At 44.0% G+C, this 115,343-nt stretch carries 104 protein-coding genes (2 of these 104 cut by a window edge); 44 read left to right on the top strand and 60 right to left on the bottom strand.

Features of this window, described 5'->3' with window-relative positions:
- Nucleotides 1–649, top strand: the 3' portion of a protein-coding gene (gene tdh / locus QMY49_RS17225; RefSeq protein WP_005448756.1) for an L-threonine 3-dehydrogenase. The gene continues 383 nt to the left of window position 1, outside the view; only the last 649 of its 1,032 coding nucleotides appear in the window; its start codon lies off the left edge, out of view; it ends in the stop codon at nt 647–649.
- 518 nt (nt 650–1,167) lie between these two features.
- Nucleotides 1,168–2,880 (top strand): SgrR family transcriptional regulator, encoded by a 1,713-nt coding sequence (locus QMY49_RS17220; RefSeq protein WP_283315680.1) that lies wholly within the window; start codon nt 1,168–1,170, stop codon nt 2,878–2,880.
- Between the two features lie 349 nt (nt 2,881–3,229).
- Here QMY49_RS17220 and QMY49_RS17215 read toward each other — a convergent pair whose 3' ends face one another.
- Nucleotides 3,230–4,150, bottom strand: coding sequence for a DMT family transporter (locus tag QMY49_RS17215; protein WP_049536325.1), 921 nt, complete (start codon nt 4,148–4,150; stop codon nt 3,230–3,232).
- Nucleotides 4,151–4,254: 104 nt separating this feature from the next.
- Here QMY49_RS17215 and QMY49_RS17210 point away from each other — a divergent pair, with 104 nt between their 5' ends.
- From QMY49_RS17210 to soxR, 8 genes are all read left to right on the top strand, one after another.
- Nucleotides 4,255–5,154, top strand: coding sequence for a LysR family transcriptional regulator (locus QMY49_RS17210; RefSeq protein ID WP_239911186.1), 900 nt, complete (start codon nt 4,255–4,257; stop codon nt 5,152–5,154).
- 182 nt (nt 5,155–5,336) lie between these two features.
- Nucleotides 5,337–5,789, top strand: a complete 453-nt coding sequence (locus tag QMY49_RS17205) for a hypothetical protein (RefSeq protein ID WP_230689870.1) — start codon at nt 5,337–5,339, stop codon at nt 5,787–5,789.
- Nucleotides 5,790–5,943: 154 nt separating this feature from the next.
- On the top strand, nt 5,944–6,183 hold the full coding sequence (locus QMY49_RS17200; protein WP_049536329.1) for a hypothetical protein: 240 nt from the start codon (nt 5,944–5,946) through the stop codon (nt 6,181–6,183).
- Nucleotides 6,184–6,563: 380 nt separating this feature from the next.
- Entirely contained in the window at nt 6,564–7,145 is a 582-nt protein-coding gene (locus QMY49_RS17195; RefSeq protein ID WP_053052208.1) for an imm11 family protein, read from the top strand.
- A 1,237-nt stretch (nt 7,146–8,382) separates the two neighbouring features.
- A complete protein-coding gene (locus tag QMY49_RS17190) occupies nt 8,383–8,832 on the top strand; it encodes an NUDIX domain-containing protein (RefSeq protein WP_005448762.1) in 450 nt (149 codons plus the stop codon).
- Nucleotides 8,833–8,962: 130 nt separating this feature from the next.
- Nucleotides 8,963–9,250: a hypothetical protein gene (locus QMY49_RS17185; protein ID WP_049536334.1), complete on the top strand. Its 288-nt coding sequence runs from the start codon at nt 8,963–8,965 to the stop codon at nt 9,248–9,250.
- Between the two features lie 318 nt (nt 9,251–9,568).
- A complete protein-coding gene (locus tag QMY49_RS17180) occupies nt 9,569–10,288 on the top strand; it encodes a carbonic anhydrase (RefSeq protein ID WP_017188619.1) in 720 nt (239 codons plus the stop codon).
- A 294-nt stretch (nt 10,289–10,582) separates the two neighbouring features.
- Nucleotides 10,583–11,014 carry a redox-sensitive transcriptional activator SoxR gene (soxR, locus tag QMY49_RS17175; RefSeq protein WP_005448768.1) on the top strand — a complete coding sequence of 144 codons (432 nt, stop codon included), beginning with the start codon at nt 10,583–10,585 and terminating at the stop codon, nt 11,012–11,014.
- Between the two features lie 33 nt (nt 11,015–11,047).
- Here soxR and QMY49_RS17170 read toward each other — a convergent pair whose 3' ends face one another.
- The 5 genes from QMY49_RS17170 to QMY49_RS17150 form a co-directional block, all read right to left on the bottom strand.
- Nucleotides 11,048–11,443: a DUF2391 family protein gene (locus QMY49_RS17170; protein WP_005448769.1), complete on the bottom strand. Its 396-nt coding sequence runs from the start codon at nt 11,441–11,443 to the stop codon at nt 11,048–11,050.
- Nucleotides 11,436–12,296, bottom strand: coding sequence for a tetratricopeptide repeat protein (locus tag QMY49_RS17165; protein ID WP_005448770.1), 861 nt, complete (start codon nt 12,294–12,296; stop codon nt 11,436–11,438). Before QMY49_RS17165 ends, QMY49_RS17170 begins: the two co-directional genes overlap by 8 nt.
- A gap of 192 nt (nt 12,297–12,488) precedes the next feature.
- The gene (locus tag QMY49_RS17160; protein ID WP_152164089.1) at nt 12,489–13,052 is read right to left on the bottom strand and encodes a GNAT family N-acetyltransferase; all 564 of its coding nucleotides are present in this window, start codon (nt 13,050–13,052) and stop codon (nt 12,489–12,491) included.
- A gap of 14 nt (nt 13,053–13,066) precedes the next feature.
- Nucleotides 13,067–13,654: a class I SAM-dependent methyltransferase gene (locus tag QMY49_RS17155; protein WP_152164090.1), complete on the bottom strand. Its 588-nt coding sequence runs from the start codon at nt 13,652–13,654 to the stop codon at nt 13,067–13,069.
- Between the two features lie 124 nt (nt 13,655–13,778).
- A complete protein-coding gene (locus QMY49_RS17150; protein ID WP_283315669.1) occupies nt 13,779–15,296 on the bottom strand; it encodes a phospholipase D family protein in 1,518 nt (505 codons plus the stop codon).
- Between the two features lie 582 nt (nt 15,297–15,878).
- Here QMY49_RS17150 and QMY49_RS17145 point away from each other — a divergent pair.
- From QMY49_RS17145 to QMY49_RS17135, 3 genes are all read left to right on the top strand, one after another.
- Entirely contained in the window at nt 15,879–17,036 is a 1,158-nt protein-coding gene (locus QMY49_RS17145) for an efflux RND transporter periplasmic adaptor subunit (protein WP_009697217.1), read from the top strand.
- A 13-nt stretch (nt 17,037–17,049) separates the two neighbouring features.
- On the top strand, nt 17,050–20,208 hold the full coding sequence (locus tag QMY49_RS17140) for an efflux RND transporter permease subunit (protein ID WP_029790151.1): 3,159 nt from the start codon (nt 17,050–17,052) through the stop codon (nt 20,206–20,208).
- A gap of 281 nt (nt 20,209–20,489) precedes the next feature.
- On the top strand, nt 20,490–20,756 hold the full coding sequence (locus QMY49_RS17135) for a hypothetical protein (protein ID WP_009701831.1): 267 nt from the start codon (nt 20,490–20,492) through the stop codon (nt 20,754–20,756).
- A 705-nt stretch (nt 20,757–21,461) separates the two neighbouring features.
- Here the strand turns inward: QMY49_RS17135 and QMY49_RS17130 are convergent.
- From QMY49_RS17130 to QMY49_RS17120, 3 genes are read right to left on the bottom strand one after another with little or no spacing between them, the layout of a single operon-like run.
- On the bottom strand, nt 21,462–24,563 hold the full coding sequence (locus tag QMY49_RS17130) for an efflux RND transporter permease subunit (RefSeq protein WP_114321703.1): 3,102 nt from the start codon (nt 24,561–24,563) through the stop codon (nt 21,462–21,464).
- The gene (locus QMY49_RS17125; RefSeq protein ID WP_049536346.1) at nt 24,560–25,888 is read right to left on the bottom strand and encodes an efflux RND transporter periplasmic adaptor subunit; all 1,329 of its coding nucleotides are present in this window, start codon (nt 25,886–25,888) and stop codon (nt 24,560–24,562) included. Before QMY49_RS17125 ends, QMY49_RS17130 begins: the two co-directional genes overlap by 4 nt.
- A complete protein-coding gene (locus QMY49_RS17120; protein WP_005449834.1) occupies nt 25,875–26,531 on the bottom strand; it encodes a TetR/AcrR family transcriptional regulator in 657 nt (218 codons plus the stop codon). Before QMY49_RS17120 ends, QMY49_RS17125 begins: the two co-directional genes overlap by 14 nt.
- A gap of 571 nt (nt 26,532–27,102) precedes the next feature.
- Here QMY49_RS17120 and QMY49_RS17115 point away from each other — a divergent pair.
- From QMY49_RS17115 to QMY49_RS17100, 4 genes are all read left to right on the top strand, one after another.
- A complete protein-coding gene (locus tag QMY49_RS17115) occupies nt 27,103–27,936 on the top strand; it encodes a DNAase (protein ID WP_283315661.1) in 834 nt (277 codons plus the stop codon).
- Between the two features lie 68 nt (nt 27,937–28,004).
- On the top strand, nt 28,005–28,829 hold the full coding sequence (locus QMY49_RS17110; protein ID WP_274792928.1) for a DNAase: 825 nt from the start codon (nt 28,005–28,007) through the stop codon (nt 28,827–28,829).
- Between the two features lie 73 nt (nt 28,830–28,902).
- Complete coding sequence (locus tag QMY49_RS17105) at nt 28,903–29,748, top strand: Mg-dependent DNase (RefSeq protein ID WP_272760338.1); 846 nt, start codon at nt 28,903–28,905, stop codon at nt 29,746–29,748.
- Between the two features lie 44 nt (nt 29,749–29,792).
- Complete coding sequence (locus tag QMY49_RS17100) at nt 29,793–30,587, top strand: hypothetical protein (RefSeq protein ID WP_272760339.1); 795 nt, start codon at nt 29,793–29,795, stop codon at nt 30,585–30,587.
- Nucleotides 30,588–30,645: 58 nt separating this feature from the next.
- Here QMY49_RS17100 and QMY49_RS17095 read toward each other — a convergent pair whose 3' ends face one another.
- Complete coding sequence (locus QMY49_RS17095; protein ID WP_050902193.1) at nt 30,646–31,305, bottom strand: HAD family hydrolase; 660 nt, start codon at nt 31,303–31,305, stop codon at nt 30,646–30,648.
- A gap of 304 nt (nt 31,306–31,609) precedes the next feature.
- Here QMY49_RS17095 and QMY49_RS17090 point away from each other — a divergent pair, with 304 nt between their 5' ends.
- Nucleotides 31,610–33,211: a long-chain fatty acid--CoA ligase gene (locus tag QMY49_RS17090; protein ID WP_009697210.1), complete on the top strand. Its 1,602-nt coding sequence runs from the start codon at nt 31,610–31,612 to the stop codon at nt 33,209–33,211.
- 102 nt (nt 33,212–33,313) lie between these two features.
- On the opposite strand, the gene QMY49_RS17085 is transcribed toward QMY49_RS17090, so the two are convergent.
- Nucleotides 33,314–34,897 (bottom strand): BCCT family transporter, encoded by a 1,584-nt coding sequence (locus QMY49_RS17085; protein WP_283315650.1) that lies wholly within the window; start codon nt 34,895–34,897, stop codon nt 33,314–33,316.
- Nucleotides 34,898–35,189: 292 nt separating this feature from the next.
- Between QMY49_RS17085 and QMY49_RS17080 the strand changes: the two genes are divergently transcribed.
- The gene (locus QMY49_RS17080; RefSeq protein ID WP_258456177.1) at nt 35,190–37,607 is read left to right on the top strand and encodes a beta-mannosidase; all 2,418 of its coding nucleotides are present in this window, start codon (nt 35,190–35,192) and stop codon (nt 37,605–37,607) included.
- A gap of 67 nt (nt 37,608–37,674) precedes the next feature.
- On the opposite strand, the gene QMY49_RS17075 is transcribed toward QMY49_RS17080, so the two are convergent.
- The 11 genes from QMY49_RS17075 to QMY49_RS17025 form a co-directional block, all read right to left on the bottom strand.
- Nucleotides 37,675–38,328 (bottom strand): LuxR C-terminal-related transcriptional regulator, encoded by a 654-nt coding sequence (locus QMY49_RS17075; protein WP_258456178.1) that lies wholly within the window; start codon nt 38,326–38,328, stop codon nt 37,675–37,677.
- Nucleotides 38,328–39,143 carry a helix-turn-helix domain-containing protein gene (locus tag QMY49_RS17070; protein WP_005451271.1) on the bottom strand — a complete coding sequence of 272 codons (816 nt, stop codon included), beginning with the start codon at nt 39,141–39,143 and terminating at the stop codon, nt 38,328–38,330. The genes QMY49_RS17075 and QMY49_RS17070 overlap by 1 nt, the downstream gene beginning before the upstream one ends.
- A gap of 64 nt (nt 39,144–39,207) precedes the next feature.
- Nucleotides 39,208–40,224, bottom strand: coding sequence for a GGDEF domain-containing protein (locus QMY49_RS17065; RefSeq protein ID WP_009697206.1), 1,017 nt, complete (start codon nt 40,222–40,224; stop codon nt 39,208–39,210).
- A gap of 372 nt (nt 40,225–40,596) precedes the next feature.
- On the bottom strand, nt 40,597–40,851 hold the full coding sequence (locus QMY49_RS17060) for a hypothetical protein (RefSeq protein WP_026000163.1): 255 nt from the start codon (nt 40,849–40,851) through the stop codon (nt 40,597–40,599).
- A 147-nt stretch (nt 40,852–40,998) separates the two neighbouring features.
- Nucleotides 40,999–42,225 carry a sodium/glutamate symporter gene (gene gltS / locus QMY49_RS17055; RefSeq protein WP_005451274.1) on the bottom strand — a complete coding sequence of 409 codons (1,227 nt, stop codon included), beginning with the start codon at nt 42,223–42,225 and terminating at the stop codon, nt 40,999–41,001.
- A 219-nt stretch (nt 42,226–42,444) separates the two neighbouring features.
- On the bottom strand, nt 42,445–42,984 hold the full coding sequence (locus QMY49_RS17050) for a disulfide bond formation protein B (RefSeq protein WP_009697204.1): 540 nt from the start codon (nt 42,982–42,984) through the stop codon (nt 42,445–42,447).
- Nucleotides 42,985–42,995: 11 nt separating this feature from the next.
- The gene (locus tag QMY49_RS17045) at nt 42,996–43,151 is read right to left on the bottom strand and encodes a DUF5993 family protein (protein ID WP_005451278.1); all 156 of its coding nucleotides are present in this window, start codon (nt 43,149–43,151) and stop codon (nt 42,996–42,998) included.
- A gap of 152 nt (nt 43,152–43,303) precedes the next feature.
- Nucleotides 43,304–44,797, bottom strand: a complete 1,494-nt coding sequence (locus QMY49_RS17040) for an efflux transporter outer membrane subunit (RefSeq protein WP_038898787.1) — start codon at nt 44,795–44,797, stop codon at nt 43,304–43,306.
- Between the two features lie 2 nt (nt 44,798–44,799).
- On the bottom strand, nt 44,800–47,856 hold the full coding sequence (locus QMY49_RS17035) for an efflux RND transporter permease subunit (RefSeq protein ID WP_283315643.1): 3,057 nt from the start codon (nt 47,854–47,856) through the stop codon (nt 44,800–44,802).
- A 9-nt stretch (nt 47,857–47,865) separates the two neighbouring features.
- Entirely contained in the window at nt 47,866–48,948 is a 1,083-nt protein-coding gene (locus QMY49_RS17030; protein WP_009697201.1) for an efflux RND transporter periplasmic adaptor subunit, read from the bottom strand.
- Between the two features lie 102 nt (nt 48,949–49,050).
- Nucleotides 49,051–49,932 carry a LysR family transcriptional regulator gene (locus QMY49_RS17025; RefSeq protein ID WP_005451283.1) on the bottom strand — a complete coding sequence of 294 codons (882 nt, stop codon included), beginning with the start codon at nt 49,930–49,932 and terminating at the stop codon, nt 49,051–49,053.
- A gap of 129 nt (nt 49,933–50,061) precedes the next feature.
- On the opposite strand from QMY49_RS17025, the gene QMY49_RS17020 reads away from it, so the two are divergent.
- Nucleotides 50,062–50,421, top strand: coding sequence for a DUF6559 family protein (locus QMY49_RS17020; protein ID WP_283315639.1), 360 nt, complete (start codon nt 50,062–50,064; stop codon nt 50,419–50,421).
- On the opposite strand, the gene QMY49_RS17015 is transcribed toward QMY49_RS17020, so the two are convergent.
- The 5 genes from QMY49_RS17015 to ppsA all read right to left on the bottom strand — a co-directional run bounded on the left by QMY49_RS17015 (nt 50,418) and on the right by ppsA (nt 56,483).
- The gene (locus QMY49_RS17015; protein WP_009697198.1) at nt 50,418–50,714 is read right to left on the bottom strand and encodes a Dabb family protein; all 297 of its coding nucleotides are present in this window, start codon (nt 50,712–50,714) and stop codon (nt 50,418–50,420) included. The genes QMY49_RS17020 and QMY49_RS17015 overlap by 4 nt on opposite strands.
- A 157-nt stretch (nt 50,715–50,871) precedes the next feature.
- Nucleotides 50,872–52,128 carry a tyrosine--tRNA ligase gene (gene tyrS, locus QMY49_RS17010; protein WP_283315637.1) on the bottom strand — a complete coding sequence of 419 codons (1,257 nt, stop codon included), beginning with the start codon at nt 52,126–52,128 and terminating at the stop codon, nt 50,872–50,874.
- 81 nt (nt 52,129–52,209) lie between these two features.
- Nucleotides 52,210–53,031 (bottom strand): LuxR family transcriptional regulator, encoded by an 822-nt coding sequence (locus tag QMY49_RS17005; RefSeq protein WP_047515131.1) that lies wholly within the window; start codon nt 53,029–53,031, stop codon nt 52,210–52,212.
- Between the two features lie 117 nt (nt 53,032–53,148).
- Nucleotides 53,149–53,928: a lipid-binding SYLF domain-containing protein gene (locus QMY49_RS17000; RefSeq protein ID WP_017188640.1), complete on the bottom strand. Its 780-nt coding sequence runs from the start codon at nt 53,926–53,928 to the stop codon at nt 53,149–53,151.
- A gap of 185 nt (nt 53,929–54,113) precedes the next feature.
- A complete protein-coding gene (gene ppsA / locus QMY49_RS16995; RefSeq protein WP_038898784.1) occupies nt 54,114–56,483 on the bottom strand; it encodes a phosphoenolpyruvate synthase in 2,370 nt (789 codons plus the stop codon).
- Nucleotides 56,484–56,831: 348 nt separating this feature from the next.
- Between ppsA and ppsR the strand changes: the two genes are divergently transcribed.
- Nucleotides 56,832–57,668: a posphoenolpyruvate synthetase regulatory kinase/phosphorylase PpsR gene (ppsR, locus tag QMY49_RS16990; RefSeq protein WP_005451298.1), complete on the top strand. Its 837-nt coding sequence runs from the start codon at nt 56,832–56,834 to the stop codon at nt 57,666–57,668.
- Between the two features lie 76 nt (nt 57,669–57,744).
- On the opposite strand, the gene ansB is transcribed toward ppsR, so the two are convergent.
- From ansB to QMY49_RS16975, 3 genes are all read right to left on the bottom strand, one after another.
- Nucleotides 57,745–58,809: an L-asparaginase 2 gene (gene ansB / locus QMY49_RS16985; protein WP_029790131.1), complete on the bottom strand. Its 1,065-nt coding sequence runs from the start codon at nt 58,807–58,809 to the stop codon at nt 57,745–57,747.
- A 338-nt stretch (nt 58,810–59,147) separates the two neighbouring features.
- Complete coding sequence (locus tag QMY49_RS16980; RefSeq protein WP_283315631.1) at nt 59,148–60,635, bottom strand: EAL domain-containing protein; 1,488 nt, start codon at nt 60,633–60,635, stop codon at nt 59,148–59,150.
- A gap of 670 nt (nt 60,636–61,305) precedes the next feature.
- Nucleotides 61,306–62,562, bottom strand: coding sequence for an adenylosuccinate synthase (locus QMY49_RS16975; protein WP_005451302.1), 1,257 nt, complete (start codon nt 62,560–62,562; stop codon nt 61,306–61,308).
- Nucleotides 62,563–62,669: 107 nt separating this feature from the next.
- On the opposite strand from QMY49_RS16975, the gene QMY49_RS16970 reads away from it, so the two are divergent.
- Nucleotides 62,670–63,536, top strand: a complete 867-nt coding sequence (locus QMY49_RS16970) for a LysR family transcriptional regulator (RefSeq protein WP_005451305.1) — start codon at nt 62,670–62,672, stop codon at nt 63,534–63,536.
- 3 nt (nt 63,537–63,539) lie between these two features.
- On the opposite strand, the gene QMY49_RS16965 is transcribed toward QMY49_RS16970, so the two are convergent.
- Nucleotides 63,540–63,974, bottom strand: coding sequence for a DUF6795 domain-containing protein (locus QMY49_RS16965; protein ID WP_005451306.1), 435 nt, complete (start codon nt 63,972–63,974; stop codon nt 63,540–63,542).
- 449 nt (nt 63,975–64,423) lie between these two features.
- Here QMY49_RS16965 and QMY49_RS16960 point away from each other — a divergent pair, with 449 nt between their 5' ends.
- Together QMY49_RS16960 and QMY49_RS16955 are read left to right on the top strand one after the other, a co-directional pair.
- A complete protein-coding gene (locus tag QMY49_RS16960) occupies nt 64,424–64,816 on the top strand; it encodes a ribosome recycling factor family protein (RefSeq protein WP_283315628.1) in 393 nt (130 codons plus the stop codon).
- 82 nt (nt 64,817–64,898) lie between these two features.
- Entirely contained in the window at nt 64,899–65,348 is a 450-nt protein-coding gene (locus tag QMY49_RS16955) for a YHS domain-containing (seleno)protein (protein WP_005451310.1), read from the top strand.
- A gap of 103 nt (nt 65,349–65,451) precedes the next feature.
- Here QMY49_RS16955 and QMY49_RS16950 read toward each other — a convergent pair whose 3' ends face one another.
- The gene (locus tag QMY49_RS16950) at nt 65,452–65,973 is read right to left on the bottom strand and encodes a DUF2058 domain-containing protein (protein WP_005439241.1); all 522 of its coding nucleotides are present in this window, start codon (nt 65,971–65,973) and stop codon (nt 65,452–65,454) included.
- A gap of 305 nt (nt 65,974–66,278) precedes the next feature.
- Here QMY49_RS16950 and QMY49_RS16945 point away from each other — a divergent pair, with 305 nt between their 5' ends.
- Nucleotides 66,279–67,721 carry a glutathione synthase gene (locus QMY49_RS16945; protein WP_283315617.1) on the top strand — a complete coding sequence of 481 codons (1,443 nt, stop codon included), beginning with the start codon at nt 66,279–66,281 and terminating at the stop codon, nt 67,719–67,721.
- 58 nt (nt 67,722–67,779) lie between these two features.
- Here QMY49_RS16945 and QMY49_RS16940 read toward each other — a convergent pair whose 3' ends face one another.
- The 5 genes from QMY49_RS16940 to QMY49_RS16920 form a co-directional block, all read right to left on the bottom strand.
- A complete protein-coding gene (locus QMY49_RS16940) occupies nt 67,780–67,965 on the bottom strand; it encodes a hypothetical protein (RefSeq protein ID WP_005451314.1) in 186 nt (61 codons plus the stop codon).
- A 163-nt stretch (nt 67,966–68,128) separates the two neighbouring features.
- Nucleotides 68,129–69,220, bottom strand: a complete 1,092-nt coding sequence (locus tag QMY49_RS16935) for an alkene reductase (protein ID WP_005451315.1) — start codon at nt 69,218–69,220, stop codon at nt 68,129–68,131.
- 10 nt (nt 69,221–69,230) lie between these two features.
- Entirely contained in the window at nt 69,231–69,860 is a 630-nt protein-coding gene (locus QMY49_RS16930) for a GrxB family glutaredoxin (protein WP_009699218.1), read from the bottom strand.
- A gap of 79 nt (nt 69,861–69,939) precedes the next feature.
- Entirely contained in the window at nt 69,940–71,127 is a 1,188-nt protein-coding gene (locus QMY49_RS16925) for an MFS transporter (protein ID WP_009697187.1), read from the bottom strand.
- 100 nt (nt 71,128–71,227) lie between these two features.
- Complete coding sequence (locus QMY49_RS16920; RefSeq protein WP_283315610.1) at nt 71,228–71,896, bottom strand: SDR family oxidoreductase; 669 nt, start codon at nt 71,894–71,896, stop codon at nt 71,228–71,230.
- A gap of 121 nt (nt 71,897–72,017) precedes the next feature.
- On the opposite strand from QMY49_RS16920, the gene QMY49_RS16915 reads away from it, so the two are divergent.
- On the top strand, nt 72,018–72,935 hold the full coding sequence (locus QMY49_RS16915) for a LysR family transcriptional regulator (protein ID WP_005451321.1): 918 nt from the start codon (nt 72,018–72,020) through the stop codon (nt 72,933–72,935).
- A gap of 109 nt (nt 72,936–73,044) precedes the next feature.
- Here the strand turns inward: QMY49_RS16915 and QMY49_RS16910 are convergent, their stop codons facing one another.
- From QMY49_RS16910 to QMY49_RS16895, 4 genes are all read right to left on the bottom strand, one after another.
- Nucleotides 73,045–73,350, bottom strand: coding sequence for an NIPSNAP family protein (locus QMY49_RS16910; RefSeq protein WP_017188647.1), 306 nt, complete (start codon nt 73,348–73,350; stop codon nt 73,045–73,047).
- Between the two features lie 313 nt (nt 73,351–73,663).
- On the bottom strand, nt 73,664–74,203 hold the full coding sequence (locus tag QMY49_RS16905) for a nucleotidyltransferase family protein (RefSeq protein ID WP_172581365.1): 540 nt from the start codon (nt 74,201–74,203) through the stop codon (nt 73,664–73,666).
- Between the two features lie 8 nt (nt 74,204–74,211).
- Nucleotides 74,212–74,589: an MmcQ/YjbR family DNA-binding protein gene (locus QMY49_RS16900; protein WP_009697183.1), complete on the bottom strand. Its 378-nt coding sequence runs from the start codon at nt 74,587–74,589 to the stop codon at nt 74,212–74,214.
- 85 nt (nt 74,590–74,674) lie between these two features.
- Complete coding sequence (locus tag QMY49_RS16895; protein WP_009697182.1) at nt 74,675–75,568, bottom strand: LysR family transcriptional regulator; 894 nt, start codon at nt 75,566–75,568, stop codon at nt 74,675–74,677.
- Nucleotides 75,569–75,728: 160 nt separating this feature from the next.
- Between QMY49_RS16895 and QMY49_RS16890 the strand changes: the two genes are divergently transcribed.
- Complete coding sequence (locus QMY49_RS16890) at nt 75,729–76,598, top strand: Vmh family MBL fold metallo-hydrolase (RefSeq protein ID WP_283316805.1); 870 nt, start codon at nt 75,729–75,731, stop codon at nt 76,596–76,598.
- 65 nt (nt 76,599–76,663) lie between these two features.
- Here the strand turns inward: QMY49_RS16890 and QMY49_RS16885 are convergent, their stop codons facing one another.
- Complete coding sequence (locus QMY49_RS16885) at nt 76,664–78,244, bottom strand: DEAD/DEAH box helicase (RefSeq protein WP_009697180.1); 1,581 nt, start codon at nt 78,242–78,244, stop codon at nt 76,664–76,666.
- 902 nt (nt 78,245–79,146) lie between these two features.
- On the opposite strand from QMY49_RS16885, the gene QMY49_RS16880 reads away from it, so the two are divergent.
- From QMY49_RS16880 to QMY49_RS16870, 3 genes are read left to right on the top strand one after another with little or no spacing between them, the layout of a single operon-like run.
- Nucleotides 79,147–80,502, top strand: coding sequence for a TackOD1 domain-containing metal-binding protein (locus tag QMY49_RS16880; protein WP_029790118.1), 1,356 nt, complete (start codon nt 79,147–79,149; stop codon nt 80,500–80,502).
- Nucleotides 80,489–81,805 carry a glycosyltransferase family 2 protein gene (locus QMY49_RS16875; protein WP_283315599.1) on the top strand — a complete coding sequence of 439 codons (1,317 nt, stop codon included), beginning with the start codon at nt 80,489–80,491 and terminating at the stop codon, nt 81,803–81,805. Before QMY49_RS16880 ends, QMY49_RS16875 begins: the two co-directional genes overlap by 14 nt.
- Before the next feature lies 1 nt (nt 81,806).
- Nucleotides 81,807–82,844, top strand: a complete 1,038-nt coding sequence (locus QMY49_RS16870) for an HlyD family secretion protein (protein ID WP_009697177.1) — start codon at nt 81,807–81,809, stop codon at nt 82,842–82,844.
- Nucleotides 82,845–82,912: 68 nt separating this feature from the next.
- On the opposite strand, the gene QMY49_RS16865 is transcribed toward QMY49_RS16870, so the two are convergent.
- Nucleotides 82,913–83,620: a lipoate--protein ligase family protein gene (locus QMY49_RS16865; RefSeq protein WP_283315597.1), complete on the bottom strand. Its 708-nt coding sequence runs from the start codon at nt 83,618–83,620 to the stop codon at nt 82,913–82,915.
- A 239-nt stretch (nt 83,621–83,859) separates the two neighbouring features.
- Between QMY49_RS16865 and QMY49_RS16860 the strand changes: the two genes are divergently transcribed.
- Together QMY49_RS16860 and QMY49_RS16855 are read left to right on the top strand one after the other, a co-directional pair.
- Complete coding sequence (locus QMY49_RS16860; protein ID WP_009697175.1) at nt 83,860–84,324, top strand: hypothetical protein; 465 nt, start codon at nt 83,860–83,862, stop codon at nt 84,322–84,324.
- Between the two features lie 79 nt (nt 84,325–84,403).
- Nucleotides 84,404–84,730 carry a DUF4156 domain-containing protein gene (locus QMY49_RS16855; RefSeq protein ID WP_005451338.1) on the top strand — a complete coding sequence of 109 codons (327 nt, stop codon included), beginning with the start codon at nt 84,404–84,406 and terminating at the stop codon, nt 84,728–84,730.
- Between the two features lie 54 nt (nt 84,731–84,784).
- On the opposite strand, the gene QMY49_RS16850 is transcribed toward QMY49_RS16855, so the two are convergent.
- Together QMY49_RS16850 and QMY49_RS16845 are read right to left on the bottom strand one after the other, a co-directional pair.
- On the bottom strand, nt 84,785–85,834 hold the full coding sequence (locus QMY49_RS16850) for a hypothetical protein (RefSeq protein WP_199479979.1): 1,050 nt from the start codon (nt 85,832–85,834) through the stop codon (nt 84,785–84,787).
- A 437-nt stretch (nt 85,835–86,271) separates the two neighbouring features.
- Nucleotides 86,272–87,420: an aminotransferase-like domain-containing protein gene (locus QMY49_RS16845; RefSeq protein WP_009699691.1), complete on the bottom strand. Its 1,149-nt coding sequence runs from the start codon at nt 87,418–87,420 to the stop codon at nt 86,272–86,274.
- A gap of 123 nt (nt 87,421–87,543) precedes the next feature.
- On the opposite strand from QMY49_RS16845, the gene QMY49_RS16840 reads away from it, so the two are divergent.
- Nucleotides 87,544–88,413 (top strand): AraC family transcriptional regulator, encoded by an 870-nt coding sequence (locus QMY49_RS16840; RefSeq protein WP_009697173.1) that lies wholly within the window; start codon nt 87,544–87,546, stop codon nt 88,411–88,413.
- A 92-nt stretch (nt 88,414–88,505) separates the two neighbouring features.
- A complete protein-coding gene (locus QMY49_RS16835) occupies nt 88,506–89,420 on the top strand; it encodes a LysR family transcriptional regulator (RefSeq protein ID WP_005451346.1) in 915 nt (304 codons plus the stop codon).
- Between the two features lie 72 nt (nt 89,421–89,492).
- Here QMY49_RS16835 and QMY49_RS16830 read toward each other — a convergent pair whose 3' ends face one another.
- From QMY49_RS16830 to norR, 3 genes are all read right to left on the bottom strand, one after another.
- On the bottom strand, nt 89,493–90,026 hold the full coding sequence (locus QMY49_RS16830) for a cytochrome b (RefSeq protein ID WP_187993520.1): 534 nt from the start codon (nt 90,024–90,026) through the stop codon (nt 89,493–89,495).
- A 156-nt stretch (nt 90,027–90,182) separates the two neighbouring features.
- Nucleotides 90,183–90,830 carry an HAD family hydrolase gene (locus tag QMY49_RS16825; protein ID WP_017188655.1) on the bottom strand — a complete coding sequence of 216 codons (648 nt, stop codon included), beginning with the start codon at nt 90,828–90,830 and terminating at the stop codon, nt 90,183–90,185.
- A gap of 97 nt (nt 90,831–90,927) precedes the next feature.
- Complete coding sequence (gene norR / locus QMY49_RS16820; protein ID WP_009697170.1) at nt 90,928–92,460, bottom strand: nitric oxide reductase transcriptional regulator NorR; 1,533 nt, start codon at nt 92,458–92,460, stop codon at nt 90,928–90,930.
- A 190-nt stretch (nt 92,461–92,650) separates the two neighbouring features.
- On the opposite strand from norR, the gene norV reads away from it, so the two are divergent.
- The 6 genes from norV (at nt 92,651) to QMY49_RS16790 (ending at nt 98,626) form a co-directional block, all read left to right on the top strand.
- A complete protein-coding gene (norV, locus tag QMY49_RS16815; RefSeq protein WP_005451353.1) occupies nt 92,651–94,153 on the top strand; it encodes an anaerobic nitric oxide reductase flavorubredoxin in 1,503 nt (500 codons plus the stop codon).
- Between the two features lie 10 nt (nt 94,154–94,163).
- Nucleotides 94,164–95,312 (top strand): NADH:flavorubredoxin reductase NorW, encoded by a 1,149-nt coding sequence (gene norW, locus QMY49_RS16810; protein WP_283315580.1) that lies wholly within the window; start codon nt 94,164–94,166, stop codon nt 95,310–95,312.
- A 42-nt stretch (nt 95,313–95,354) separates the two neighbouring features.
- The gene (locus QMY49_RS16805) at nt 95,355–95,693 is read left to right on the top strand and encodes a TehB family protein (RefSeq protein WP_283315577.1); all 339 of its coding nucleotides are present in this window, start codon (nt 95,355–95,357) and stop codon (nt 95,691–95,693) included.
- Nucleotides 95,694–96,023: 330 nt separating this feature from the next.
- A complete protein-coding gene (locus tag QMY49_RS16800; protein WP_009697166.1) occupies nt 96,024–96,881 on the top strand; it encodes a DUF2608 domain-containing protein in 858 nt (285 codons plus the stop codon).
- Between the two features lie 426 nt (nt 96,882–97,307).
- The gene (locus QMY49_RS16795) at nt 97,308–97,631 is read left to right on the top strand and encodes a DUF3302 domain-containing protein (protein ID WP_009697165.1); all 324 of its coding nucleotides are present in this window, start codon (nt 97,308–97,310) and stop codon (nt 97,629–97,631) included.
- Nucleotides 97,631–98,626 (top strand): HlyD family secretion protein, encoded by a 996-nt coding sequence (locus QMY49_RS16790; protein WP_009697164.1) that lies wholly within the window; start codon nt 97,631–97,633, stop codon nt 98,624–98,626. Before QMY49_RS16795 ends, QMY49_RS16790 begins: the two co-directional genes overlap by 1 nt.
- A 65-nt stretch (nt 98,627–98,691) precedes the next feature.
- Here the strand turns inward: QMY49_RS16790 and QMY49_RS16785 are convergent, their stop codons facing one another.
- From QMY49_RS16785 to QMY49_RS16770, 4 genes are all read right to left on the bottom strand, one after another.
- Nucleotides 98,692–99,597, bottom strand: a complete 906-nt coding sequence (locus QMY49_RS16785; RefSeq protein ID WP_283315572.1) for a LysR family transcriptional regulator — start codon at nt 99,595–99,597, stop codon at nt 98,692–98,694.
- Between the two features lie 144 nt (nt 99,598–99,741).
- On the bottom strand, nt 99,742–100,677 hold the full coding sequence (locus QMY49_RS16780) for an ADP-ribosylglycohydrolase family protein (protein WP_283315569.1): 936 nt from the start codon (nt 100,675–100,677) through the stop codon (nt 99,742–99,744).
- A gap of 200 nt (nt 100,678–100,877) precedes the next feature.
- Entirely contained in the window at nt 100,878–102,095 is a 1,218-nt protein-coding gene (gene manA / locus QMY49_RS16775; RefSeq protein ID WP_430381707.1) for a mannose-6-phosphate isomerase, class I, read from the bottom strand.
- Nucleotides 102,096–102,187: 92 nt separating this feature from the next.
- Entirely contained in the window at nt 102,188–104,095 is a 1,908-nt protein-coding gene (locus QMY49_RS16770; protein WP_283315564.1) for a PTS fructose transporter subunit IIABC, read from the bottom strand.
- 382 nt (nt 104,096–104,477) lie between these two features.
- On the opposite strand from QMY49_RS16770, the gene QMY49_RS16765 reads away from it, so the two are divergent.
- Nucleotides 104,478–105,320: a helix-turn-helix transcriptional regulator gene (locus tag QMY49_RS16765; protein ID WP_005451367.1), complete on the top strand. Its 843-nt coding sequence runs from the start codon at nt 104,478–104,480 to the stop codon at nt 105,318–105,320.
- Nucleotides 105,321–105,343: 23 nt separating this feature from the next.
- On the opposite strand, the gene QMY49_RS16760 is transcribed toward QMY49_RS16765, so the two are convergent.
- Together QMY49_RS16760 and QMY49_RS16755 are read right to left on the bottom strand one after the other, a co-directional pair.
- Nucleotides 105,344–106,120, bottom strand: coding sequence for a PTS sugar transporter subunit IIA (locus QMY49_RS16760; protein WP_017188665.1), 777 nt, complete (start codon nt 106,118–106,120; stop codon nt 105,344–105,346).
- Nucleotides 106,121–106,132: 12 nt separating this feature from the next.
- Complete coding sequence (locus QMY49_RS16755) at nt 106,133–106,432, bottom strand: PTS fructose transporter subunit IIB (RefSeq protein ID WP_005441202.1); 300 nt, start codon at nt 106,430–106,432, stop codon at nt 106,133–106,135.
- 233 nt (nt 106,433–106,665) lie between these two features.
- Between QMY49_RS16755 and QMY49_RS16750 the strand changes: the two genes are divergently transcribed.
- Nucleotides 106,666–108,537, top strand: a complete 1,872-nt coding sequence (locus QMY49_RS16750; RefSeq protein WP_274791074.1) for a fructose-specific PTS transporter subunit EIIC — start codon at nt 106,666–106,668, stop codon at nt 108,535–108,537.
- Nucleotides 108,538–108,599: 62 nt separating this feature from the next.
- On the opposite strand, the gene QMY49_RS16745 is transcribed toward QMY49_RS16750, so the two are convergent.
- Nucleotides 108,600–109,487 (bottom strand): LysR family transcriptional regulator, encoded by an 888-nt coding sequence (locus tag QMY49_RS16745; protein ID WP_283315555.1) that lies wholly within the window; start codon nt 109,485–109,487, stop codon nt 108,600–108,602.
- A 101-nt stretch (nt 109,488–109,588) separates the two neighbouring features.
- Between QMY49_RS16745 and QMY49_RS16740 the strand changes: the two genes are divergently transcribed.
- Together QMY49_RS16740 and QMY49_RS16735 are read left to right on the top strand one after the other, a co-directional pair.
- Nucleotides 109,589–109,957 (top strand): DoxX family protein, encoded by a 369-nt coding sequence (locus QMY49_RS16740; RefSeq protein WP_045404742.1) that lies wholly within the window; start codon nt 109,589–109,591, stop codon nt 109,955–109,957.
- 116 nt (nt 109,958–110,073) lie between these two features.
- A complete protein-coding gene (locus QMY49_RS16735) occupies nt 110,074–110,952 on the top strand; it encodes an NAD(P)-dependent oxidoreductase (protein WP_005451374.1) in 879 nt (292 codons plus the stop codon).
- Nucleotides 110,953–111,153: 201 nt separating this feature from the next.
- On the opposite strand, the gene katE2 is transcribed toward QMY49_RS16735, so the two are convergent.
- The 5 genes from katE2 to yqfB form a co-directional block, all read right to left on the bottom strand.
- Nucleotides 111,154–112,590, bottom strand: a complete 1,437-nt coding sequence (gene katE2 / locus QMY49_RS16730) for a catalase KatE2 (RefSeq protein ID WP_005451376.1) — start codon at nt 112,588–112,590, stop codon at nt 111,154–111,156.
- A gap of 300 nt (nt 112,591–112,890) precedes the next feature.
- Nucleotides 112,891–113,508 carry a glutathione S-transferase family protein gene (locus QMY49_RS16725; RefSeq protein ID WP_050932435.1) on the bottom strand — a complete coding sequence of 206 codons (618 nt, stop codon included), beginning with the start codon at nt 113,506–113,508 and terminating at the stop codon, nt 112,891–112,893.
- Between the two features lie 15 nt (nt 113,509–113,523).
- On the bottom strand, nt 113,524–114,555 hold the full coding sequence (locus tag QMY49_RS16720; RefSeq protein WP_283315548.1) for an NADP-dependent oxidoreductase: 1,032 nt from the start codon (nt 114,553–114,555) through the stop codon (nt 113,524–113,526).
- Nucleotides 114,556–114,657: 102 nt separating this feature from the next.
- A complete protein-coding gene (locus tag QMY49_RS16715; protein ID WP_009697152.1) occupies nt 114,658–115,245 on the bottom strand; it encodes a TetR/AcrR family transcriptional regulator in 588 nt (195 codons plus the stop codon).
- A gap of 50 nt (nt 115,246–115,295) precedes the next feature.
- Nucleotides 115,296–115,343, bottom strand: the 3' portion of a protein-coding gene (yqfB, locus tag QMY49_RS16710; RefSeq protein ID WP_283315543.1) for a N(4)-acetylcytidine aminohydrolase. It continues 273 nt past the right edge of the window; only the last 48 of its 321 coding nucleotides appear in the window; the start codon falls outside the window, past its right edge; its stop codon occupies nt 115,296–115,298.

The following is a 115,343-nucleotide window of genomic DNA, read 5'->3' as shown; positions in this document are numbered from 1 at the left end:
GATCCCAGCGTTTAACGCGTTCAAAATCCCAGAAGGCATCTCTGACGATCTAGCATCAATCTTTGACCCGTTTGGTAATGCTGTACATACCGCGCTTTCTTTTGACCTCGTCGGTGAAGACGTGCTGATCACAGGTGCTGGTCCAATCGGCATCATGGCAGCTGCGGTAGCGAAACACGTTGGTGCTCGCCATGTTGTTATCACAGACGTAAACGAATACCGCCTAGAGCTTGCTCGTAAGATGGGCGTAACTCGCGCAGTAAACGTGGCTGAAGAGAAGCTAGAAGACGTAATGTCCGAGCTAGGCATGACAGAAGGCTTCGACGTAGGTCTAGAAATGTCTGGTAACCCATCAGCATTTAACTCCATGCTAACGACGATGAACCACGGTGGTCGCATTGCACTTCTAGGTATTCCACCATCAGACATGGGTATCGATTGGAACCAAGTTATCTTCAAAGGTTTGGTGATCAAAGGTATTTACGGTCGTGAAATGTTCGAAACATGGTACAAGATGGCTTCATTAATCCAATCTGGTTTGGATCTATCACCAATCATCACGCACCACTACAAGATTGATGATTTCCAAGAAGGCTTCGACGTAATGCGTAGCGGTATGTCAGGCAAGGTTATTCTTGATTGGGAATAGAGCAAAGCTGGTAAAATAGTCCCTAGATTCTCTTAGGAGAATTTTACTTCCGCCACTCTGGTACCCGTTAAAAACTCCGAAAAACTACAGTGTTTTTCGGAGTTTTTTGTAAGAGAGTAATATTTATCACTTCATGAACTCTTTTTAACACCTTCCATACTTTTTCTGACTTACCTCTTTGAGCCTTTCCTGAGCTCCTCGCAATTATCATTTTATCTAAATGTCCTGCCTACCCAACTGAGAAACTGAATTGGTGTTTGTATGCGTGTTTCTCTAACTTAAGGTAGGTATCTCTGAGTGGATAAAGATTCCACTAAGTTTCAATACATCACCTGCTAGCATGGTGGTCAAAAGACATGCTCTCCAACTGTAACCAATAAACACAAATAATCTATTCTTGTTGACAGTCGTACTAAACTCGCGCTTCACTAAAAACATCAACACGTAATCTAAATAAAGCGATTGAGTTGGGTGATGTGGGCATCACTATCATTCAAATTTCAAGAAGTAACTATGACATGTTAGAGAAATCGAGTTCACCTTTTATCAATCAAATTCATTTACAGCGCCTTAAACAACTTTGTACTCAGTATCCAGTCAAGGAGTTCTGCGCAACTGATATACGTACTTTAGCTGAGCAGTTATCATGCTCTGACCGCAACGTGACAAAGCTGATAAAGACGCTTACATCGATAGGTTGGCTTTCCTGGAAACCAGGGAAAGGTAGAGGGCATAAGTCTATACTGGTTATCAATGTAAGCTTTGAAAGTGCATTATTAGGAGTTTTAGAATCATATTGCTCCAAAGGTCAATTAAGTGAAGCTGCGAGATATGCAGAGCAGTTCGGCTATTATGATACTTTTCGAAACAATCTTCCTGAATGGCTAGACAAAGCTCAGGAGGTCCTCAAAATTCATAATCATCTTGCAATGTTGGTACCTTATTGCTTGCCTGAATTGCACCCTCTAAAAGCAATTCGTCCAATATCTAGACCGTACATAAATGGGTTATTTGATACGTTACTTAGTTACGACAAAGACTCTGATTTGGTTAAACCAAGTTTAGCGCATCACTTTGAGTTTCGGGGAACCGAACTGTGGTTAAGGTTGCGTGATGATGTGTACTTTCATAGTGGTGAGGCGTTGCTGCCTACTCACGTTACTCAATGCCTTGAATATTTAATGTCTTATCCACATTCGAAGCAAATCTTATATCGTCATGTAAAGTCAGTCAGAGCTAATGGTCGTTGGGTTGTTCTAGAAATGGCATTTGCAGACCCTATGATCCTGAGGGTGTTAGCGGATACTCACGCAGCGATATACTTAGAAAAGGATGGCAGCGATATCCCTACTGGAACCGGCGTTTTCCAACTCGAAGTACATTCGTCAGTCTCTAGCTCTATCGATAAGCCTACTTATACTCATTGGTGCTTGACGAAAAACCCCCGTTACTTTTCTGTTAACGCATTAATAGACAAAATTGAGTGTTGGACAATCGATTCGACGTCAACAGATATACAAGCTCATATCACTCACCACGGATATTCAACTACTGTTCCTTCAGCGTCGATCAATAAAACGCTTTCTATGGGGTGTGAAGTGATGGAGTTTATCTATAAAGAAGACTTACTTTCCATGGATGAAAAAGCTTGGCTTATTAATCATGCTAGAGACTTCTGTGAGAATATTTCTACTAACAAAGTGCCCGTTGCGAATTGTATTTCTGGGCTCCATCACGACAGAGTTGTTCACTTGTACCACCATACTATGAAAAAGCCACAGCGTAATATTAATGTATGGTGTGCTGACATCAATAGGGGACATTATGTAGATTTGATAGAGTACTGGCGGAAAAAAGGAGCAGATATAACAGTACTTTCCTATCAAGACAGTGACTATGCAGACATTGCTTTGGGGATTTATGCTGCTCAGGACGATTATGTATTGAATTACTATAAATGGTTTCTTTGCAGTGATGCTTTTGACTATTGCCTATCACCTGAACAGCAAAAAGCCATAATATCGTTCGTAGATAATCTACTGGAACACTCGACAGACCTTCATCACCTGATAGAAGAGCTCCATCGTTGTGAGGACTGGATGGTTCAGCAAGGGATATCGATTCCACTATGGCGAACTTCAACTGCTTACAATTTCTCAGAGACAATAAAAGGTACAGATATCGACAGTATGGGACTTATTTCATTTAAAAAGCTTTGGATTAAGGACTAATTGAGCGAGTCCTAAATTGGTACAGAAACTGGATAAAAGTGGAACTTCATAATCATAACTCTTCGTTTTTACTTTTTTAAACTTCGACACAATATTGTCGTTCACTAAAGAAAGGAATTGAAGATGTTTCCACATGACCATTTTATGTACCGATATAAAGCAAGGACAGATCTTATCAACCCTGAGCAAGCGCTTATTGTAGAGTCAAGCGGAGCTACCCATTCTCGAATGATTCCATTTTTAATGGGCTTCTTTGCAGGAGTCCTTTCGACGATTCTTTTTGACTAACAACTTTTATAAGGGGGCATCCAACTATTGGTTGACCCCTGGTAACTGTCAGGTTTAACTCTTATTGGTACTTTGCGTTCTCAGTTTTCGTTTTTGGAATGTGTTTGCTCAATGTACATATAACAAAACCGAAAGTAATCGTAGTTAAAGCAAGTTTTTCACTGTTAGTAATTTGTTGTCCAAACCATAAGCTAGCTATTGATATTGATACCAAAGGTATAAGCGCAGGAAGTGTAGAGGAAACAGTCGCACCTAGATACCTGACGGTACGCGCAAAAGTGAATACTACTATGATTGAAGCAAGCACGCTCTGTACAAAGGTCTGTGTCAACCATAATGTCATAGGTTGACTAGATAAGTCAGAGTGCGCATTGTAAAGATAGAAGGGGAAATATATACAACCAGAGACAATGTTCATCATAAAAATGGTTGAAACCAGCTCAACCTTCCATCTTCTTAATAATATTGTAAATAGAGACCATGCTAATCCAGCTAGAAAAAACGATACTACTCCCAAATGACTATGCGGTGTTACATTCAACGAATGATTAGTGAGTAGATATAAACCGCAGACAATGACGAATATCCCTATAACCTGAGCTTTATTGATCTTTTCGCCTTGCGTCGATAGTAACAACACGGTAGTTATCATTGTGAATGTGGGAACCATAACACTCGCGTAGGATAAAGGGGTAAGTTGCATGCCCTTATTGACTAACCAGCCGTACAACGGTCCTGCAAGTAACGCAAATACAGCTGCTCTTAGCCAATGAGATCTATGAATTGTGTGACGAAAACTTATTGCCATAAGAGGAAGGCATATTATAGCGGCTACACAATACCTAAGCATTGTTAGGTCATTGGGTAAGAAGCCGCGACTAAGAGCATCATGTGTAGTGACATTCAGCACACCCCAACTGACAACTGTCAAAAAACCATATCCAATACCATTAACTAGCTTTCTATTTTTAAGTGTGTTCATTTTTTCTCTTCGATTAACTTTTTTGAAAGAGTAACCGAGCTGCTTGATAACAAAAATTGATATATTCTTATAGTTTGATGCCTAAAAGTTAACAAAGGGACGGTATGGATCTCCGACAAATCAAATATTTTCTTGCTGTAGCGAATTCGGGGGGAGTTACAAAAGCCGCTAGTGTTCTAAACGTCACGCAGCCTGCAATTTCACGGCAAATAAGTGATTTAGAAGAGGAGTTAGGCGTTCAACTTTTTGACCGTGTCTCTCGAAAACTTACGCTTACGATAGCAGGCGAACATTTTAGGAATCAGATGACTGAAATCGTCTCTGATATAGAAAATGCCACTCAAACGGTAAAAAGAGTTGCGTCTGGAGCGGTCGGAGATCTTAAGTTAGGTTCTGTCGAAGCTGTATTATGGGAAGGTTTGGTTCCTGAACAACTTAATCGGTTTAGATCTCTAAATCCTGATATCACGATGGAAATGATTACAGATAATACAACTGCTCTTTTGACTCATATTGAAAATGGCAGCTTGGATTGCGCATTTGTATATTTATTTGATGACATAGGCGATTCATATGGTGCGATTAAACTTAGAACGGATCCTATGACACTTGCTTATCCAGCGTCTTGGAAGGAGATGTTTAGTGAGGGTGTTACCATTGCGCAACTAAATTCACTGCCTTTCATTCGCTTCCCTCAAGTCTCATATCCTGCTTTTTTTAATTGGCAAGAGCAGAGATTCCGAGACATTGGCTTGAGTCCAAATGTTCTTCACTGGGCTCATCATGAAAGCTCGATGCTTGCATTAGTCGCGGCAAAGCAAGGTGTTGCTATCGTAAACAGTAAACATATTGAGCGAGTACCTCCATTAGTTAAGTTTATTTCCTTAAAAGAGTTCAAGCTAGAACTATCTCTCTACTTTATATGGAGAAAAGACAAAGCAACGCCGGTAGTTGAGAGGTTGTCTAGGCAGTTAGGTAGCGAGAAGAGCACACCGCTGGCGTAGATAAACTTTCTTGCATTAAACTATCATGTAAATGATAATCATTCTCCGGCGTAATCTTGTGTTGCTTTTACTTGTGATGTTCAATGGCGATTAGACTTTGGCTCAATCATTCTTAATAGATATGTCGTTGTTGTGCGTAGTAAGTTGAACGCACATGAACAAGAATTCGAGGGTTTATAAAAATGACTTACCAACAGTTAGATGCCATCGCTGATTCGTATATTCCTCTGTTAGGCATTATGACGCTATTTTGGTTTGTAATAAAAGGAAAGCGTTCAGGGTTGAGAAGCGCTTTGGGCGATGCTTCAACAACGATATTAGGTGCTGTTTATATTTATACATTAATGTTTGTTGATAAATACTTTGATGCATATGCGGCGATTGGACTCGATTACAGTACCCACACTGCTTTGGCGTTAGTTTTTGTGGTAACTCTCTCTTTTATTGGACAAAAAGTAAGGTCTATAACAATCATCTCAATGGTTTCTTATTGTTTGTTGATGCTTTATCAAGGTTATCACTCGGTGGCAGATATTTTACTAACGGGCTTGATGACATTACCTGTATTGATATGGCTAAAATATCTCTCATACGGTAAAAGAAAAGCTAACAATGAGTTTGGTTGTGATTTGTGACTCTTTGCATTTTTACTAAGCGTCGTGTTGTCGTATAAGGCGGAGTGGCGTTACTTCGAAATTGCGTTGCTAAAATTTCAACGCAGCACAATATATAATGGTTTTTATGTTTACTTCCAGATACTTAGCTATAAAGCCTAACGGAGAAGAGGTCTTGTTATCTGTTGATGTTTCCTCTCCAAAATTAGGAGAACAAGATTACACATGTACAATCTTAATTCCAACTTTAGATGTGAATGAAAATATTTTTGGTGTTGACGAACTTCAAGCTTATTGTATGACTTATAAGCGTTTAGAAATGTTATTCCGAGAATTAGTCTCTCAAGGCTACAAGTTTTATTCTCCAGATCAATTAGACTCTGAGGTTGATGTTCTTTCTTGTTATTTTTTTTGAAGTCGCCTCTCTTTTCTAAGAAACGACTACTAGTGGAGTTGGCAGTAAAACTCTGCAGAAAATAGTTTTATATTCATACAAACGCCTCAAGTTAACCTTGGGGCGTTTTTGTTATAAACCCGTTACTCATTGAAGCGTAAGCGAGAACACTATGATTAGGCAATTCTTCGTTTACCTCATGTATAGGTTATAACGTGATGATAGAGATGGCGTTATATTTATCTTTTTATGTCGGTCAACATATTTAAATTAAGCGTTTCTTTAAGAAGGTACAGTTGCCTTTTGGGTATCTAAGTATAATCGTTACATATATGGAAGTACGTGAAAGCCTTGATTTAAGGGAACTTTCAATAACTCATTCAATCTGTTTAGGGACGTCTATGGCAGTATTTAGCAAAGTGTTTGTTGTAACTCCAAATGTCAACGAGTTCGCACTGTTACAAGAGTCTTCATTGGCACTTTCTATTCAGGAGACTGAAAGAAAACCGATTCAATTGTACGGCGAGCCTGTCAAAGCTAGTTGGAAGTGTGTCGATGTCGAATGGTTAGAAGTTGAAAACGAAAAGGCATTACCAAAGCCGGATATTGTTGCTTGGAGAGCGATATCATTAGCCATGCCTATCTCGATCGCGGATCAACTGGGGGTACTATGTGAAGATGTTGAGTTTCTCCCATTGTGCTTGAATAAGCAGTCTTGGCGAGCTGTTAACATCTTGACTCAATTAGATGCTATCGACCATTCTGCAACTAAGTTCAATCTTCGCGATGGAAAGCAGAGCCGGGTTAGACCCTTTAAGAAACTTGTTTTGAAGAAGAAAGCTGTTAATGGCGCTGGTTTGTTTCGAGTTCAAGGGGCAGGGTTGCGAATGTTCTGTACAGATAAGAAAGGTGGTTTGTACGAGCGAGTTCACGAGTTGGGTTTGACGGGGCTGAGCTTTAAAGAGATACAGTTATCTCCCTAAAACACCGTTTGCAATACGTCTGGAGCTCGTCATTCATGTATCTATCGATGCCCGCAGACGTTTTGGGGGTAAAACTACTATTCAGTAAGTTACAAACTATCGTGAAATCAGACGGAAAAATATTGAGTAGATTTGCGGTTTTTTCAATGAAGGGGTATCAACGTTCGTTCTAAATCTAAGTCAAATTTATGTTTAAGAAGCATATACAGGTATTGCTGAGAATAGCAAAAATGGGTGATTGAAAATGTTAATAGTTACGCTAGTTGTATTCTTCTCTCTGGCTACGATCCATTTTTCTCATGTCTTTTTCTCAATTTGCTTGAGTTCTTTTAATCAGTTTACAAATTATTCTATGTGGTTAAGACCTCTTTCCCTCTGTGTCATGGCTGCCTGCGCACAGTACTATATTCTGTCACTAATTTTGGGCACCAACCTACCAGCCGTTTCTGGTTTTGTACTAGTGGTAACCAATGCTCTATTTTTTATTGGTTTTTTCTCTGCTTTAAAAGCTAAAAGGGAAACGGAAGAATAGTCAGTTGCCATAAATTGTGTCACTTAGCTTTAATCTTTGTTCAGACCCCGTTCCCCATAATTGTGTTGATGATATCTTCCTTTTTATTGAGCAAAAGGTTCGACAACGCATTCCTGGCAAGTATTTAGATGCAAAAGGCAGGGAACATTCGATGAATGATTTGACACGTCAGGGGGCGCTTGGTTTGCATGGTGAGCGGTATTATGTGAATAAGGAGCTTACCGTGGTTTCAAATAAGGCTAACACTGAGAATAGTTGCAGTTATCTCAGTACGATAATGTCATGAATCGCAAAGGATCAATCTACTACTTATCACCAAAGCTTCCCGTGATAGTTTCGTCTCTCTAAAGTTTGTTTTGGGAAAACAGAGGAAAGCCTCTTTAAGGTCTTTAGCATGCAGAAGCGGAATAGATACCACTGGCTCAGGGTGGTTATTGGAGGCGTGTTTGGCGCTATCGTCGTTGTTGTCCTCTTCCACTTATTTGGTTCTCTATTTGGACCGCTATACCAATCAGAAGATGAATCTGCTCGTAATTTTGTTACTTTCCTCGCCTGTCTTTTTCTTGGAATTGTTAGCGGCGCGTTGTTTGCTTACAAATATACAGTGAAATAGAAGAGCATATTCGAACACCCCATTGAGTGAAAAAAGATTGGCATTCACTAATGTCACCTCATCTGACGTAATAGAAAAAAGGAATGGTACCAATGCAATATGGAATTCAGCATCATGTTGAGATTGCAGCCAAAGCCGCAGGCGCGGTCATTTTCAATCAACACAGAAAAGTTTTATTAGTTCAAGAACTTCACGGAACAAAAAAGGGGTTATGGCATATTCCTTCTGGCAGTGTCGAAGTGAAGGAACTTCCTCAACAAGCTGCAGTTCGAGAAGTTTTCGAAGAAACGGGCTTACAAGTTAGTTTAGATAATTACCTGAACACTTATGTAGGGTGTTTTGATGATGGTGATTTGGTGCTTCGTCACGTGTGGGTGACAGAGGTTGAAGACCAAAAAATCTCACCAATATTTAGCCATGAGATAGGTAAAGCACAGTTTTTCACTTTAGCTGAAGTAGAGGAAATGTATGCCCAGTCTAAATTGCGAATGCATCATACGCTTTTGATGGTGAACGATGCATTCACTTGGCGAGAAAGTTAAACGTAGTGGTTTCTGGTTATAAGTAAGATCCATGTGCAGGACTGCCTTTGTTTTGCCGCTTTCCCTTTGAACATTCTCACATTATCATTGTCTTAGTTTTTATCTTTGACGTGAATGTATGGTGTATGGAATGAAACATTTGATGTTGGCAGCACTCCTATCTAGCACTTTCCCAGTGAGTGTGTTGGCTGATGACGTGTTGGGTGTTCCCAATGTAGAACCAGAAGATGAGGGCTGTTTGAGTGTTGTGTGTAAAAACACTATCGAGCCAGAAACGGTTGCTAAAGCAGGTGAGTTTCCAGACCGTGAGGGTAATGAAACCCTATCCGCATTAGGGAGCGTACTCTTTGCAGCAGGAGAAATGGGGTTAGCCGAGAACTTACAAACAGAAGATCCAGAGCTGAGCGCGACTAGGTAGTACAGGAATGGTACTATGACGGAATTCGCTCTCTTCTAAATTAGTGTTCTCTATTTTATAGCAATACTAATATCTCAGTATCTTTGATACGCTCAATAAGTGATTCAAAAATAAAGACCGAGCCTCGTGCTCGGTCTTTTCGTTTGTGAGATGTTTTCTTACTTTTGAATCCTAAGTAATATCTCAATTTCGCGACTATAGTGATGGGTTCCAAAGTTAGCTCGCAATCATTGTTTTCAGTCTGTTATGTATGTTTCCACAACGATTAGTATGAGTGTGCTTTCACAACACTCGAATGGAAGAAAACAAGGAGAAAACATGAAAAAGTCACTAACAGCACTTGGTCTTGCTTTGGTATTTGCGAGCTCCGCGAATGCGGCGAATTGGGGCTACGAGGGGGAGCATGGACCTGCTCATTGGGGGGAGTTTGCTTCCGAATGTGCTAAAGGACAAAACCAAAGCCCAATTAATATTCAATCGTCTACTGAGGCCAAACTAGATAAGCTTCAATTTGATTATCAAGGTAAAGCGATTTCACTGCTAAACAACGGTCATACCTTACAGACGAGTTTAGAAGGGAAAAATACACTGACGATTGATGGCAAAGAGTTCGTATTAAAACAGTTTCACTTCCACACGCCATCAGAAAACCATGTAGATGGAAAGGAATACCCTCTAGAAGCGCACTTTGTGCATGCTGATAAGGCGGGTCACCTAGCCGTTGTAGCAGTGTTCTTCAAACTGGGTAATGAGAACCCAGATCTAGCTAAGTTACTGCAAAACATCCCTAATAAAGATCACGATGTTGCTATTAAAGTCCCGTTTGATGCGGACGCGCTTATCCCAAGTGATAAAGATTACTACCGTTTTAATGGTTCTCTAACGACTCCGCCTTGCTCTGAAGGAGTTCGTTGGTTGGTAATCAAAGACACGAAAACGATCTCACCTGAGCAGGTGAAAGAGTTTGCTAAAGCAATGGGACACAACAACCGTCCAATTCAGCCGCTTAATGCGCGTATGATCCTTGCTCAGCAGTAATCTGCGTTCACACAGAGAAAGATCCCACTAAAGCTAATGAATGGCAATCAACCTGCTTTTGCCATTCATTTTCTAACCCAAGCGTCGCATCATCCCTAACGTAACCGTTTTGGCACCTGTTGCTAGAATGTTCTTATCATAAATAGTCGTGAAGAATGCCCTCTAAATACTGCATAGCCAATGAGTACAGGATTTTATTTTTCATCGTCTTTAATGGCTTAATTTGTTAGCGTATTGTAACTTAAAACCTCAATTAAGCTTGAGGTTGGTATTTGTAAGAACAAGAGGCAAAGCATGGAAATCAGTGTTGGTGAGGTAGCAAAGCGTTCTGGAGTAAAGGTTTCAGCACTGCACTTTTATGAGCAGAAAGGACTCATATCAAGCTGGCGAAACCAAGGCAATCAAAGGCGGTATCACCGCAGTGTACTTCGTCGTATTGCGGTAATTAAAGCAGCTCAACAAGTCGGACTATCCCTCGAAGAAATCAAACAGGCATTAGAAGAGTTGCCCAAGCATCAAGCGCCAAACAAACAACAGTGGGAAACCATGGCAAGTCATTGGCATGCACAATTGGATCTAAAAATTCAAAAGCTAAAAGCATTGCAAAATGACTTAGGCGGGTGCATTGGATGTGGCTGTTTGTCGCTTGAAACGTGTGCGTTAAGAAACCCAGAAGACGTATTAGGGAAAGATCATTCGGGGTCGAACTTAACGTTGGATGATTAGGGGCAACTAGCCCCTAGTGACGAGAATGTGGTTCTATTCTTTATCAAAACTATCGACGACGATAGCGCCCATTGAAGCCGGCATGGTTATGACTATTACGCGTTTAAGAGCGATAATTGGGTCGGTAAACATTGGCAATTTGTTGATGCAAAATAGAACCAGAGCAACAACTACAGCGGCAATAAAATAAGCAATCACGACACGAAAAATAAATACCGTAATACGAGTCTTGATGTTGCTTTGAAATACACTTTGATAGGCGAAAAAACCTAAAAAGAGTACTGAAAGGCTAAACAACATCAGTAAGTTAATAAAAGGCAGGCTTTCTCCTAGTCGCCATGCCTCTTCCGAAAATGAAATTGGCACGGCTAAAGCAAAAGCACCAACGAGAACTTGGCTGGCGTCTTCGAGATTGAAGTGGCTACTCATGCTTAGACTCTGTAGTGTTACTTGTGAGAAGTTGCTCGAAGCGTTCATGCCCATGAAGCAGTTCCAGATCTTGCTCTTCAGCTAACAAGTCGCGAATTGATGGACTGGCATCTATTGCACGCTCCAAATCTTCAATCGCTTGTTCTTCAATGCCGAGTCGAGAGTACGCACATGCACGTTGATAAAGCGCCGGTCCGTTAGTGTCATCTACTTCCAAAACGCGATTACATAAGCTCAGTGCCCAGTGGTATTCTTTGATCTCCATTGCGGCATCTGCTTTGTAAGTAAGTGCTTCCAAATCGCCCGGGCGAATCAGCAGAATCTCATCGTAGATATCGATACGTTGCTCTGGAGTTTGTGAGCTTTGTGCACGAAGCCATAAGTTATGGATTTCGTTGATTTTCTCGATTTCTTTGTTGTTCTCGCTGATGATGCGAGTTTTGCGTTTTAAGTCGCGTTCTAATGCTAGGAACTTTTTCTCGTATTCCTGAGCGATTTTTTCTAGTCGCTTGTCTGCCATTTCTTTGGTGTTGTGTTTAAATTCACGCAGTGACTGCCAACCGACAAAGGCAATTAGCGATGCAACACCTGCGATGATATAGAAGAAGTAGGTGACGGTGACGTTAGCGTAGTTCAATGATTTATCGGCTACGGTAAGTTCGCGGTCGGTGATCTCGACGACCATCCGTCGTTCTAAATCCTGTTGTTCCTGACGTAGAGACTTTAATTCGTCGAGGATATAACGTTCCATCAAAGGGCGATCTAAAAGGTCGGATTCTGAATACTTTTCTTCTGATGCTAGAGATGGAAAAGAGAGTAAAGCAGCGAAGAATATGCCGATGATTAAGCGCATAAAACGTCCTTTTGCGTCGAGAGTGGATGGATCTCTGAAACCATAGCAAATAGCGACTATGTTTAGCAAAGAACTGATGAAAAACACTTGTTTTATAATGTGTTCTGACGAGTCATTAGCTTTTCGTCTTGTGGCGGGCTATCTCACTTTGTAGGGCGTTTGCTCTTTTTACTCCGGTATTGTGTAAGTGGTCTATGCGAATTGATCTGGGCTGAACAAGCCTTGGATCAGTGTTTGCCACTCTTCTTTCAATACGCCATATTTGACCGAGTCGTAGTATTCGCCTTGGTAATAACGCACTTTACGAATTCGTGCTTCTTGCTGCATGCCGAGTTTCTCCGCACAGCGCATCATCCTCGGGTTACCTGACCATGTGGTTAATCCGACTCGCTCTATCTCTTGTGTATCAAAGATATGGCTTATCCAAGGCACCAATGCGCTAAAACCTACCCCTTTGTTCCAGTAGTTAGAATCGTAAATGACGATCCCAGCTTCTAACCAACGCGTGCTCTCGCATTCCCAATACCAACTTACAGAGCCAACAGGTTTACCCTCGAACTCAATCAATAACATGTCTTCACCTTTTATTAGGCGTTGTAAGGTGTTGTTACGAAAGCCTTCCAGTGTCGGAGTTTGATATGGAAAGTAAGGACCATTGAATTTAGCCCATCGTTCATCTTCAGTAATTAACTGATATAGATTCTTTGCTTCTTCAGGGGTCGCGCGTCGCAGTGTCACGCCTTGGAAATGGTACATAGCTTACCTTTTAATTAACGTTTAATGGCGGTGACGCTGAACGTGTGCCAATGCTTTGTGTGTCCAACAGCTGTTGTGCCATCTTCATCTCGTTCGTGAAAATGAAGTATTTCATAACCTTCAAACAAAGTTTCCACTTGCTCTTTGGTGAAAGCACAGATGTTGGGGTGAGTATCTGCCTCAACCCAAGAATCGTTGATTCCTAACAAGTCGCCACAAAATACGCCGTTAGGTACTAATGCTTTGTTGATTTTTTGCCAGACCTTGGCGAAGTGTTCGCTAGGACAAAAGAACAAACTGGCGCTGGCGATAAATAAACTGCAAGCAGGGTACGTAAAATCACTAAAACAAGAATGGGATATGGAATAGTGAGGGTTGCCTTCAAAGCGAGTTAAGCAGGTTTCGACAGCGTCTTGATGCGCATCGAAAGCATGAACGGTGTAGCCTCGACTAAGAAGATATTGAGAGTCTCTTCCAGTTCCACATCCCGCATCTATAGCGGTTTTATTATCGAGAGTAAGTAAATTCGCTGCACGCTCGACATTGGGACGGTGCGGCTGCTGCGCGACCTTTTGATAATATTCGTTCCATTTTACTGACATCGTGATTCCTTTTTCACTCTTCTATTTTTGTCGTATTACGTTTCAATAGAACACGACTCCCTTATGTTCTGAGCGGTGGGCTATTCTCTCTGGTTTCTGGTATTCAGCAGGCGCATAACGAGGGTTATAGCTGATCTTCAATTGGAAGTATGCCAGAGAACCAAGCGCCCATTTTTCTCCATACACTGGCTTCTGGCTCCGAATCGAATTCTTCACCAGTTTCCATATCAACCCACGCTATGTCGCCATCTTTGATTACGATTTTATAGGCATTTTCTCTGAGCTGTTTGGGCAACTCCGCTAAGGATTTTTGCACGTATTCAGGTTGTTCGATGACGACTGCCATTTCGGTATTGAGTTCAGCGGAACGTGGATCCCAATTCATGGAACCAACAAACAGAGTTTTACTATCGATCATCATGGCTTTGGCATGCAAACTTGCTCTGCTACTGCCCGTGAGACTCCATTTACTTTTGATTTTTGCGCTGGCTTTCACTTCCCAAAGCTTGATCCCAGCTTTAACCAAGTCTTCTCGGTATTTCGCATACCAACCATGAACGGCAAACACATCGTTCGATGCCAAGCTGTTTGTGACTATTGTGATGTCGATACCTCGCTTTGCCGCGTCCGTCAGTGCTTTTGTCCCAGATTTTGTTGGCACAAAGTACGGGGATATTAGTACAAAAGAGTTATCTACGTTTGCTAACAGTTCACTGAGGTTGGCAACAAGTTGGCTTTCTTGAGTTGCAATCTTATCGGGCAAGTCGAACCAAACTTCACCTTGTCCCCAGTATAAATTCAACTTGCCCTGTTGCAGTTCTTCGTAAAGATCGAGTTCTTTAAAATTATAAAGACCAGTAGAGAACTTTTCTTCTAATTTCAAGTTCTTAACTTGAGTTTTAATAGCATCGTCGGCAACTCTTTCTGATTCAGGCACAATCCATTCCATTGGGATCGCATACAAGCTGTTCCAGTAAAGGTCGAATTGATCCGCGGTTTGTGTCACAGCCTCGCCATAAAGCATGACATCGAAATCGCCGAATTCGACATTAGATTCAAAAGAGAAGTATTCATTGCCAATGTTTCTACCACCAACAATCGCGGAGACACTATCTGATATTAGTGACTTGTTGTGCATACGACGATTAAGGCGGTCAAAGTCACTCGCAAGAGCAAATACGCGCGCGTCTCGGTATTGATGAGGATTGAACAAACGAATTTCGATGTTAGGGTGAGCATTCAGTTGCGCCATACCTTCATCATTGCGTTTTTGCATGTCATCCAGCAATAGGCGAACACGTACACCGCGTTGAGCGGCTTCATACAATCGCCATGTCATCAGTTGGCTAGTTTCGTCGCTACGGTAAATGTAGTACTGCAAATCCAAACTTTTCTCGGCGGATTCAATCAGAGCTATTCGAGCAAGAAGTGCGTCATTGCCTTGGTTTAGTGGATAAAAACCGGTATCAGAGTCTGGATCTTTGTCGTAGCTTTCAAAAAAATCAGCCAAAGCAGAATCATTTTGATAGCCAAATTGAAAGCTGGTGGATTTCTCACTTGGATCTCTGGGTTGAATGGATGAACACGCTGAGACCAGTAAGAGCATAGAGCCCAAGAGGGCTTTTGAGAGAGAACGTCGCAATGCACACTTCCTTGTTTATCATAACCTTTCGATTATATATCAAGCGTTGGTAACTGGTAATGCGAGCGGGTTAGGTTAAGTCGCAGTTTTCACATTCAAGGCAAAGAGCGCGAAACCACATTTAATGCATGAAAATGGAATATTATTCAGGCGGACAATATCATGTTTTTAACTTATGTTTTGTTGGTAAATGGTTAATATCACTAATATCTGGTGGTAATTACCAACACTGAACTACAAAAAATAGCTAGATTAATTTAACTTATTGATATTTAAAAAGTAAACGATTGGCACACCTATTGCGTATAAACGGTGAGTGTGAGAGGTCGTAACTTGCGAAAGTGGTTAAGTTTTTGTTAATTTTATTAACTTGCCATGGATAGTTCTTTTGTGATCGATAGTCACAAAAACAGCGGAAGCACGGCTCTTTTATATAGTTGTCTATTTCAGATGCAAATATCTCACTGTTTGTCCGCGGGGAGTGTAAGGTCCAGTTACAAAATCTCGGATTTTTAACGTGGTCTTAAGGCGAATGCCTGATGGGGATGAATAGGAGAATACAAAAATAAAAAAGGATTTTTGATGTTAGCAAAACCAGTATTACGTTGGCTTCTACCCTTCGTCGTGATGGGGGGGGCTTATGCGGGCTATGCCGCTATCGCTGCGACCGCACCAGAAAAAGAGTCAACCAAAGACACCGTTACTGAACCTACAGTACAAACTTCTTCACTTTTTCCAACCGATCATAAAGTCGTAATCACCAGTCATGGTGAGATGGTCCCTTTTGAGAAAACCCACCTCGCTGCACAAGTCAGCGGTGAGGTCGTGAGTTGGCATCCAAACTTTGTCACTGGTGGCATCGTTAAACGTGGTGAAGTGCTATTCACGATTGAAAGTGATAATTACGAAGCGGCAGTACTCCAAGCTGAAGCCGGTTTAGCAAGCGCTCGTGCAGCTCTAATTGAAGAGCAAGCAAAAGCTGAGGTAGCGAAACGTCAAGCGAAGAAGTTAAGCGATAAACAAATTACAGACCTCTATTTACGCAAACCACAGGTGTTAAGTGCTCAAGCGCAAGTGAAGTCAGCGCAAGCAGCCCTGAAACGAGCAAAGCGTGACCTAGAAAACTGCAAAGTGGTAGCACCTTACGATGCTCTCGTTGTTGAACGCGACATCGGTGTCGGTCAATTTGTTTCTTCTGGTTCTCGCGTGGCTACGTTAAATAACATTGAAGTGGCAGAGATCCATGTTCCGATCGCAGGCTTTGACAGTGCGTTCCTTCCTGACTCCTTAAAAGAACTGCGAGCAACGGTGACCCAACAAGGTATTCTTTCAACAACGAGAGAAGGTAAGGTCGTTCGAGATTTAGGAATGATCGACAGCGCGACACGTATGATCAACATGGTCATTCAGGTGAAAGATCCTTATGGCTTAGATAACAAGCAGCCGCCGATTAAGTTTGGCTCGTATGTCGAAGTGAGTTTCACAGGTAAAGAACTAAAGCACATTTATCGCTTACCACAAGAGTTAGTGAAAAACCGAACGGTTTGGGTAGTGAATGGGGAAAATGAACTGCAACCAAGAACAGTAAACGTGCTTCGTGCAGAAGGTGAGTTTTTGCTTGTTGGGGAAGGCTTAGAGCAATCAGACATGCTTGTTCTGACTTTGCCTGAGTACCCGCAAAAAGGCATGGCAGTCCAAGTCGCAAAAAAGAATGACGACTCCGAAACCGTCGTACAGTAAGTAGGAGTCAATCATGGAAGAGAATCAACAAAAAGGCATTATTGCCTATTTTGCCAATAACTCTGTCGCTGCAAACTTAATGATGGTGTTCATCATCGTGATGGGCATCGTGAGTTTCTTATTCATTCAACGCCAAATGTTCCCGAATGTTGAGGTCAACTACATCAATATTCGTGCTGCTTATCCAGGTGCTTCTCCACAAGAAATTGAAGAGAGTATTTTGGTGAAAGTGGAAGAGTCTATTAAAGACGTCACCGGCATCAAAAAGACGGTCGCACGCGCATCCCGAGGCAGTGCGCATGTGTCGATTGAAGTGGATGTGAACGCGGACATCAAACGTGTGTTGGACGATGTAAAGCAAAGAGTGGACACCTTATCCAATTTGCCTGCGGGCATGGAGCCGATTAACGTTTATCAAGTGGAGTGGCGACAAGAAGTGATTGAGATGGGGTTAGTCGGGGACCGACCTCTTGAAGAACTCAAACCTATTGCTAAACAAGTCGAAGATGAGCTTCTGCAACTACAAAACGTTATGTTGGTGGATCTCAGTGCGCCAGAGGAAGAGATTGCGATTGAAGTCGACCCACTTGTTTTGCGTAAGTATGATCTAACACTGAATGACGTGAGTAATGCGATTCGTCGCTATTCTGCTAACTTCTCCGCAGGTGAGGTGAAAACCAACGCAGGTATGATCGCGGTTCGTATTGAGAACCAGTACTACCATGGCGATGAATTTCGAAATATCCCCGTTAAACTCGGCGCAAATGGCGCCAAGGTGTTACTGCAAGACATTGCAACCATCAAAGATGGCTTCACAGAAGAAGATCGTTACTTTGAATATTCAGGTCAAAACGCAATTTACATGGCGGTTCAAGCCACGCGCGACCAAAACATCATTCCTGTTGCAGAGTCTGTTCGTAACTATATTGAAGCAAAGAACAAAACGTTACCTAGCGATATTCAGTTAAAAGTACTGGTTGATATGACCTATTACCTCAATGGTCGTCTCGATATGATGCTGAAAAACTTGCTTCAAGGTGCGGCGCTTGTAGCGATCATGCTGAGCGTGTTCTTGCGTTTCCGCTTGGCGATGTGGGTAATGTTAGGGCTGCCAGTGTGTTTCCTAGGCGCAGTGATGATGATGCCCATGCTTGGTATCACTGTAAATATCGTTTCTTTATTTGCCTTTATTATGGTACTCGGTATCGTTGTCGATGACGCTATCGTGACTGGGGAAAGTGCTTATAGTGAAATCGAAGAGAAGGGCGGTGGTGTCGAAAATGTTGTCACTGGCGTTAAACGTGTTGCTACCCCAGCTACCTTTGGTGTGTTGACTACGATTGCGGTATTTGCACCTTTCCTGCTTTCTAGTGGTATTGATAGTGCTTTCTTTTATGGCATTGCTGGTGTTGTGATCCTGTGCCTTACCTTTAGTTTGATTGAATCTAAGTTGATTCTTCCGGCTCACTTGGCGCATACGAACTTCAAACCAATCAAACCAGATGGATGGCGTGATAGCTTTAACAAGCGTTTCTTTGGTTTTGTGAATGGTCCTTACCGTAGTTTTGTTAAAGCGTGTACGCATTGGCGCTGGACTGTATTTGCCTTCTTCTGTGGCTTGCTTCTTATTAGTGCAGCCTTGGTGAGTTCTAACTATGTGCGTGTGATTCCGAATCCAAAGGTACCAACGGATTATCCTGCGATTACGATTGAAATGAATGACACGGTATCGAGTGAGCAAACCATTAATGCGCTAAAAACCATTGAAGGTGTGATGCAAGAAATCGAAGATCAGATCATCGATGAATACGGTCAAGGTATGATTCGTGACGTGCTGTCTTACAACCGCAGTCGTACTGAAGGTCGCATTCTTGTGCCACTTGTCGATGAAGAATTACGTCCATTTAATACCTTTGAGCTTGCGCGTCGTTGGCGTGAAGCTATGCCTGTGATTCCGGGAATGAAGAGCTTTAAGATCCGTGAGCAAAGTGCAGGCGGTGGTGATCGTGATGAGTTTGGTTACTTATTGTTTGGTTCGGATATTAACGAGCTGAATGAAGCGGGTCGTTACTTGATTGGTCGACTGCAGCAAGAAGAAGGTTTGTATGACGTATCTTCGTCTATCGATTCCGGTAGCAAAGAAGTTCTACTATCACTTGCTCCAGTTGCTTACGACCTTGGTTTGGATCTGACGATGATTGCAGAACAAGTTGGTGGCAGTTTCTATGGTGGTGAAGCGCAGCGTATTATTCGTGATGGTGAAGAAATCAAAGTCATGGTGCGTTACCCGCAATTGACTCGTGAAGCGTTTTCTTCTCTACGCTATGCAGTGATCACGACGCCAGCAGGGAAAAAGGTCATGCTGGGTGATGTGGTTAAGATCAACGAACAACCGGGTGTGAGTAGCATTCGACGAGAAGGTGGTTACCAAACCGTTTACGTTTATGGTTCTATTGATGAAGAGTTGGTTGAACCTCAAGAAGTTGTGAAGGTAATTGACGACAACATCTTACCGGACATGAAGCAAGCTTTCCCGAGTGTGAAAACGGAATTGGGCGGTGATATTGAAGAGCAAGCTGCGCAGCGTAACGAGCAAATCATGTTCTTCATTGCAGGCATGATCATCGTATACATCTTGCTGGCTGTGCCGTTGAAGAGCTATACCCAACCGCTGATCGTCATGTCGGTGATTCCGTTTAGCTTAACAGGTGCGATTTGGGGACACTTCTGGCTGGATATGGACATCAGCATGATGTCGACGTTTGGTTTGATCGCGGCAGCGGGTGTGGTTATCAATGATTCCTTGGTGATGACAGATTACGTCAACCAGGTGCGTGAAAAAGGCATGAGCATCAAGCAAGCAGTCGTTGAGGCTGGGTGTGCACGTTTCCGAGCGATCACGCTGACATCGATCACGACGTTTGCTGGTGTTTTACCCATCATGTTTGAAACCAGCTTGCAGGCTCGATTCGTTATCCCTATGGCAGTAGCCCTTGGTTTCGCAGTGCTGTTTGCTACTGTACTTACCTTGATTTTGGTGCCTTGTTTGTACCTGATGCTTGAAGACATTAAAAACATCTTCCGAGCAATCAAACGCTTTTTCGGGCGTGTGATGAGTAAGTTCAAGAAGCCGTCAGCGAATACAACTGGTAGAGAAAGTATGCAAAGCTAGTTTCACCTAGAACGAAATTACAAAGCAGTCTTCGGGCTGCTTTTTTTGTACCTTAAGCGAACTGAAATGAACTTCCTATACTATAAATTGAGTGAATGGTTAAATATTCATAAATTTGCTTGGTTAATTTAACACTGAGTGTGTGAAATTCGCCACCGAGCAGATGGTGGAAAAATGATGCTTATTTTAAGTCATTGATATTAAAGGTTTAAAAAGTTGGCATTCTATGTGCAATGTATAGGATGCAACCCAATGAACTGCTAATCCCTAAGGAGCTTATTATGCAAAGCGTATTTCTATCTACTCTAGGTCTTATTGCTGTAATGTCATCACCAATCGCTGCTGCTAACACTCTAGACAAAGATGAGTGGAGTGCAGATCTACGTCAAGAATTTACAACAATGAAGCATGAGGCAGTTGCGGACATCCAACAAATGAACATGGACGCCATTGATGAACGTGATGAGCGCATTGTTAAACACATCAAAGAACAACAAGCGCAGTTGGTAAAGATCAAGTGCCAGAAGATAGAGGCAACCAAATCTTAAGCTCTGACGTTAAAGATTCCGTGTTAGTCACAAGGAAGCGCGATTAACCAAAGTACATCCGATACAAGGGCGACGTGATGAATTATCGGCGTCAATCTTGTTGCTCTGTTTGCCAATCTATTTAACTAGGTTGGCTTTTTTTGTGTTTACGAGTTAGTGAAAACGAACGATATATCTGGCGACATGATAGGCAACAGTAGTGAGTTGAAATAGTTAGAAAGAAAAAAGCCCGCGAAGAATACCTTCGCGGGCGAAAAAAGGGCACCAATTTGGGTGTCTATTCATTTTGGAGATGGTCGAACGTCCATATCATACTGACAATAGGCTTGGTGAGAGGCTTACCACCAGTGCGACCAACGGGGCTAAAGTTAACATTGTTGTAATCATTGTTAAAATGTTAATTCTTCAATCAATGATTTCATTATCGTTAGTTCAAATTGTGAATGTGTTGTCTGTGTGTGTTTTTACTGTGCTAAATGTCGTTTTTGATAATAAAACTTATCATAAACACGGTACCTGTCATTTGAATTAGTTATATAAAAGTCAACATATCGCATTCTCAATTGTTCATATTTGCACTTAATGCCTCATAATAACCTTTTAATTGTTACGTGTTTGTGTGGCTTTTAACGTTTTTCACTGAAAACAAAAAGAGCGACCTAAGCCGCTTTTGTTTGTTTTGATAAGGAAACTTATCGGATTGTTTTAGATCTCTTCGTGCTTATGAACTAGACCGAAGTCAGCCAAAATGGCATAAGCGGCAGGAATCATAAACAGTACCAACAACGTCGAGGCGAAAATACCAAACACGATAGAGATAACCAGAGGTTGGATAACTTGGGCTTGCAAACTGGTTTCCGTTAGCAACGGTAGCAAACCTGCAGCGGTTGTCATCGAGGTTAGGAATACGGCACGGAAACGTTCTCTACTCGCTTTAACGACAGAATCATGAACATTGTCACCTTCATCTACATGATGGCGTATGTACTGTACTAGCAGGATTGAGTCGTTTACTACGATACCAGCCAATGAGACAAAGCCCATCATGCTCGGCATACTTAAGGAATGCCCAAGCACAATATGCCCCCATACTACCCCGATAAAAGCAAGTGGGATCGCGAGCATGACTACAAACGGTTCCAAGTAACTGCGGAATTGGTAACTTAGGATGGCAAACACGCCAAATAACCCAAGCAAGAAGCCTTTGCCCATAGAGGCTCCGGTCTCGGCGGTGTCTTTAGCTTCACCTTCAAAGTCGAAACGTAACCCAGGGTACTTCTGCATCAATTTTTGCGCTTCATCTTGTTGGAATTGGCGAATGATAGCGGTTGAGTTTGCCTTGGTGTTGTCGGTATCACCAAATACGCTCACCGTGCGCAATCCATCAATACGTTGGATGCGTACGTAGTTGCGCTGGAAATTCAATGTTGCAATGGTCGCGAGCGGAATTTGGCTACCGTCTGGCAAGATAATCGGAAAGTTCGCCAACTGTTGTAAGTCGCCTGCTTGCGTTTTATCTAGTCGAACTTCTATCGAAATATTCTCAACGCCGACTTGGATTTCGTCAGCGGTTTGACCAAAAAATGCCGCACGCAGTTGGTTTGCAACAAGCTGACCATTGATGCCATAAGCTTCTGCGCCGGGACGCAATTTAACCAGAACTTCCTCTTTACCCATGCGCATGTCATCAAGCACGCCATGAACACCGTCAAATTCATTAAGATACTGTTGAATATCAATCGAAGCCGCTTTCAATGCATCAAGATCATCATGTTTTGCACGAATTTCTATCGCTCGACCACCCGGTCCCATCGTGGGTTGTTTGAATACCAGAGAGATAGGATCTGCGAGTTCTCCAATATCTTCACGCCATGCTGCGATAAAGTCATCAATGAGAGTGTTGCGGCTTTCTGCCCCTAATAAGTCCAATCTAACTGTTGCGATATGGGGACCTGATTCGTTGGCATCGGCATTCGCGTTGAATTGACTGGTTATGTGTAGTACGAGCGGATTACCGCCTTCAACTTTTTCAGTCCATTCTTTATCGAGCTTTTGCGCTGATGCGACGATCTTATCTACCACTGCCTCTGTTTGGGATAGCGAAGACCCAGGAGGAAGAATGATACGAGCTTCGGCAATATCACCGTCTAGCTCAGGGAAGGGCTGGAACTTAAGCAAACCGCCAATTAACGTTGCGGCAGAAATCAGCAGCAAAGTAATGACACTGCCCATGAAAGCGTAGCGATACTCAACCACTTTATCTACGGCATTAACCAGCGTGGTATTACGGAAGTTCTCAAAAGATGCCAGTAGCTTTTGTTTGAACTTTGGTGTGGTCTTTTCCTGTTTTTGTTTATGCAGTGAATGAGATAAGTGGTTGGGTAGAATCAAAAATGCTTCCACTAAGCTCAAGCTTAATACCAAGATAAGTACTTGCGGAACCGCCTTTAGCACTGCACCCATTTCACCTTGTAGAAACAGCAGGCTACCAAAGATGCAAACGGTGGTTAAGAAGGAAGAAATTACACCCGGTAAAACTTTCTTAACGCCTTTGATAACGGCGTCATCAATCTCTTCGCCTCGGTCAAGGTGAGCGGCAATGGACTCTGCTATAACGATTGCGTCATCCATCATGATACCGATCGCCATTAGCAAGCCGACTAAGGACATAATGTTGATGGATAGTCCAAGCTGTGCCATCAAAAACAAGCCACCTAAAAATGCAACAGGTAAACCGGCGGCAACCCAAAATGAATAGCGAAAGCTAAAAAACAACCACATCGTAGCGAAGACCAAAATGATACCTTGCCAGCCATTTTTGACCATCATAGTAAGACGATCCCAAAGTACTGACGAGAGATCATTGGTCATTTGTAGCATGACTCCGTCTGGCGCAATGGCTTGCTGTTCTTCCACAAATTGAGCGACACGTTCTTTAATTCTGAGAGCATCGTCTTCTTTGTTTTTACTGATCTTTAGAAGGGCAGAAGGGTGACCATCGAAGAGTACTTTCTGCTCATCTAATTCGAAACGATCTGTAATCGTAGCGATGTCTTTTAAGCGAATGATTGAGCCATTCGGACCTGAACCAACAACAATAGTTTCTAGTTCTTCTGGCGTAACGCGGCGTTCGTCAAAACGAATCAGGAAATTTTTGTCTGGTGTTTCAACATTACCACTTGGTAACTTAACGTTTTGACGACCAATTTGCTCCGCAATATCACCTACACTCAGACCTAATTGTCGAATCGCTTGTGTATCAAGCTCTACCCTGTATTGATGATCCGAGAAGCCTGCCACATCGACCAAAGACACGCCGTAATCGAGTTTTAGTGTGCGTTTAAGTTGTTCGGCATACCCTTTTAATTCCGGCCAAGTCGTATCTGCAGTGATTGCCACATCAACGACAGGCTCGTTCCAGTCCAGTTCTTGAACTACGGGCGACTCAATTTCTTGTGGGAAGTCATTGATCGAGTTAATTTGAGTTTGAACGTCAACGAGCATGCGACCTATATCGGCGTCCTCATTTAACTTTAAGATGAGACGAGCTGACCCTTCAATAGCTTCACACTGAGTTTCTTCAATATTAGCGAGTCCATCTACGGCGTCTTCCATACGAACACAGATACTCTCTTCCACTTCTTGAGGGGATGCTCCTGGATAAACCACGCCAGCAAGAATATAAGGGGGATCGAACTCCGGAAAGGTTTCTCGCTTGATGCCAGAGAGGGAAGAAATACCCAAGATAAGCAACGTCAACATCAACAAATTGGCTGCGGTTGGGTGTTTTGCAAAGAATCGGATCATGAGTCGGACCCCTCAGTCACCGTTTGGCTCTGCTCTGATGCTTCCTTCAACAACATGCCGTTGATAGCAGGCAACAGGTCATTAATGATTAACTTTTGACCTTGTTCCAAGGCACCTTCGACAACGACTTGGTTGTCGCGTCGATAGAGCACCTCAACAGTCACGATTTGAAGGCGGTTATCTTCACCCATCAGGTAGATCTTGTCTCCATGGAGCGCGCGTTCAGGAATAACCCAGCTTGGATTCTGTTGTCCTTCAATCAACGCACGTACAAACATACCGTTCACGAGAGGTGGTACAGACGTTGGTTTCAATGCTCGATAATCTTGCTCAATCTCCAATATCACCCCAGCGGTGGCTTGGCTTGGATCCACCGTCTCACTGATACGCGCGACTTTAGCAGACCAAGACGCAGATAGGTTGCCGCTATTAAGCTCAATAATGGCGTGGATAGCATTCATATCAGGTTGTGGGATACCAGACTCATCACGTACAAACTCACCGATGCTTGAAGCAAGGGTTTGCATATCATGTATCGACAGCTGGGCTTCAACTTCCATCACATCAATGCCATGCCCTGTGACCATAGTTTGTTGAAGGTTCACTACTTGATTTTGTTCGATATCCACCTGAGCAATGCGCAGATCATATGGGAGCGTGATGATGGTTTTATCAAGTGAACGTTTCGCCTCATCCACTTTCGAAGCGTTGACCTTAACTAACGCCTCAGCGACACGCTTCTCATCTGGCATCAAACCTATCTGATTTTCAATATCAAGCACCAACTTACGCTGAGAAAGCGCACTTTGCTCTTGTTGATCCACATCAGATTGTGATGTTAAGCCTTTCTTGCGTAGGTTTTGTTTACGAGCAAGTTCCTTGTTGGCGATCACTAAACGATTCGCTTCAATTTTTAGTGTGCTTTTTAAGTTCGCTTCTTCTTGGTTTAGCTTAGCCAGAGAGGTTTGTGCAGACTTAAGGTCGGCTTGAGCTTGAACCAGTTTTAATTCGTAATCGAGTGGATCGATCCTTAAGATCTCCGTTCCTGCTTGTAGTACTTGTCCTTTTTCCAATTGTGGGTGGCGATAAACTACTTTTCCAGTGACTTCGGCGATAGCCTTCCACTCAATTTTGGGTGTAATTTTTCCGAACCCAATAGCGATAGGTGCAATGGCTTTTAGTTCAAGAGGAACAGTTTCGACTAACCTTGCGCGATCCCCCGCAGGTTTTACTGGCAAATCTGGTTTGAGGTTAATTGCCAAAAGCAGAATGACGATCCCGGCAGCAAGGGCAGGAAAGAACAGCAGTTTTTTATTCATTTTCATATTGGTCGCCCGAGTCTAAGAGTCCATGTTTCATCAGTTGTATGTTGTGTTCGAACAATCGGTTCAAGAATGCTTCTGAGAGTTCAATACCGTGTATGGCGAGCAGCGCTGGTGGTGCCATAAAAGGGAAAACCATTAAGCTGATATAAGAGACACGACAAAGTTGCGGGTCAGCTCCCTTTCGCAGAACACCACTGTCGACCAACTTATCGAAGATAACCCCTTGCATTGGTTGGCTGATGTCGGCAAATACTTTTTCAAGTAACTTTCGTTGAGTTTCGGAAGGAGGCATGTGCATGACTTGAGCTATTAAGCGAGGAAACTGCGGCACTTTGATCATTTCTCGGTAATAGGTACGCATTAAGTCGAGAAAATTTTGCTCACTGCTGTCTGATACGAGAGCTTGCAATTGCTTCTGCATGGGTGACAGTGTCTCGCGCAGCATCGTTTCAAATAGCCCTTCTTTATTTCCAAAGTAGTAACGAATCATCGCGACATTCACTCCAGCCTTTTGTGCGACCAAACGAGTGGATACTTTGTCGTAGGCCATGATGGTGAAGAGCTCGCGTGCGTGGAATATTAACTTTTCACGAGCATCAATTTGGTCTGTGGGTCTTCCTGCTTTTCTTTGAGCTTTTGTCACCGTCGCCTCTCAAAATATTAAACATTTGATTAATTATAAGACGGCGATTGGTTATACGACATACGAAAAATTCATCGCCATTTAATCAATTGATTAATTTGTGATGAAGGCGACTTCGAGCAACGAGAGGAGCATGACGACTCGCAGTATGAGTAAGCTAACACCAATGAAAACGATATGTTTCTCAATAAGATATAATTCTCTAGTCAATCGAAAAATCAGTATTTCCTCTTCATAACCATCTCGAACTGAATCTGTTTTCAATTACCATGCTGCGTTAATGATGCTTATTGCGTGAGATGAAGATGATACATAAAACACTAACTAAGCGCGGAAAAATTAGTAATCATCAAAGAGTCTCTACCGACCTTTCGTTCGTGTGGTCTTTCTATAGTCAGATTTAACGTGTCCTAGTAAGTGAGAAATGTTGAAACGATTGAAAATATCACCTTTCATCGATTCATATTTAGTTGAGAATATAGATAAAATTAATTGTAGTCATTCAGTTTCTTTGATTAGTTTTCTTTTATATGACTGAAATTTTACAACGAGTATTTATTATAAAATTAGTATGAAAATAAAATTTTTAGATCAATTGAAAGATGGTTTTAGAGGAGCGCCAGAATTCTCTAGCTTGTTTTATCATGCGTTTCAAGTTGATGATCTAGTTATTTTATTTGAATGCCCAGATAACATATTTGAAGGTGCAGTATACGAGAACAAGATTGAACTAAATAATTTTAATATCAATTCAGTTAACGAAGATCATGATAATATAATTAAGCTGGCTTATGTTAATTTTTCTTTTAGTAGAGTTATTTTTAACCCTATAGCACCTGTAAATAAACAAGGTGATCTTTTCGTTAGGTTAGGAATAAAATCAATAGATAGTCATGTGAAAACAACAGAACAACTATCAGATTATTTAGAAAAAGAGTATTTTGATTTTTATCACGACCCAAATCCAAGTTCGGATTCTAAACGTGGATATCATACGGAGTTAATGAAAAAATTTATAAAAAGAGCTAATCGTCAATGGGGAGAATACCCAGAATCTGAAGAAATGATATCAGAAAAAAGACAATACCTTATCGATGGCTTTTACCGCGGCTATCCCCCAATAAAGTGTAAAAATGTAAAAATAGGAAAGCACTCGTTTTCAAAGTATTTAGAAGGAAGTTTAAAGTATAAAGGGGAGTTTAGTCGAGTATATAATGTAATCATCAGAGATGGGTTCTGTCTACGTATCGAGTTTTGGTACGCAACTCAATATGGCTACCCTAAGAAAAAATTTTTGAAATGGATTGAAAGAGCTGACGAAACATTTGAAAAAGAAGTGCTGAAACGATTAGAAATATCACCTTTTATCGATTCATATCTAGGCGATAATTGGAGGATTGAATAATGTTTTGAATGATTATATTTTATAGAGTTGAATTTTTAAAAAAGTGTTTTTGATAAATGAGTATAAAATTGAAATTTTTAGAACAGTTAAAAGATGGTTTCAAAGAAAAGCCAGAGTTTTCTAGTTTGTTTTATCATATATTTAAAGTTGATGATTTCATTGTTTTATTCTTATGTCCAGACAATATGTATGAATATTCAATATATGATGATGTAGTTGATCTAGACAAGTTTGATGATAATTCGTTTCATGAAGGTCATGAAAAAATAATTGAATTGGCTTCTGTAAACTTTCCTTTTAGTCGAGTGATTTTTAATCCTATTGCTCCGGTTAATAAGCAAGGAGATCTTTTTATTAAAATAAAAATAAAGTCGATAGACAGAAATATAAAAACAAGTAATCAGCTCTCAAGCTACTTAGAAAAAGAATATTTGGAATATTATCATGATCCGAATCCATGTTCAGACTCTACGCGTGGAGAGCATACAGAGTCAATGAGAGATTTTACTGAAAGAGCAAATCGTCAATGGGGAGAAAACCCAGAGCGTGAAGAAATGATATTGGAAAAAGAAAAATATCTTATCGATAGTTTTTACTATAGCTATCCACCAATAAAGTGTGAAAATGAAAAAATAGGTAAATATACGTTTTCTAAGTATTTGGAAGGAAGTTTAAAGTATAAAGGGGAGTTCAGTCGAGTATATAATTTAATCATTAAAGATGGATTCTGCTTAAGTATTGAGTTTTGGTATGTAACTCAATATGGCTATCCTAAGAAAAAGTTTTTGAAATGGATTGAAAGAGCTGACGAAACATTTGAAAAAGAAGTGTTAGAACGATTGGAAATTTCAAATTGTATTGATTCCTCAATGGTTTATAACATTAAAGCTTAAACATTAGCTAAATATCATATTTTTATCAGTGAATTTTATGTAAATTAATTATTGAATTAAATAGGATGGAAATTTGAAAATATTTAAATTGCTCCTAGATGGTTTCAAAGGGAAGCCTGACTTATCTGAAATGTCCATCGATATTTTTAGAGTCGACGATTACTTGATTAAATTTGAATTCCCGAAAGATATATTGGAAAAGCGTCATTACGAAGATAGCTTTCTTTTGGAAGACTTTAATATTAAATCTACTGAGTATATACATCAGAAATATGTCAATCTATTCTATGTTGGTTATCCTTTCAGGAAGATAGTAACAAATTATATTTTTCCTGTGAACACTTTAGGTAAACTGTATATTAATTTAAGAATTAAAAAATCAAATGCTACTATTGAAACTGAAAATGAATTATCAAATTTTATAGAAAGAGAATATAACGACTATTATCATGATCCTAATCCATGCAGTGATTCTATGCGTGGTTATCATACAGACTTAATGAATGATGCCAGAATAATTGCAGATCAGCGTTGGGGAGTTAATCCTGACGATGAAGATAAAATAAAGAAAAAAGAAAAATATCTTATACATAGTTTCTTTTTGGGGTATCCACCTATTAAATGTAAAGAGGTAAATATAGGTAATCATCGATGTGTTAAATATGAAGAAGGAAACGTTTATTATAAATATGATCTAAAGCGAGTATATAACATAATAATTAGTGGTGGATTTTATCTTAGTGTAGAGTTTTGGTATAAATTAGACTCTAGTTATACAAATAAAAAATTGTTAAATTGGGTGAGTAATGCCGATGAAAAATTCGAAAAAGAAATGTTAGAACGATTGGAATTGTCTAATTATATTGACTCTTGTTTAAATTCTGCTGAGGAAAAGTTGCGAGGGAATGATGTAAAGTAAAAGGCGAGGATGGTAAGAAAATATGCGAAAATAGGAAAGCACTGATGTACATTTCTTCATTTTTTAATCTTAAGTTTCGGGCAGGAGCTAAGCTTGCTCAAACGCAACAAAGACTCTATCGGTTTGGTAGTTTAATTTGTGACTTGACTGTTCCTGAAGGGTTTAACGAAACTAGTCTAAGTAGTAATTTGCCAGAAGTGGATTTTGAATACTATCTTAAGAATTCAAAAACTAAATATCATAACGATATTATTGAAATATCACGTTTAGATTGGTTTTACCATACGTTAATTCCATACCCTATGAATTATAGTTACTATGGTAAATTGACCATTAAAATTCAATTGATCCCTTTTCTTTTTAAACATAAAAAAGAAATAGACATGGATTGTATAAAAAGAGATATTGAACAAAGATATGAAACATTCTATAACGCAGAGGAATATGATCCTGAAACAGGAAGAGGGTATAATAAATTTAAAATTAAGTCAATTAATGAACATTTCAACGAAAATTACATTATTGGTGATTTTAGACTTAAGGAAAGCCTTATAAATAAACGAATTCAAGAAGTTTTAATAAAAAATCCTGAATTTGTTTTTAGGGATAATTATATAATGTATGAAGAGGTTCGTTCAGAATCAAATCTAAAGAATCAATATTTCTATATCCTAAATGAATATGGATATATTAATTTGGAAGTCCACCATGATGGATGGAATGATAAATATATGGGTGTCTGCTTCGAAAATTCGAAACAGGCAGAAGAGATTATAGTGTCTTCATTACATGTTTCTAAATATATTGAAGAAGGCTCTTCTGAGCACTTGCTGAAGTAGGCTAGGTTTCATCAGAGCATGATTTTTTATCTACCTATTAGCAGTTAGTGTTGAACCACTAACCCCAATTCAACAAGGTCCAATTCGGTCTATCAGCGTGCACTTTTAAGCGAGGGCATGGATTCACAAGGTAGACGTAATTTGCGTATTCACACAGTGGCAAGTCGTTGATTGAATCAGTATAGAAGTGGATTTCCGAATAGGACTTTGCCTGCGTCGCCCGCCACTGTTTTAATCGGGTAACTTTGCCTTCTCGGTAACTTGGGATTCCATCGATTTCTGCGGTATAGCGGTTATCAGCCACCACCAAGTCAATTCCAAGAGCAGTCGGAATACCCAGATGTCGTCCAACAGCTGTCACTAAAAAAGTGACACTTGCAGAGATGATGACCATATCAATACCATCACCAGACAGTTGTTCAATGAGCGTTTTGGCTTGAGGGTACTGTTTAGCCAGAATATGCTTTTCAACGCACTCTTCAACCAAGGCGTTGACTTCTTTAATCGGCATGTTTTCTATTGGCTTCATGGAAAACGCTAGGTAATCTTCCATCTCCATTTTCCCTTCTGCGTACAAGCCCATTAGGCGAAGATCTTCCTCAATAAAGTTAGGCTCAGTTGCGATGCCTTTCTCCACCAAAAACTCATTCCAAATCATTGCACAATCTGCGTTGATTAAGGTCTCATCCATATCAAATACATACAAAGGTTTGGACATAGTTTGGTTCTCACTGGTTGGGTTGAGGACGATGTAACTTGTCGCTCAGTATAGAGCGAGGCTTATGAGTGTGTGAGGTATGCTAACGACAAACTGTGACGGTTTCGTTGCACTTTCTCCGGACTATCACAAAACTTAGTTTCAATGATTAGGGATGAAGCATTTCTGAGTTGGCGTTAGAGAGCTACAATAGAACTTTCGAATCTAATCTTATTCTTGTGTACTGAATACAGTCACGCTTTTGAGCGATAATAGAGTCACTCGCAAAGCGAACGTTAAGAAAAATACAAAAAGAACCCCCGATATGAACCAGTATGTAAATGATCCATCCAATTATCAGTTACTAATTAAAAACTTGCTGTTTTCCCCAGTTGCTTTCAACCCAGAGCAAGAAATCGTCTACGCTAACCACCGCCGTCATAGCTACAAAACGTTTCATGATCGTGTAAGACAGTTTGCCAACGCGCTTACCAAAATGGGCGTGAAAAAAGGCGATACGGTTGCTGTGATGGATTACGACTCCCACCGTTACCTTGAGTGTTACTTTGCTATCCCAATGATTGGTGCCAAGCTGCACATGATTAACGTTCGTTTGTCTCCAGAACAGATCCTTTACACCATTGATCATGCCGAAGATGACATCATTCTTATTCATGAAGAGTTTCTACCAATCTTAGACCAGATCAAAGGACGCATTGATACGGTCACTAGCTACGTTGTGTTACGTGATGATGAAGAGTGTGAGTATGAACGCCTTCTTGAACAGGAAAGCACGGAATACAATTTCCCTGATTTCGATGAAAACACGGTGGCGACAACTTTCTACACCACGGGTACTACAGGATTTCCAAAAGGCGTTTTCTTCACGCATCGTCAACTTGTTCTTCATACTATGGGTATATTAAGCACAATCGGTACCAACGCTTCACAAGGTCGATTGCATCAAGGTGACATCTACATGCCGATTACGCCGATGTTTCATGTCCATGCTTGGGGGCTTCCATATATGGCAACCATGCTTGGTGTTAAGCAAGTCTACCCGGGTAAGTATGTTCCAGATGTTTTGCTTAACCTGATTGAGCAAGAGAAGGTGACGTTCTCACACTGTGTGCCGACTATTTTGCATCTACTTCTGAGCTCTCCAAAGTCGAAGGCGATGGACTTTTCTGGGTGGAAAGTCGTCATTGGTGGTGCTGCGCTACCAAAAGCATTATGTAAATCAGCTCTAGAACGTGATATCGACGTATTTGCTGGTTACGGCATGAGTGAGACTGGACCTATTCTTTCTATCGTCCAATTGACGCCAGAGCAATTAGAGTTAGATGTCGACCAACAAGCGGAATATCGCTCGAAGACAGGTAAGAAAGTTGCGCTTGTAGAAGCGTATATTGTGGATGAGGATATGAACAAACTGCCTCATGATGGCGAAACCGCTGGTGAAATTGTTGTTCGTGCACCTTGGTTAACGCCTAACTACTACAAAGACAACAAAAACTCTAAAGCACTATGGCGTGGCGGTTACCTGCACACAGGTGATGTGGCGCATATTGATGACGAAGGCTTTATCAAGATCACTGACCGCGTAAAAGATATGATTAAGATATCTGGTGAGTGGGTAAGTTCTTTAGAGCTTGAAGACATTCTCCACCAGCATCAGAGTGTTTCCGAAGTTGCGGTGATTGGTATGCCGCACAACAAGTGGGGTGAAGTGCCGTTAGCTTTGGTCACATTGAAAGAAGACGCTCAAGTCACAGAAAAGGAACTGTTAGGTTTTGCGAAAGACTTCATCAATAAAGGGATTCTTGCTAGAGAAGCATTATTACTTAAAGTGAAGATAGTGGACGAGATTGCTAAGACCAGCGTTGGTAAAGTGGATAAGAAAGAACTGCGTAAACTTCATCTGTAAGTAGTGAAACTTTTTGAATCCAAACCATAATATTCGGCCCCGACACAAGTTATCTATCGGGGCCGATTTTCATTTAGTTAAGGCTGCGTACTCAGTAACGTACTAAATCAAACCTTGCTCTTTCGCCATGTGGTTCGCGATGCTTGGTGCTTTCCAAATGCTTGGCAGCAGAATAAAAGACACGGGTACTGCCGTAATGACGATGAAAGACTGCAGTGCAGAGATACCACCTGAGCCCATAGAAATAAGTGCGATTGCCACCACCCCCATCATCAAGCCCCAAAATGAACGAATAACGGCATTTGGCTCGGTAGAACCCGTCATCACGACACTAATGGTGTAAGTCATTGAATCACCAGTCGTTACGATAAAAGTCGTAGTCAGGATCAAAAAGAATACTGAAATCACCATTGGGAATGGCAATTCAGAGGTAATGGCAAGTAGAACTGCGGGAAGGTTAAAGCCTTCGAATGCTGATGAAATCAAACCTGGGTTTTCTAGCTCGAAGGCTAAGCCGCTGCCGCCAACAATGCTGAACCAGAAGCAGGTGATCAAAGGCGCAGCGATGCTGATAGAGAGGATCAACTGACGAATGGTTCTGCCTCGTGAAATACGAGCAATGAAAATCGCCATCATTGGTCCGTAACCAATAAACCAACCCCAGAAGAAAACCGTCCACCAACTTAACCATTCTGTGTCACCACGATAAAGCGCCATTGGGAAGAAATTATCAACCATGCGACCAATGCCTTGCACGTAACCATCCACAATAAAGCTAGTTGGTCCGAAGAACAGAATGTAACCAATCAATGCTACAGACAACACAATGTTGTAACGGCTAACAAGTTGAATGCCCTTGCTCACGCCGCTTAGCGCTGACAAAGTGTACATGAGAATCGCAGCGACAATCACCAGGCTTTGAGTAATGAAGGTATCTGGCAAACCAAACAGAGAGTTCAATGCGTAGCTGATTTGTAGACCTAAAAAGCCGATTGGACCAATAGTACCAGCGGCTACAGCAATGATGCTGCACGCGTCTGCGACATCACCAATTCGACCGTGAATCGCTTTGTCGCCAAACACAGGGTACAGCAAAGTGCGTGGTTTAAGCGGTAAACCTTTGTCGTAGTGAAGGTGCATTAACACCACAGAAGAAAGACAACCTAAGATAGCCCAAGCAAGGAAGCCCCAATGCATGAAAGACTGAGAAAGCGCATTGATTGCAGAGGCTTTTGGTGAGGCTTCACCATATAAAGGTGGTGCAGAAACAAAGTGAGCAATAGGCTCAGCTGCAGCCCAGAATACACCGCCACCAGCAAGTAGGGTGCAAAGTACGATTGATAGCCATTTAAAGGTATCGATATCTGGTCTCGCTAAACCACCTAAGCGTACGTAACCCGTACGACCTAGCGCAATAGCCAAACCAATAAGGAAATTCAGAAGGAGTAATACTTGCCAGAAGGCACCGAAGTATTGAGTTGCAAAGCCAAAGCCTGCATTAACCATTGCGGTCAGAGAGTCTGTATTCGTTAGAGCTAGCAAAACAAACACAGTGAGGAAGCTACCACTTAACCAAAAAACAGGGTTAGTGAGTTCAAGACGCTTGAGAAGGGAAGGAGGATGAATCGCAGAATAGTCTGCCTCCTGAATAGGAGCATGAGAGGCGGCGTTCGTCATATTTGACATAATTACTTCGCTTTTTAGGGCTCGGAAGCCGTGCATTTCCCTCACACGAATAGCTCGAAAAGTGTGAGGATGATCAAAAAGCCGCTGATACTAGCACGTTGAGCACACCAATATAACCGTAGAGCCAGATTAATTATGGAAATCTGAAGCAAATTACTGATTTTGGGGTAGAGATTTTTTGCGTGAAGTGCGCCGCATTTCATACGTAAATGACATTTCCCTTATTCTTGCAAGGACATCTCAGGATTACATTGAGCCAACCTGTTCTAATAAAAATTAAAGGTCTTATCCTATGGCTCATGTTGAACTCAATGGAATGTGGCAGTTAACTTCACCACAGCACCCAGATATCGATATTCCAATGACTTTGCCTGGAGACAACGTTTCTGCGTTGTTACAAGCAGAGCTCATCCCTAATCCTTATTTTGCGGATAACGAAGCGAAAGTTCGTTGGATTGAAACGTGTGATTGGCACATTTCACGTCAGTTTGATGTGGATGACGCAGTGCTCTTTGCCAAACAAGTTTGGATGACACTTACTCGCGTTGATACTTTAGCGACGTTTTACATTAATGGTGAGCAAGTACTAACTTGCAGCAACATGTTTGCCCAACAATGTCTTGATATTAAACCTTACTTAAAACAAGGCACTAACACGATTCGAGTTGAGTTTGCTCGCGTAGACTTAGAAGGCGCAGAGCGAGCAAAGAAACTGCCGTTTCCTATTCCTTCTGCAATGGGCAACAACCAAATTCCACACATGAATTTGCTCCGCAAAACCCAATGTCATTCGGGCTGGGATTGGGGTATTTGTTTAATGGTCTCGGGTATCTATGACCCGATTCAAATCGATGTTGTCGAGGACGTGTGGTTAAAAAGCTTCTCCACAAACCAGCAATGGCAGACAGATGGAAGTGTATTGGTTGACGTTCTTATAGAGGTAGAGACTGGCAATCAATGTCATGAAATCATTGTTAATTTTAACGGTGAACGACAAGTGCTCCAAACCGAAGGAAGTGGTCACTATCACTGTGAGTTCCTTGTAAGCGAACCTAAGCTTTGGTGGCCGGCTGGTTATGGTGAAGCGCACCTCTATTCCATCTCAGTCACTTCTGGTGAACAAACTCTAGTCCGTAAGATTGGTTTACGAGAGTTGAGCTTAAATAATCAAGCTGATGAACACGGATCGGCGATGGAATTCATCATTAATGGCACTCCGATTAATGCTAAGGGGGCGAACTGGATTCCGATCGATGCCATGCCGGGGCGTGAGTGCGAAACCCGCTACCGAACGCTTTTACAAAGTGCCGTTGATGCCAACATGAACATGATTCGTGTCTGGGGTGGTGGGCAGTATGAGAGTGAAACCTTCTATGACTTGTGTGATGAACTGGGGCTGTTAGTTTGGCAAGACATGATGTTTGCTTGTTCGCTTTACCCTTCTAGCGATGACTTCTTAAAAGAAGTTGAACAAGAACTGCGTTTCCAAATTCCACGCTTAAAAGAACACCCATCTATTGCGTTATGGTGTGGCGACAATGAAGTTATTGGAGCTATTGGCTGGTATGACGAATCCAAGCATAACAAAGTGAAATATACGGTGAACTATGACCGTCTCAACCGTATGATAGAGCAGGTGATCGGACAGTTAGACGAATCTCGTCGTTTTTGGCCGAGCTCTCCTTGTAATGGTGAACTGGACTTCGGAGATGCTTGGCATGATGACAGTAAAGGTGACATGCATTTTTGGGATGTGTGGCATTCAGGAAAATCATTTAATGCCTACCTAAACATTAATCCTCGCTTTTGCTCAGAATTTGGTTTCCAATCTTGGCCTTCGTTTGCGGAAGCAAAACAGTTTGTACCGGAACAAGACTGGAACGTTACGTCACCTACCTTTGAGCAGCACCAAAAGAACCCACGTGGTAACAGCATCATTACTGAGATGTTCACCCGATATTTCCGTTTTCCTAGCGGCTTTGAGCAAATGTTGTACCTTAGCCAAGTGCAGCAAGCGATGGCTATCAAAACTGCGTGTGACCATTGGCGAGCCATCGCACCGATATGTCGTGGCATGTTGTATTGGCAACTTAATGACAACTGGCCTGTGAGTTCATGGTCTAGCATCGAATACAGTGGTCGTTGGAAGCAGTTGCATTACCATGCGAAACGCTTCTTTGCACCTCAGTATTTCGTGTTCTCGGAGCACACAGGCAACTTGAGTCTGCATCTGCTCAACGATGCCAAAATACCAGTTAGTGCGGATATTCAACTTCATTGGGTTAATTGGCAAGGCGAAATTGAGAAAACTTGGCAGATAGAGAAAACGGTGACGAATGATAGCAATACTGTCATTTGGTCTTTAGATGAGCAGGTTGACCTAGTTGGTTTGGGCGACCTGAAGTCTGGGTTCTTGTATGTGGAAGCGCAGGTGGGTGATGAACGGATCAACAATACCTGGTTTAGCACTCATGAACTTAAGACGCTACCTATGGTTAAAGCAAATATTGAAGTAACGATTGAAGCAAACCAAGTGACCCTACGGGCAAATAAAGCGGCGTTTTTTGTTCATTTGGAGTGTGATACGGCTGGGCGCTTTGAAGATTCAAGCATCACTTTATTGGCAAACCAGCCCGTTACGTTAACATTCTTGGGTGACGATTGGGCGGCAATGGCAGAGTCTCTGCGTGTTTACCACTTGATGCAATAACGGAAAGCACTTTTGAAAGGGGGCTTCCGTGCTCCCTTTTGATTTCTCAGCCTGAGAACGGCTTGATTTAGAACAGGTTTCGTTTTGCCCAAGTGATCGCCTGCATTCGATTCTTCACTTCAAGTTTGCGAAAGATACTGTAGAGGTGCGACTTTACAGTGTGCTCACTTACAAACAACGAGTCGGCGATATCGAGGTTAGAACCTCCTTGGCAAAGCGCTGTAAGTACTTGCATTTCACGTCGAGTTAGCTCAATTTCGAGTTTCGTGTCGAGCTCAGCAATCGAGTGATTTAAGTTTACAAGATAGCTCACTAAACGATTGAGTATGTCGCGTGAGAGCCAGTTTTCACCATTCACAACACCTTTTAATCCTCGAATCACCTTGTCAAAATCTTCATCGAAGTAAAACAGACCTTTTAAGTTCGACCAAGAGAGCAGACTCTCGATGCCCAAATTAGGTTCGGCATTAACCAAAACGGTCGCATCAACGTGATCGAGCTCGTTGAGCATGACTTTAACCCCAGAGAGATCTGGCAGTGAACTGTCGACAATAGCAACATAGTGTTCATCGCGATAAACAGGAAGATCAGTACTTGATCCTTTCGCCAAGAGGACTGGTTGACCAAGCTGTTGTTCGATTGTCGTCTGTAAGCCTCTTCCTTGAATGTTGTTGCAAGTGAATAATAAGATGGTGTTGGTGGTTGGATTGTTATTCATCATTAGTGGGCCTCCTGTCGAGACTGCATAAATTCATTTCCTACTTGATGGAAGCGATACAAAACAAGATCTAAGAATCCATCGAAGCAGTGTTTAACCATTGGGTTTTCAAATATTTGAGTGGCGGGTGCTTTGAAGTACGTGACTCGCCGATGGTGATAGAAATCCCGTATAAAAATGTCGAATAAAAGTTGCTTTACCACGGGTTCATGAACCGGAAAGTGGACAACCGCATTCCCCATGACTTGGATGATATCGGTGACTAAAAACTTCAGGATAGAGCGCCCCAAATGCCATAAGCTTAGAATCCTAAATTCAGACCTCAGCTCTTGATAAATAAGGTGTCCGACTAACATGCCTTTACAGTAATACAGGCGTACCTTACTTGAAGATTCATCAAATTGATTGAGCGTATCTGCCATACCGCCTGGGGTGATTAACTGCTTGTGGACTGCATCAATTTGTTGATACTCCGACGCGCTTATTTGATTGAGTGAGCAACTCTTTACATCGGTGACTTGATACTCATAAACAATGTCTTTAAAGCTTAAATAAATGTTTTTACTTTGCGAGGCTTTAACGCGCTTATACTCGCTTGAGGTATATTGATATTGCTCACCAATATAATGAGAGAAGGCGAGCCTTTTTAATAAACTCGGTGTGACTTTTCCGCTTTCCCATTGACTTAATGTAGGTTGATTTAAGCTTTCAAAAGCACTGTAACTCCGCGCTAACTCGTCTGCCAACTGACCTTGAGTTAAACCTCTCTCCTTTCGAATTGTTGCAACAGCATGCGAAAATTCTAACTTGCTAACCATATATCTACGTCCTGAACTCATTATATTTTTGATTGCTTGAAACGACTCGGTATGAGTCGCAAATCTATGTTCTTGATCTTTTAGTGAGATACATCATTTGGTCTGCGTGCTGGATTAAGGAATCGCTGCTATTGCCCTCATAAGGGAAACGTGCAATACCAACACTCAAACCGATGTGAACGTTTTGAAAATGGATAAAAATAGGTGCGCTACACGCTTGGTGCAGCGAAGACTGAAATTGTTCTAAGTCCTTTGTACTTTCTAGCTCAGGGAGGCAAACAATAAACTCATCACCACCTATCCTTGTTGCGAACTGACCACCACTGAGTAGGTTTAAAATACGCTGGGCGGTGATTTGTAGTACTTTGTCTCCGGCGTCATGACCGAATTCGTCATTCACCGATTTAAAGCCATCTAAGTCGATATATAACAGAGTAAACGGTTGAGCTCGTTGTATCTGTTGTTCGATCAACTGATTGCCTTTGAATCGGGAATAACACCCTGTTAGCTCGTCAATCTCGAGCAGTCTTTCTAGTTTTTCAACTTGTTCATATTGCGTTTGCCAGGCGCTAAACCAATAGCACTCGATGGAGCGCAAGCCTTGGTAAATAAAGAGATTGAACAAGTAAAGAAACGTGCTCCGAATGGAGAACTCACTTAAACCCTGTAGTTTAAACAGGTAATTACCTGCGGTTATCAAATCAATGTTAAAGCAGATTGCCATTGATAAGACATATGTGAGTGCCGACCAAAATACGCCAAACTCAATCAGGGTTAAAAGGAGATTCACGGTGACTAACGAAGAGAAGAGAAAGTGCCCGCCTAAGAAGTAATACAGGTAAAAAGTGAGGGTGTAGCCGAGGATCAGAGCGATGACAACAGACTGATGCTTTTGCTCGAGTGCAAATGATTTGCCCACCCAAAGGTAGGCAAAACAGACCATCGCGGAAAATATATAAGGAAGGTATACAACATAATCAACCCCTCTGATTGCACAAGCGACTAAGGTGATAAGAATCCCAAGACTTGTGGAGCGCATATAGTAGCGCGTAAAAATTTTGGTGAACTGCGTTCTGTCCATAGTTATGTCTCAAAGGAACAGCAAATAATGGGCAGTCAGAGAGAGGATTCTGTATGGGTTGAGTGTGGATGGAGGACGAGAGAAACATAGAACCAGCCCCGCATAAATAAGGAAATGCGAGGCGCATATGCTTTTTCGGGCGTTTTTCTCGTCTGCAAGCGACACTGCATTTCATATAGTTGCTCGATACCTACTGCCGTTTTTATAAACTATTCTATGAGGCGGGGTTGCATAAAACTATACGGTTTTCGGGAAAATGCTCCGATCTCAATATGTCCGCGTAAAAAGTGCGTTAACCGGTAAATTATTGAGGAAAAACTAGTACTTAAGTGCTATGCTGGGTGATGAAAATGAGTCTTAAGTTTGAGATGTCTACTTGAGTTTTTGGTGGATACGGTAACCTATTGCATAACCAAGATAGAATAAGGCTGCAAGGGTAATAAACGCAGAAATGTAGGCAAACAAGTGATTCAGCCCTAAGCCGAATGACAGGGTAAAAGCAATGCCATTCACGGCTTCCATTGGGATCTTGTACCAAGAGGCGTGTACGGTCGAACCAAAAAGAATAAGGGTTCCGATTAAAAAGAGGGTGCCAATTGAAAGGCCTACCCATCTGCTGCTGTTCATGTTCATCTCAAGAGTTACAGAGTTCGTAACAAAATATTTCAAGGTCAACATTATACAACTTAGTGAGGGGGGAAGTGGTAGCAATATTTGCTTGAATAAAGCAAGAGAACACCGAAGTGTCCTCTTTTTAACCAGATGGTGTTTTAATTATCCAATCCAATTGATGAAGTATGGAATGATCAGTGCGTTGGCTAAGTCGATAAAAAACGCACAGACTAAAGGCACAATGATAAACGCTTGGTGAGAGTTACCGTACTTCTGTGCGACTGCCGACATATTTGCCATCGCCGTTGGAGTGGAACCAAGAGAAATTCCGCCAAAACCAGAACAAACCACCGCCGCATCGTAGTTTTTTCCCATCAAAGGGAAAACGACAAAAATCGCGATACAAATAGCGACAAGAAACTGTGCGCCAAGAATGATGAAAATCGGTCCTGCCAAATCCACCAAAGCCCATAGTTGCATACTCATCAGTGACATCGCCAAAAATGCTCCTAACGCCATATCTGCGATCAATGCAACCGCGGGTTTTCTAGCCGGCCAGCGCGTTCCTGTTAGGCGCGGGTAAGAAGCAGGAATCAGGTTAGAAATCAGAATACCAGCAAACAGACAAGTTACGAACAATGGCAGCTCTAACCCTAAACTGCTGACGCCTTCATTCAAGATTGCACCTAAGATAATACATACATGAATCGCTAACATCGCGTCTAAAAAGTCATAGGCATTGATCGAGGGTTGAGGCTCATCTTGCGCGGTACCGACATCCATCTCTTCAACTTTCGCGGGTTTGAGGTTGTGTTTGTTGATCAGGTACTTAGCAATAGGTCCTCCCATCAAGCTTGCTAAGATCAAACCGAATGTCGCACTAGCGATACCGATTTCCATGGCGGTATTTAGGTCAAAAATTTCAGCAATTCTTGGTGACCAAGCGATAGCAGTGCCATGCCCACCAATTAATGAGACTGTGCCACTTAGCAAGCCAACCGCTTCTGGTTGACCGAGCATGGTGGCGATTCCGATACCAGTAAGGTTTTGAATCAACATATAGCCGATGGTGACCGAAAGCAGAATTAATAAAGGCTTTCCCCCTTTAAACAGATCTTGCAAGCTTGCGTTAATGCCGATGGTGGTAAAGAAATACACTAAGAGTAGGTCACGAGTCGCGAGATCGAATTGGACATCAATTTGGGTAACATAATGAATCACCGCAAACAGTACGGACACCAAAATACCGCCAGAAACCGGTTCTGGAATACTGAATTCTTTGAGGAAAGTACTCGCTTGCGTTAATCGCCTACCTAAGAATAAAACGATGATTCCAAGAGTCACCGCGAGAAAGGATTCGACTTGTAATACACCGTCGACAAAGTTCATAACCACTCCTGTTCTAATAAAACATGATGAGAGAATTAATCGGTACGTTTACCTCTAAACATACTGACATGTTTGAATGACATCCAGTTGCATACTAATGAATTTGAACCAAGTCGGATTACTCTGAGCATGGTATTCCCATGACAGATAGAAAAGAGGAGTGATACAAGGCTGCGTTAACCTATGCATGAATCCTCGTCGAATCAGCTCAGAAAAAAACTAATTAAATAGCCAGTAGCTTTCTGGGTTATCAGGGCATTGGTATGGACCACACTCGGCAAATGTACCTATGGCATTAAGTGCGACAACGGAGATAGCCAACAGGCAAGCAATTCGACCAAGGTTGCTCATTTGGTAAGGTTCCGGTGACTCTTCTTTACTGGTGAGCATAAGGATGACCGCCACCGCAAATATAGTCGCGACGAACAAGACAAACGCCCAAGTGTAATAATGCATACCTAAGATAGGGCTACCATAACCAGGCGTTCCCGGAATGACATGCAGTGAGACTTGTCTTAGCGATGTGGCTACGCCATAAAGTGCGCCAATTAGAACCACGCCATAATGTCGAGCGTGCGGACCGTAAACCACATTCAATAGAAAGCCGAACATGATCATGACAAAGCCAATGCGTTGTAACAGACACAATGGGCAAGGCAGTTCATTGAGTACAAATTGCAGAACAAAACCAATTAACAACACGGCGGTCATGCCGAGTAATCCGAGGGTATTGAGTAAAGCCAAATAGTTGCGATTCATATCAACGCCCCCTACAACAAAATAGCTAGAGGATCGGTTGCATGATGGTTGAACCAATACAGCCCAATGATCACGGAGGAAGCAAAGAAGGCATAACCCATCGCTTTCTTGCCTAAAAATGCACTGAGCATCGCGATTAACAATAGTACAAAAATTAGTGTCATCATGAGGGAGTTCCTTCCTTACTCTCTGATTTCAATCCTTTTAACTATAGGAAATGCGTATCAATGCGCGACTTTATATAAAAAAGAGGAGAGGGCAGATTCGAGGTCCCAGATGAATCTGATCCTCTCCCCAAAACCGTTTTTACAAAAACGCGTTACTTACCGTCTTGTTTTGGTGGCTGTTCCAACGCCCAGTCACCGCCTAATGATTTATAGAGTGCGACGGTAACTTGTGCCGTTTGCAATTTGGCAGCAAGCTGACGGTCTTGCATCATGCGTTTTTGTCGCTGTGCATCAAGGACGGATAAGTGATCGATTAAACCTGCGCGATAGAGTGATTTCGCTTTGCTGACCGCGTTGTCCGTTGCCTCCAGCGCTTCTTCAATTCGGCGTTGGTTCTCTTGGCTTCTTCCGTAAGCAAATAGGGTCGAGTCTACTTCTGTAAATGCGGAATCAACGGCGTGTTGGTAAGCCAAGGTGGCGGATTCAAAACGAGCTTGGTTGATTTTCTCTAACGCTTCACCACGACCTCCGTCAAATACATTCCAACTGATACCTGCTGAGCCTACCCAGCCAAATGAATCACTACTGAATAAGTCATCAAAGCTAGACGCTGAAACACCTGGCGCCCCTGTTAGGAAGAACTTCGGATATTGATTGGCCACACTGGCTGCGAGTTCTTCATTGATGGCAGCCATTTCACGTTCCGCAATGCGGATATCAGGTCGACGCTGCAACAGGTCAGAAGGCAGCCCAATCGGTACCACATTTTGCATGGTAGGTACTGTTTGTGTCTGAGCGAGTCGTATCTCGACTTTCGATAAAGGCTCACCAAGTAGTACCGCAATGCGATGCTTGTGCACTTGTTGTGCGATTTCCAATTGAGGGATGATGGATTCCATTGCTGCCAATGTTGCTTTAGCTTGGGCTAAATCGAGCTCGGAACCGTAACCACTGCGAACCACCTTCTCGACCAAATCCATGGTTTTTTGTTGGTCCTCTAGGTTGGATGTTGCCAACGCGAGACGCTCTGTTGCACCTTGATATTGTAAGTAGTTGTGGATCAAATCTGCGGTGAGCAATGTGGTGAGACCACTCTGATAGATTTCAGCTTGTTCTACACGAATCTTTGCCGCATTAGATTGACGCTCAAGACGCCCAAATAAGTCCACTTCCCATGCGATGCTTGCACCAGCAAAAACGCCATCATGTTGATTATCTAATAGTGTCGTGTTGCCAATCTGTGGCGGTAAACCTGCTGCTGAATCACCAATCGGATTGAGTGCAGGACCCAGCAGAGAATCATTTTTGCTCAGTTGGTAGTTGAAGTAACCCGCGCCAATATTGACGGTTGGTACTTTGAATGACTCTACAACGGTTTTGTAGTTCTCAGCCATCTTGATGCGCTCTGCTGCCACTCGTAACGGGATGTTTTGGCTTTGCATATCAAGGACTAAATCGTTCAGCGTCGGATCATTAAATTCCGTCCACCAAAAGGCTTCTTTTTCGCTAACCTGGCTGACGTTGCTTTGCTCAGCATGAAGATAGGTTTCAGCCATACTTGTGGTTGGCGCTTGGTAGTCGGGACCAACAGCGCAACCGGATAAACTCATTGCCAATACAAGTGGCGCAAGAACGAACTTTTTCATGATTACGCCTCCTTCAGTTTGGCGTCAGTGTGGGTTGTTTGTGGCTTTTCTTTGTATGCTAAGCGATACAGTGCCGGCATGATGAACAATGACAATACTGTCGCTGCTGCCAAGCCACCGATAATGGTTGCTGCCATTTGGTCGAACAATAGGTCTGACAGCAGCGGAATCATTCCAAGGGCTGTTGTTAATGCCCCCATAGAAATCGCCATCGTTCGGTTGACGGTAGCCTCCTTAATGGCATCGACTAATGCGCGTCCATTTGCTCGCTCTAGTTCGATTTGATCCATCAATACAATGCCATTTTTAATGATCATCCCAGTCAGCGTTACCGCACCAATCAATGCCATAAAACCGAATGGTTTATCAAAGCCAAGCAAAGCAAAGGTTGCGCCCGTTGCGGCCAATGGCAAAGTCGCAAAAATGATGATTGGTTGTTTAAAGCCGTTAAACATCGCGACCAAAATGATCACCATAATTAACATCGCTTTCGGTAATTGCTTGAAGATATCCGTAACAGCTTTGTGCTCGTCGTAGAACTCTCCACCCCATTCCAAGCTGTAGCCCGCAGGAAGGTGAATGGCTTCAATCTGATCTTTCACTGCATTTCTTACTGTCGCTGGTGTCGAGTGACGTGCGACACCCGCTTGCGCAGTGATGGTTTTTACTCGGTTACGACGCCAAATCATGCTCTCTTCTGGTACTAACTCAAAGCCATCAACCACCTGACCAAGAGGTACGCTGTGCATGCCCAGTAGTGAACGTACAGGTAATGTTTCCAGTGACGCCATGTTTTGAGAAGTGCCACGCAGTTGAATTGGAATGAGCTCATCATTGAGATTCATCTGTCCCAAAGGCATGCCGTCAGAAGCACGTTTCAAAGCAAAGGCGATGTCCGCACGGTTGATACCAGCTTGACGCATTTTGTCTTGATTGATGATGGGTTTGAGAACCTTGCTCTCTTGGCGCCAGTCATCACGAACGTATTTTGCATCAGGATGAGTAGTAAAAATGGCTTTTGCTTGATCCGCTAGCTGATGCAGTACTACTTCATCTGGACCAGAGAAGCGAGCTTCGACTGCGTATTTGTCCGAGGTTGCGAGCTTCAGCGCTCTAAAGCGGGGCTCTGCGTCCGGGAATGTGTTCTGCAGCCATTTATCACCACGTTCAACAAGTTGGCTGATGCCTGCGTAATCCTTGGTATTAATTAAAATCTGACCATATGCGGGATCAAACGGTTCGGGTTCTACAGTCACAGAGAATCGAGGTGCACTTGCGCCCATGTAGCTAGAAATACTTTCTACTTCAGGTTGCTTGAGCAGCCACTGTTCGACTTTGCGCATGTCTGCTGAGGTTTGCTCAATCTTGGCGCCATTTGGTAGCCAGTAATCTAGGAACACGATAGGGCGATCCGATTGTGGGATGAAGTTTACCGCTACATAGGGCACGGCAAATGCAGTCACTAAAATCAGCGGAATCAATGCCGTCAGTGCTTTCATCGGATTGTCGACTGTCCAAAACACTAATTGCTTGTATCGGCTTGGTTTGGCATCTTCATCCGCGGGTGTTGGTTTGATGAACATCCAACACATCAATACGGTGAAGGTCATGGCTACCAGCCAAGACAGTAGCAGCGATGAAGCAACAATGTAGAATACTGAACCAGCAAATTCAGCCGAGTCAGTTTTCGAAAACAATACTGGGCTTGCACCCATGATGGCGATGATGGTGGCACCAAGTAGTGGTACCGCCGTTTCCTTGACTGAATCAATAGCAGCACGAGTGCGCTCAATGCCTTTGCTCAGCTTCACGATCATCATGTCAGTGATCACGATGGCATTATCTACCAACATACCAAGTGCTAGGATGAAGGTACCTAGCGAGACACGATGCAAATCAATTCCCGCGATGTTCATGTAAATCAACGTGAGCAAGATTGTTAGCAACAAGCTTGAGCCAACAATCGTTGCGCTTTTAAAGCCCATGAAGACCAGCAGCACCACGAATACGATACCGACACTTTCCAGTAGGTTGCCCACGAAGTCATCAATGGCTTTTTGTACTTCCTCTGGCTGATAAGCGACGGTAGAAATATCGACGCCGAGCGGCAATGTTTGCTCGTAGTTATGGATAATGTCACGAATGGTATCGCCCAATGACACAACGTTAATGCCTTCAACAGGACTCACCGCCAAAGTCACGGCAGGTTGACCATTAAATCGACTTTCTGTCAGCGCGGGAGTTTGGTATCCCATACTCACTTCGGCGATGTCACCTAAGCGAATTAGACCTGTGCCTAGTTCACTTACGCCACCTTTGATCACCAAGTTGCGAATATCGTCTAGTGATTGAAACTCGCTGGTTTGCGTGATGCGAATACGCTCGGTTCCTGCGTCGAATCTCCCCGCTTCAAAGGTCATGTTTTGTGTGCTGAGCTGGTTCCACACTTGCGCAACAGATAAGCCGTATTGTGCTAAACGTTCATCAGGCATATCGATGTGCACGACACGCGGCTGTACGCCGTGAAGTTCGATCTTTTTGATGCCTTTTACTACCTTAATTTGACGCTGAAGCTCTTCTGCATAACGACGTAATTCTTCTGGTGCTGCGTCTTCACTGTGGATAGAGAAAAGCATGCCGTACACTTCAGAAAACTCATCTTGAACTATGCTGATTTGTGCCGTAGAAGGCAGTTGTAGCTTCACGTCGTTCACTTTACGTCGCAGTAAGTCCCATTGCTGAGGCAACGCTTTTGAATTGAGACTCTCTTTCAAATCGACAAATACCATCGACATTCCAGGACGAGACAATGAACGTAATCGGTTCAGTTCTGCCATTTCCTGCAGCTTAGTCTCAATAGTATCGGTCACTTGCTGTTCGACTTCTTGAGCCGATGCTCCCGGATACAAGGTCACCACGACAGCGGTTTTAACGGTAAAGCTTGGGTCTTCTAATTTCCCTAGGTCGAAGTAGGAGTAAATACCCGCCACCACACTTAAGGCGATGAAGAACAACACGAAAGTACGCTGTCTTATCGCGAATTCGGCTAAATTGATCATGGTTTGAACCTATAGCGTTTTGATGGTTAGGTTTGGCGTGTTATCGCCTGGTTTGAGATAGTGAGTTCCGCTGATAACGACATAGTCACCTTGTTGGAAATCGCCGGAAACACAAGCTTGATGAGAATCGATGGATTGCAAGTTAACGGGTTCACTGTGTACGACAGCATCTCGCACCACGTTGACGCGTAGGGTCTTCTTTTCGCCCAAAATGGCAGAGTATGGGAAGCAGTGGCTTGATTGATTCGGCTGGAACGAAGTCGTTACCGTAACCGCTTTACCATTGAACAAGTTTTTAGAAATAGAATCGATCGCTAACGTGACAGGATAAGTTTGCTTGATTAAATGCTTCTTCGGAGCAATCTCGGCGACTTTTGCACTGTAGGTTTGCTCAGCACCATACCAAGAAAGTGCTGCAGATTGACCAAGGTTAAACTGTCGAACCATATTTTCTGGCACATCGATATCCACTTCCCATTGCCCATCTTGCTGAATCGTAGCCACGCTCACGCCAGGCAGGGTTTGTTCGAAAGCATCAATACGGACTTCACCAATGTTGCCAGAAAATGGTGCGCGTAATGTGGTGTAAGTCAGTGCGTCTTCCGCTCGCTGGATGTTTTTTTCTACCACTTTGACAGCGGATAGACTGCGTTCATAACCGCTGATGGCACGGTCTAAATTAACGCTAGCAATGGCATTATCGTCAGTTGCTTGCTTAACGCGCTTAAGCTCCGCTTTCGCCAGTTTATGTGCGGACTTTGCCTCCAGCATACGAGCTTGTAGCTCTTCTAGTGAGACTTGATAATCGTGTGGGTCAAGCGTAGCAATGACTTGCCCTTTCTCGACATGATCGCCTTTCTTCACCAAAACGCTTTCTACCGTGCCTGGTACACGAAAAGAAAGAGAAGCACTTTCTTTGGCGTGAACAATGCCGCTAAATGATTTGCTTGAGGCGGAGTTGCTGTCCTTTACTTCGACGACTTGTATTGGTCGAGGAGATTCAGGTTCGGCGAATGTGGTTTGGTTTTGGTTACAACCAAGCAGCGCGAGTGTCGCTGCACTTAACGCTGTGGTTTTGAATAGACGGTTCATAAGATGGCTCCCTAATTTTGGTGCCATCATACAATCGAACGCTGTTCAGATAATTACTCGACTCTGAGACTCACTGTCTCAAAAAATGAGACAATAATGTATCTAAACCAATTTGGGGATTTCTTTAATTAGATGCTCAATAAGTAATCGACTCGCTTGGCTTAGGGTTTTAGGTTGAGGGTAGAGTAGCCAGCCAGACTCTTCTGTTACCGAATACTGTGACAATAACTGGACCAAAGTGCCCGATTCTAATTCACGTTTTACGAGTAGTTTGGGCATAAAAGTAATGCCGCGATCTAAGATGGTGGCGTTTTTAATAAAACCGATGTTATTCGAGATAAGCTTGGGACTGAGTTGTACGCTTTGTTCTTGAAAATGCCAGACATTATCAATGTCGCCATTTGGCCAACGGAAGCACACGCATTGATGCGTTTTTAATTGCTCTAGTGTTTCCGGCGTTCCATGGGTTTGTAGGTAGCTCGGGGAGGCGACCAAGCATCGGTCGAGCGTCAGCAGTTTGCGTGCCACAATATCTGAGTCGAATAGTGCACCACCGTGAAACGCAATATCCAAGCCTTGTTGGAACATATCATGGAAGCCGTTGTTGATATTACGAATATCTAACTCAACATGAGGGTATTGATCGTGAAAGTCGAACAGAATAGGGCGCACTAGTTCATCGGTTTCAGGTAATAAACCGAGCTTGATTCGACCGCGGACCTCATTGGTATCGTTGCTGACTTGCTCATTTGCAGAGTCGAGCATAGTGAGTGCTTTTTGCAGATTCTCGTAATACGCCTCGCCGTTGTTGGTGAGCGATAAACTGCGTGTTGTTCGATGGAATAGCTGTGCTCCAAGAGATTGTTCTAACTCTCCAATTCGCCGGCTTACATTCGCACGTGGTAAGTCCAGCGCATTGGCTGCGGCGGTAAAGCTACCTAAATCCACCACCTTAATGAACAGTTTGAGATCGTCAATTTTCACTCTGGCGCTCCATGCTTATTGAACACTGTATTAAACCGTGACACTCTAAAGCATCACAAGGTTATGCACAAAACATAACGCGACTTTTGATAACCGTCACTTGTCATCAAATAGAAATAGGGAATTAACGTGCTGAGAGTTATCCAACGCCGTCGAATCAAAAAGGTCATTAAATTACTGTCTGCAAGGCTAATAAAGGGCTATGGCAGTCGTGACTACTTTTCTGTTGGTCAAGTTCAGAGCAGTACAACTGAGTTAAGCAAGCGCCAACAACACATTGCTTTGGCGCTTTATGCTAACCCTGAAGCGCTTAACTCAGAAGAAGCTGCTGAAATTCAGTCTCTACGCACTGATGTCGCCAATGATTTTTTCGAAGGTGGTGACTATAACGCGCAAGATGTGTTGAATTTATTGGGCTCTGGTGGCTGGAAGGGAGGACGTATGGATGATGATATGTCCCACCGATTTGGAATGAATAGCCGATACTAAATCTCGTAATCGAATACGATGATGTCTTCAAGCAGAGGTCTAAATACTTCTTTCAAGGCGTCGTGCTCAGGGTGAGGCAGATAATTCTGACGACCTGCTTCATCAGCAAATGTCATCATCACGGCGTGCGTGTAGTCTTTGTTCTTTTCTTCTGGGCTGTTGTTTAAGCCCCACTCAACGTCGTTTACGCCTTCTACTTTCGTTGGCATGGCTTCGAATAGCTCTCGTAATTGCTGAATTTTTTCGCTGGTGGCAGAAGCTTTAAATTTGATGAGTAGAATGTGTCTGATCATGGCTTTGGTCATGTTGTTGTTTTTGAAGAACAACACTATAGCGGGCATCTGCGCTCAAGTTAGCTCTTAGCTTCACAAAATAGGAAAACTAAAACGCGAGCACTTTGGCTCACGTTTTAGTTAAGTTAGCTAGATTATCGGTAGTTAGTGTGAGCGATTAACCTTCGAGACGCTTCACCAAGCAGAAGTGCTTTTTACCGCGTTGAAGCAACCAGTACTGGTCGAACAGTGGGAAGTTCAAGCTTGGTTTTTCTGTATCGATTTTTTCGCCGTTCACACTGATGGCGTTGTTGCCAATTAGCTCACGAGCAACGCGTTTTGAGCTGGCTAGACCGGATTCAACCAGAAGCTCAACCAAGTCTTGCTCAGCACTTTGCATGTTCGGTAAGCCATCGAGTTCCAACTGTTTTAGCTCGCTCAAGCTCAATTGCTGGACATCACCGCTAAATAGCGCTTGAGTGATTCGCTCTGCACTTGCTAATCCTTTTTCGCCATGAACAAAGCTTGTCATTTGTTCCGCTAAGATACGCTGTGCTTGCGGTTTGCCTTTGCTCTCTTTGTCTTGTGTTTCAATCGCTGCAATCTCATTGCAACTCAAGAAGGTGTAGTAGCGTAGGAAGTGGTAAACATCGGCATCTTCTGCGGATAACCAGAATTGGTAGAAGGCGTAAGGCGAGGTTTTACTTGGATCCAGCCACACTGCACCTCCTTCGGTTTTACCAAATTTAGTGCCATCGGATTTCGTGATCAAAGGTAAGGTTAAGCCAAATACTTGTTCACCATTTTGACGGCGAGTAAGGTCAATGCCGCTAACAATGTTGCCCCACTGGTCGTTACCACCGATTTGTAAGCGACAGCCGTACTGACGGTTTAATTCTGCAAAGTCGTAAGATTGCAGCAGTGCGTAACTGAACTCGGTGAATGAAATCCCTTGGTCTGGGCGTTGTAAGCGTTGCTTAACCGACTCTCGGCTGATCATGGTATTCACGGAGAAGTGTTTACCCACATCGCGGAAGAAGTCGATCACGTTAATTTGCTTCACCCAATCTGCGTTGTTTACCATGATCATTGGCTTGCTGACTTGGTTATTCATCAATTGTTGAATTTGGTTCGACAGATCTTTTACCCAGCCTGTTACGGTTTCTTCTGAGTTTAAGCTGCGCTCTGTAGCTTTAAAACTTGGATCGCCGATCATACCCGTTGCCCCACCAATCAGGGCGATGGCTTGGTGTCCTGCATCTTGAAAGCGTTTGAGCATAATAAGTGGAACAAGGTGACCGATGTGCAAGCTACCTGCGGTTGGATCGAAGCCGCAGTACAAGGTTTGTGGCTCAGAAAGCAGTTGTTGAACTTGGTCTAAATCACTCGCTTGGGCAATCAAGCCGCGAGTTTGTAAATCTTCAATCAGTGTCATCGTCTTATCTTTATCTGGTTCGGTTGTATTCAGATTAAAAGGCGATGCGGAATCGAGATATATCCCTAAAGGGACAGTTTGTTATCTTGATTGAGTGATCAGGTGGTTGAGAAACAACTGAAAGAACTCGCTTAAAGACGCCACATTCAGTTGTGCGTAGATGCGTTTACGGTGATTCTTGACTGTGCCTTCTACGACATCTAGCTGCGTTGCAATCTCTTTGCTGTCATAGCCTTGCGCGATTAATGCGGCAATTTCTTGTTCTCGATTAGTGAGGACAGTTTCGCCAAAAGATGCCAGAGCGGATTCAATTGCAGTACGCATTTGTCCCGAGTAGGTGGTAGGACTGAAAACTGGCTCGGCGAGTGTAAACTCGGTTTGTTTCCAGTGCTGTCGGCACAAAGACTGAATAATGGCAAAGTAAGATTTGAGCTTGGCTACTTGAGGCTTGGTGAAGCGCTTATCGTCCTGCATAAAACCGAAGTAGAACATCACCCAACGTGTCGGTTCGATTTCGACCAACATGCTGAGTTCATCTTTCCAGCCAGTTTGATGGTAGAACTGCTCGCAGTAGGCTTGATAATCGAGATCGTTGCGCGCGACATCTTTTCTCACCACGTCTTTGAGCGTAAAGATACCTTGTTCTTTGTTAGCGTTAAGTTTTTGATAAAACGGGTCATTTTGAAAAGAAGTCGTGAGATAACGCTGGAACAGTAGCTCGCGTTCATTTTCAATCGAATCATACAGATAGATAGGGTGTTTGCCTTCGCGGTAGCCGAGGATCACTGCGCAATCAAAACTCAGTAGGGAAGCTATCACGCGCATGAGTTTAGGCGTAAAGCTTGGTGAGTTAAGGGCAGATATTGTTTCTGCAAGCTGAGTGTTGAATGCGTCGCTGGGCATGGTGATTCGGGAGTTCGATAAAGGTTGGGGTAAGCATAACGCAATAGGCTGATATCCCAAAGTGATCAGAAAGGGGAGCGTCGTGCTCCCCCTCAATAAATCATTGTCACTAAGAGATTACTGTGAATCGGTTAGCTCTTTATTCACCCAGTATTTTGAGCCAGAAACGTTTGCATCAACTAATAACCCTGTGGTGTTTAGCTGATATACTGCTACGCCGCTGTTGAATTGCGCTGTCATTTCTTCGCCGTCCTCACCAGCGACTAAAGAAGCTTCGCTTGATGCTTCCCAACCTTCTTCGACAAAGGTGTTAAAGTCTTTTTCTTTTTCAAACAGTACGACCTGTTGGTAGAACTTACCACCAACGCCAAGAGCGACGCCCGCACCAAACATATTCATATAAGTACGTTGATCTGTGGACTTGTTGACCGCAACCCCAGAGCCAGAGTTGGTATGGAACATCAGCGATAGTTTGCGTGAATCAAAAACCGCGTAGCCGTATGCCTTGTCGTACAGTGCTTTGGCTTTAGGCTCTTCATTGAACAGTTTGAGAAGTGTGCTATCCGCCATAAGATCAATCGCTTGGCGTGCTTCTTCAGGTGTATCGCCTTCCATCAGTTCGGTGATCTTCTTGTCCGCTTCATCGATCCAACCTTTACTGGTTTCAATGCTTGCGTCGGTCCACTCGCCAGCGGTGTTAATCGCATCTTCTGACCAATTGGTGAAATCCTCCCAAGCTTGTTTGGAGAAGGCTTTGGTGCTGTCCCAAGTTTCTTTAGCGGTGTCAGAGACGGCATCTCCTAGGTCTGAAAGGCTGTTTGAAATGTCATCCCAGTCTGCATAAGCGGGAGAAGCAAGAAGCGTTAATGCGGTGATGAGAGCAAGAGGCTTTTTCATAGGTCCGTTCTTTTATGAAATCATATCCTTTTATTCTAGGTGAAAATTTTAACAGGGAGAATTGATCAGCTTATTGGGTTGGGATTGCTGTCACGAACTCACGTAGGTTTGACATAATTAAGACAAAGTAAAAAGCCCTCAAACTCAGGAGCTTGAGGGCTCTATTATCGACAGAGTAGAGAGGCTTATTTGCTCACTTTACCTAGCTTCAACCAGGTATCGATAACCGTATCTGGGTTCAATGACACAGAGCTGATGCCTTGTTCCATCAACCATTCTGCAAGGTCATCGTGGTCTGATGGACCTTGACCACAGATACCAACGTATTTGCCTGCTTTAGTGGCCGCATCGATCGCCATTTGAAGCATGGCTTTCACCGCTGGGTTACGCTCATCGAATAGGTGTGCAACATCGCCAGAGTCACGGTCAAGACCAAGTGTAAGCTGAGTCATGTCGTTTGAACCGATAGAGAAGCCATCGAAGTACTTCAAAAATTCGTCAGCAAGTACCGCATTTGATGGCAGTTCACACATCATGATGACTTTTAGACCTTGGTCGCCACGGCGTAGGTCGAACTTAGCAAGTAAGTCGATAACCGATGCCGCTTCGCTCGGTGTACGAACGAACGGGATCATGATTTCAACGTTTTTCAGACCCATTTCGTTACGAACGCGCTTGATTGCCTGAGTTTCTAGCTCAAAGCAGTCTTCAAACACTGGAGAAATGTAGCGAGATGCACCACGGAAGCCCAGCATAGGGTTTTCTTCATGCGGTTCGTAACCTTTACCTCCGACCAAGTTGCTGTACTCGTTGGATTTGAAGTCAGACATACGTACGATGACGCGTTTTGGCCAGAATGCTGACGCGATGGTCGCAATGCCTTCTGTTAGCTTACTAACGTAGAAGTCGATTGGATCTTTGTAACCACGGATACGTTCAGTGATTTCAGCTTTTAGCTCATCGCTTTGCGCGTCGAAGTTCAGCAGCGCTTTCGGGTGAATACCAATCATCTTATTGATGATGAATTCAAGACGCGCAAGACCGACACCTTCGTTTGGAATCTGAGCGAAGTCGAATGCACGGTCTGGGTTACCCACATTCATCATGACTTTGGTTGGTAGCAGTGGAAGCTCATCAACCGCAGAACGTTTCACTTCGAAGTCCAACTCGCCTTGGTAAACGTAACCCGTTTCGCCTTCAGCACAAGATACTGTTACGGTCTCACCGTCAGTCAGTTTGCTGGTGGCGTCACCACACCCAACGATAGCCGGAATACCAAGTTCACGTGCGATGATGGCTGCGTGACAAGTACGACCGCCACGGTTTGTAACAATCGCAGAGGCTTTCTTCATCACTGGTTCCCAATCTGGGTCAGTCATGTCTGTAACCAGTACATCACCGTCTTGGACCAATGACATTTGGTCTAGAGAGTCAACCAAACGTACTGGACCTTTACCGATACGTTGACCAATTGCACGACCTTCAACCAAAACGTCTGCTTTGTTGCTTAGCTCGTAACGTTCAATTACGTTTTGCTCGCTTTGAGAACATACGGTTTCAGGGCGTGCTTGAACGATGTAAAGTTTGCCGTCGATACCATCTTTTGCCCACTCAATATCCATAGGACGCTGGTAGTGCTTCTCGATGATCATCGCCTGTTTTGCCAGCTCTTTGATCTCTTCATCGTTCAGAGAGAAGGCATTGCGCTCTTCTACAGAGGTATCGATGATCTCAACTTGCTTACCGATCTCTTGGCTATTTGAGTAGATCATCTTGATCTGCTTAGAGCCAAACGTCTTCTTAACGATAGGGTATTGACCCGCTTCTAGCATTGGCTTGTGAACGTAGAATTCATCAGGGTTAACTGCACCCTGAACCACCATTTCACCCAAGCCCCAAGAAGAGGTGATGAATACGACCTGATCGAAGCCAGATTCTGTATCTAGGGTAAACATAACGCCAGAAGAGGCTTTGTCCGAGCGCACCATGCGTTGAATGCCTGCCGATAGCGAGATGCCTCGGTGGTTAAAGCCTTGGTGTACGCGGTATGAAATTGCACGGTCATTGAACAGAGAAGCGTAAACGTGCTTAGTCGCTTCTAAGACTGCATCAATGCCTTTTACGTTTAGGAACGTCTCCTGCTGACCAGCAAATGACGCGTCCGGCAGATCCTCTGCAGTTGCAGAAGAGCGAACAGCAACAGAAATCTCAGGGTGATTATCTGTCAGTTCTTTGTAGTTATCGCGGATGTCTTGTTCAAGATCCGCTGGGAACGGGGCTTCTAATACCCATTGACGAATGGTGGCACCTGTCTTGCGCAGGGCTTCTACATCCTCAACGTCCAGTTCATCAAGTAGTTGGTGAATACGCTCATCCAAACCTTCGTGGTCAAGGAATTGGTTAAACGCATACGAGGTTGTCGCAAAACCGTTTGGTACCGATACACCAACATTGGCTAGGTTAGAAACCATCTCGCCAAGTGAAGCATTTTTACCGCCGACTTTGTCGACATCATCCATGGATAGTCCATTGAACCAGAGGGTGTTCTTTTGCATGTCTTTCTCCAGAAACATTGCAGCTTTGTAGGGATTAATACCAACCTCGAACAGTGGTTATGCATCCTTGCAGGTCAATGTCATTGAAGACGCAGTTTCGAGCTGATAGCAGCCATTGTAGATAAGGGGCGTTAACTACAACTTCCCAACTAGGGCTTAAACGAATTTTCCGACGCAAACATGTATCAACACTTTTCTTGGTTGATATGAAAGGCAAACGATTACGTATTTGCTGAAAAAAACTCCGAAGAATTTTCAAAGCTGTGGGGAACGTAATTGCAAGCCAAACTCATTTATTAATATTATGTAAACCATCCTACTCAAATGAATTTGAAAAATTAAACTAAAATGCAAATAAATAACCAAAGTCGTGATGTATTCTATGTTTCTGACGGAACTGCTATAACATGTGAGACATTAGGACATGTTGTTCTGGGTCAGTTTCCCTTTATTCCTAATGAAAAAACCTTTCCTTTTGTTGAAAGTGAAGACAAAGTTGCCGATGTCATCAAAGAAATCGAGATTTCCTACCAACGTGATGGCGTGAAGCCGCTGGTTTTCTTTTCGATTGTTGTGCCAGAAATTCGTGAAGTGTTGCTCAAAGCTCCCGCTTACAGCTATGACGTGCTAGAAAGCATTGTGCAAAAGGTACAAGACGACATTCAGATGGCTCCTCAGCCTAAGATGCAGCGTTCAAGAAGCGTGAGCAAAGATTCCGATACTTACTTTGACCGTATCGCGGCGATTGAGTACACACTTGCTCATGATGATGGTATTACGCTCAAAGGCTTGGAGGAGGCTGACATTATTCTGCTTGGCGTCTCACGCAGTGGCAAAACCCCAACCAGTCTTTACATGGCGATGCAGTTTGGTTTACGTGTGGTGAACTACCCGTTTATCGCTGAAGACGTCAAGATGATGCGTTTGTTGCCGGAGTTCGAAATTCATCGGCACAAACTGTTTGGTCTAACCATCAATCCAGAACGTTTGAATGAGATTCGCGAGAACCGCTTATCAGGCAGCGAATACGCGAGTACGGAACAATGCAAACTGGAACTAGATACGGTAGAAGCGTTGTTTAGAAGAGAAGCAATTCCGTATATCAATACGTCTTCTTTGTCTGTAGAAGAGATCACTACGCGGATTCTTGAAAGAGCAGGGATGAAGCGCCGCTTGTTCGGCTAAGTTTCCTGTAATAAATCAAAAAAAGAGGAGGCACCTGTGCCTCCTCTTAAATTTAACCTCAAAAGGTCAATAGCCCCTAGTAATGCTGAAACATCTTCTGAATGTCTTGGTAATTTTTGGTTTGTGTCAGTGATAGCATCAGCAAAATACGTGCTTTTTGTGGATTCAGTGTACCTGATGCCACGAAACCGTACTTATCATCATCAACCTCTGCATCTAAAGTGGTAGAGCCGGTAGGCGTACGAGAACTACGAACAACCAGAATGCCGTCTTTGCTTGCTTTTTCTAACTCATCAAATACCGTGTGGTACAAGTTACCATTGCCGACACCTGCGCTGACGATGCCATCAAACTTCGCATCGACGAATGCTTTAACAGGTAAGCTCGACGCATTTGCATAGTTATAAACGATTCCGACTTGTGGCAACTTATCGAGCTTGGAAACATCGAAGGTTGTTTCAGTAGTGTGTTTACGTTCCGGGCTTCTTTGATATTTCGCATCACTGTTGTGGATATAACCTAGCGGACCAAAGTTAGGAGATTGGAAAGTGCTGACTGATGTTGTGTTAGTTTTTGTTACGTCACGCGCATCAAAGATGGTGTCATTCATCGCAACCAGTACACCACGACCTTGAGAATCTTCGTCTGTTGCTGTGACAACCGCATTGTAGAGATTAACCGGACCGTCAGCACTCATTGCCGTAGAAGGGCGCATTGCACCAACGATAACCACTGGTTTATCGCTTTTTACCGTTAAATCGAGGAAGTAGGCTGTCTCTTCTAATGTATCAGTGCCATGAGTAATCACAATGCCATCCACGTCATCTTGGGCGAGTAACTCATTCACTCGTTTAGCCAACTTAAGCCACACCTCGTCATTCATATCTTGAGAGCCGATGCTGACCACTTGCTCGCCAGAAATGTCGGCGATCTTCGTCATACTGGGTACGGCGGCGATCAACGAATCAACACCGACTTTACCTGCGGTGTAATTTGATTCTGTCGCAGATTGACCTGCGCCAGCGATAGTGCCGCCAGTCGCCAGAATTTTGATGTTTGGTAAATCGGCATTGGCAAAAGCAAATGAGCTCATGCACAAACCAAGCGTGATCGAACTGAGGCGGAGAAACTTTTTGGTCATAGGAATCACCTGTTTTTGGGTTAGATGTTGGGGGAAACGTTATCTATCCTAAAAACAGAACAGTAGATTTTTTGAGTACAACTTCACCAATTTACAGATGAAAATCGTGATCAACTAATCACTTAAAGAACATTAAATCAAGTGTTTAACCTAATTGGCGTGCTTCATTAACAAGTGAGATGTTCCGGTAATCTGGACAACATTTGATTAATTGTAATTAATTGATTTGTAAGTAAAGACCCTGCGAGAGAACTCGGAGTGACAGTTCACTTGAGTTACCTTTGGTTAGCCATACGAGCGCCAATCTGCTTGTTCAACTGGTGGTTGATGATCGCTGCTTAACTGACGGCAGGTGCGAACTTTTGAAAAGCGACGGTTGGCTTTACTTCTAAATAATCGAGAAAGAGAGGTTTAGGTAGTGGTTTTGAAAAGTAGAACCCTTGAATGTTGTAAAAACCGAGATCGTGCAAGACTTGCAATTGCGCTCGCTCTTCTACTCCTTCGACAATCACTGACATGCTTAGGTTTCTTGTCAGGGTGTGGATTGCTTCCAACAAAGGTTGGATCGTCTGGCCATTACCAAGGTTGTTAACGAATACGCGGTCGATTTTGATGATGTCGAATGAATATTGACCGATAAAATCTAAACCCGAATATCCGGTACCAAAATCATCCACCGCAATTCGGATACCAAGTGCGGTTAATCGGTCCAAGTGCTTTCGAAGTACAGCCAGTTCACTCGCGCTGAAGATGGCTTCTTCGGTGATTTCAAACACCAAACGCTCACTAATGAAATAATGATATTTAAGACGCGATTCAACCTCTTGAATAAAGTCTTCTCTGAGGATCAATGAGCGGCTCACGTTGACGCTAATGTAGCGGTCATGGAACGCAAGCTTGTTACTGCTTATCATGCTGATCACTTTATCTAGCACAAGGTAAGTGATCTGATCGATCAACCCCACCTTTTCTGCCAGAGGGATAAAGATGCTTGGTGAAATAAACCCTTGTACTGGGTCGTTCCAGCGAACAAGTGACTCTCCACCAATAACGCTGCCATCACGTTGATCGACAATGGGTTGATAATGAACGGTTAAGTTACGCCCTTTAATGGCAAGAGCAAGAGAGAATTCTAAGCTATTTTTGGCGAACTTCTTGGAAGAGAAAAATAGGTGAACAATCAACGCACATGCCATTCCCAATAACCCAATCCAAAGCTTGCTACATAAGAACTGAAAATAGAATGGATAACTGATTGCAGAGTAGACGGTAAAAGGCAAAATCTCGGAACTGGCTTGTTCCATTCTAAGTGGGTTGAGTGCAATGGAATCTATAGCGGTTTTGTCTGTGATGTCGATTCGGTAATCCATATCACCAAAACGAAATATATCGCTAACGAGAACTTCCAAAACCTCTTTCGGGAAAACAACACTGATTCCTCGTCCTTGTTGTTTGGTGAAAAAGAGAATCAGAGCTTGGTTGTTGGTGAGCGCTCGCTTAGTAAAAGCCAATGTTGCATGCACATCACTGTCACCAAGACGCGTCAATATTGACGAATAGATACTGAAAGACGGGTGGCGTTCGCTACTCGTGCACAACACTTTTCCGTTTTGATCGAAGGTGGCAATGTCTTTTGCCATGCCCAAACCAAAAATGCTTGTCCTGAGATCATGGATAAGCTCGTCGCACGACTTAAGAAAAAAGTTATCGTCTAACAGGTGTGTTAACTGCTCCACGTTATCGTGAAATTCAGACTCAATCGTCAAGATAGCTTCTTCTGTGAGCTTTTTATGATATTTGTGTGCGAAAGGGATAAAAGCCAGCATGGTGATGCTAAAAGAGAGTACACCAACAACTATTAATGCAATGTTGTCACTCCAACTCTTGGACGGATTTTTAAAGAATTTATTGTTCACAGTTATCGGTGCTACCAGCAAGTAATTGCGTAAAACTATAACAAGTGTCTCATTTTTAGGAATTGAACATTTTAAAGTGTGAGTTAGATCTTATAAATTATCTATAAACTACTATTTTAAAATAAAAAGTATGGGTTTTCTTATCTAAATCTAAGGCGACCATAAAGCGAGTTTATTCAATTTTATTTGCTATTTAGGCAACTGGTCGTGCCTGTTTGAGTAGAAGTTGACTGAGATAAAGACGATTTTTTTGCATTATCTTAGGGTGATTTTGATGTGATTTTATTTGTTTCTGGGAGTGAAGTTTTTGAGATTAAATACTGGATTTATGATCGATGAAAATGCTGGTTTTTGATGATGAGATAGTCATGAATATGAGAGATTTTGGTGTTTTTTGCTGAGCTTTTATTTCTCTTTTGAGCTTTATTTGTAACTTTGTGTGGGCGTATAGTTTATCGATGATGACTGAATGACAGCATACCGTGCTTGAAGCGCACAATGACGGGATAAAACTAAAAAAAAGCGGCTTTACCCCGGAAAAGATAAAAGCCGCTTGCCAATAGACGTGTTAATTCACGTCTTAGCGCATAATCATTTGTTCACGACCAGGACCAACCGATACCATCTTTACAGGTACACCCATCAGCTCTTCAATACGTAGAACGTATTTTTGTGCCGCGACTGGTAGCTCTTCGAATTTACGACAACCAGTAATGTCTTCGCTCCAGCTTTCCATCTTCTCGTAGATTGGTGCTAGTGCAGCCGTTTGAGGCCAAATTGGGTTTTCGCTGTGCTCGCCTTCGTAACCAACACAGATTTTTAGATCTTTAAGACCAGTCAGACAGTCCACTTTTGTCAGTGCGATTTCAGTCGCTGCTTGAAGCTCAACACCGTTCTTCGTTGCTACTGCATCGAAGTAACCCATGTCACGTGGACGGCCTGTTGTTGCACCGAACTCACCCGCTAGTTCACGGAATGCATCTTGCTCTTCCATTGCAGTAATTAGTGTGCCGGTACCTACCGATGAGCTGAACGCTTTTGCTACCGCAATAACACGCTCTGGACGAAGAGCAGGAAGACCACTACCGATACCAGCATACATAGACACAACGTTTGAAGATGTTGTCCATGGGTACTCACCGTAAACAAGGTCACGACCTGCACCTAGCTGCGCTTCGAACAGTAGAGTTTGGTCTTTTGCTTGCAGTTCTTTTAGCGGCAGCGTTACGTTGCAGATAGCGTCACGCCAAGGTGCAGATACTTCTAACAACCAGCTCGCCATCTCTTCAGCGGTTTGTTCAAACTCGAACGTTGGGTAAAGCGCACGTAGTTGAGGAAGTTTCCACTCCATCCAGAATTTGATGCGCTCTACTAGGACTTCTGGCTGCTTCAACCAACCAACTAGGATGCCTTTTTTCATCACACGGTCGCCGTATGCAGGTGCAATACCTTGACGAGTTGAACCGTATGCTTTGTCGCCTAAGCGTTGTTCTTCTAGCGTATCTTCTAGTGCGTGTAGAGGTAGACACAGTGTTGCGCGATCAGAGATGCACATGTTCACTTTAACGCCCGCTTCTTCAACTTCCGCAATCTCCTGAGACAGCGACGCTGGGCTGATTACCATACCCGGACCTAATACTGCCAAACAGTCAGGGTTGAAAACGCCACTTGGTAGCTGGTGTAGCTTAAACGTACCTAGGTCGTTAACTACGGTATGACCCGCGTTGTTACCACCTTGGAAACGAATGCTTGCAGAAGCTTGCTCTGCCAAAAAGTCAACGATGCGGCCTTTGCCTTCATCACCCCAGTTTGCACCCACAACAACGATAGACGACATAATTCATTCTCCAAAAACAGACCGGAAAATCTTAGGATGCTCGCATGAATAAGAGAAATTAATTATACTCATTAACTTGATAAGAAATTCATATCGGGTAATTTTCTATGTTGGATTTGAACTGGTTACGCACGTTTGTCACCTTGGCAGAAGTGAAACATTTCGGAAAAACAGCGATTGAACTGCACATGACGCAGCCAAATGTGAGTCTTCATATCAAACAGCTAGAACAAGCCACTCGCACTAAGTTGATTGAACGCAACCCTGTGCAATTGACCCAAGCCGGAAAGCGTTTGTTAGACACTGCCGAACACATGCTGAATGAGCTGCAAATCTGTCAATCCGACCTCAATGCCATCAATGACTTAACGCAAGGAACGCTCTCGATTGCAGCGAGTGATATTGTCTCGCGCCTATTACTTATCAAGCCTTTTCAACAGTTTAAAAGTGAATATCCTGGAATTGATTTGGCGCTGTTCAACACTACATCATCACAAGCGGTAGATTTGGTAAAAAGTGCTCGTGCAGACATCGGCTTTGTTATTGCGCAGAAAGAGAGCCAACCATTGCACTTTACGTCACTTACTCAAATTCATTGGTGTGCTTTCGGCGATAACATCTTTGATTGGCGAGAAAACAGTGAAGAGAACCAAACATTGATCTTGCTCGGTCACGACACCCGAACGCGCGAGTTGATTGACGCGTCTCTACCAGAGCTAAATCTTCCTAGGCATAGGGTCATGGAAGTTGGCAGTGTTGAAGCTCAAATAGATTGGGCTGAAGCCGGATTTGGAACTGCGATTGTACCTGACTTCTCCCTCGACCCAAGGTTGAAACTCTCGCGAGAAGTCACGCCATTACCTAGTTTCCCCAACACAGATTTTGGCTACATAGTGCGCCAAAATCAAGTGCTGTCCAAAGCCGCAAAACAGCTTCTTAAATGGGTGGCTGATAATGTGTCTGTGGTGGGGTAATACCTAATAAAGCTCTTCGAAAGTAAGCGCATTTAGGTCGCAAACACTATAGATTTCATTGGTGACTGGTTCCGTTTGTGTTGTAGGGTAAGTGAACACTTTGAGTGGGGCGTCCAAATTACAAGCTAAGCTTTCAAGAGAAATGAGCAGAAGGGGAGACGGGTGAAATGAGTGTACTTTTGATTGCCATATCGTCACTTCATCACCTTGAAACTCGGTACTCAGATCCAGCTTCACTCGAATATCTTGCAAAGAATGTTGTTGGTGTTTGGAATCTAATAGCACAGCTTCAAAAACAAAGTGCCCTTCGGCGTCAGATTGCGTCGAGTCAGAAGCAACACCGTTGAAAACAATCGTCCTTTCTATATTGATGCCCTCGACGGGCTTGCCATTTAAATGCAAATAGCCAGAAATATAAGGGCTTAAAATGCGCTCCATTTCTTATATACCCAAGTAACCTCGAGATGCTAGGTTCAGCGAGAATGACTTGGTTTGTAGACGCGGCGGCGATTTAAAGATCTAGTCACTCTAAATCAAGAATCGACAACAAAGTATACAAGCCAAGACAGCTCGCCCTTCGGGAGCGTGTCATTGCCCCGATGTCTGCGTCAAACAACTTGGAAAGAGCTGGCTATTACGCTGCGTTGTTTTCCTTGACCTCGAATCAATGACAACGCTCTGAATCCTGCATCTTGAAGTCACTTGGGTATATCACCTTGTCCAAGAATGAAAGGTGCCAGAATCTTTAAAGTCTATTGAGCGGGCAAGCATAAACCTTGTATTTTCGACCAAAATCACCACGCTTTGAAAACGATTAGGTTTTCTCGATGAAAAAATGAGGCGAGCTGTTTATCATAGGCGACGAAATTAACCATGCCACTATTGTGATGACTGACAAGACTATCTCCATCCCTCTACCATCTTTGATTCACCGAATTGGTGACGATCATGCTAAGCGAGCTAAAGCAATTGCGGCTGATAAGAAGTGCGAAATGAAGCGCATTCGACGCTCTCGTAATTGGCAAATTGCTGGTGATGCGTTGGATTTAAAAGTGTTCCTCGATCATATCAAGGCAGAAGAATCTGAGCCGATGCGGTTCGTGATAAACAAAATGGAAGTTGGTCTGGCTAAACACAGCGATAAGCTTGAACCTTTGGAAGCCAAGCTGATTCGATTGGTCTTGGAGAATCCAAACATTACTTTGGCGGAGCTAATGTCAGAAACCAACTGTACTATCGCCCAAGCTCGAACGGCGCGTTTCGAGGCTGAGATGCTTTAAACCTGAAAGTTTCTTCTGATTTTTCCTGTCTATACTGGTAAGCGACTGATTATCGACATTGGATAAGATGAGAGAGGAAGTTATGAAGCTGATATCGAAACTTTTGAGCGTATTCTTCATTTGGGGGAGTTTGACGCTTCCTGCTTTCGCGCTTGATCCTGTTTATAGCGACTTTCTCGGTAAAGCGATTCGTGGTTATGACCCTGTCGCATACTTCACTCAATCGAAACCGGTAAAAGGTGACAGCGATTTCACTTACCGTTGGAATGATGCCAAATGGTACTTTTCATCGGCTGAAAATCGAGATGCATTTGCGAAGAATCCTGAGAAATTTGCACCGCAATATGGTGGTTATTGTGCTTGGGCAGTAAGCAAAGGTTACACCGCAAAGATAGACCCGAATGCATGGTCAATTGAGAATGGCAAGCTCTATCTCAACTACAGTAAATCTGTGCAAGCGACATGGGAAGAAGACATTCCTGGTAATATTGCGAGTGCTAATAAGCATTGGCCAACACTGCTTTCCCAATAGGGCTCTGATGCCAAAACGAAAAGATACAGAAATCAAAAGACGCAGAAATAATTAAGCCGCGATGATCGCGGCTTTTTCAATTTGGGTTCCAAGAAGTGGAGCATTACCACATCAGATCGTCTGGTACGACGAAATCTGCGTACGGGTCATCTTCTGCCGGGATGTCTGCTTCTGGTTCTTTTTGCTCGATGATCACAGATTCATCGCGTTGAGCAATCTTGTTTGCTACACCACGTGGGATGACAACGTAGCTTTCACCAACAATCGCGATTGCCAAGATGCCTTTGATAAGCTGTTCGCGGATCTCTGACTCAACGTACAAAGACTTCACAAGCGTACCGTGTGTGAAGTTGTATTTGATGTCTCCATCTTTCAAATCAACCTTGTTCATTTCAATCAGTTGGTTGATTTGCGCTTTGATTTCTTTGTTCAAGCGTTCTGCGTTTTGCTGCTCGCTCAATTGCTTGTCACGCTCTAACTGCTGACGTTTGTTCTCTTCAACCGCCGCTTTTACTTCGCGAGCTTGAACGCGTGATTTTTTAGAGCCTTTTTTCGCTTTCTTCAGTTTTTTCTCGTTAACCAAGCCTGCTTTTAGCATCTGCTCTTGAAGGGTAAGTTTTGCCATGATCTATCCAGTTAGTGCGCAATTTTGTGCATTTTAACCAGTCATCCGTCGCAAAGAAAGAGGGATATACTCAAGTGACTTCAAGGTGCAGGATTCAGAGCGTTGTCACTGATTCCCTATTTACCGAAAGCAAGCAAGGAAAACAACGAAGCGGAATAGTTAGCTCTTTCCAATATAAACACAAGGCGGGATATGGCTCGGCGCTTTGTTGAGCAAAAAAACGAAAAATAAATCGAGAAAGTGTGCGTCTTATTGCAACTTCCAGCGTCTTAAGTACATTAGGCGAAAAATTTTGAAGCAAAACCATGAGTACCTCAGACAAACAAACGATCCCGCAACAAGTGATTGAAGAAGCTTGTGAGTGGGCAATCATGCACGGCGTGGCATTTCGCCAAGCAGATAACACCGCAAGACACTGTCCTTTTAGCTTTGCGCCAATGACGATAGAGCGTGATGTGTTCGCACATTTGAAGAAAGTGACGCCGTTGATCGCCAAGCTGATCAGTCACGTGTCTGAGGATTATGAATTCCTGCAAACCTCCTTAGCCGAGCTAGGCAAAGCCGATACTTTCTTTGAGCGTTTGTTGGAGCTGCATAAAGAGGTTCACCATGAAGCAGCACGCCAGCCACTGTTGTTAATGCGCACCGACTTTATGGATGATCGTCAACATGGCGCGAAAGTGATCGAGTTTAATGGCATTGCGGCTGGGATGGCGCCGTTTGGTCAGCGTGCCACAGAGCTGCATCAATTTTTGAGCTCTCAGTGGGGCAGCGTTTACCAACAATGGTTAGAAGATAAAACGGCAACACCAGCCGATAACCAAGGCATGCAGCAACTTGCGCTTGGCATTGCCACTGCCGCGAGAAAAGTCAAAGCGCATTTTAATGAAGAAGGCGCACCGACGTTTTTGATGGTGGTGCAGAAAAACGAAGACAATGTATATGACCAACACTTACTCGAAGTGGAATTGCAGAAGCTTGGCGTTCGCACAGTAAGACGTACCTTTGAGCAGTTAAGTTCACAGCTATCGAGCGGTGACAAGCAACGCCTCTTGCTAGATAACATCGGCGGTCTTGACGTTGTGTACTTGCGCGCAGGTTATCAATATATGGACTACTTCTCGCCAGAGCTAAATGAACCAATCTGTTGCCATACCTTGAGCCAGACTCGTTTGTTCATGGAAAAGCACTACGTAGCGATGAATGCGACCATCAGCCAACAGTTGGCTACCAGCAAATCAATGCAAATGTTGTTAACTATGATGCCGGCAAGTGAGTATCAGCGCTGGGGGCTCAATCTTGAAGAAGCCGAGTTAGTCAAAAGCGTATTGGCAGAGATGAAGCCAATTAACACTGATACGATTAAATGGTTTGCTGCTTCTGGTAACAAAGACGAATGGGTATTGAAAAACCAAGGTGAGGGTGGTGGTCATTGTATCTTTGGTGACGATATTGCGAAACAACTGAGTCGACTGCCTCAAGAGCAATATAGTGCTTGGGCTTTGATGCAGCGTTTGTATCCGCATGAAAGAGAAACACCAACGATTGCGGTGCGTGATGCAAAGCAGAGTGTGGTGACGGACCTTGTGAGTGAAATTGGTTTATTCACGGCGCACAATCAAGGTGAACCTGTAACGCAATTGGATGGCTACGCTGGTTATTTGATTCGCAGTAAACCAGCCAGTGAAAACGAAGGTGGCATCCACAGCGGCAAAGGCATCTTAGATTCTTTAGTGCTGGTGGATTAAAAAGAAACACTCTCCATGAGTAAAACGTGGAGAGTGTTTTTATTTGTTGATTAGTCGGTTACATGTGACCCATACCGTGGAACATCCCACCAAAAAGCGCCCCTAAGATACTGAAAATAATACCTAGGATGATCATTGCAGGAATTGAAGCGATAGCGAACTTGACCATAAAGATCACCATCGACATAAATGGCATTTTAATATCAACAACCGTCACTTCCTGTTTTGTTTTTTCATCAGACACGAGCGTTCTCCTAAATTTGCATTCTGAATATGCAGCCAGTTTATTACACTCAAACTTAAGAAAACGTTGAGCTGTGTTGCGCTTTTCTTTTTATGGGATAGCAACTGATTAATCTGAGAAATACGGCACGCTATGAATCGTTATCAGAAGCGGGTAAAGCCTCTCAACCAAGCGCCGGATAATCTGTATAGCCGTGTTCATTACCACCAAAGAGTGTGGAGCCATCCAGTTCTGCCAGAGGTTGTTGGTGCTGTAAGCGCGCCACCAAATCTGGGTTAGAAACAAACGGGCGTCCAAACGCGACTAAATCCGCATAACCTTTCTCAAGCACCTCGTCAGCACGCTCTTGGGTGTAACTGCCCGCGACGATAATCGTATTGGTGAAGTATTCGCGCAGTTCGATGCGGAAGCTTTCTGGAATCACTGGTGCGTCGTCCCAATCCGCTTCAGACAGGTGTAAGTACGCAATATCACGAGCTTGAAGTTGTTTCGATGCATCGAGGATGGTTGGCACAATATCTGGGCAGTTCATGTCCTTGAAAGTGATGAAAGGTGCGAGTCGTACTCCTACTTTGTTGGCACCAATGGCTTCGCTCACCGCATCGACCACTTCTAATAAAAAGCGAAGTCGGTTTTCGCGAGTACCGCCGTAGTTGTCGGTTCTGTGGTTTGAATTGGTACGTAGGAATTGGTCAATCAGGTAACCATTACCGCCGTGGATTTCGACGCCATCGAAGCCTGCTTCAATCGCACGTTTCGCTGCATGGGCAAAATCACTTACCACACGGTCAATATCGGCTTGAGTCATCGCTCGTGGCTCTACACAATCGACCATGTTGCCGTTGCCTTGCTCGTCGGCAATCCACACTTGGGTTTCTACGGGTTTTAGTGCTGATGGGGCAATAGGCTGTTCGCCTTTTTGGAATGTTGGGTGTGATACACGACCGACATGCCACAACTGACAAAACATAGCTGCGCCTTGCTCTTTTGCTGCTTGAGTGACGGTTTTCCAGCCTGCCACTTGTTCATCAGTATAGACGCCTGGTGTGAATGAGTAACCCTGCGAATCGTCTGAAATCTGGGTGGCCTCAGAGATGATTAACCCTGCGGTAGCGCGTTGCTTGTAGTAAGTCGCCATCATTTGGTTTGGAATGTTTCCCGGTTGGCTAGTGCGCGCTCGGGTCATTGGTGCCATGGCTACGCGGTTTTGCAGAGTTAGTTGTTTCAGCTGTGTTGGTTCAAATAGTTTGCTCATGATCGATTCCTTACTTAAGTAGTGGTACTTGGGTTTTGTTGCTTACAGATTCCATCCAATCTTTCACAGCGTTGTCCCATTGGATTTCTGCGGCGCTGAAGAACCCGCGCAAAATAGAAAATAGGATCGCTTCGTCTACCAAAGTCACATGCTGATAAGAGTCGAGATTCAACACGCTTTTCGCACGTTCAATGAGCGCTTCGACCTCTTTGGCAATGTTTGGTGTGTCTTGCAGAAGTGCATCAAAATTGAGTGCATCCGTTTCCTTTTTTGCGCGCCAAGCTTGTTGTGCAGACTGAGTGGCAAACTCTGGCAAATCCATGTTTGACCAACGTGGGTAACCCACTTTTTGTAGTGGAAGGAACGCGATTTTTTGCCAATCCAACACCGCTTGCGACGGTTGGCTTGTTTCACTTGATGTTGCCAGTTCAAGGAAGTAAGCGATGATATCGAGACTTTCTGCCATCGCTTCACCGTTGTCTTTGATAAGAAGTGGCACTTGCTTGGTTCCAATCAGGTCTGTTGTGGTTTTGTCGTCGTCATAAGCAATATTGATGACGTCGAGTTGGATATTCAGCATGCCAGCAACGTAGCGGACGCGAGCACTGAATGGGCAATGTTCGTAAATATAGAGTTTCATAGTGTTTTCCTGGTGATTCGTATTGGGTAGCCCCGCTTGCTCGAGAAGCGTTAAGTCAGGGCTACCTGTAGGGATGACATTAGTTGTTGAAGCTCGGAGCTAACTCAGCCTGTTTGCTTTCTTTGCGGTTTGCCTTGGCGATGAATAGCAAACCAATCAGTGGAACAATGATGGCTGCGTAAGGGATCATGCCTGCGCCCATTTGGCTATCGAGCACCATGCCGCCTAAGAAACCGCCAAAGGCATTAGCTAAGTTGAACGCCGAGATGTTTGCTGTCGCTGCTAATTCCTGACCTTCACCACCGTGGTTCATTACTCGAAGTTGCATTGCTGGTACGTTAGCGAATGACGCAATACCAAATACAAAGGCGGTGGCAATGAACAGCACTTTGCTGTCTACAGTGATTCCGACCAGTACGAGTGACACAATCATCGCGATAGCCCAGAACATAGACGCTTTTTGTAGGTTTTTATCCGATGAACGACCACCCATGGTGTTACCAACAATCAGACCGACACCAACAATAACCAGAATCCAAGTTACGGCACTTTCACCAAAGCCTGTGATGTGCATGGCGATAGGGGCGATGTAGCCATACAGAGTCATGAATCCCGACCAAGCAAATACGGTGATCGCAAGGCTAATAAGTAGCATTGGGTTTTTGAACGCAGCTAATTGTGCTTTGACATCTTTTGCTTCGCCATGACCTGTGGATTTGATCACTGAAGTGATAAAGAACAGAGCGACTAAACCAAAAGCTGCAACGGTCAAGAAAGTGGTGTGCCAGCCGAATTGCAAGCCAATCCAGGTACCGCCAGGCACACCTAAAACGTTAGCCAGCGTTAAGCCCGCGAACATTTGTCCGACCGCACGACCTGCCATTTTTTCTGAAACCAAATTGGTCGCGACCACGGCACCGATGCCGTAGAAAGGACCTTGAACTAAACCTGTGATCACTCGGCTGACCATCAATACAAAGTAGTTCGGCGCGAAAGCGGACAACACGTTGCCGAGAATAAACAGCACCATTAGCCCAGCCAGTACGGCTTTCTTGTTAAAGCGTGCTAAGTAAATCGTAAGTAGCGGACCGCCAAATACAATGGCAAGTGCGTAGGCACTGATTAGGTAACCGGCTTGTCCTTCCGTGATGGACAAAGAGTTGGCGACTTGAGGAAGGATTCCTGCAATAACAAATTCTGCGGTACCGATAGCAAAAGCTGCAAGTGTTAAGATCCATACCTGCAGCGGCATTTTTTCTTTATTCATGGGGGAGTCTCTTTTTTTAATTAGTTTTAACCCATTGGTGCCATGCTTTTTTCTTGCTCTGGCACCTTGTTTTTATTTGTTGTTATCCAAACGTGTGTTGTTAGCCGAGCAGTGCGCCACCATCGACATCAATCACGGCACCGGTCATATAGGTGTTTTCAATCAGAAGTAGGTAAGCTTTTGCAACGTCACTGGCTTCGCCAACTTTGCCCACTGGTAAGCTATGTTGTGTGCGTTTGTACATGGTATTTCTGTCGTCTTCGTTCATGCCTTGATACGCCTCAGTTTTGGTCAAACCTGGGCTGACTGCATTCACTCTGATTGGAGCCAGTTCTTTCGCCAGTACTTTTGTGGTTGCTTCAATGGCAGCGTTAATCGCGGTTTTTACGTAGGTGTTAGCAACAACTTTGCGCGATAACATGCCGGAAGTTAGCGTGATTGATCCGCCTTTCTTGATGTAGCGTGCTCCATGTTTCGCTGCGTTGATGGCGCCCCAAAATTTGGTATCGAACGCGTATTTTGCTTGGGAAACTTCTACATCCACCACTTTGCCTGCTGGAGCATAAGAACCTGCTGTGACGATCAGGTGGTCAAAAGCACCAATGGTTTCGAAGTAGTGGTAAACCGACTGTTCATCGCTGATGTCTAACCCTGTTTTGCGGCTTGCTACGTGGACAACCGCATTGTCGCTCGCAAGTTGTTGGCTAAGTTCAGCGCCAATACCTGATGTGCCACCCAGTACGACATAAATGGTTTTTTCTGTTGTCATGATTTGTTTCTCCAATCTCGTTTCGATGGAGTCAGTATATTGATTGGAATGAATTTGATAATTGAGTAATATTTGAATTGATTATTCAGCTCAGATGAATAATGAAGTTTAAGGAGGGAATGTGGACAAGTTTTCGGATATGACGCTGTTTGTCAGCATAGTGAAGAACCAAGGGTTGGCGGCGGCTGGCCGAGAGCTCGGCTTATCGCCAGCAACAGTAACGGCAAGATTGCAGTCGCTGGAAGATCGCTATGGGGTGAAATTACTTAATCGCAGTACAAGGCATATCTCACTGACGGACTCTGGCGCTATGTACCATCAGGCATGTTTGGAAATCATCGACAGCGTCAAAGAGACGGAGAACTTACTCCAAACTGGCACCAAAGAAGTGCGCGGCACACTTAAAATCTCGGCTCCTCGTGATATTGGAAAGCAATATATTTCGCCAATACTGTCGGAATTTAGTCAGCTCTATCCTGATGTGATCCCTTATCTGTATTTGAACGATAATTTATCCAACTTAGCTGAGTCCGGTTTGGACATCGTTATCCGATATGGGGAGCTAGCCGACAGCAACCTTATCTCTCGCAAACTGGCGTCCAGTCGCCGAGTGCTTTGTGCTTCTCCTCAGTATTTGGCAAAGAAAGGCACGCCGATCACGCCACAAGATTTAGCACATCACGATTGTTTAGCCATGGTTCGCAGCAATGAAGAGTTGAAAACATGGCACTTTCAAGATGAAGAGCAGCACAATGTTGTTACTGTCGTACCGAAGCGTTTTTCTGATGATGGCGAAGTGATTCGTCAGTGGGCGTTAGATGGCGCGGGTATTGCGTTGAAATCGATTCTCGATGTACAAGAGGACATCAAACAGCAGCGTTTAGTGACGGTATTAAATGGCTATATGAAGAACTTCAACGCATCGACCTCTTCTGCAGGCGCGGATTTGAACGTGATTTACCTGAGCCGCCAGTATCAACCCAAGCGACTTCGCTTGTTTTTGGACTTCTTGATTGAGCGTTTTCACACTCAATTTTAATGAGGCGAACGTTTCGATGTGTCGCATGGAAAGGCTGCATCATACTGAGGTTAGAGATTAGTAACACCGCGCTTTTAAGAATATTGGCATCAAGTGCGGTGTGGCTGAGTTAGCTAAAAACAGGTCTGAAGAAGCTGCGTTCGTAACTCAATACACAGTCGGTCTCTTCCGCGAACTTAAAGGCTTGGATGCACTCTTCATCGTTGAGCGACTTTTCTCGGTATTCCTCATACGCCGCGAGGCTTGGGAATGTAAATAATGCCAGTGCAATATTGTTAGCACCTTCAGATGGAAGATAGTAGCCGTTGTGTTGTCCGCCAAATTTCTCTACTAACGGAATCCACATTTTTGCGTACTCTTCAAACTCTTTGGTTTTTTTTGCATCAATGACATAACGAACATAGCAAGTGATCATAAAGATAAAGTCCTTTTTATTTGGTTTATACCCAAGTAACCTCGAGATGCTAGGTTCAGCGAGAATGACTTGGTTTGTAGGCGCGGCGGCGATTTAAAGGTCTAGTGGGTCTAAATCAAGAATCGACAACAAAGTATACAAACCAAGACAACTCGCCCTTTGGGAGCGTGTCATTGACTCGACTTCTGCGTCATACAACTTGGAAAGAGCTGGCTATTACGCTGCGTTGTTTTCCTTGACCTCGAATCAATGACTACGCTCTGAATCCTGCATCTTGAAGTCACTTGGGTATATATATCCGAGAACCTTGAGGTTACTTGAGTACAAGTTTTAGGTTTGGCCAAATGGTTAGCCAATTTTTCTGAGTTAATCGCTGTCGAAATAAAACTAATGGTCGTTCTGGATTCCAAGTCAGGTAACCTCTAAACAAAGACTCAAATCCGAACGCTGAAATGCACTCTATCTGGTTCTTTTCGTTCAATCTGGAAGCAACCGCCGTCTCTTTTTCTGGCCAGTAACTCATCGCATCCAAGGTACTTTGGTATGGCTTATCACCATTCTTTAGGTGCATGTTTGCTTGATTACGCACTTGCCAGTTGAACTCTGGCATCATTGCAGTTAACTGAGCTTCATAAATCAACGCCGCCTTGTCATCTATTTCATTTGGGTCGAAGTAGACAATATCAAGGTCATTGAGTGGGGTTGGCTGCGGTTTGTGATGAAGATGGTCCCAAACTAGATTTCGTACGAAGCCTGCAGCAACGTAGCAATCTGGTAAAGCCAGTGAGCGAGCACATTCCATTGCTTTCATACGTTCATGATCGGCGAGCAATAATTGAACAAGATCTTCCATGTTCACCCTTAAGATTTGGCTGGTGGCAGCTCAATGCCCAATTCATCGCGTTTTCGCTTACTCAAGCCAAGTGCAACTAATCGATAAGATTCTGATAAATAGTACTTTAGCTCTTCGTCTAGGCGTCCGGAGGTTTCCGTTTGTTGAATCCACTTCATACCTCGGTTAGCGAAATAAGGGGCAGGAATATAGCCTTCATAATCACTTAAAAAATCGAAGTTTAAAGGGGAAGTCTTAAATGTAAATGCAGGCTGCTTGTCTTTACTCCAGCCACCAATAGCAAATACCTTTCCACCGACTTTCCATACGTGCGCATCACCCCATTGAACAACATGAGAAGTAGCAGCGAATGAGCCACAGAATTGATTAAATTCATCGTATGTCATGATGACGTCTCAACCTATCTTAGTCACGGATTTCGCTAGACTAACACAGGTTGAGAGTAAGGTTAGGACGTTTGCGGAAAAGTGCTCACCAGCGCTTGGATTCCGACATGCTAATGGAGAGATGGTCGATAAAGGCTCTTAATAACGGTGTGACTTGTTTACGTGTGCCATAGATGGCATGAACGCCTAACGTTTTTGGGTGCCATTCTGGTAACAGCTGAATTAACTTACCCTCAGTGAGCAAATCCTTCACGGTTGGGAAAGGCTGTAAGCTGATTCCGTTACCATTTAAAGCGGCAGCAAGCAGTACTTCTGGGGTATTCGCGCTGATATTGCCTTTGATGGAGACTGATTCATCACCGTTTGGTCCAGAGAATATCCACTCGGAACGACCAAAATAGCTAAAGGAAAGACAATTGTGGTGTCCTAGGTCTTGGGCGTTTAACGGTGCGCCTTTTTGTTCGATATATTTGGGAGACGCACATATCACCGAGCGGCATTCACCTAATTGCTTTGCTACGACATTAGCAGGCAACTCATTGGTGATGCGTATGGCAAGATCAATGCGTGATTCCACGAGGTTTACGGTTTCATCTGTCGACACAATATCAATCGCCACATCAGGCCATTGTTCAACAAAGCTTGTGATTGCATCAATGAGGAAGCTACTCACAATGGAATAGCTTGCGGTAATACGCAATTGACCTTTTAGATTCACTCGATTTTGGTTTCGGATTCCGCTTAGGGATTCTTCAAGTGCAAGTAGCTCTCGTGCAATCTCAAGCGTCTCTTTCCCTGCACTGGTTAAGCTGAGGCTTCGAGTTGTGCGGTGGAGTAAACGAGTATCCATCCACTTTTCGAGCTCACCTAAATAACGTGTCACTTTAGTTCGCGAAAGATCGAGATGCTCAGCGGCAGCACTTAAGCTTCCTCGCTCTACGATCGTGACAAAGACGTTCATTGCCTCAAGTCTGTCCATTCTGTTGCTTCACCTTAAGAAAATCGCCGTCACAGTATATGTCCGGATTTCGCAACAGTGAAAGTTAATTTGCTGTCTATTTCATCTAAAACCAATCAAATAAGATGACCTCAACACTAAACGAGCCGCATGAGTTGGTTCTCTAATACGGAATAAGATGATGAATAAGCGTTCAATTACTCTACTGATTACAGCACTAGCGGCATCGAACTATGTGTCGGCTGCGGACTTAACGATTACCCACTACAACCCCGGTGAAAATGCGATCTTTCCTGCAAGCTCTGTGCTTGTTTCTGGTGAAAAAGAGCTGATGTTGTTTGACGCACAATTTAGCGTCAAAGACGGAAAAAAATTGGTGGAACAGATTAAAAACAGTGGCAAAGAGCTGTCGATGATTTACATCAGCAGCGGTGACCCAGACTATTATTTTGGCTTAGAGCCTATTGTTGCTGCATTCCCTGATGTAAAAGTGGTTGCGAGCGAAGCGGTTGTTAAACATATCGAACGAACAAAAGACGCGAAACTGGCGTACTGGGGACCTATTTTGGAAGAGGGGGCACCATCAAAAATTGTTGTGCCTACTGTACTCAATGACACCACTCTGACGCTTGAAGGTAAGCACATTGAAGTAAAAGAAATCAATACTCATGATGCTTACCTTTGGGTGCCTGCGGAGAAAACTGTATTTGGTGGTGTATCGGTTTACAGTGGTGTTCATGTTTGGATGGCGGACACTCAGTCGAAACAAGAGCGTGCTCAATGGTCTCAATCGTTGGAGCGCATGAAAGCACTGAAACCAAAAACCGTGATTCCGGGACACTACCTTGGTGATATGCCGAAAGGTGTGGAAGGTGTTCAATTCACTATAAACTACATCGCAGACATTGAGCAGACGTTAGAAAAGTTAAGCAAGCCATCATCAAGCGAGATTTCGGCAGCGATGAAGGCTAAGTACCCACAGTTTGCTGCGACAGAAGGCGATCTTGAACTGGGCGCGAAAGTGCTAAGTGGTGAAATGGAGTGGCATTAATCTAAGCTTGCTATTCGCCATATTGCCCAAAAAAACAGCCCCTCATTGTGAGGGGCTGTTTTTTATTATTTTGCTGCTTGTGGACGTGGCTTGCGACGTTGTCCTGATGGCTTGTTGCCTGACGGTTTGCCGTTTGAAGGTTTTGCACCCGCAGGTTTACCGCTGTTAGGCTTGCGGTTTTCTGATGGTTTACCACCGTTACCATTTTTATTTGCGCCTGATTTGTTCGTATTAGGCTGTTTGGTATTCGGCTTGTTACCGCTTGGCTTGTCGTTTGTGCGAGCTTGACCATCACGGTTGCCTTTTGGCTTACCAGCGCCGCCTTTGCCTGATTTGTTTTCGCCCTTGCCATTTTTGTTGTCGCTGTTGAAACGACGCTTTGATTTGTTGTTACCGCCGTTGTTTTTCTTCTCAGCTGTTTGACCGTTTTCACCTTCTGCTTTTGGCTTCTTAGGCTTTTTCGGTTTCTTTGGCTTGATAGGGCGAGTATCAAGCTTCGACTCTGGCAATACGTTAGTTGGTGCGTAGCCTTCCAGTTCTTTACGAGGCAGCAGTTGTTGAATTAAACGTTCAATCGCAAACAACTCGGATGCTTCAAGTGCGCATACTAAAGAAATCGCTTTACCCACTTCACCAGCACGACCGGTACGACCGATACGGTGAACGTAGTCTTCAGCTACTTTTGGCAGCTCAAAGTTAACCACTTGAGGAAGCTGAGGAATGTCGATACCGCGCGCAGCGATGTCTGTTGCGACTAATACGCGAACTTCGCCAGATTTAAAGTCAGCCAGAGCTTTAGTACGTGCGCCTTGGCTCTTATTGCCGTGAATTGCAGCTGCTGTAATCTTTTGGTCGATTAGGAACTTGGCTAAGCGGTTCGCGCCATGCTTGGTTTTGGTAAATACCAATACTTGTTTCCAATCGCCATCTTTGATCAGCTTGACCAGCATTGGTGCTTTCTTCTTCACGTCTGCTGGGTAGATGCATTGTTCTACGGTGCGTGCTGTCGAGTTTGCTGGGTTAACTGAAATCTCAACAGGGTTGTTGACCAGACCTTTCGCAAGCTCACGGATTTCGTTTGAGAATGTCGCAGAGAACAATAGGTTTTGACGTTGCTTCGGTAGCAATTCAAGAATCTTGCGAATGTCGCGAATGAAACCCATGTCAAGCATGCGGTCTGCTTCGTCCAGTACTAGCATTTCTAGTTGGTCGAACTTCACTGCATTTTGGTTGTATAGGTCCATTAGGCGGCCTGGTGTTGCAACCAATACGTCTGCACCTTTACGCAGGCGAAGCATTTGTGGGTTGATCTTCACACCACCAAATACCACTGCACTCGTTAGAGGTAGGTGACGGCTGTACATGAATACGTTTTCTTGTACCTGGGCAGCAAGCTCACGAGTTGGTGTCAGCACCAATGCGCGGATGTGGTTGCCGCGTACGCGTGGACCGTTTGACAGACGTTCAAGAATTGGCAGCGTAAAGCCCGCCGTTTTACCTGTACCAGTCTGTGCTGCTGCCATTACGTCTTTCCCTTCCAAAACAGCAGGAATTGCTTGAGCCTGAATCGGCGAAGGGGTGTCGTAGCCTTTTTCCTGAATAGCCTTAAGGATTGGAGCAGATAGACCTAACGAGGTAAAACCCATATGTATGATTCTCAATTGTCGAGTTTGATAACAAGGCGTCGATTTTATGCGCGACGCGAAAAGTGCGACATTCTGAGGCTTTTGGGCGTTAGCTTCAACTATTTCCGTCATGGATAAATGTTTGAGGTAGATCTCATTTCGAAATTGAGTGAGCTAATCAAGCGATTTGAGCGTTGAAGAAGAGCTCTCATACCTTTGGCATTTTTGGTAGTGATGATAGAGGAGGTAGGCTTAACAACACATTTCATAGATATGAATGCTGTTGCTAAATGTAATTGTTGCTTATTAATTTAAAGGTATCCTTTTTATTTTATAATATTTGGTTATGCAAATTAAATTATCTTTCTATTTATAAAGCAAAAATATAGCAAACGATAAAACGACGCTTTGTAATTGAAAATTAAGAATTAATTTAATTGATTTCATGTGTGTAAAGTGAAGATGAAAAAATAGAAATAATCGTCTTAACAATGAGACCAATTGCTGTGCTTAAATGCTGAACGCCGAAACGGCTATTAAAATAAATAGATATAGTGGTAATAAGAGCGATCATAAACCACATAGATAAATGATATTCAGCTTGCTTAATAAAGGTTCCTTAATGTTCTCGTTTCTTCGTATTAATTTAAAATATATATCCTCATTTATTTATTATAAGTTCAACGTTATTCTTTCTGTCAATTAATTGACTGATTCGGCGTGCCAGCGTGAAAGTACCGCTCTGTAACGCCCTGATTTGAAAATTATATAAATTCACTGCTGTTTTACCTGACCACGTCATTAAGCGGTTCGGGTTCAAGGCATTTTTTGCGTTCCTGTCGATTAAATTATTCAAAAAAGATCTGTAAAGGTTCTATATTTTTAATTAGTAGGTCGTTCTAATATTTGTGTGAGTAATAATCATGTTAATTGAGAATGAAAAGTTCTATTGGCTCGGGGATAAACCAACGGAATACGAACTGGAAAATGTTGAGTATATCAATGAGGTAGAGGCACTGCCTGTTGGTATGGGAGGTATGTTTTGTGTAAACGCTTCGGAACCAAAACAACTTGAAGGAATACTTAAAGCTTTTTACCAACAGCAAGAGCGATGGAGTTGGGCTGTCTACACCACGATTGAAACACCATATTCTCGATGTGTTACTGATGGCACTTTTGATTTAACGACGTCCTATAAAGCATGGCAAAGCTCGCGAAGCCGCCTTGAATCGGTACCTCAGGTGACGTCGTTAGATCCGCTGATTGGCTGGCTTGGCATAAATAGAAACCGCAGATTAACGGCGATGAAAAGCCTTGAATCATCTTCAATTTATACGTATCCGCTGATAGAAGCGTTTTACCCTGACATTTACTCAACCTATCGCTATGTGTTGTCCGAGAAAGCAAGAGATATTTTAGAAAGTGAACAACTGATGGATCGTATTCGTGTCTGTACGCATTGCAACAGCGGTCACTTGAATTACGTTGAAGTTTGCCCTCAATGCAGCAGTATTGACATTGAGTCTCAGAGTTCGCTCCACTGCTTTACTTGTGGTCACGTTGGTGAGCAGCAGTCATTTCAACGCCGCGGTAAGTTGGAATGCCCAAAGTGTTTAACGCAACTAAGACACATTGGTGTGGACTACGACCGCCCTCTAGAGAATCACGTTTGCAATCAGTGCTCTAATCTTTTTGTTGAAGCAGCAACGATGAGCCAATGCTTGAGTTGTGATGAGAAGATGAAGGTTGATGATCTCGTTGTGCGCAAGCTGTACCAATACCGTTTAGGTGAAGCAGGAGAATACATATTCCAGCACGGAAAGTCCTCTCAAGCTCCTGAGCTCTCAATCAAAGGTAAGGTTGAGAACAGTTTCTTCCAGAACTTACTCGCGTGGCTAAATAAAGTCGCTATGCGCCACAAAGAGCATCACCTACTTTTGGGGTTACACCTTCCATCTTTAGATGAGTACGGAAAGCAGCACGGTGACGCCAAGCTTTTCTCCTTGATGGATCAACTGACTAAGCGTCTTAGTGAGATATTCAGAGATACGGATATCTGCTGCCAATTTAAGCAAGATGTGTTGCTGGTGCTCATGCCGAATACCGAAACGTCTAGCTTATCGGTATTGCAGAACAAACTCTCGGTACTGGGAAGCCAAATTGAAGATGAAGAGTTTGAACTCAATGTCTTCTCATGGGCACTTCCTCAAGCAAGTATTGAAGATGGCGTAGCGGTATGGTTAGAAACACTGGTTGGTGATATTTATGCTGCAAGATAGTCTTGTTCTGCTTGATTATCTTCGCGGGATGCTGCTGCACAATGAAGAGCTGTGGCTACTGCTATTCCCGGTCATGATTATTATCGAACTGCCCTTGTACCTGTTGGTATTAACGGGCATTTTTCGATGGTCGTATGATCAGGAAGACGTTGAGTTGACGCAGTTTCCATCGATCAGTTTTGTCATCACTTGTTATGGCGAAGGGGATGCGATTGGAATCACCATCGACACTTTAGTTGAACAAGTGTATCCGGGTCACATAGAAATTCTCGCCGTCGTAGATGGCGCAGTACAGAACCAAGATACTTACCAAGCGGCGTTGAACGGAGAACTACGTCACGCTGGCGTCCGCAATCGCAAAGTACGGGTTATTCCAAAGTGGCAACGTGGCGGTCGAGTGTCGACTCTTAATGCTGGTTTATCTGTTGCTCAGGGCGAGATTGTGATTAACGTCGATGGGGATACCTCCTTTGATAACGACATGGTGTTTACCATGATGAAACAATTTACATCGAAAGGTGTGATTGCAAGCGGAGGCGCGTTACGGGTTAGAAATCATGACGCCAATATTCTGACAAAAATGCAGTCCTTAGAATACATGTTGTCCATGCAAGCAGGCAAAACTGGGATGGCAAAATGGGGCGTATTAAATAATATTTCAGGTGCGTTTGGGGCTTTTAGAAAAAACTTACTCAAACAAGTGGGTGGCTGGGATACGCATACTGCAGAAGATTTGGATCTAACCATGCGTTTAAAACAATATAAGCGACGCTATCCAAACAATAAATTAGCTTTTGCCACACATGCGATTGGGCATACCGATGTTCCAGATACCTTAAAAGGGCTAGTTATGCAGCGTTTAAGGTGGGATGGCGATTTGCTTTTCCTATTTTTGCGTAAGCACAATGAAGGATTATCACCATCTCTTTTGGGGTGGGGGAATTTTCTATTTACTCTCGCTTATGGTGTGGTTCAAAACGTCTTATTACCTTTGTTAGTTGTTATTTTTACCGTGTATATGCTTATAGCGTATCCGCTTAAATTTGTTTTAGCGTTAATGCTGTTGCTGTACTTAACGTATTTATTTCTCTCTTTAATTATATTTATTGTTTATATCGGGCTGGTGTCTGAGAGAAGAAAAGAAGACTTAAAATTTACGAAATGGCTATTTCTATACCCCGTTTATCAGTTTTTCATGCGTCTAATAACGGCGTTTTCGATGGTGAATGAGGTAGTAAGACGCAGTCACGAAGAATCTAGCATGGCACCTTGGTGGGTATTGAAACGAGGCAAAAAGTTTTAGTATGAAAGTTAACTTTCACTTAGATAAAAAGAACAAGCCACAATCTGAGAGTGGCATGAAAGTCGCCTACGGTCAGGCGAAGCGTGGTGGTTATCGACTTCGTTGGTATCTGATTTTGGCAATTGTCATTAGCCCACTGTTATTTATGGCTTATTACTTGTTTAAGACGCAGATTCTAGTGACTGCGCCCGGTATCGTGACCTCTTATCCATTAACGATAACGGCGACTCAAGCCGCAATTGTTGGACCGATTCCGGCGAATGTCGGTGACGAGGTAGGCAAGGGGCAGTCTTTAATTCTATTGGCAGATAGTGCGTTAAACAAAGAAGTGGAGTTTTTACAAAAAGAGTTGGTTTCGTTGTCCAATAACAAGGTTCAAAGTACTGATGAGTTGTACCAGCAAGCGATAGCCAGTACCAAAACAAGCCTCGCTAAGGTGCAACAAATTCAGCAAAAGTACGACCAATTTAGAAAGAAAGGTCAGGTGTCAGAAGTGGATTACGCTGCGGTAGTTAACGTGAGCAATGCCATTGATAGCCAATTGAGCGACCAAGAAATAGCTTACATCAATGCCAAACGTGATAGAGAGCAATTGGCATTGGCGGGGCCGGTTGCACAGCAGTATCGAGCGTTAATGCAAGAGCTTGTCGTAAAGCGTGCCCAACAAGAGAGCTTGACGTTTAGAGCACCGTTTAGTGGTCGAGTTTTGGATATTCATGTTCATGAAGGTCAGCGCGTTACAGAGAATGCACCATTATTGACGGTAGCTCAGAACGTAACACCGGACATTACCGCATTTTTAAATCCTAAGTATCTGGATTACAGCCAAAAAGGAACCAAAGCGAAGGTCATCTTCCCTGACGGTAAAAAGTTATCTGCGACAGTTTCAAGGCCGGTTGAAGTGGTTAACAAGCTACCCCAAGAGCTGCAAAGCCCATTTGAGGGTCAACCAGCGTACCTGAAAGTCACATTATCTTTTGACGAACCCGTAGAGCAAACGAGATGGATTGAGGGCGTTGAAGTGGAAGTTCGTTTTTAACTTAATGAGTTTAATAAATGATAAAAGGGAGCAAATGCTCCCTTTTCTGATGAATATCGCGAATAGACTCAACGCTTCGCGTGATCCAAAAACGCTTGAGTCAGCGTTTGAAACAACGTATCAACACTTAGTTTTTGTTCTATATGGTCGAATAGGGGAGTATGAACGTCGCCACGAATATCATCGTTATGCCCGCAAAGACGATTACATAGCTTTACTGGTTCAACGATTTTTTCTACGTCAGCATCTATGAGAATACAGGCTTGAGAGAGCACTACTTGTCCTCCGCCTTTTTTCAGTAAGACACGTTGTGCTGTCCCAACCACTTTTTTCCCATCAATATTTAAGTTGTATTCGCCATCACAATAGGAGTTTGGCGTAGCGTGCACATCAACTTTGACACCTAACTGTTTAAAAAACACGGCGAGTACGGAACATAAGTCGAGATACGCTTTTTTAATGTCGTAAGGTTGACCTTCAGGCCAGTGGTAGATATGAGAGAGGTTTATGATCCCCGGAACCTGTGGAACTGGTGCACCGCCGGTTTTACGTGAAAACAGCCTCCAACCTGAGTCTGCTAGAGCTTGTGCTAGTTGCTCTGAAATTGTCCACTTCTTACCTGCTGGAAGCACTAGCGTAGGGCTTTTGACTTGCCACAACAGTAATACTTGAGAAAGTTGACCAGATTGAACAAGCTTGATTAACTCGTCTTCTTTGCTGAATACGTCAGCTACTTCTTTAGATTGGTAACGGATCAGTTTGTTTTTCGAAGTCAAATTCAGTCCCTCTTGCCGCTTACTCCTCTGTTTTACTCTAATTTGGTCAAAAAGCAAATCGCCTAGTTATTTATGTTTTCTCTTAAATTATTAACTAAAACATAAACTTAATAAAAATCCATTTAATTAAGCTAAATTTTAATGATTTTATTTCAGTCGCAAGTGTTGCGTATGCAATGATTGTTGTGTAATCTTTTTTTGTGCCGTGAGTCCCAACAACATGAAAAGAGAATATCGCTATGAAAAAGACACTCAGCTTTGCTCATCGAATCACCTCTATTAGTGCATACCTGCTCATCATGAGCTTTTTCACCAGTACAGTCGCGGTTGAGTTGTTTGGTGATCATCACGCAATTTTGGCGGTTAAAACTTATATCTCGTACGCGATTTGGGCAGTTGTCCCTCTTATGGCTGCAGCCGGCATAACCGGGTCAAAGATGGCTCCGAATGTGAAAAAAGGACCTCTAGCGGCAAAGAAAAAGCGTATGCCTTTCGTTGCGATGAACGGCATCTTGATTTTGGTTCCGGCGGCGATTTATTTGCAGCATTTAGCCGCAAGTAATCAGTTTGATACGACCTTCTATATTGTTCAGTTGGTTGAGTTGCTTGCTGGTTTCACGAACCTAACATTGATGACGCTGAACATTCGCGATGCGCGTGCATTAAAGATGCCTAAGAAAGCTCCTAAACGAGCGGTTATGTAAAGCATAAAAATAATTTGTTGGTCATTGTCTAAACGATAAATAGAATCCGCAGACGATTTAATTCTAAGGCGATGAAATTATGAAAAAGTTAATGACTGGTGCAGCATTAGCAGCGTTATTAACTGGCTGTGTGACGTTCCCAACACAAGAATCTGAACAAGTAAAAGTGATTTGGGATGACGCAAACGCAATCGCGAACTGCCAACATTTAGGTACAGTGATCGGTTCAGAAGGTCACTTCTATGACTACTGGTTGCATGCGGACAAAGATATGGTTTGGGGAACGCTGAACCAAATGCGTATCAAAGCTGCTGAACTGGGGGGTGACACTCTTTATTTGTACCAACCGCTTGGTTTTTCGAGCTCAGTGACAATGTTCGCTAACGCGTATAAATGCCAGAACTAATAAAAGCAGACCTGAGGTCTGCTTTTGTTTTTGTGTAATCGTCAATTTTGCTATCTAATTCAAGCCCGCCGTTGCCATGGCGACCGCATCAGTAAATGACACCGAGAATGCTTCGTCGGTATTCAACACTTTCGCAGGAAATTCTAGGCTAAGCTTCATTTCGGATGCGACTTCCGACTCGATACTGGTAATGAAAGTGCGTGTTTCTCCCGGAGCAATCACCAGATCAGTTCCACTTTCTGGACCGAGTTCAGCGATTCCCACGGTTGTTAGACCATTTCCCTCGCTGTCCACTAAGCTCAACAAGGATTCTGATTTGTAGATAAGTTCACCTTTGTCTGTTTGGTATGCCCTAAACGTATTGAAGTTTGGTTGTAGTTCACCATCAGCGGATAGGTTAGTCACAGAGAAGGTCACATTGGAGCCATCGAACTTTTCAACTTTAACCAAAACATTTGGGTCTTGATAGCGAGCTGCTGCTGCGGCTGCCGCTAACTCTTGTTGTCTTTCTTTCTCACGTTCTACTTCTTCTTGGCGCGCCTTTTCTTCTGCGAGCTTCGCTTCTTCTTCAGCAATACGTTTTTCTGCCATCGTATAAGACTTATCGACCATTGTTAGTAGAGCTGGTATTGAAAATGCAGTTAACCCCTCTAAATGGTCAAAATCGATTTTTGCATGCGTAGTGAGTTGGTTGGTTGAGAACTGGCAGTGCCCGTCAATAAGGCTCACAAACGCTACTTCAAAAGTCCCTTGAAGCTTACTCACTTCTACGCCTGCTTTTTCGATGTTTTCTCGTACTTGCTTGATTTCTTCTAATGACTGCTTGGGTAACGGTCCATTTGGTGAAACATTGTTAGAGACAGAGACAAGCTCTTCGGTCACAAACGGATTATTTTTTGCTGGGACAACAGTAGTGATTAGATTTGATTTGGTGATGTCTTCCCCCAGCAATATCGTCATTTTCTGAGAAGCGGCGGTCTTGTTACCCGCTAGTACGTCGCTACAGTTTGGTGAATTGCCCGCATGCGCTGTTTGTATGGCTGCGAGAGAAAGCATGGCGGACAAGCCCGTGACGACGAGTCCTTTCGATGGTCGATTGTTCATCCTGATAAACCCCTCTGTAATATGATGCGCTAAGCCGACGTGTATAAGACCAATCGCGGATTGGTATAGCGACATTCAGAATGGTTGTAATTGCGTCCTCACCACGTTCATCTTCACAAGACGACATTGCTGATGGTGTCAGCTCGACTTTCGATGGTGATAAGCCATCACGATCAAAAGTGTTTGAATTCGCAGATGATGCTGCAAGGGCGATGTCTTTTTTCTGAAAGATAGACGTAACCTTTCCAAGCTTCAAATACGTGATCGAGATCTATTTTTTGCGATAGTGCGAGGATCAAGCGAAAACAGACACTTAAGCTAGAGAGTTGATTTTGAGAGAAAAAAATAAATTTTTTAGGGAACTTTTTATACTGCTGCCTTTGGGACTTAATTCGCATCCCAAAGGCAGGTGATTGGATTCTAAAGGGGAATTCGGATTACAGCGCCTTCAGTACATCAGCTAAACGGGTTACGGCAACTCTGAGTTCATCAGGTGTTGCGTTGGTGAAGTTCAAGCGAAGCGCTGCTTTTACTTCTGAACCTTCTGGGTAGAACACTGGGCTCGGTACGACAGCTACACCGTTCGCAAGCAATGACTTCGCTAGCTCAAACGTATCGCACTCTGGAATCTCCACCCATACGAACATACCGCCATCAACCGGTTTCAATACACAACTTGTCGGAAGCTGTTTTTCTAATTCTGCATACATCACGTCGTAGCGCGATTTGTATAGCTCACAAATAGTAGAGATGTGGGTTGCAAAGTTATCGTGCTGCAATAGGCCGTGCAACAGAGCTTGCATAGGCACGCTAGAATGCAGGTCTGCACCCTGTTTGATTTTAATCAGTGGCTCTAGGTAGCTGGTTTTACCCGTCACAACACCGATTCGTAAACCCGGAGAAGCGATCTTAGAGAAAGAACGCAACACGATAGAGTTTTGTGGGCAGAAGTCAGATACCAAAGGCAGAGCTTCACCAGAGAAGCGTAACTCGCGGTATGGTGCATCTTCAATGAAAGCCACGTTGTATTGAATACAAAGCTCCGCAACCTTTTGGCGTGTTTCCAGTGCCCAGCAAACACCTGTTGGGTTATGGAAATCTGGCACGGCGTAGAACATCTTTGGTTGTTGCTTAGCGAAGCATTGCTCGAGCTCATCAAGGTTTGGACCAAATTCTGTTTGAGAAACGGTAACGATGTTTGCTTGAACTAAACCAAATACCTGCATGGCACCTAAGTAACTTGGCGCTTCCATCACGACTTTGTCACCTGGATTCACGTAAGCACGTGCGATCAAATCCAAACCTTGCTGGGAGCCAGTAGTGATCATCGCAGTGTGTGTTTCAGGCAGTTTGAAGTAACCGTTTAGGAAGTTTAGTAGTGGTCCATAGCCTGCCGTTGAACCGTATTGGAAAACTTCAGGCATGTTTGCCAAGTTCTCTAATGTTGGCTTCATCAGCTCGATAGGAAAGGTTTTTTCATCTGGCAAACCACCAGCAAGTGAGATGACGTTTTTATCGCTAGCGGCAGCGAGGATCTCTCGAATGTACGATGACTTTACTTGTTGCAGTGACTGTGCGATTTCCATGTGTTGTGTTTCTCGTATTTTTTATTTTATGTGAAAGATAGTACATGGGATTTGCTAACTAAGGTGTGTCCATTTATGCTGTTAAACATGTCCATTTATGCTATTTCAGTAAAGCGATAAGCTATGAGCCAGCAACAGGTTTCCAGAATCAATGACGTGCTGTTCTATATTCATCAAGACATCAGTAGAGAATTATCCGCCAAAGAGCTAGCTGATGTAGCGGCGTATTCTGAACAGCACTTCCACCGTATATTTAAAGATGTAGTAGGTGAGTCTATTCATCAATACATACGTCGTACGCGAATGGAATACGCAGCAAATCAGTTGATGTTTGATACTAAATCGTCAGTATTGGAAATTGCTAATAAGTGTGGTTTCAGCTCAGTGTCGTCTTTTAGTCGTGCTTTTAAAGCGACGTTTGAATTGTCTCCAGGAGCATGGCGTAAGCATGACCTTCATGTGGCAGAAAAGCCGTATTTGAAGGATCCGGAAGTGGCAGCAGGGTATCATCGAGTCGCAAAGCGCACTCTACCAGAGCCAAAGATTATTGAAGTTCCACAACGCTTTGCTGCGTACGTTCGCCATGAAGGTTACAACCGTTCGATTCGTAATGCGTGGCTGGTGCTGAAAGCGTGGGCGAACTCTGAGCAGCGTGATTTCTCTACTCAATATGGTTTGCACCATTCCAACCCTGCTTGGGTAGAGCTGGATAAGTGTCGCTATGTCGCGTGCATGGCGATTGATAAACCGCTTAAATACCGTGGTGTGGTGAATCAAATGACCATTCCAGGTGGCTTACACGCGGTGTTCCGATTAACAGGCGTCTATGGTGAGCTTTTGCCGCAAATCAGCATGGTATTGGAAAAGTGGTTACCTAACTCTGGTTTTAAGCAACGTTCGACACCTGCTTATGTGCACTATCATAAAAACCATTTTCTTAATCACGAAGAAGTCTTCGAGTTAGATTTCTATTTACCTATCAGTTTCTTCTAAAAGTCTTTGCTTCAAATTGAATGCTTTACTATTGTGTGGGAAGAAAATAGCCATTAATAACCTCAGACTTTATAGAATAAGTTGAAAATAAAATGAACATAGAACATCTAAAACTTTTCGTTCGTTTAGCATCGACCCACAATATCAGTATGGCGGGACAAGAGCTGGGATTATCTCCTGCGGTTGCTAGTGCCCATATTAATAAATTGGAAGAAGGTTTGGGCGTACGCCTTGTACATCGAACCACGCGCAAGGTTTCGTTAACAGAAGAGGGGCAGGCATTCTTACCTCATGCTGAGGAAGTGTTGGCAACGGTTGAAGCGGCACGAGGTGCTGTAGGTGTTGGTCACAAGGCGCCAACAGGGACGTTACGAGTCACCGCATCTGCATCTTTTGGGCGCTTGCATTTAGTGCCAGCACTTAAAGGGTTTATGGCAAAGTACCCAGAGCTGACCATTGATTTTCGCTTCTCCGATTCGATTATCGACATGGTGGAAGGTGGCTTCGATGTTGCTGTTCGCCTTGCCGAGCTGAAAGACTCGTCTCTAGTGGCACGCAAACTTGCTCCAGATCGTCGTATTGTTGTCGCGTCACCGGAGTATTTGGCGCAGCATGGCACACCTCAATCGCCAGAAGAGCTTGTAAATCATGAATGTGTGACTTTGGCTGGTTTGGAGAACTGGGTATTTGAAACCCCAGAAGGGCAGTACTCGATGCGCGCTTCTGGCAGCTTTAGAACCGATAATGGTGATGCAATGCGTGATGCTTGCATTGATGGGCTTGGGGTTTCAATTAACTCGATTTGGAGCGTATACAAACAGCTACAAAAAGGTGAGTTAGTCGAAATATTACAAGACTATCCATTAGTGATGAATGCGAGTATCTGGGCGGTCTATCCGAGCTCTCGCCTGATCGCCCCTAAAGTTAGAGCGTTTATTGACTATTTCGCGGAGTATTACGGTCAACCGCCTTATTGGGAGCTTGAACTGGCAGAACAGCAAAAGTAGCCTGAATAATATTCAATGGAAACGCCACTTAATTCGCATTAAGTGGCGTTTTTTCTTATAAAATTAAGAAGATTAGCTGCGACCAAGCATACGTGAGATGGTGCCATCCTTATCGATCACTTGGTGTTTGATAGCGCCAGCAACGTGCAAAACAAACACTAAGATGAGCACTTCTACCGCAGAGTGATGAATCGTTGATCCAAGCTCTTGCAGCCAAGGTGTTTCTGCGCCTTCTGCGATGATCACCCACCCGAAAATATCAACAGCTCGACCACCGCCAGCACTCATAGCAATACCAGAGATAGGCATTGCTAAGGTGGCTAACAGTAGAATACCGTGGACTGCCTTGGCTGCTTTGTCTTGCCATGCTGGCATCTTAGAAGCTGGTGGTAGAGCGCCTTCTTTTAAGCGCCACACTAGACGAGCAAGAGCGATAATTAAAAGGATAGCGCCTAGCGATTTATGAATCCCGTACCATTCGAATTTTACTGGGCTGCGTGGTAAATCCACCATATATAAACCAAGTGCGAACACACCAATAAAAGCGAGTCCAGTTACCCAGTGCAAAGCGATAGTTTGCCAAGTTAAAGGCGTTTTGTTGAGCATAAGATAATCCTCTTTTTCTTTGTGGTTATACGAACGATTATCCATTAATGTTGTGAATAGAACTACACATGTCAGTGTAAAGTTGGGTAAATTTTGTTCACAAAAAACGCTCCGAAAGTTGGAGCGTTTTGCGTTAATTCAATGAGCAAAAATTGCTTAGCCTTGCTTTAACTCAGCGAGAGCGTGGTGCAGTGAAGGAACGATCGCATGACCAAATCCACGCACTTCTTCACAAGGTTCAACGAGGTCTGGGATTTGGAAAGTTACCATGTTGGCAGCAACAGCAGCACGAACGCCATTATTTGAATCTTCAAAGGCGAGACATTTGGTTGGTTCTATGTCTAAACGACTTGCCGCAAGCAAATAAATTTCTGGATCGGGTTTACCGTGTGAAACTTCACAGCCGGTAGTTAAGTTGTCGAAATACTGGCTCAAACCTGCCAATTCCAACTTCTTTTTCGCCACTTCTTTTGCTGTAGAAGTGGCAACAGCAATGGGTAACCCTTGCTCTTTCAACCATTCAAGTAGCTCAATCACTCCTTCTTTGACCGGAATGGCTTGGTGTTTAACTACCGCATCGTATCGGTCGCGCCACTCTTTGTGTAAGCGGTCAAGATCATCCCCATAAGCTTTGCGGAAAATTACTTCAATGCCGGCTGCATTGCGACCAATGATTGAAAGGTAAACGTCTTTATAGAATGGGAGGTTTTGTGCTTCACACGCTTCTTGGAAAATGCGCATGCACACACGTTCCGTATCGAGGAGTAAACCATCCATGTCAAAAATAGCAGCTTGAAAATTCATTACGTTATGACTTGTCGATTGAGATGGCGCATTTTGACATAAGCGAAAACGATTTTCTTGTGGAATTCCACCATCTCACATGCTTTTTACTCAATCCTTATTTTATTCCTAAGCGTTTTGCTAAACGGTGCAAATTACCGTTATCCAGCTCAAGTTGACGTGCCGTTGCTGCCCAGTTACCTTGGTTCCCTTCCAGTGCTCGAACAATCATCGCTTTTTGGAATGCGTCTGTAGCTGGTTTTAATCCGCCTTCTGGCAGCTCTAAGCGAGAGTTTTGTTTCGTTTCTTCAACGTTCTTGATGTTCTGATTCGGCGTTCGAATATCAAAATCTTGTTCGACTAACTCAATATCCATGGAATGGGTGCGTGCTTTTGCCAAAACTCCAGCCCGTTTGATGACATGTTCGAGTTCTCGAACGTTGCCTGGCCACGAATAATCCTTAAGTGCGTGAACGAGCGTAGGGGACAAGCGAATGCTGTTCAATCCGAGCTTACTTCTCAAGTGTTCAGCAAAGAAGCCCGCCAGCAACACAACATCATCCTCGCGTTCGCGAAGAGGTGGCACATGAAGTGGGAAGACGCTTAGGCGGTGATATAAGTCGGCTCGAAAACGCCCAGCGGTGACTTCTTCATGCAAAATACGGTTGGTGGCGGCGACAATGCGTGTATTGACTCGGATATGACGGTCGTCACCCACTCGTTGGATGTCGCCGTATTGTAGGGCTCGAAGTAACTTGGCTTGTAGCTCTAATGACAGTTCACCGACTTCATCCAAAAACAGTGTGCCGCCATCTGCTTGTTCGAATTTACCCTTACGATTACTGATTGCGCCCGTAAATGCGCCTTTGATGTGCCCAAACAGTTCGCTCTCTGCTACGGACTCCGGCAGTGCCGCACAGTTGAGGTAAACCAAGGTATTGCTGGAACGATTGGAGCGATGGTGAATAGCACTGGCGACCAACTCTTTACCCACGCCAGTCTCACCCATGATCAGTACAGACAACTCGGTATCGGCGACTGCATCTATTTGTTCTTGAAGATTCTTCATCCCCTGAGAGTTGCCAATGATTTCGTTGCTCAAGGTGCGTTTTTCGGCGTAGGAATCACGTGGCAGGCTCGTTTGAGTTTCTAGTTGCTCTAACAGTAGAGCTGTATGTAAGCCACCTGCGGCTAATGCACTAACAAAACGTAATTCTTGGTTACGCAACCCATCAAATTGGTTGGGGTCGAAGGCGTCAATCGTAATAGCACCAATGAGTTGATCGTCGATCAGCAAAGGTAAACCAATGCAGGAATGGACATGCAGTTTGTCATCGTGGTTTGGAATCAAGCCGTCGTAAGGATCAGGTAAGTCGCTGTCAGAGGGAAAGCGCACGATGTCGCCAGCTCGGGCAATGGCTTCTAACCTTGGGTGCTGCTCAATGGAGAAGCGGCGTCCCAGCACTTCTTCTGCCAAACCATTGATCGCTAATGGCTTAAAGTGCTGATCTTCATACAAAAGAAGGGCCGAAGAGTCACACTTTAATACCTCTCGAATCGTGGTCAACAACGTATCAAAACGAGCTTGCTGAGTGAGTGCCGAGTTAAGGTCTTGTGTGATGTGTAGCCACTGCGCGATTAAAGAAGTCATAACCAATACCAATTGTGTCAATATGACTATTGTAGTGTCTTAATGACAATTTTCAACTGTGTCTTAATGACAGTCTTTATTGTTGATTTTGTTTTAACTTGTTGAAAATAAAGGAAGTAAAAAGTTGGCATGCCCGATGCAATATAAAAGTCAGTTCTTCTTATTTATTTCGTCATTCAAGGTAGTAATTATGACAATTCACGTAAAAAACAACATTCATTGGGTAGGTCAGCGCGATTGGGAAGTTCAGGACTTCCATGGTACAGAATACAAAATGACAAAAGGTACCAGCTACAACAGTTATCTAATTCGTGAAGAGAAAACCGTACTGATTGATACGGTCGATCATCGATTCAGTCAACAATTCATCCAAAATTTAGAGATGGAAATCGACCTTAAGTCTATCGACTTTATCGTGGTAAACCATGCAGAAGAAGATCACTCGGGCGCATTGTCTGCATTGATGGAGAAGATCCCGAACACGCCAATTTACTGTACAGAAGCGGCGATTGACTCCATCGTTGGTCATCACCACCATCCCGAGTGGAACTTCAAAACCGTAAAAACGGGCGACAGTATCGATATCGGCAATGGCAAGCAACTGGTGTTTGTGGAAGCGCCAATGCTGCATTGGCCGGACAGCATGATGACATACCTAACGGGCGATGCGGTGCTATTCAGTAACGACGCATTTGGTCAGCACTACTGCGATGAACGTCTGTTCAATGATGAAGTGGATCAAAATGAATTGATGGAGCAGTGTTTGCGTTACTACTCAAACATCCTAACGCCATTTAGCAGCTTGGTAACCGCTAAAATCAAAGAAGTGCTGAGCTTCAACTTGCCTGTCGACATGATCGCAACGTCACACGGTATTGTATGGCGCGATAATCCGGTTCAAATCATCGAGCAATACTTGGCGTGGGCAGACAATTATCAAGAAGATCGCATTACGATTTTCTACGATTCTATGTCAAATAACACCCGAATGATGGCAGATGCCATTGCGCAGGGCATTCACGATGTCGATCCTGGTGTGGCGGTTAAAGTCTTTAATGTCTCTAAGCACGATAAGAATGAAATTCTCGCCAATGTATTCCGCTCAAAAGGTATCTTAGTTGGTTCGTCTACGATGAATAACGTCATGATGCCGAAGATCGCAGGCATGCTAGAAGAAATTACCGGTCTGCGCTTTAAAGCGAAGAAAGCCGCTGCGTTCGGTAGCTACGGGTGGAATGGTGGCGCGGTGGATCGTATCCATGCTCGATTGACCGACGCAGGCTTTGAAACCGCAGTGAGTTTGAAAACCAAATGGCGACCAGATGGTAAAGCGATGCGTGAGTGCCGTGAACATGGTCAGAATATCGCGAAATTGTGGGCGAAGCATGACCTGACGAGCCCTGTTTTTGCACCGACGATTGCTGCGTCTGCACCACAAGTTCAATCACAACCCGCTGCACAAGTAGCAACACAAGCTGTGGTAGATGCTGCTCCTAGTAACCCTAGTACCGAGGCGCATCCTGCAGATTGTCAATGCATGGTTTGTACGGTTTGCAATTGGGTTTACGACCCAGCTAAAGGTGAGCCTAATCAAGGTGTTGAACCAGGTACGGCTTGGACTGAAGTGCCAGATTACTTCTTGTGCCCAGAATGCCACTTGGGTAAAGACGTTTTTGTCGAATACAACGGGTAAGGGGGCGAATATGCAAGCTCCTATTGTGATTATTGGTAGCGGCTTTGCGGCTTACCAATTGGTGAAAACAGTGCGTCGAATGGACGCACATATTCCGCTGCAAGTGTTTACTGCTGATGATGGCGCGGAATACAACAAGCCTGATTTGAGTCATGTATTTAGCAATAAGCAAACCGCCCAAGACCTAGTGGTTAAGAGTGGAGAAGCGTTTGCACAGGAACACAACATTGAGTTATTTGCCCATACCATGATTGAGCATGTCGATGTGCAAGCTCAGCAAGTGGTAGTCAATGGTCAAGTCTATCCTTACTCCAAATTGGTATTTGCGACAGGTGCGAGAGCCTTTGTGCCACCGATGTCAGGCAATGCGGCATCTGAGGTGATCACGTTAAACTCACTCCAAGAATACCAATTGGCAGAAGAGAAAATTAGCCGTGCGAAACGTGTTTTAGTGATTGGTGGTGGGTTGATCGGCGTCGAGATTGCCATGGATCTCGCGACCAGTGGTAAAGCGGTTACGGTGGTTGAGCCAAATCCCCGTTTGCTCGCTAACCTGATTCCTGAATTCGTTGCATTACCGCTCGAAAGCCAACTTAAGCAGCAAGGTATTCAACTTGCTTTGGAGACCGGGGTTGTCGCGATCAATCACTCAGATGATTCGCTGGTAGCAAGCGTGAGCAAAGGTAATGCAATCGAAGCCGATGTAGTGATTTCAGCGGCGGGTTTACGTGCTAACACTTGGTTAGCGAAGGCTTGTGGGGTGTGCGTCAATAAAGGCATCAAGGTGGATGCTCGATTACAGACATCAGCAGCCAATGTATTTGCATTAGGCGATTGCGCCGAGATCCAAGGTCGAATGATGCCGTATCTCCAACCGATCGTGCTAAGTGCCAATGTGTTAGGCAAACAGCTACTGGGGCAAGAAGCAGAGTTGAAACTACCACCTATGATGGTAAAGGTGAAAACGCCGAGCTACCCAATTCAATTAGCGGGCGATTTTAGTTCGGTGATGAACTGGAGCGTGCAGATTTCTCAAACTGGTATTGCCGCAAAGGCTGAAGATGAAAATAGTCGACTCATGGGCTTCGTCGTGACGGGCGAACAAGTCAGCCAAGCATTTCCATTACTTCGAGAGTTGTCTCAAGCCGGTCAGGCTTAACCGATTTAAACGAAAAGAATTGTAATTAGAGAGGGTATCATTATGTCGCACATACGAATTCCTAAAGACTGGACTGTTCAACGTTCAACGCCTTTCTTCACTAAAGACAATGTGCCACCAGCGCTACTGACTCATCATAATACCGCTGAGGGTGTGTTTGGGCAGCTGTGTGTCATGGAAGGGCAAGTGACTTACTACGGCTTTGCTGATGAAAATGCCACAGAAGCAGAATTGGTGGTGGTGATTAATGCAGGCCAGTTTGCTACCAGTCCTCCGCAATATTGGCACCGAATTGAGATGAGCGATGATGCTCAGTTCAACATCAATTTTTGGTCGAACAAAGATAAGAGTGGGCAAGCGATGTTCCACGCGAAGAAATAACGCATACAGAAGTGAATACAGCGCTAATTTGTCGGGAAGAAGCGTTTACTATCACACTATGCATTAAGCGTAGGCAAAAGAGCAGAGATTCGTCTCTGCTCTTTTTTGTCTCTTACTTTACGACGATTACAAATGATGTTGAATAATGGTTTGCGTACACAGAACTCCGACGAGAAGAGCGTTAAAACGAAACCGTGCTCTCATTTATGTGATGGATATCAATTATATAGTTGGAATATAACAAAAAGTTACGATATTTTTGTTATGTTATAACGTAATTAATGTTGAAAAGCTCGAGTTATTCGGAAAGAATCAACTTAAGGAAATACTATGACGCTAAAAAAAGTGGCTCTATTTTGCGCACTGGCATTCGCAACTAACGCAATGGCAGATGTGGAGGTCAAAGATACCAACAACTTTAACGATGTTGCGGCTAAAGTAAATCAGCTGAAAGAAGCAGGGAAAAATCCACTGATCGTGGTTGATATCGACAATACTTTGCTGACTTCGACTTCCGATATTGGGGGCGATATTTGGTACCAATGGCAACGCGGTAAATTGGATGTGAAGCCGAAAGATGGCGATAAAGTCGATTGTCTTTTTCAAGACTCCATCGGCATGCTGTACGAGCTAGTACCGATGAAAACCATCGAAAATGGCGTGCCTGCGATGTTGCGCGGCTGGCAAGATGATGGTCTAACGGTGATGGCTCTAACGTCTCGTTCTCCAAATTATCGTTACGCCACAGAGCGTGAAATGATGCGTAATCAATTTGATATGACACGCACTGCGCTTAAAGAGAAAGGTTCAGATGCACTGCCTATCTATATCGATAATCCCAAGCGCCCGCTGAGCTACATCAATGGCATTATGATGACCACAGGTATGAACAAAGGCACCATGCTTGAGTACATTTTAGATAAGACAGATCAAAGCTTTAGTGACGTTGTGTTTGTTGATGACAGTGAGAAGAACGTCGTCAATATGAAGAATGCCTACAAAGATGACAAAGCAGTAGATATGACAATCTTCCACTATACCAAAGTAGAGCATGACCGTATTGCAGCAAATGGAGCAGTACTAACACAGGAACAAGCAAATAAGATGGCGAGTGATTGGAAAGCGTTAAACAAAGTCCTGGACCAGATTGCGCCTGCACGTATGGGTGACACTTGTTTGGGTCAATAACCAGATGAAAAAGTGATTTAGGTTTGTTGCTTGCGCCGGGTTATTAATACCCGTTTAGAGAGATGGAGGGGTCCAATCGATTTTTTCGGATTATTTACTGGTCTTGCAACCTTATCCAAAGCGATATCAATGTTGGTATCGCTTTTTTTCTGCCTGTAGAAAGCTAGATTCGATCCTGTTCTGCTTATTCTGAAATCATTCAGGATTTGAATGGGTATAGAGGTCTAACTTGATGATTTTATAGACAATTAAATATCACTAAACTGTCATTTAAATAGGAATCAATAGTCCTGATGTAAGCCTCATCCTACAATTTCTTCATTGCGACGGAGCGACAAGCTTAAGGAAAGTCATCACTCAGTTACGTTTTAGCATTGTTTAGATCGTCTTAAACGTCTAAAGCGTCTTAAACTAGGAGCTTCCACAATGAATTTAATGTTGGACTACGCCTCTCTGGCGATCTTATTTGTGGTGCTGTTAATTCTGATTTTTGGATTGATAGCTTTACATGATATCCCCTACGAAATTGCAAAAAAGCGCAACCATCCCCATGCCGATGCGATTCATATTGCCGGTTGGGTGAGCTTGTTCTTTCTTCATGTGATTTGGCCGTTTCTTTGGATATGGGCAGCCATGTACGACGGAGAGAAGCAAAACTGGTTAGGTGCTAAGCCTTCGGTATCTCAACAAGATTATGAGCAACTACTGGTTCGTATCAATCAACTTGAGCAAGTGAGAGGGGACGAATAATGGAAACTCTTATCATCCTAAGTTACGTAGCGCTGTGCGTTATCGTATTTCGAGTATTTCGTGTACCTAAAACCAAGTGGACACTCACCACGGCATCCGTTATTGGCATGTTCATCGTGGGATGGATTTTTCTCTATATGGCAATGTATCAACCCGTTTCTCGCATGGCGCGTTTGTACAGTGTGACGACACCAATCACTTCTCAGGTAGAAGGTATAGTTACTCACGTGTATGTGCAAGGAAACCAACAAGTGAAAGCGGGTGACCCTCTCTATCAAATTGACGATACACCGTTCAAAGATAAAGTGAGCCGTATTCAAGGTGATATCAGTCGTACCGAATCAGCGATTGATTTCTATCAGGCGGAGCTGGAGAGATACCAAAAGTTAGGGCGTAAGGGGTATTCTTCTCAAGAGAAAGTGGACGATATTGAGAACCAATTGCTGGAACAAAAGGCAAATAAGAGCAAATATCAATCAGAGTTAGCTGTTGCTGAGTTTAAACTAGGCAAAACCACCGTCACCGCACCAACGGATGGCTATGTCACGCAAGTGGCGCTGCGTCCGGGGATGAAGAGTCGCATTGTGCCGTTTCAAGGCAACCTGACCTTCGTCCACAAAGAAGACAAACAACTGTTTGCTGCATTTAAACAAGCGCCAGCACGATACGTGAAAGTCGGCTATCCGGCGGAAGTGACCTTCAATACCATTCCCGGTCATGCTTACAAGGCGCATGTGACACAAGTGAATGACATTTTTGCTCAAGGCGCGGTATCACCATCAGGTAACATGAAGTACCCAGAACAAATTCCTGCTGGTGGTCGAATCTTAGTGAAAGTGGAACTGGATAATCCAGACTTGGTAAAAGACATGCCATTGCCATCCGGCACAGATGCACATGTTGCGGTGTACTCACCGAAATGGGAAATGTTCAGTATCGTACGTAAAGTGATTCTGAGAATGCAGAGTTGGCAAAACTGGTTATTCGAAGGCTAATGACATCAAGGGCAAAGCAGCAGGCTTTGCCCTTTTTCTATGGGTGTACTGCTATTGCTCGTCTGTTACTTAATGGATTGAGCGACCGCCTGTTTAATTGCATTCCTCAGCCATTCATGCCCTTTGTCGTTCTTTTGTGATTGGTGCCAAGTCATGTAAATAGGCACCTTATTGGCTTCAAAGGGCAAAGGGAAAGCGTTCAATCCGAGCTTGCTTGCTAAGTTGTCAGAGAACCAACGCGACGTAACGCATATCCAATCGGTTTGCGACACTAACTGTAGCGCTGTCATGGTCGAGCCGGTGGAGTAAGCCACTTGCCTCGGGGGCAGCGTATCTTCGATGATCAAAGAGTCTAAAGCGTTGGTGTTAAGTCGCTGCGTTCTCCAAGTTACATGAGATTCACGCATGAAGTCGTCGTACGTGAGTGCGTCCTGAATACGAGGATGACCTTGGCTTACCGTCACCATCAGTTCTTGTTCAAACAACAATTCATTGTGATAACCATGATCCGTCAAAGGCACGGTAGCAAGGATCACATCTACGCGTCGGCGTCTTAAATCGTCTTGGCGGTCTTGTTCGTTCAAGTGTTCCACATCCGCTTCAATAGACACCAATGGTGCATGCTGAGATTTGTATTTCGCCAAAGCTGGTACAAGCATTAAATCGATGTCTTTATGGCTAGAGATTCGAAACGTGCGTTGGCTGGTTTCTGGCGTGAATTCTTGACGAGATTTCGAACCGTTGATTAATAGGCTTAAAGGCTCTTTGATTTCTGCGTGTAACTCAATCGCGAAATTCGTCGGAACGATGCCTCTGCCTTGACGAACAAAGAGGGGATCTTGGTATTGATCTCTTAACTTGTTGAGTGCGTGACTCACGGCGGGCGCAGTGATGTTTAACGCGGTAGCAGCATCGTTGACGCTTTTTGACTTCATGACCGCATCAAACGTTTTTAACAAGTTAAGGTCCATAGGCTATCTCTTTGATTTACTTTATCTTCAATGTAGGTGGATAGCGTAAAGATTTCGAGGATTATTTCTGTCAGGCAAGATTCAAATCATCACCAACGAAAAGACCAGAGTATGGGTTCTGTTCTTTTCGTTGGTTGAAAAGGGTTATAAACACTGTAGTAAACGGCGAGGTAGCGCGGTTTGATCCATCCAATGATTTGGAATCGACATTGGTGTGTCGTAGTAACTTGCCCCAAGAATGGCACCGAGCGGAATAGCTCGTCCACTTGAATCGCCACCACAGTAAATGTTCTCACGCATGGTGGTTTCGTAGCTTTCTGAGTTCATCAACAAATGACAAATCACCACAAATGAAGCATCTAAACCGCAATGCATCCCAATCGACTCCGCAACGCTGGTGGCACTTCTTCCGCTCATGGCTTCTGCACGTTGAATGTCGTTAGCAATCGTCGGAGAAACCGTCTGAGCTGCCATTACACACGCTTTGGGCGCAGCGCCTTGCAATGCCATCTGAATCATCACTGCGATAGCTTGGGCATACATAACTGCGGTGTCGTTGTTATTGGTAACCCGCACGGCGGAATCGACCAGTTTGGCGAGTTTGTCATCATCGGAATGAAAAGCCACCAAAGGCGGAAGCTTGGATAATGCTGGATTCTGCGTGTCGTCAGCCCCACATAGAGTCACGCGCAGTTCTTTGGCTTCCAACTCATGAATGTTGAGCAGTGTTTGCTTTGTCGGTTTGTCTGTATAGCCCTGCCATTTACCACCAAAATCAAACCATTCTCGAAAGGAGCGAATGTAACGCGCCTCGTCGTAGTGTCCGGTTTGAACCAGAGCGTCTAACATGGCAACAAGCTGTGTTCCGTAGTGGGTGAGATCACCGACTTGCTTGCTACCGTGGGCAAAATAACCTTTGTCATGGTATTCAGTTCGGTTAGGTTGATGAAATTCCGGATGCGGAGAACCAAACTGCCTGATGAGTTCTTGATCGTAAAGCCAATGAAATCCGAGAGATGCTGCATCACCGACGAGTGCGCCGATAATGGCATGAAGAGAGCGAGCGTTTCTATGAGTCATCTTGCCACCTATATCAACAGGGCTACTCAATAAGTCTTACACAGTTTCTTGGTTTTGTAGGTAAATTTTTCTGTTTTGGATCAAGACTATAGTGCTTAATTAACCATTGCTTTACTAGGGTTAAAAAACTAGGGTTAAAAGCAAAACGCCCCGCGAGTGGCGAGGCGTTGGTTTTAGTGGCGTACTATTAATAATTACGATTAGCTGTAAGCGCGTGCGACACGACCTTCACAATCCAAAGTGACCTGTTTTGCGTAAGCCGGAATGAAAACTGATTGTCCTTTTTCAACTACGCATGTTTCGCCGTTTGCGTGAGTTAGCACAAGCTTGGTATCCAGAGGCATAAGGATCTCAGCGGTTTGAACTTCTAGAGTGCGCTGGTGAGCTTGCTTAACGATAGCGAATTTGAAATCGTCTACAGGAATTGGGTATTCCAACATATCGTCGATTTCATTCGGTGCAAGCAATAGGCTGTCGAACGGCTTCTCGTTGAAGCGTGTACACGCAACAAGCTCTTTCACGTCCATGTATTTTGGTGTCAGGCCCGCGCGCAGTACGTTGTCTGAGTTCGCCATGATCTCAAGACCTGTACCTTTCAAGTAAGCGTGTGGCGTTTCTGCATCCAAGAACATGGCATCACCCGGTTGTAGGGTAATCACATTAAGCATCAGTGGCGCAAACAAACCAATATCGCCAGGGTATTGCTTCTCTAGCTCAAGAATAAGGTTGAACAGAGGTAAGCCGGTGATGCGAGCTTGAGCCAATAGCACCGTCAACGCCATCTCTTTCTGTTCGCCCTCTAGTGACAGTAGACCCGAGAAGAAGGTCGCCAAGCCAGTTGGCGTTTGGTTTGCGATAAGGTCATCCACCAAGCCTTGTAGCTCAGGAATCGCCAGCTCAGAGAAGAAGCTGATGATTTCACTTGTTGGGCGGAAGCCATTCATCGCTTGGTATTCGGTTAGCGCGTAAACCAACTCAGGTTTGTGGTTTGGATCTTTGTAGTTACGGTTTGCAGCGGTTAGGGGAATGCCTTGTTTTTCTTCCAGTGCAAAGCCTAATTCTGCTTGCTGTTTGTTTGGGTGAACCTGAATCGACAGTGCTTTCTCAGCGGCAAGCACTTTAAACAGGTATGGAAGTTCACCAAAACGGTTTGCGACTTCTTCACTCAGAAAGGCATTCATGTCTTGAGCAATCAGTGAAGACAGTTTGGTCTCCTCACCGTTTACCATCACCAATGAGCAACCGTTTGGATGCGCGCCCATCCATACTTCTGCTTGTGGTTCGCCCGTTGGGTTTTCAATGCCAAACAGTTGGTTAACAGAAGTAGTACTGCCCCAAGCGTAGTTTTGAATCACGTTGTTCATCAGGAAAAACATCGGATGCTTAGCTTGAGTTTGAATCGTTTGTGTATCGGACATCGTTAAATCAGACATAGAGTGTCACCATGAGAGAAAATCATGGCTTGGACGACATTGTCCAAGCCATAGGAGCCATTTGGGGGTATGGGTGATTAAGCGGCTGCTTGCATCATTTTTGCTTTGCGAACTTTCTTCAGAGTTACACACGTTACTGCGGTAACTACTGCGCCAACTGCCATACAAATCAGAGCAAGTACTGGATGGTTCATCGCGCCAAGTAGAGCCACAACTGGACCGCCGTGAGCAACACTGTTGGTAATGCCGAATGAGAACGCCATTACTGCCGCTACCATTGAGCCAAGTACGTTTGCAGGAATCACTGACATTGGATCTTGCGCTGCGAACGGAATCGCACCTTCAGAGATACCAACCAGACCCATTGCACCAGCTGCTTTGCCCGCTTCGGTTTCTGATTCTTCGAACAGGTCGAACTTACGACCAAGCGCCGTTGCCAGTGCCATGCCTAGAGGTGCAACAGGGATTGCACACGCCATCGCACCCATAAATTGAGTTTGACCGCTCGCAATCATGCCCACAGAGAATAGGAATGCGACCTTGTTGAATGGACCACCCATATCGAAGCCAGCCATACCACCAAGTACGATACCCAGTAGAACGACGTTACCTGTACTCATGCTTGTTAGTAGTGCAGTCAGACCATCCATTAGGCTTGCGATTGGCGCGCCGATAACGAAGATGAAAAGACCAGCGATGAACAACGAACCTGTGATTGGCGCAATCATGATTGGCACCAAAGGTTGAATGAACTTGTGGTAGTTAATCGACGTAATCCACTTCACGAAGTAACCCACAAGCAGACCAGCGATGATGGCACCGATAAAGCCTGTACCTGCGTCTGCGCCGTAGAAAGAACCGTTGTTTGCAATCCAACCACCGATCAAGCCAGGAGCTAGAGCAGGACGGTCAGCAATCGCGTAAGCAATGTAACCCGCTAGGATTGGGATCATCAGCGTAAAGGCAACCACACCTACGTTGAGGATTTGGTTCCACATGCTGCCTTCAGGAATAGCCATGCCCGCTTCACTTGGTTGACCACCGACTGCAAGAGCAAGTGCAATCAACAGACCACCCGTTACAACGAATGGGATCATGTGTGATACGCCGTTCATCAAGTAGCGGTACAGGTCAGAGCGAGCCTGAGAGGCTTTGTTTGCAACAGACGCTTGTGCATTGCTGCTTGCTTCTGCTTGGTATTCTGGAGCGCTTAACGCTTCGTTAATCAGACCTTGAGCATCGCGGATAGGGGCTTTTACGTTGGTTTTAACCACGCGTTTACCCGCAAAGCGGTTCATGTCGACTTGTTTGTCACATGCCACGATGATTGCGTCTGCACGTTCGATTTCTTCTGTGGTTGGGCTGTTTTTCACACCGATTGAACCGTTGGTTTCAACCTTGATTTCGTAGCCCATCGCCGCTGCACCTTTTTCTAGTGCTTCTGCTGCTAGGTAAGTGTGCGCAACGCCCGCAGGACAACCAGTAACACCAATGATGAAGCCTTGGTTTGCTGGTGCGTCTGCCACTGCTTGCGGCTCTTCTTTAGCAAGTAGGAGTGCCAGTGCGTCTTGGCTGTTTGCTGCACCTAAGAACGCATCAATGAAACCATCTTCAATCAGTTTTGAAGACAGTTCTGCAAGAACTTCGATATGGTGGTTATCGCCACCGTCTGGAGAAGCGATCATGAAGAACAGTTTTGAAGGTAAACCGTCTTCTGCGCCGTATTCGATACCTGATTTGCTTACGCCGATCACAACCGCTGGTTCAAGAACTGCTGCACTTTTCGCGTGTGGGATAGCAACGCCATCTTCAAATCCGGTGTTACCTAATTCTTCACGTGCTTTTATATCTGCAAGAAATTGCTCTTGGTCTGAAATACGACCTTGGGCGTGTAGAACTGCAACCAGTTCTTTAAATACGTCTTCTTTTGAAGTCGCTTGAAGATCAAGCTTAATCAAGTCTTCATTTATTAGTTTGGTGATCATTGTCGAACCCCTATAAATATAATTTTTATTTCAGGGGTATTTTGAAATTAACCAAGCGGAGACAGTAGTGAAGAAAAAATGCATTTACTGGACGATTGTAACCGCCCGACTAGAGTGTGATGTAGATCGTCTACTGGATAAGCTTACTGCATATCTGTGACATTATGTGGAAGTCGATGAACCATAAGTGAAATGTGTCATTGCTCCCATATATAAGGGTTTAAAGGCTTTGTTGATGATTTGCTAGACTGGATAATTGATGCGTTAACTGGATTTTTGTAACCTTAAAATGGAAGTGTGATTTTGCTCAATAGCACAAAAATCCAGTAGGGTGTATATCTATAGGTATAGCATCATGGATGCGTGTTTAAGAGTACGTAAAATGATTTTTCATGATTTGATTTCATCAGTATTAAACGAGCGAGAACCATTCCACAATATATGGTTTGCTGGTGATTTTCATACACCACCTGAATTTAGCTATCAGGTTAACTTCCCTCGATTAGAATTGGTCTTATCTGGTGAATATATTAATGAAATGGAAAGTCATGATCGCAAAGTGACGCATATCGTGGCGAAAACCGGTGATGCGATATTTATTCCGCCTAACTGTTGGAATAAACCTGACTGGGATACAGACTGCTCGGTATTAAGTATTCTCTTTGGTCGCCGTCAATTGGGTTTGAGTCTCGTGTCCAAACGTAAAGGGGAAGCGAGCTTTTACGATATTCAAAAACACAGTATTCAAACTCGTTCTGGATTTGCCATTGATAATATCTTGGAAGCGCTGAGTTCATTGGCTCGTGAGTGCAATAAAAAGCCAATGGATGAGTTGTTGCTGCAAGCCTTGTTGCAATACGCTAAGTCGATGTTAGATGCGCCTATTGAGACGCAGGCGCACAGCCGAGTGCAAGATCTGTATCAGGGTATTTGTATCTATATCCAAGAGAACTTCCATCGTCCAATCACACGTGACAGTATTGCGTCGAGGTTCAGCATCTCTTCTAACCATTTGTCGCGTTTGTTCCGTCAGCAAGGTCACATGACGTTAGCCGATTACATTACGTGGGTTCGAGTAGATCGCGCGAAGTTTATGCTCAAGAAATACAACTTTAAGTTGAATGAGGTATCGGTGCGCTGTGGATTCAAAGATGTGAACTATTTCTGCCGAGTCTTCAAGAATCGCACTGGCAGAACGCCGACGGAATATCGCGGTTCAATTTAGAACGGAAACTAAAACGGTAAAGGTTAAGCAAGCAGCCTCGACATGGCGTACATCAGAAGTGCCTGTAAGTCGACGCTGCTTTTTGTTAGCAGTAAACGCTCAGCCATTTGGTCGGTCAGCAGGTTACGAGTTAAGTTGGTCGCTGCAATGATGTGCTCGCGTGTGGGCTTTGCTGGCATTACTAATGCTATGGCAAGATGCACTTCACCCATTTTAGATGCCCAATCCATCGGTATCTCATTGGCGATCACTGCGATAGAAATGTGGTCCACACCTTCGAACATGACGTGGGGCAGGGCAATGCCTGGTGTGACTGCGGTCGAAGATCGTTCTTCGCGTTTGATAAAGGCGAGAATGAGTTCGTCTGGGTGAATCGGATGAATAAGCTGCGCTAGCCCTTTCAAGCACTCAAACTTGGTGAGCTCAGTGTGCGCTTTGGCGTAATGCCATTTAATTTCACAAGGCGGGCAGATTTGCGGAAGACGCTCAGCAAGTTGGCTTGAGAACTCGTAGTTGATGTGAGAACCCACAACGGTGAAGTTCTCAGCAATCATATCTTTGATAACGAAACAGGCAAGCTCGGCGTCAATACCAATAGCCGTGATTTGACACAAGTCGCCTTGCTGCAAGCCAACTTGTAAAACCGCGATTGACTTAGTGAGTTCAGCGACGCGATTTTGGGTTATGTTGATGATGTGTAATGTGCTTTTGAACTTTTTGGCGACGCGATTGAGGGGCTGTGCGACATGAGCACTGGCATTAATATCGTCGACAAAAAAGGTGATTTGGTATTCGTTCATCAGCACAGCGTATCATCGACAGTGTACAAGGAATACTTTATCGACATTGAGTAACACGTCTTCAATCGGGATTTGGACTTTGTTGGTGCCTTCAAAGCGAGCTGGTTGTTCAATCTCAATATCGGACACAATTAAGACACGATCCGCTTGTGCAATATCGTGGGGAGTGAGCTGATTCTCAATACCCATTGCACCTTGCGTCTCAACCTTAATTTGTACGTTATGCTTAGGCGCAGCTTTCATTAGTGCATCTGCCGCCATATAAGTATGAGCGATGCCTGTAGGGCACGCTGTCACCGCTACGATCTTCATGTTCTATCCACTTTATTTTTTTGTGGATTTTAGCATAGTGACCGTCGGAAGGATGGATTTAAAGCAGATAATCGCAAGAGCTCTATCACAGTTTAAATCTCATGTTACATTAATCCAGTTAATGCACTTTTTGTCCTGTATTGGAAAGGACGAGTGTTGGTTACTCTGTACACAGTCATAGATGGAACAAATAACTCATGACTCTCGAGCGTGAACATTGCAAGGTACAAACAATGGACATATTAAACCTTATTGAACCGGAAACCATTTGCTTGGATTTGCAGGCTCAAACCAAAGATGAAGCGCTCAAAGAGCTCGTCGAATTGTTGGACGCTGCGGGCAAGCTCACTAGCAAAAGTCAGTTCTTGGCGGACATTTGGAAACGAGAAGAGATTGGCAATACCGGTTTTGACGAGGGTATTGCCATTCCTCACGCCAAAAGCAATGCGGTCGCAAAACCTGCAGTCGCAGTAGGCATCAGCCGCAAAGGGATTGATTACGGTGCTGATGACGGCGAACTGTCTGACGTATTTTTCATGCTGGCCTCTCCGGATGGGGATGATCATCACCACATCGAAGTCTTGGCACAAATCTCCACCAAAATCATTGAAGATGGTTTCGTCAATAAGTTAAAAGCGGCGAAATCAGTGGATGAAGCACACGAACTACTCACTGACATTCAGTCGAACGCAAACGACTCAGGTTTAGATCCTCTGGAATTCGCATCCGAACCCCTTAGCCCTTGGGCACAAAAGCTGAGCAGAATGAAAGAGCACTTGCTGTTCGGCACTTCACATATGATCCCGTTTATTGTCGCGGGCGGTGTATTGCTATCTCTCTCTGTGATGATCTCAGGTCATGGTGGGGTTCCGAAAGAAGGCATTCTGGCTGATATCGCCAAAATGGGTATTGCTGGTCTGACACTATTTACCGCGGTATTAGGTGGTTACATTGCCTATTCGATCGCTGATAAGCCTGGTCTTGCTCCGGGAATGATTGGATCTTGGATTGCGGTTAGTCATTACAACACTGGCTTCTTGGGCGCGATTGTCGTCGGATTTTTCGCCGGCTTTGTGGTTTGGCTACTGAAGAAGATTCAATTGCCGGACAGCATGAGCTCCCTCGGCTCGATTTTTATCTACCCACTGGTTGGTACGTTTGTCACCTGTGGCGCTGTGATGTGGGTGATCGGCTCACCGATCGCCAGCGCAATGACAACCATGAACGATGTGCTCACGGGTATGGCGGGCTCAGGCAAAGTGATGTTGGGCACCGTGCTGGGTGCAATGACGGCGTTTGATATGGGCGGTCCTATCAACAAAGTGGCGACTTTGTTTGCTCAGACTCAAGTGAATACTCAGCCGTGGTTGATGGGTGGTGTCGGTATCGCGATTTGTACCCCGCCTTTGGGTATGGCGTTAGCAACTTTTCTATCGCCAAGTAAGTTTAAACGTGATGAACGTGAAGCGGGTAAAGCCGCGGGCATCATGGGTATGATTGGCATCAGCGAAGGAGCAATTCCGTTTGCGGCGGGTGACCCAGCTCGCGTACTGCCTGCGATTGTTGCTGGTGGTATCGTCGGTAACGTGATTGGGTTTATGTTCCATGTCATTAACCATGCTCCGTGGGGCGGCTGGATTGTGCTGCCAGTTGTGGACGGCAAGATTGGCTACATAGTTGGCACAATTGCAGGTTCGCTTACTACAGCATTGATTGTTATTGCGCTTAAGAAGACAGTCACAGAAGACGATAGCTCTGTCGGTCAATCTCAAGCTTATACGTCTGTGCAAGGCGAGGGCGAAGCAGACATTCTTGCCGTGACGTCTTGTCCATCAGGTGTGGCGCACACCTTCTTAGCGGCGAAGTCACTAGAAAAAGCTGCCTGTGCGTTAGGCATTAAGATCAAGGTTGAAACGCAAGGTGCGAACGGCATCATTAACCGAATCACTGACAAAGATATCGCCAAGGCGAGGTTTGTAATCTTCGCTCACGATGTCGCCATCAAAGAGCCGGAGCGATTCAGAAAAATGAAGGTGCTGGATGTCAGCACTAAAGACGCGATGCTCAATGCGGCAGCACTGTTGCAGGCGAAAAGAATCCCTTAAGTATGTAGCCCCCTAACTCAGGCTATCTGCTAGTTAGCTCCATCATTTTTGATGGAGCTTTTTTATCCCTGAGAAAAGTGCTTAACCAAGAAATCAATAAAAGTGCGAATTCGCTGAGGTTGGTACTCACTATCTTTGTAAACCATGTACATTGGTAGCTTAACTGATTGATATTGCGTTAGTACTTGAATCAGTTCACCGTTGTTAAGCTCTTGTTCTACCATCCATTTTGGCATTGCCGCGATGCCTTGCCCAAGCTTTGCCATTTGCACCAACATCTCGGGGCTATCACTTCGCACCTGCTCTTTCACTTTGACTTTAATGGCTTCATCACCATCGCTGAAACGCCACAAGTTAGATGGATTAGAGAGTGAGTAGGTTAAACAAAGATGTTTGCTCAAATCGTTAGCGATATGGATAGGTTTGTTCTTGTCGAGGTAGTTGGGAGACGCGAAGTAAACCAATTCGTTATCCATCAGCCAACGCGCTTTTAACCCCGAGTCTTTTAGGTAGGCGGCACGAATCGCGATATCAACATTGCCTTCAACTAAATCGACAAACTTGTCCGAAACTGACACATCGACGCTAAGCTCCGGATGTTGGTTGAGAAACTCATTCAGCGGCGCAGATAACAAGCGAACGCTAAACGCACTCGGTACTGAAAGCTTGAGCTCGCCAGAGACCGACGCTTGCTCTCGTCTAAGCTGCGACTCGAAGGTATCCATTTGCTCTGTGAGTGTCTGCGCCAGTTCGAGATACTGCTTTCCACCAGAAGTTAAGCTAATAGCGCGAGCATGACGATGAAACAAAGTGATGCCAATTTCTCTCTCAAGCCACGCGATCTTCTTACTCACTGCGCTCTGAGTGGTATTGAGCTCATTGGCGGCAGAGGTAAATGAACCTAACTGAGCGACACGAGAAAAGACTTTCAAACAATCAAATTTATCCATGAGGCATTCCTGTTTGGAATGATAAGTAGCTAAATATTACCCTCCTTAAGTTTCAAGTGGAATGCTTTAATGCTTCCATCATCTGTTCGGGAGTTAAAATTATGGTGTTTATTCAAGGGTTGTTAATCGCGTTTTTCTTGTTTGCCAGTTCTATCAAAATCATCGGTTGGGTGAAGCCGATTTTTGAGCCACAGCTCGCTTTCTTTCATAAATATGGATTGAACCGTGCCGCTATGTTTTTGGTTGGACTGGTTGAGGTAACGGGTGCAATTTTGATGTTAATTGGCTTGCTATCGGCGAACAACTTGTTAAGTGCGATAGGTGCAAGTTTTATTGTTTTCACCTCCGTTGGTGCTATGTTTTTCCATTTTCGTTTTGATACTTGGAAAGATGCGATTCCGTCTATTGTGACGCTTTTATTGTCACTTTTGGTAGCTTCGCCTTTGATTGAGTTTGTTGCGCTTATTTAAGACGAAATTATTGCAAGTAATGTTCTGAAATCTTTAGTAACATGTTTCAAATAGTAACTGTTTCAAATAGTAATAGTTTCAAAACGTCACTTATTTCGAATTCAAGGAGGCTTGCAATGGAAAAACTAAGAGTAGCATTTATTGGTCTGGGTGTGATGGGATACCCAATGGCTGGTTACCTAAGTAAAGCGGGCTATGAAACCAAAGTATACAACCGCACAAAGGCGAAAGCTGACAAGTGGGCTGAAGAATACCAAGGCGTGGCTTGTGAAACGCCACGTGAAGCGGCAGAAGGCTGTGACATCGTTTTTACCTGTGTGGGTAATGATGATGACGTTCGTAGCGTTGTTTACGGTGAAGAAGGCATTCTGGTCGGCTTGAAAGCGGATGCAGTGTTAGTGGACCACACGACGACTTCTGCAGATCTAGCGGTAGAACTGGCTGAAGCGTGTGTTAAATACGGCAATCACTTCATTGATGCGCCAGTTTCTGGTGGTCAAGCAGGTGCAGAAAATGGTGTCCTAACCATCATGTGTGGTGGTGAACAAAGCATTTTTGACCGTGTGTCTCCAGTGATGGATGTGTACGCGAAGCAGATGACACTACTGGGTGAAAACGGTCAGGGTCAACGCTGTAAGATGGTAAACCAAATTTGTATTGGTGGCGTTTTACAAGGTTTGAGTGAAGCTTTGCTGTTGGCACAAAAATCAGGCTTGGACATCGCTCAAGTTGTAGAAACGTTGAAGCACGGCGCTGCAGGTTCATGGCAGATGGAAAACCGCGCAAATACGATGGCGGAAGATAAGTTCGATTTTGGCTTCGCTATTGATTGGATGCGCAAAGACTTGGGTTTCTGTCTGCAAGAAGCAGAGCGAGTGGGTCTAGAACTTCCACTGACGAAGAAAGTGGATGAGCAATACGCAGACCTTCAGCGTGATGGCTTAGGTCGCATGGATACATCAGTACTGATCAAAGCGGTCGCTAAAAATCAGTAGTTGATGAATCAGTAATAGATAAACAGTTCTTTGGTATCAAAGAGCTTAAAGAAATCTAAGTTAATCATAATGAATCTCCTTGAGTATGGTTGTGATTAGTGACCTGTGATTAAGGATTAGTGATTTGAAATCAGGAGGTGCTGTAGAGCACCTCCTTTTTTATGTCTTTTAATCACACAGTGTGATGATTACAGCGTTCGCTTACTTGTTTAAGCCTAGTGCAATCTCAAGACCTTTGCCGTACGCTTCGTCCGCTTGGTATGCGTGTTGAACGTGGCGCTGTTGGATGAACTCTGGCACACCGTCCATTGCGCGAGCTGTGTTGTCGAACAGAGTTTGACGTTGCTCTTCGCTCATCAGACGGAATAGGTCACCCGCTTGGCTGAAGTAGTCTTCGTCTACACGGTGATCGTAGTGATCAGCGTTGCCATTGATGCGTAGAGGTGGCTCAGAGTAATCTGGTTGCTCTGCCCATTCTTGTTTGTAGTTTGGCTCGTAACCCAGTGTTGAACCAAAGTTGCCATCAACGCGCATTGCGCCATCGCGGTGGTAGCTGTGAACAGGGCAACGAGGTGCGTTCACAGGGATTTGATGGTGGTTCACACCTAGGCGGTAACGCTGAGCATCGCCGTAAGCGAACAGACGACCTTGTAGCATCTTATCTGGAGAGAAGCCGATACCAGGGACTACTGCTGCTGGGTTGAACGCTGACTGCTCAACTTCTGCGTAGAAGTTTTCTGGGTTACGGTTCAGTTCAAACTCACCAACTGGGATCAGTGGGTAGTCTTTTTGAGACCACACTTTTGTTAGGTCGAATGGGTTGAAGTTGACTTCATCCGCTTCTAGCTCAGGCATGATCTGTACGTACATCTTCCATTTAGGGAAGTCTTGACGCTCAATCGCTTCGTAAAGGTCACGGTGATGGCTTTCGCGGTCTTTACCGACGATTGATTCTGCTTCTTGGTCAGTTAGGTTTTTGATGCCTTGCTGAGTTTTGAAATGGAATTTCACCCAGTAACGCTCGTTTTCTGCGTTGATAAAGCTGAATGTGTGGCTACCAAAACCATGCATATGACGGTAAGAAGCTGGGATACCACGGTCGCTCATTACGATAGTCACTTGGTGGAATGCTTCTGGTAGTGATGTCCAGAAATCCCAGTTGTTGGTAGAGCTACGCATGTTAGTGCGAGGGTCGCGTTTTACTGCGTGGTTTAGGTCTGGGAATTTTAGCGGGTCACGTAGGAAGAATACTGGTGTGTTGTTACCAACCAAGTCCCAGTTACCTTCTTCAGTGTAGAATTTTAGTGCGAAACCACGGATATCGCGCTCTGCATCTGCTGCACCGCGCTCACCAGCTACGGTCGTGAAGCGAGCGAATAGTTCTGTTTTTTTACCGATGTCAGAGAAGATTTTCGCGCGAGTGTATTTTGTAATGTCGTGCGTTACAGTGAACGTACCGTAAGCACCAGAGCCTTTTGCGTGCATACGACGCTCTGGGATCACTTCGCGGTCAAAGTGCGCTAATTTTTCAAGGAACCAAACGTCTTGTAATAGTTGAGGGCCACGAGGACCAGCAGTCATAACGTTTTGGTTATGGGCGACAGGGCAACCTGCTGCTGTAGTCAGTTTTTTGCTCATTTGATTTTCCTTGCAATATAGTGATTATTTATCGACTTTTCGGCAACTGCTCGAAAGTTATGCAAGGAGAATAGCGCTGCAACTGAGAATAAAAAAACTGTTATTAGCAATCAGTGTGATAGGTATCACCTATGCTTTAAGTGCTTGTTAAACAATGCCTTTGTGTCAATTAACATTATTTGTCGTATGGATTAAAGGTTGTTCTTGAATGTGGCTTATATGAATAATTTCTGTCTATTTCAATTAAATCGGAAATAGACAGAAACTTAGGCTACTCAGCGCAGATTGGCAGTCATTAAGTTAGCCATACTTTACCTCTAGCTCTTCAGCTTTGTGGAATGCTGGGTGAGTGGCAAGCTGTGCACCATAGCGTTGAATGTTAGGGAAACGCTCAATAACGCCAAACTTGTTTAGGATGTCGACAATAAACGACATCATGAAATCCGCGCCTGTTAGCCGCTCTTCAATAAAGTAGGTTTTTCCTTTAAGGCTTTGATCAACGTAACCCATGACTTTCATGGTTTCCGCATCTGCATAGTCAGCTAGGAAATTCGTTTGCACGCCATCTTTAGCGACAAACATTTTGAGAAGCAATGGAACCATGGCTGAGCTCTCTGCAAAGTGCATCCATTGAATGTATTGCGTGTAAGCTTTGCTGCCACGTTCTGGTGCAAAACGCCCGTCCGCGTACTTCTCAATTAAGTATTCAGTGATGGCACCAGACTCTGTAACGATCTCGTCGCCATCTTCCAATACGGGTGACTTGCCGAGTGGGTGAATGCTCTTGAGCTCAGGTGGAGCAAGAAAGGTGACACTGTCACGAAGGTAAGGTATGACTTCATAATCTACGCCCAGCTCTTCTAGTAACCAAATGATGCGTTTTGAACGAGACTGGTTTAAGTGATGCAGTTTAATCATAGAAGAATCCTTTTCTTATACAGGTTGATTAGTTTTAATAACAAGTTTGCCGAAGTTTTTGCCTTCCAGCAGACCGATGAATGCTTCTGGTGCATTTTCTAAACCTTCCACTAAATGCTCACGGTAGTGGATTTTGCCTTCCGCTAGCCATTGGCTTACATCTTTCACGAAATTTGTGTAGCTTTGCTCATAGTGATCAAAAATGATGAAACCTTGCATCTTGATGCGTTTGACCAGGATGTTGCCCATCAACATCGACATACGATCGGGACCTTCTGGTAACGCTGTCGCGTTGTATTGAGAAATCAAACCACAAAGTGGCACGCGAGCGCCGACATTTAACAGAGGTAACACGGCATCAAAGATTTTACCGCCTACGTTTTCAAAGTAGACATCGATACCTTTGTCGCATGTTGCTGCTAGTTGATCTGCAAAGTCATCTGCGGTGTGATCAAGACAATCATCAAAGCCTAGGGTTTCTTTTGCGTACTGACACTTCTCTGCGCCGCCTGCGATACCGATTACACGACAACCTTTTAGCTTACCGATTTGACCAACCATAGAACCGACCGCACCGGTTGCAGCAGCGACAACTAAGGTATCACCAGTTTTAGGCTGACCAATTTCCAATAAACCCACATAAGCGGTAAAGCCAGGCATACCAAGCACACCAAGGGCATAAGAAGGATGCGTCGGCTCACTACCTAATTTAAATAGACCTTCGCCGTTAGATAGCGCGTAATCTTGCCAACCTGTGTAAGCTACCACCCATTCGCCTGCTTGGAAGTCAGAGTTCTTCGATTCCACGACCTGACAAACGGTCCCGCCAACCATTACGTCGTTTAGTTCAACAGGATCTGCGTAGGATTTGCCTTCATTCATTCGACCGCGCATATATGGGTCGAGAGATAGGTATACGCTGCGCAGAAGCACTTCACCTTCACTTGGAGTAGGGATAGCAGTTTGTTCTAAACGGAAGTTCTCTGGGACTGGCGAACCTTTTGGACGGTTAGCCAATACGATTTGACGGTTAAGCGTTTGGGTCATGGTAAGTTCCTACATTAATTATTAGACCAGTCGTCTAGTTTTTATTCCTAAAAAATCCGCCGTACTTTTTGGGTAAAGATAAGGCGGATTAAGTGTGGTTCGTTATTTGCCTTTTAGCATACTTTGAGTGCTCTCAAAGCTGCGTATTAAGCCGGAACGATCCTGATACAGTTTGTTGAGTAAGCTTGCACCAATCCATTGATGATAAATCAAGTGGGCGGTTTGTTCTGCTGATTCAACTTGGATAGAGCCGTCTTCAATGCCCGCTTGGACACAATCTTCGATGGCTTTCACCACTTGAGTGGCACCCGAAGCCAGTCTTACACGCATTGCTTCTGAAAGATCAGAAACTTCCGCGCTCAACTTCACCACCAAGCATTTGTTGGCATTACATTGACCATTTTCAATCGCCATCCAGCGCTCGAAGTAGCTCAATAGGCGCTCGGAACCAGAGCCTTCACTTTCAGTAAAGTGGGCTGTGATCATTTTAAGGTAGCGAGAGAAGTAATCTTCAATCAATGCCTCACCAAATTGCTCTTTCGACTTGAAGTAGTGGTAGAAAGAGCCTTTCGGCACATCCGCTACCTTTAATAGTTCTGAGAGTCCAACACTGGTAAAACCTTTGGTCACTACCAACTGGTAGCCGACATCAAGAATGTGTTGGCGTGTATCGTTCGTTTTTGCATTCATGACTAATACTATAAAATCGATTAGACCAGTCGTCTAGTAATTTGTAAATCTTACTTGATCAGTTCGTATTCAATCACATACAGCTCATCGATATTTGG

Source organism: Vibrio harveyi (assembly GCF_030060435.1).
GTDB classification, from domain to species: Bacteria; Pseudomonadota; Gammaproteobacteria; order Enterobacterales; family Vibrionaceae; genus Vibrio; species Vibrio harveyi.
The sequence above is the reverse complement of the archived record's forward strand: the minus strand, read 5'-3'. Positions and strand labels throughout refer to the sequence as shown.

What these genes read in the sequence shown, in the direction of transcription:
- QMY49_RS17220 (WP_283315680.1), top strand. Translation starts at nt 1,168, where the DNA reads ATGTTAGAGAAATCGAGTTCACCTTTTATCAATCAAATTCATTTACAG.
- QMY49_RS17215 (WP_049536325.1), bottom strand. Translation starts at nt 4,150, where the DNA reads ATGAACACACTTAAAAATAGAAAGCTAGTTAATGGTATTGGATATGGT.
- QMY49_RS17210 (WP_239911186.1), top strand. Translation starts at nt 4,255, where the DNA reads ATGGATCTCCGACAAATCAAATATTTTCTTGCTGTAGCGAATTCGGGG.
- QMY49_RS17205 (WP_230689870.1), top strand. Translation starts at nt 5,337, where the DNA reads ATGACTTACCAACAGTTAGATGCCATCGCTGATTCGTATATTCCTCTG.
- QMY49_RS17195 (WP_053052208.1), top strand. Translation starts at nt 6,564, where the DNA reads ATGGCAGTATTTAGCAAAGTGTTTGTTGTAACTCCAAATGTCAACGAG.
- QMY49_RS17190 (WP_005448762.1), top strand. Translation starts at nt 8,383, where the DNA reads ATGCAATATGGAATTCAGCATCATGTTGAGATTGCAGCCAAAGCCGCA.
- QMY49_RS17185 (WP_049536334.1), top strand. Translation starts at nt 8,963, where the DNA reads ATGAAACATTTGATGTTGGCAGCACTCCTATCTAGCACTTTCCCAGTG.
- QMY49_RS17180 (WP_017188619.1), top strand. Translation starts at nt 9,569, where the DNA reads ATGAAAAAGTCACTAACAGCACTTGGTCTTGCTTTGGTATTTGCGAGC.
- soxR (WP_005448768.1), top strand. Translation starts at nt 10,583, where the DNA reads ATGGAAATCAGTGTTGGTGAGGTAGCAAAGCGTTCTGGAGTAAAGGTT.
- QMY49_RS17170 (WP_005448769.1), bottom strand. Translation starts at nt 11,443, where the DNA reads ATGAGTAGCCACTTCAATCTCGAAGACGCCAGCCAAGTTCTCGTTGGT.
- QMY49_RS17165 (WP_005448770.1), bottom strand. Translation starts at nt 12,296, where the DNA reads ATGCGCTTAATCATCGGCATATTCTTCGCTGCTTTACTCTCTTTTCCA.
- QMY49_RS17160 (WP_152164089.1), bottom strand. Translation starts at nt 13,052, where the DNA reads ATGTACCATTTCCAAGGCGTGACACTGCGACGCGCGACCCCTGAAGAA.
- QMY49_RS17155 (WP_152164090.1), bottom strand. Translation starts at nt 13,654, where the DNA reads ATGTCAGTAAAATGGAACGAATATTATCAAAAGGTCGCGCAGCAGCCG.
- QMY49_RS17145 (WP_009697217.1), top strand. Translation starts at nt 15,879, where the DNA reads ATGTTAGCAAAACCAGTATTACGTTGGCTTCTACCCTTCGTCGTGATG.
- QMY49_RS17140 (WP_029790151.1), top strand. Translation starts at nt 17,050, where the DNA reads ATGGAAGAGAATCAACAAAAAGGCATTATTGCCTATTTTGCCAATAAC.
- QMY49_RS17135 (WP_009701831.1), top strand. Translation starts at nt 20,490, where the DNA reads ATGCAAAGCGTATTTCTATCTACTCTAGGTCTTATTGCTGTAATGTCA.
- QMY49_RS17130 (WP_114321703.1), bottom strand. Translation starts at nt 24,563, where the DNA reads ATGATCCGATTCTTTGCAAAACACCCAACCGCAGCCAATTTGTTGATG.
- QMY49_RS17125 (WP_049536346.1), bottom strand. Translation starts at nt 25,888, where the DNA reads ATGAAAATGAATAAAAAACTGCTGTTCTTTCCTGCCCTTGCTGCCGGG.
- QMY49_RS17115 (WP_283315661.1), top strand. Translation starts at nt 27,103, where the DNA reads ATGAAAATAAAATTTTTAGATCAATTGAAAGATGGTTTTAGAGGAGCG.
- QMY49_RS17100 (WP_272760339.1), top strand. Translation starts at nt 29,793, where the DNA reads ATGTACATTTCTTCATTTTTTAATCTTAAGTTTCGGGCAGGAGCTAAG.
- QMY49_RS17095 (WP_050902193.1), bottom strand. Translation starts at nt 31,305, where the DNA reads ATGTCCAAACCTTTGTATGTATTTGATATGGATGAGACCTTAATCAAC.
- QMY49_RS17090 (WP_009697210.1), top strand. Translation starts at nt 31,610, where the DNA reads ATGAACCAGTATGTAAATGATCCATCCAATTATCAGTTACTAATTAAA.
- QMY49_RS17085 (WP_283315650.1), bottom strand. Translation starts at nt 34,897, where the DNA reads ATGTCAAATATGACGAACGCCGCCTCTCATGCTCCTATTCAGGAGGCA.
- QMY49_RS17080 (WP_258456177.1), top strand. Translation starts at nt 35,190, where the DNA reads ATGGCTCATGTTGAACTCAATGGAATGTGGCAGTTAACTTCACCACAG.
- QMY49_RS17075 (WP_258456178.1), bottom strand. Translation starts at nt 38,328, where the DNA reads ATGATGAATAACAATCCAACCACCAACACCATCTTATTATTCACTTGC.
- QMY49_RS17070 (WP_005451271.1), bottom strand. Translation starts at nt 39,143, where the DNA reads ATGGTTAGCAAGTTAGAATTTTCGCATGCTGTTGCAACAATTCGAAAG.
- QMY49_RS17065 (WP_009697206.1), bottom strand. Translation starts at nt 40,224, where the DNA reads ATGGACAGAACGCAGTTCACCAAAATTTTTACGCGCTACTATATGCGC.
- QMY49_RS17060 (WP_026000163.1), bottom strand. Translation starts at nt 40,851, where the DNA reads ATGAACAGCAGCAGATGGGTAGGCCTTTCAATTGGCACCCTCTTTTTA.
- gltS (WP_005451274.1), bottom strand. Translation starts at nt 42,225, where the DNA reads ATGAACTTTGTCGACGGTGTATTACAAGTCGAATCCTTTCTCGCGGTG.
- QMY49_RS17050 (WP_009697204.1), bottom strand. Translation starts at nt 42,984, where the DNA reads ATGAATCGCAACTATTTGGCTTTACTCAATACCCTCGGATTACTCGGC.
- QMY49_RS17045 (WP_005451278.1), bottom strand. Translation starts at nt 43,151, where the DNA reads ATGATGACACTAATTTTTGTACTATTGTTAATCGCGATGCTCAGTGCA.
- QMY49_RS17040 (WP_038898787.1), bottom strand. Translation starts at nt 44,797, where the DNA reads ATGAAAAAGTTCGTTCTTGCGCCACTTGTATTGGCAATGAGTTTATCC.
- QMY49_RS17035 (WP_283315643.1), bottom strand. Translation starts at nt 47,856, where the DNA reads ATGATCAATTTAGCCGAATTCGCGATAAGACAGCGTACTTTCGTGTTG.
- QMY49_RS17030 (WP_009697201.1), bottom strand. Translation starts at nt 48,948, where the DNA reads ATGAACCGTCTATTCAAAACCACAGCGTTAAGTGCAGCGACACTCGCG.
- QMY49_RS17015 (WP_009697198.1), bottom strand. Translation starts at nt 50,714, where the DNA reads ATGATCAGACACATTCTACTCATCAAATTTAAAGCTTCTGCCACCAGC.
- tyrS (WP_283315637.1), bottom strand. Translation starts at nt 52,128, where the DNA reads ATGACACTGATTGAAGATTTACAAACTCGCGGCTTGATTGCCCAAGCG.
- QMY49_RS17005 (WP_047515131.1), bottom strand. Translation starts at nt 53,031, where the DNA reads ATGCCCAGCGACGCATTCAACACTCAGCTTGCAGAAACAATATCTGCC.
- QMY49_RS17000 (WP_017188640.1), bottom strand. Translation starts at nt 53,928, where the DNA reads ATGAAAAAGCCTCTTGCTCTCATCACCGCATTAACGCTTCTTGCTTCT.
- ppsA (WP_038898784.1), bottom strand. Translation starts at nt 56,483, where the DNA reads ATGCAAAAGAACACCCTCTGGTTCAATGGACTATCCATGGATGATGTC.
- ppsR (WP_005451298.1), top strand. Translation starts at nt 56,832, where the DNA reads ATGCAAATAAATAACCAAAGTCGTGATGTATTCTATGTTTCTGACGGA.
- ansB (WP_029790131.1), bottom strand. Translation starts at nt 58,809, where the DNA reads ATGACCAAAAAGTTTCTCCGCCTCAGTTCGATCACGCTTGGTTTGTGC.
- QMY49_RS16980 (WP_283315631.1), bottom strand. Translation starts at nt 60,635, where the DNA reads ATGCTGGCTTTTATCCCTTTCGCACACAAATATCATAAAAAGCTCACA.
- QMY49_RS16975 (WP_005451302.1), bottom strand. Translation starts at nt 62,562, where the DNA reads ATGTCGTCTATCGTTGTTGTGGGTGCAAACTGGGGTGATGAAGGCAAA.
- QMY49_RS16970 (WP_005451305.1), top strand. Translation starts at nt 62,670, where the DNA reads ATGTTGGATTTGAACTGGTTACGCACGTTTGTCACCTTGGCAGAAGTG.
- QMY49_RS16965 (WP_005451306.1), bottom strand. Translation starts at nt 63,974, where the DNA reads ATGGAGCGCATTTTAAGCCCTTATATTTCTGGCTATTTGCATTTAAAT.
- QMY49_RS16960 (WP_283315628.1), top strand. Translation starts at nt 64,424, where the DNA reads ATGACTGACAAGACTATCTCCATCCCTCTACCATCTTTGATTCACCGA.
- QMY49_RS16955 (WP_005451310.1), top strand. Translation starts at nt 64,899, where the DNA reads ATGAAGCTGATATCGAAACTTTTGAGCGTATTCTTCATTTGGGGGAGT.
- QMY49_RS16950 (WP_005439241.1), bottom strand. Translation starts at nt 65,973, where the DNA reads ATGGCAAAACTTACCCTTCAAGAGCAGATGCTAAAAGCAGGCTTGGTT.
- QMY49_RS16945 (WP_283315617.1), top strand. Translation starts at nt 66,279, where the DNA reads ATGAGTACCTCAGACAAACAAACGATCCCGCAACAAGTGATTGAAGAA.
- QMY49_RS16935 (WP_005451315.1), bottom strand. Translation starts at nt 69,220, where the DNA reads ATGAGCAAACTATTTGAACCAACACAGCTGAAACAACTAACTCTGCAA.
- QMY49_RS16930 (WP_009699218.1), bottom strand. Translation starts at nt 69,860, where the DNA reads ATGAAACTCTATATTTACGAACATTGCCCATTCAGTGCTCGCGTCCGC.
- QMY49_RS16925 (WP_009697187.1), bottom strand. Translation starts at nt 71,127, where the DNA reads ATGAATAAAGAAAAAATGCCGCTGCAGGTATGGATCTTAACACTTGCA.
- QMY49_RS16920 (WP_283315610.1), bottom strand. Translation starts at nt 71,896, where the DNA reads ATGACAACAGAAAAAACCATTTATGTCGTACTGGGTGGCACATCAGGT.
- QMY49_RS16910 (WP_017188647.1), bottom strand. Translation starts at nt 73,350, where the DNA reads ATGATCACTTGCTATGTTCGTTATGTCATTGATGCAAAAAAAACCAAA.
- QMY49_RS16905 (WP_172581365.1), bottom strand. Translation starts at nt 74,203, where the DNA reads ATGGAAGATCTTGTTCAATTATTGCTCGCCGATCATGAACGTATGAAA.
- QMY49_RS16900 (WP_009697183.1), bottom strand. Translation starts at nt 74,589, where the DNA reads ATGACATACGATGAATTTAATCAATTCTGTGGCTCATTCGCTGCTACT.
- QMY49_RS16895 (WP_009697182.1), bottom strand. Translation starts at nt 75,568, where the DNA reads ATGGACAGACTTGAGGCAATGAACGTCTTTGTCACGATCGTAGAGCGA.
- QMY49_RS16890 (WP_283316805.1), top strand. Translation starts at nt 75,729, where the DNA reads ATGAATAAGCGTTCAATTACTCTACTGATTACAGCACTAGCGGCATCG.
- QMY49_RS16885 (WP_009697180.1), bottom strand. Translation starts at nt 78,244, where the DNA reads ATGGGTTTTACCTCGTTAGGTCTATCTGCTCCAATCCTTAAGGCTATT.
- QMY49_RS16880 (WP_029790118.1), top strand. Translation starts at nt 79,147, where the DNA reads ATGTTAATTGAGAATGAAAAGTTCTATTGGCTCGGGGATAAACCAACG.
- QMY49_RS16875 (WP_283315599.1), top strand. Translation starts at nt 80,489, where the DNA reads ATGCTGCAAGATAGTCTTGTTCTGCTTGATTATCTTCGCGGGATGCTG.
- QMY49_RS16870 (WP_009697177.1), top strand. Translation starts at nt 81,807, where the DNA reads ATGAAAGTTAACTTTCACTTAGATAAAAAGAACAAGCCACAATCTGAG.
- QMY49_RS16860 (WP_009697175.1), top strand. Translation starts at nt 83,860, where the DNA reads ATGAAAAAGACACTCAGCTTTGCTCATCGAATCACCTCTATTAGTGCA.
- QMY49_RS16855 (WP_005451338.1), top strand. Translation starts at nt 84,404, where the DNA reads ATGAAAAAGTTAATGACTGGTGCAGCATTAGCAGCGTTATTAACTGGC.
- QMY49_RS16850 (WP_199479979.1), bottom strand. Translation starts at nt 85,834, where the DNA reads ATGAACAATCGACCATCGAAAGGACTCGTCGTCACGGGCTTGTCCGCC.
- QMY49_RS16845 (WP_009699691.1), bottom strand. Translation starts at nt 87,420, where the DNA reads ATGGAAATCGCACAGTCACTGCAACAAGTAAAGTCATCGTACATTCGA.
- QMY49_RS16840 (WP_009697173.1), top strand. Translation starts at nt 87,544, where the DNA reads ATGAGCCAGCAACAGGTTTCCAGAATCAATGACGTGCTGTTCTATATT.
- QMY49_RS16835 (WP_005451346.1), top strand. Translation starts at nt 88,506, where the DNA reads ATGAACATAGAACATCTAAAACTTTTCGTTCGTTTAGCATCGACCCAC.
- QMY49_RS16830 (WP_187993520.1), bottom strand. Translation starts at nt 90,026, where the DNA reads ATGCTCAACAAAACGCCTTTAACTTGGCAAACTATCGCTTTGCACTGG.
- QMY49_RS16825 (WP_017188655.1), bottom strand. Translation starts at nt 90,830, where the DNA reads ATGAATTTTCAAGCTGCTATTTTTGACATGGATGGTTTACTCCTCGAT.
- norR (WP_009697170.1), bottom strand. Translation starts at nt 92,460, where the DNA reads ATGACTTCTTTAATCGCGCAGTGGCTACACATCACACAAGACCTTAAC.
- norV (WP_005451353.1), top strand. Translation starts at nt 92,651, where the DNA reads ATGACAATTCACGTAAAAAACAACATTCATTGGGTAGGTCAGCGCGAT.
- norW (WP_283315580.1), top strand. Translation starts at nt 94,164, where the DNA reads ATGCAAGCTCCTATTGTGATTATTGGTAGCGGCTTTGCGGCTTACCAA.
- QMY49_RS16805 (WP_283315577.1), top strand. Translation starts at nt 95,355, where the DNA reads ATGTCGCACATACGAATTCCTAAAGACTGGACTGTTCAACGTTCAACG.
- QMY49_RS16800 (WP_009697166.1), top strand. Translation starts at nt 96,024, where the DNA reads ATGACGCTAAAAAAAGTGGCTCTATTTTGCGCACTGGCATTCGCAACT.
- QMY49_RS16795 (WP_009697165.1), top strand. Translation starts at nt 97,308, where the DNA reads ATGAATTTAATGTTGGACTACGCCTCTCTGGCGATCTTATTTGTGGTG.
- QMY49_RS16790 (WP_009697164.1), top strand. Translation starts at nt 97,631, where the DNA reads ATGGAAACTCTTATCATCCTAAGTTACGTAGCGCTGTGCGTTATCGTA.
- QMY49_RS16785 (WP_283315572.1), bottom strand. Translation starts at nt 99,597, where the DNA reads ATGGACCTTAACTTGTTAAAAACGTTTGATGCGGTCATGAAGTCAAAA.
- QMY49_RS16780 (WP_283315569.1), bottom strand. Translation starts at nt 100,677, where the DNA reads ATGACTCATAGAAACGCTCGCTCTCTTCATGCCATTATCGGCGCACTC.
- manA (WP_430381707.1), bottom strand. Translation starts at nt 102,095, where the DNA reads ATGTCCGATACACAAACGATTCAAACTCAAGCTAAGCATCCGATGTTT.
- QMY49_RS16770 (WP_283315564.1), bottom strand. Translation starts at nt 104,095, where the DNA reads ATGATCACCAAACTAATAAATGAAGACTTGATTAAGCTTGATCTTCAA.
- QMY49_RS16765 (WP_005451367.1), top strand. Translation starts at nt 104,478, where the DNA reads ATGATTTTTCATGATTTGATTTCATCAGTATTAAACGAGCGAGAACCA.
- QMY49_RS16760 (WP_017188665.1), bottom strand. Translation starts at nt 106,120, where the DNA reads ATGAACGAATACCAAATCACCTTTTTTGTCGACGATATTAATGCCAGT.
- QMY49_RS16755 (WP_005441202.1), bottom strand. Translation starts at nt 106,432, where the DNA reads ATGAAGATCGTAGCGGTGACAGCGTGCCCTACAGGCATCGCTCATACT.
- QMY49_RS16750 (WP_274791074.1), top strand. Translation starts at nt 106,666, where the DNA reads ATGGACATATTAAACCTTATTGAACCGGAAACCATTTGCTTGGATTTG.
- QMY49_RS16745 (WP_283315555.1), bottom strand. Translation starts at nt 109,487, where the DNA reads ATGGATAAATTTGATTGTTTGAAAGTCTTTTCTCGTGTCGCTCAGTTA.
- QMY49_RS16740 (WP_045404742.1), top strand. Translation starts at nt 109,589, where the DNA reads ATGGTGTTTATTCAAGGGTTGTTAATCGCGTTTTTCTTGTTTGCCAGT.
- QMY49_RS16735 (WP_005451374.1), top strand. Translation starts at nt 110,074, where the DNA reads ATGGAAAAACTAAGAGTAGCATTTATTGGTCTGGGTGTGATGGGATAC.
- katE2 (WP_005451376.1), bottom strand. Translation starts at nt 112,590, where the DNA reads ATGAGCAAAAAACTGACTACAGCAGCAGGTTGCCCTGTCGCCCATAAC.
- QMY49_RS16725 (WP_050932435.1), bottom strand. Translation starts at nt 113,508, where the DNA reads ATGATTAAACTGCATCACTTAAACCAGTCTCGTTCAAAACGCATCATT.
- QMY49_RS16720 (WP_283315548.1), bottom strand. Translation starts at nt 114,555, where the DNA reads ATGACCCAAACGCTTAACCGTCAAATCGTATTGGCTAACCGTCCAAAA.
- QMY49_RS16715 (WP_009697152.1), bottom strand. Translation starts at nt 115,245, where the DNA reads ATGAATGCAAAAACGAACGATACACGCCAACACATTCTTGATGTCGGC.